The organism is Acidovorax sp. Leaf78 (genome assembly GCF_001422735.1).
GTDB lineage: Bacteria > Pseudomonadota > Gammaproteobacteria > Burkholderiales > Burkholderiaceae_C > Acidovorax.
The window spans coordinates 54485-169827 of sequence record NZ_LMLZ01000021.1 but is presented as its reverse complement, the minus strand read 5'-3'; the positions used below and the strand labels follow the sequence as shown (position 1 = coordinate 169827).

Genomic DNA, 115343 nt, shown 5'->3' with positions numbered 1-115343 from the left:
TTGCACCACCAGCCGCAGCTCCCAGCCCGCGCGGCCTGGCAGCCGGTGCACCAGCGGCGCGCCGCTGTGCATGCTGGCGCGGGCCCACTGGGCGCAGTTGGCGATCAGGCGGGCGGTGTCGGGCGTGCTGTGCAGTGCCAGCAGGTCGGCCTGGCTGGCATTGTGGGTCACGCAGTCGGCGCGCGGCAGGTAGTGGCGGCCCCGGGGGATGTCCACCGACAGGTCCTGCCAGAAGTTGATGAGCTGCAGGGCGGTGCAGATGGCGTCGCTCTCGCGCAGCGCCTCGTCGCCGTGCACGCCGTACAGGTGCAGCAGCAGCCGGCCCACCGGGTTGGCGGAGCGGCGGCAGTAGTCCAGCAGCTCTGCACGGTCGGCGTAGCCCTCGGCGTCGCGCGTTTTTTCCACATCCTGCGCAAAGGCGCTGAGCAGGTCGGCCAACAGCGGCACCGGCAGCTGGTGGCTGCGCAGCACGGCCTGCAGCGGCAGGAAGACGCTGGCCCAGCGCGGCGATGGCGGCTGGCCCTGTGCAATCGCCATCAGGTCTGCGTGAAAAGCGGCCAGGTCGGCCAGGCGGTCGGCGGCGGGGGCGTCGCCTTCATCGGCGATGTCGTCGGCCGTGCGGGCAAAACCGTAGATGGCGGCAATCGGCTGGCGCAGGTGGGGCGGGCACAGCACCGAGGCGACGGGGAAGTTCTCGTAGTGCGTGACGGGGGCTGCCACGGCGTCGGCAGCGTTGGCCGCAGATGGCGAGGCCGCAATCGTGGCTGGGGCCTGGGCGGGCGAGGGGGGAGGGCTGGGGCGGTCGTTCACACCCCGAATTGTCGCTTGACAAGACGGGGGCGGTTCTCATAGATTACTAACCGGTCAGTCATTAAACAAAAACACATCCTGAGCGGATCAATCTTCCGCCCTTCGGCGCGGGCTGTCTGCTTTGCGCTGTGCGTGCAATTCCTGGCTGCTTTCATCAATTTCAACGGATCTCCCATGCGCACTCCCTCCGCCAAGCGGTCTTCCCCATGGCCCCGCAGGTCGCTGCTGGTGCTGGCCACCGCGGCCCTGCTGGCCGCTTGCTCACGCCCGGCCCCTCCTGAGGAGCCTGTGCGCTCCGTCAAGCTGCTGACGGTGGGCGTGGGGGCGCTGCAGTCGAGCCTGGAGTATTCGGGCGAGGTGCGCGCGCGGGTGGAATCGCGCCTGGGCTTCCGGGTGGCGGGCAAGATCGTCAAGCGCCAGGCCGAGCTGGGCCAGCGGGTTCGTGCCGGCGCTGTGCTGGCGCAGCTGGACCCCAAGGACTACCAACTGGCCACCGATGCCGCGCGGGCGCAACTGGCATCGGCCACCACGCAGCGCGACCTGGCCGCCGCCGACTACAAGCGTTACCAGGCGCTCAAGGACCAGAACTTCATCAGCGGCGCCGAGCTGGAGCGCCGTGATGCCACGTTGAAGGCCGCGCAGTCCACGCTGGACCAGGCGCGCGCGCAGCTGTCGTCGCAGGGCAACCAGGCCGCTTACACGACGCTGGTGGCCGATGTGTCGGGCGTGGTCACCGGCATCGACGCCGAGCCGGGCCAAGTGGTGACGGCCGGCACGCCGGTGGTGCGCATTGCGCAGGACGGGCCGCGGGATGTGGTGTTTGCGGTGCCCGAGGACAAGGTCGGCGTGATCGCGCCGGACTCCGAGGTGACGGTGCGCGGTTGGTCCACCGGGGCCGAGCTGGTGGGCCGTGTGCGCGAAGTGGCTGCCAGTGCCGACGCTGCCACCCGCACCTACCAGGTCAAGGTCGCCATCGACGGCGCCGACGTGCCGCCGCTGGGCTCCACCGTGTATGTGAAGCCCAAGGCGCTGAGCCATGTGGGCATTCCCGCCATCAAGCTGCCCACGAGCGCCTTGCGCCAGGAAGGCCAGACGACGGCGGTGTGGGTCTACGACGCCGCCAGTAGTACCGTCAAGTCGCAGGTGGTGCAGATCGCCACGGCCGATGGCAACGAGGCGGTGGTGGCCGGGGGCCTTACGCCCGGCATGCAGGTGGTGGCGACGGGCGTGCATGTGCTGTCGCCCGGGCAGAAGGTGGTGGTGTACCAGCCAAAAACGGCTGCAGCGCCCGCCAGTAAAGCGCAAACAGCTACCAATACCGTAGCAGCCCCTGCGCCGGCCGCCGTGCCGGCCTCGGCCGCGGCTCCCGCCACTGCGCCCGCTGCCAGCGCGAACGCCAAGTAAGGGCCGCTGCCATGACGCAAGTACAACCGAAGGAGGGGTTCAACCTCTCCAAGTGGGCGCTCGACCACCCCGCGCTCACGCGCTACCTGATGCTGGTGCTGATGCTGCTGGGCTTCATGGCCTACTTCCAGCTGGGGCAGGACGAAGACCCTCCGTTCACCTTCCGCGCGATGGTGGTGCGCACCTACTGGCCGGGCGCCACGGCGCAGCAGGTGGCCGAGCAGGTCACCGACAAGATCGAGCGCACTCTGCAAGAGGTGCCGTATGCGGACAAGATCCGCAGCTATTCCAAGCCCGGCGAGTCGCAGATCATTTTCCAGATCAAGGACTCCTCCAAGCCGGGCGACGTGGCCAATGTCTGGTACAGCGTGCGCAAGAAGGTGGGCGACATGCGCTACACCCTGCCGCAGGGCATCCAGGGCCCGTTCTTCAACGACGATTTCGGCGATGTGTACGGCGTGATCTACGCGCTGGAGTCCGAGGGCTTCAGCTACGCCGAACTCAAGCAATTTGCCGACGACGCCCGCCAGCAGCTGCTGCGCGTGCCCGACGTGGCCAAGGTGGAGCAGTTCGGCGTGCAGGACGAGAAGCTCTTCATCGAGATCTCGCAAAAGCGCCTGGCGCAGCTGGGCCTGGACATGAACCAGGTGCTGGCGCAGCTGGGCCAGCAGAACGCGGTGGAAAGCGCCGGCGCCATCCAGACGCCGCAGGACCAGGTGCAGGTGCGGGTTGAAGGCCAGTTCAATGCGGTGGAAGACCTGGCCGCCATGCCCATCCGCGGCCCCTCGGGCGCGCAACTGCGCCTGTCGGACATCGCCGAGATCAAGCGCGGCTATGTGGACCCGGCCACCGTGAAGGTGCGCCACCAGGGCAAGGAAGTCGTGGCGCTGGGTGTCTCCATGACCAAGGGCGGCGACATCATCGCGCTGGGCAAGGCGCTGCACCAGGCCACCGACCGCATCGCCGCATCGCTGCCCGCCGGGGTCAAGCTGGTGAACGTGCAGGACCAGCCCACGGCGGTGTCCACGTCGGTCAATGAGTTTGTGAAGGTGTTGATCGAGGCCGTGGTCATCGTGTTGGCCGTGAGCTTCATCGCGTTGGGCTTTCACCGGCGCCCGGGCAAGCAGCCGCTGTGGAAGCGCTGGTACATCGACCCGCGCCCGGGCATGGTGGTGGGCATCACCATTCCGCTGGTGCTGGCCGTGACCTTCCTGGCCATGTGGTACTGGGGCATCGGCCTGCACAAGATCTCGCTGGGCTCGCTCATCATCGCGCTGGGACTGCTGGTGGACGACGCCATCATTGCGGTGGAGATGATGGTGCTCAAGCTCGAAGAGGGCTACGACAAGGTGCGCGCCGCCACCTTCGCGTACGAGATCACCGCCATGCCCATGCTCACCGGCACGCTGATCACCGCCGCGGGCTTTTTGCCCATCGGCCTTGCCAAGTCGACGACCGGTGAATACACCTTCGCCATCTTCGCCGTGACCGTGATCGCGCTGGTCCTGAGCTGGATCGTGTCGGTGTACTTCGTGCCCTACCTGGGGACGCTGCTGCTGAAGGTGCCTGAGCACGTGCTGCATGCGCAGGAGCACCACGGCACCGCCGAAGGCGCGCACGAGGTCTTCGACAGCCCGTTCTACCGCGCCTTCCGCCGCCTGGTGAACTGGTGCGTGCTGCACCGCTGGATCACCATCGGCATCACCATCCTGATCTTCGTGCTGGGCATCGTCGGCATGGGCAAGGTGCAACAGCAGTTCTTCCCGGATTCGAGCCGGCCCGAAATTCTGGTGGACATCTGGTTCCCGGAAGGCACGTCGTTCGCGGGCAATGAAGAGGTCACCGAGCGCGTGGAGCAGCGCCTGATGGCCGAGGCCGGCGTGACGTCGGTCAGCACCTGGGTGGGCTCGGGCGTGCCGCGCTTTTACCTGCCGCTGGACCAGGTGTTCCCGCAAAGCAACGTGTCGCAGTTCATCGTGCTGCCCAAGGACCTGGCGCTGCGCGAATCGCTGCGCGTCAAGCTGCCGGCCCTGCTGGCCGAGGAGTTCCCCGAAGTGCGCGGCCGCGTGAAGCTGCTGCCCAACGGGCCGCCAGTGCCATACCCCGTGCAGTTCCGCGTGGTGGGCCCCGAGCCGCTGGTGCTGCGCGAGCGCGCCGACGAGGTCAAGGCCGTGCTGCGCCAGAACGCCGACATGCGTGGCGTGAACGACAACTGGAACGAATCCGTGAAGGTGCTGCGTCTGGAGGTCGACCAGGCCAAGGCGCGCGCTCTGGGCGTGACGAGCCAGTCCATCGCGCAGGCCAGCAAGACGATCCTGTCGGGCACGCAGGTGGGCCAGTTCCGCGAGGGCGACAAGCTGATCGACATCGTGCTGCGCCAGCCGCTGGACGAGCGCAACGCGATCACCGACATCGCCAACGCCTACCTGCCCACGGCCTCGGGCAAGTCGATCCCGCTCACGCAGATCGCCAAGCCCGTGTTCACCTGGGAGCCAGGCGTGATGTGGCGCGAGAACCGCGACTACGCCATCACCGTGCAGGGCGACGTGACCGAAGGCCTGCAGGGCGCCACCGTGACGGCGGCGCTGCAGCCGGCACTCAAGGCCATCGAGGACAAATGGCACGCTGCAGGGCAGGGCGCCTACCGCATCGAAGTGGCCGGCGCGGTGGAGGAAAGCTCCAAGGGCACCAGCTCCATCATGGCGGGAGTGCCTGTCATGCTGTTCCTGGTGTTCACCTTGCTGATGCTGCAGCTGCACAGCTTCAGCCGTGCGTTCCTGGTGTACATCACCGGCTTCCTGGGCATCGCGGGGGTCTCGGCCGCACTGCTGCTGCTCAACCGCCCGTTCGGCTTCGTGGCGCTGCTGGGCGTGATCGCGCTCATGGGCATGATCCAGCGCAACTCGGTGATCCTGATCGACCAGATCGAGCAGGACCGCGCCAAGGGCATCCCCGCGTGGGACGCCATCGTCGAGTCGGCCGTGCGCCGCCTGCGCCCCATCGTGCTGACGGCGGCCGCCGCGGTGCTGGCCATGATCCCGCTGTCGCGCAGCGTGTTCTGGGGCCCGATGGCCGTGGCCATCATGGGCGGGCTGGTGGTGGCCACCGTGCTCACCCTGCTGGCGCTGCCTGCGATGTACGCTGCGTGGTTCCGTGTCAAACGACCTGCGCCGGAGCTTCTTGGAGGGAGATGATTCCCAGCCTGCCCGCATCAGGGTAAAATAGAAGGTTGACCGATTTCACACAGGCGGCAGCTCCGGTTGCCGCCTGTTTGTTTGTTGTAGAACCGCGCGGGTGGCGAAATTGGTAGACGCACCAGGTTTAGGTCCTGACGCCAGCAATGGTGTGGGGGTTCGAGTCCCCCCCCGCGCACCACCCCTGTGAGACTTTGCGGAACACGGCGCTGCTGCGCTGCAGCCAGCACGATCCACATCCATAAGAGGAATAGCCATGGCCGTTACTGTTGAAACCCTTGAGAAGCTCGAGCGCAAGATTACGCTGAGCGTGCCCGTCACCCTGATCCAGTCCGAAGTCGACACGCGCCTCAAGCGCCTGGCCCGCACGGTCAAGATGGATGGCTTTCGTCCCGGCAAAGTGCCCATGAATGTGGTGGCCCAGCGCTACGGCTACTCGGTGCAGTACGAAGTGCTCAACGACAAGGTCGGCGAAGCCTTTGCCGTGGCTGCCAACGAAGCCGCCCTGCGTGTGGCCGGCCAGCCCCGCATCACCGAAAAGGAAGGCGCGCCTGAAGGCCAGGTCACGTTCGACGCCATCTTCGAAGTGTTCCCTGAAGTCCAGATCGCCGACCTGTCGGACGCCGAAGTCGAAAAGCTGTCGGCCGAAGTGACCGATTCCGCCATCGACAAGACCATCGACATCCTGCGCAAGCAGCGCCGCAGCTTCGCGCAGCGCGCCATCGACGCCGCTGCGCAAGACGGCGACCGCGTGACCGTGGACTTCGAAGGCAAGATCGACGGCGAACCCTTCGACGGCGGCAAGGCTGAAGACTTCCAGTTCCTGGTCGGCGAAGGCCAGATGCTCAAGGAATTCGAAGACGCAGTGCGTGGCATGAAGTCCGGCGAAAGCAAGACCTTCCCCCTGGCCTTCCCCGCTGAGTACCACGGCAAGGACGTCGCCGGCAAGACCGCCGACTTCCTCGTCACCGTCAAGAAGATCGAAGCCGCCCACCTGCCCGAAGTGAACGACGCCCTGGCCAAGTCGCTGGGCATCGCCGACGGTTCCGTGGACGGCCTGCGCGCCGACATCAAGAAGAACCTGGAGCGCGAAGTCAAGTTCCGCCTGCTGGCCCGCAACAAGCAAGCCGTGATGGACGCCCTGGTCGGCAAGGCCGAGCTCGATCTGCCCAACGCCAGCGTGCAGGCTGAAATCGCCCGCCTGCTGGAAGGCGCCCGTGCCGAGCTCAAGCAGCGCGGCATCAAGGACGCCGACAAGGCCGAGATCCCTGAAGACGTGTTCCGTCCCCAAGCCGAGCGCCGCGTGCGCCTGGGCCTGGTGGTGGCCGAACTGGTGCGCGCCAACAACCTGCAGGCCAAGCCCGAGCAGCTCAAGGCCCACATCGACGAGCTGGCTGCCAGCTACGAGAAGCCCGAAGACGTCGTGCGCTGGTACTTCGGCGACCGTCAGCGCCTTGCTGAAGTCGAAGCCGTTGTCATCGAAAACAACGTGACCGATTTCGTGCTGGGCAAGGCCAAGGTGGTGGAAAAGGCCGTATCCTTCGACGAACTGATGGCTCAACAAGGCTGATAGCCTGTGCCACACCCCGCCGGTGTCTCCTTGTCGGAGTTTCCGGTGGTGGGCGACACACCAGGGGCTTGTGCTTTCGGGCACAAGCCCCAATTCATTTCTGGGTACAGTACCTGCTTGACTGGAGAAAAAATGAGCGCATTGGAATTACAAGGCCTGGGCATGGTCCCGATGGTCATCGAGCAGTCGGGCCGTGGCGAACGGTCCTACGACATCTACTCGCGCCTGCTCAAGGAGCGCGTGATCTTCCTGGTGGGCCCGGTCAATGACCAGACCGCCAACCTCGTCGTGGCGCAGCTGCTGTTCCTCGAAAGCGAGAACCCCGACAAGGACGTGTCGTTCTACATCAACTCCCCCGGTGGCTCGGTGAGCGCGGGCATGGCGATCTACGACACCATGAACTTCATCAAGCCCGACGTGTCGACGCTGTGCACCGGCATGGCCGCCAGCATGGGCGCGTTCCTGCTGGCCGCAGGCGCCAAGGGCAAGCGTTTCGCGCTGCCCAACTCCAAGGTCATGATCCACCAGCCCCTGGGCGGCATGCAGGGCCAGGCGACCGAGATCGAGATCCATGCGCGCGAGATCCTGAAGACCCGCGAGCAGCTCAACAAGATCCTGGCCGAGCGCACCGGCCAGCCGCTGGAAAAGATCCAGCGCGACACCGAGCGCGACTACTTCCTGTCGGCCGAGGAGTCCAAGGAATACGGCCTGGTCGACCAGGTGATCAACAAGCGTTCCTGATTCGCCCAGGCGGCGCGGCGGCGTTTTCCCCCGGGGAAGACGCCGTTTTTTATTTGGTTATCATCCCGACAACTTTCCGTACGTAACAAGGCATTGCCCCCATGGCCGAGAAAAAAGGCTCTTCCAGCGAAAAAACCCTCTACTGCTCTTTCTGCGGCAAAAGCCAGCATGAAGTGAAGAAGCTGATCGCCGGTCCGTCCGTCTTTATCTGCGACGAGTGCATTGACCTGTGCAACGAAATCATTCGCGATGAGCTGCCGGCCGGTGACGTGGCGCGTGAAGGCCGCAGCGATCTGCCCACGCCGGTGGAGATCAAGACCAACCTGGACAACTACGTGATCGGCCAGGACGTCGCCAAGCGCACGCTGGCAGTGGCGGTGTACAACCACTACAAGCGCCTGCGCCACAAGGACAAGGCCCACAAGGACGATGTGGAGCTGTCCAAGAGCAACATCCTGCTGATCGGGCCCACGGGCTCGGGCAAGACGCTGCTGGCCCAGACGCTGGCGCGCATGCTGGACGTGCCTTTCGTGATGGCCGACGCCACCACCCTGACCGAAGCCGGCTATGTGGGCGAGGACGTGGAGAACATCGTCCAGAAGCTGCTGCAAAGCTGCAACTACGAAGTCGAGCGCGCGCAGCGCGGCATCGTCTACATCGACGAAATCGACAAGATCTCGCGCAAGTCGGACAACCCCAGCATCACCCGCGACGTGTCGGGCGAGGGCGTGCAGCAGGCGCTGCTCAAACTCATCGAAGGCACCATGGCCAGCGTGCCGCCCCAGGGTGGGCGCAAGCATCCGAACCAGGACTTCCTGCAGATCGACACGACCAACATCCTGTTCATTTGCGGCGGCGCTTTCGCGGGCCTGGAGAAGGTCATCGAGAACCGCACCGAGGCATCGGGCATCGGCTTTGGCGCATCGGTCAAGAGCAAGAAGCAGCGCTCGCTGACCGAAGTGTTCACCGAGATCGAGCCCGAGGACTTGATCAAGTTCGGCCTGATCCCCGAATTGGTGGGCCGCATGCCCGTGGTGACGGCGCTGGCCGAGCTCAGCGAGGACGCGCTGGTCGAGATCCTGACCGAGCCCAAGAACGCGCTGGTCAAGCAGTACAGCAAGCTCTTGTCCATGGAAGGCGTGGACCTGGAGATCCGTCCTGCGGCGCTCAAGGCCATCGCCCGCAAGGCACTGGCCCGCAAGACCGGTGCCCGTGGTCTGCGCTCGATCCTGGAGCAGTCGCTGATCGGCACGATGTTCGACCTGCCCAATACGAGCAACGTCGAAAAGGTGGTGGTGGACGAGTCCACCATCGAAGAAAACAAGCCGCCGCTGCTCGTGTACCGCGAGGCGGCCAAGAAGGCCTGAAAGACATGGCGCCCGCCCTGAGTCGCTCAGCGGCGTTCCCCACCAGGGAACACCGCCAGCGCGGCAGGGCGGCCCTATCGCGGCGGCCGCTGCTGGCCTGCGACGCGACAGGTTCACGCGTCTTAAGCGTTTTGAATGACGCTGGGCGGCCTGCATGTGAGATGTCTCCGCGGTGCACGCCATTGAAGGCATGCACTGCACAGGGCGGCCGCTGGCGCTGCCCTTCAACCCTTCTTCCGGTACGGATGGCAGAAGGGGTTGAAAATCCCCACGGGTGGACCATATTCCACTGAGTTAACTGAGGATTTCCATGTCCGGACATACCCCCCTACCTGCCACCCCGCTCGATCTGCCGCTGTTGCCACTGCGCGACGTGGTGGTGTTCCCCCACATGGTGATCCCGCTGTTCGTGGGCCGTCCCAAGAGCATCAAGGCGCTTGAGATGGCCATGGAGGCCGATCGCCGCATCATGCTGGTGGCCCAGAAGGCCGCCGCCAAGGACGAGCCTTCGGTCTCGGACATGTTCGATGTGGGCTGCGTCTCCACCATCCTGCAGATGCTCAAGCTGCCCGATGGCACCGTCAAGGTGCTGGTCGAAGGCCAGCAGCGCGCGGTGGTGACATCCATCGAAGACGGCGAGACCCACTTCACTGCCACGGTGACGCCGGTCGAGGCCACGCCCGATGCCAACAAGCCGAGCGAGATCGAGGCCCTGCGCCGCGCGGTGATGCAGCAGTTCGACCAGTACGTCAAACTGAACAAGAAGATCCCGCCCGAGATCCTCACCTCCATCTCCAGCATCGACGACCCGGGCCGCCTGGCCGACACGATTGCCGCCCATCTGCCGCTCAAGCTCGAGAACAAGCAGGTGGTGCTGGATTTGGCCGACGTGAAGGCGCGCCTGGAAAACCTGTTCGAACAGCTCGATCGCGAAGTCGACATCCTCAACGTCGACAAGAAGATCCGCGGCCGCGTGAAGCGCCAGATGGAGAAGAACCAGCGCGACTTTTACCTGAACGAGCAGGTCAAGGCCATCCAGAAGGAACTGGGCGAGGGCGACGAAGGCGCCGACATCGAGGAGATCGAGAAAAAGATCAAGCTCGCCAAGATGTCTGCCGAGGCGCGCAAGAAGGCCGATGGCGAACTCAAAAAGCTCAAGCTCATGTCGCCCATGTCTGCCGAAGCGACGGTGGTGCGCAACTACATCGAAGTGCTCACGGCTTTGCCGTGGGCCAAGAAGACCAAGATCAAGCACGACCTGGTCAACGCCGAAGACGTGCTGAACGAAGACCATTACGGCCTCGACAAGGTCAAGGACCGCATCCTTGAATATCTTGCAGTGCAGCAGCGCGTGGACAAGGTGAAGGCGCCCATCCTCTGCCTGGTGGGCCCTCCTGGCGTGGGCAAGACCTCGCTGGGCCAGTCGATCGCCAAGGCCACCGGCCGCAAGTACGTGCGCATGGCCCTGGGCGGCATGCGTGACGAGGCCGAGATCCGCGGGCACCGCCGCACCTACATCGGCGCACTGCCGGGCAAGGTGCTGCAGAGCCTGTCGAAGGTGGGCACGCGCAACCCGCTGTTCCTGCTGGACGAGATCGACAAGCTGGGCACGGACTTCCGGGGCGACCCGTCGAGCGCGCTGCTGGAGGTGCTGGACCCCGAGCAGAACCACACCTTCGGCGACCACTACGTCGAGGTTGACTTCGACCTGTCCGACGTGATGTTCGTCGCCACGTCGAACTCGATGAACATCCCGCCGGCCCTGCTCGACCGCATGGAAGTGATCCGCCTGTCGGGTTACACCGAGGACGAGAAGACCAACATCGCCATGAAGTACCTGCTGCCCAAGCAGCTCAAGAACAATGGCGTGAAGGACGAAGAGCTGCTGATCACCGAGCCCGCCGTGCGCGACATGGTGCGCTACTACACCCGCGAAGCCGGTGTGCGGTCGCTGGAGCGCGAGCTGTCCAAGATCTGCCGCAAGGTCGTCAAGGGACTGCAGCTCAAGAAGCTGGAACCCCAGGTGGTGGTGACTGCTGACAACCTGCCCGACTTCCTGGGTGTGCGCAAGTACACCTATGGCCGTGCCGAGCTGCAAAACCAGGTGGGTCAGGTCGTGGGCCTGGCATGGACTGAAGTGGGCGGCGATCTGCTGACCATCGAAGCCGCCACCATGCCCGGCAAGGGCGTGATCACCCGCACGGGCTCGCTGGGCGACGTGATGAAGGAGTCGGTGGAGGCCGCTCGCACGGTGGTGCGCAGCCGGTCCCGCCTGCTCGGCATCAAGGACGACATGTTCGAGAAGCGCGACATCCACATCCACGTGCCTGACGGCGCCACGCCCAAGGACGGCCCGAGCGCGGGTGCTGCGATGACCACAGCGTTCGTCTCTGCACTCACCGGCATCCCGGTGCGTGGCGATGTGGCGATGACCGGCGAGATCACGCTGCGCGGTGAAGTCACCGCCATCGGTGGCCTCAAGGAAAAGCTGCTGGCCGCACTGCGCGGCGGTATCAAGACCGTGCTGATCCCCGAAGAAAACGTGAAGGATCTTCAGGAGATTCCGGACAACGTGAAAAGCGGCCTCGAGATCGTGCCGGTGCGCTGGATTGACAAGGTGCTGGAAGTGGCCTTGGAGCGCAAGCCCGAGCCGCTGACGGATGAAGAGGTGGCCGAAGTGGCTGCGGCTGCGGCCGAAAAAGCCCGTGCTCCGGCGCCGTCGGGAGATGGCCTCAAACATTGATGCAAATTTTTTGGAGAGCCCCAAAAAATGCGCTACAATTCACTCCATCGCAGCAAACGTTGTAGAATGTTAGGCTTCGGTAAATGCGGGAATAGCTCAGTTGGTAGAGCGCAACCTTGCCAAGGTTGAGGTCGAGAGTTCGAGACTCTTTTCCCGCTCCAATTTCCACAAAAAGGGAAGCTTTTGCTTCCCTTTTTTGTCAGAGGAATGTGAATTCCTGGCGCGGTAGCAAAGCGGTTATGCCCCGGATTGCAAATCCGGTTAGTCCGGTTCGACTCCGGACCGCGCCTCCAGATATTCCGGGCTCTGCAGTTTTCTGACTGCCCAAGCCCGGAAGTGGTCCTTGCTTCTGGCAGGGCCTGTCAGGGTGAAGAAATTGGTAAATTTTTCGGCTTGCAAATTTGCAGTGCTGAAAAATGGCGATATAATTTGAGGCTTGCTGATTCGCACTGACGGAAGCGTCAAGAATCACAGCAAATGCGGGAATAGCTCAGTTGGTAGAGCGCAACCTTGCCAAGGTTGAGGTCGAGAGTTCGAGACTCTTTTCCCGCTCCATATTCCAAAGGGAAGCTTCGGCTTCCCTTTTTTCTTGGTCGGTGCAGGTCCTGGCATGTTGCTACAGACCCGCAACTCCAAGAAACAGGGCATTGCGCGCATGCGTCGCCCGGGTTACGCTGCAACGCAGGTGTGCGTTGGGCAACCGGCGCCCCGATGGTGAAATTGGTAGACACTGCGGACTTAAAATCCGCCGCTTTCCTGAAAAGGGGCGTGCCGGTTCGACCCCGGCTCGGGGCACCACGACGATGAACCTGAAAATGGCAATGGACCGCTTGCTTGCTCACCTCTCATAGGCCGCATGGATGCTCACTTCGCCTGTTTCCTACGCCTTCATCCGTGAAGCACACAGCGCCAGCGGTTGCGTCCGTTGTAGCGGGTGCGGCCGCTCTGTATCGCGCCGCCTCGCCTGCACCCCGACAGCCGCATCGGCTCGCGCATCCCACTGCCGTTTCTAGGCCCATCCCATGTCAAGTTACAACGTTCCCTTCGAGATCCATGTCCACGGGCAGGTCCAGTTGCGTGCCGATACCAATTTCGAGCAACTGCAGGAGGCGCTCAAGCCCTTGTGGAAGTACGCCGGAGCCCGTTCGCTGGCCGACGGTGCAGCCAGCGCTTATGAAGAAGAGCCGGGCATCCGGTTCGACGCGCAGGAGCATTTGCTGCAGGTCTGCTGGACGGTGCGCGGCGACGAAGACTTTCGCCAGTCGCTGGACGAAATGTGCATGAACCTCAATGAGCTGGCCGAGCTGGGTGCAGCCATCGAAGTCACGTTCTACGACGCTGACTTCGACGAGGAAGAGGAAGGCGAGGGCGCCGAGTCGCGCGACGACTTCGTGATGCTGTTCGTGGGGCCCACGCCTGCCGCCATCATGCAGGTGCAACGTGACCTGCTGGTGCAGGATGTCGTGAACATGATGGAGCGCCACTTCGATGGCGCCGAGCTCGGCGGCGTGGTGGCCGAGATCGACAAGCTCTTCAGCCAGCGTTTCGATGCGCTCGTTAATTCGCTGGAGATCGGCAAGCCCCCGCGGGGCCCTGGCAATGGCGGTGCGGGCGGCAGCGGCGGCCATGGCGGCGGTGGCCGTCGTCCGCGGCATTTGCACTGATCTGCCCGTCGAACAACGCGGGCAACCGAGCGATGGCGTTGCGAAAGGCAGCGCCATTGTGCTTTCTGGGGCCGCATGACGCCCCTTGCGATGATTCGATGGAGTACCGGGGCCACCGTCGGCGATGACGCCTGATGGCTCTGAACCGCCCGAGGCCTTGTTTCCGATGACCACCGACCTTCCTTACCTGCGCTCTTACCCCGAATCCCTGCAGGACCAGGCCCGGGCGCTGCTGGTGCAGGGCCGGCTGGGCGCCGTGCTGCTGGGCAAGTACCCGCGGCCCCATGCGGTGCGCAGCGACAAGGGACTGTACGACTACACCCAGGAGCTCAAGGCGCGCTATCTGCGCAACGCGGGCACCATCAACAAGGTGCTGTTCGACAACAAGATCCACGTGGTGCGCCACGCCCTGGGCCTGCACACGGCGGTGTCCCGCGTGCAGGGCAACAAGCTGGCGGCCAAGCACGAGATCCGCATCGCGGCGATGTTCAAGCAGGCGCCGGACGAGTTCCTGCGCATGATCGTGGTCCACGAGCTGGCCCACCTGCGCGAGAAGGACCACGGCAAGGCCTTCTACCAGCTGTGTGCGCACATGGAGCCGAACTACCACCAGTACGAGTTCGACCTGCGGCTGTACCTCACGCACGTGGAGCAGTCGGGCGAACGCCTGTGGGGCGCGGCAGAGACTGCGTGAGCGACGGGCGCCTGCAAGCTATGCCCAACGCATTGCTACAAAATTAATAGCTGCTAGCGACCGTCCACCGTGCGGTAGGTACTTAAAAAGCCTGAAGTCGGATGGCGGTGCGACCTGCGATCCGCAGCCCGGGGCCTGGCTTGAAGCCTCAGGGTACTGAAACAGTGGAACAGCAATCCGCAGGCAGCCCCAGCCAGCGTTGCGCCCCGGCTTGAAGCATGGCCACAGACCCGGTCGTCAGGAGGCGCGTATTCGGCACGTCCGACAGAGATTCGTCTGGGCCCTTATTTTCGGCATCAGCAGCAGCTCCACCATCCGCATCCTCAGCCGCATGCGCCAGGGCGCCAGCGCGGGCGTGGCGCAGCAGGCCCGCGGACTCCAGCAGCCGCCGCGTCTGCCGCGCCACGGGTTCTCCCGTCTCGATGAATTGCACACCGGGCCCCACCAGCGCCCGCAGTTCGTGCGCCACGAAGATGTAGTGCGTGCAGCCCAGCACCAGCGTGTCGATCTGCCCGAGCCCAGTGCCGAAATCGCCCATAGCGCGGATATAGCGCTCGCACAGCGCGCCGGTCTCGGTGGCGCCGACCGCGCTGCCCGGGGCGGGCTCGGGCAGGTCGACGCTGCGCTCGATGGCATGGGCCAAACCGTCGCACGGCTGCACCACAAATTGGGCCTGGCCGTCCAGCGACGCGAGCAGCTTGCCGAACTTGCTGCTGGTCAGCGTGCCCCGGGTCCCGATGACGCCCACGCGCCCGGTCCGGGTCACAGCCAGCGCGGGCTTGATAGCCGGCTCCAGCCCCACCAGGGGCAGGTCGGGGTAGCTGCTGCGCACTTCATGAATGGCGGCCGCCGTGGCGGTGTTGCAGGCCACCACCAGGGCCTTGATGTGGTGCTGCTCGCGCAGATACCGGGTGATGGCGTGCGTGCGGGTGCTCACGTAAGCATCGCCACGCTCGCCGTAGGGCGCGTTGGCACTGTCGGCCAGGTACACGAAGCGCTCATGGGGCATGGCCGCCCGCAGGGCGCGCAGCACGCTCAGCCCACCCACGCCGCTGTCGAACACACCAATAGGAGAAGAAGTCAGCGGCATTGAGCGGCCCATGGGTTGGACAAAGAACTGGATTGTAGAAAGGAAGCTGCGGGTATGCAGCGCGAGGCCCATGGCGACCTAGCGGCGGGCACTTGGCGAACCCAGGGCATGGCAATGGGGAAGTCGGGTTGAGGCTGGAATATGGATCGGCTCGCGCGCCTTGCACCACGCCGCCTACGCCGACCAGACCGCGTAGGCCGTGCGTTCTGCGGCAAGGACCTTAGGGAGGCTCACTTGCCTTTTCGCACCCCATCAAAAGAAAACCGCCCGAAGGCGGTCTCTGCGAGGTTGCGCAACGCGCTGGCTCTGGCAGGCAATGCGTCAGGCGCCAGCCACTTCGATGCCCTTGAACTCGCCGGTAGCAATGCGCTTTTGCCATTCGGCCGGGCCGGTGATGTGGGCGCTGGTGCCGCCAGAGTCCACGGCTACGGTCACGGGCATGTCCACCACGTCGAACTCGTAGATGGCTTCCATGCCCAGGTCCTCGAAGCCCACGACCTTGGCGGTCTTGATGGCCTTGCTGACCAGGTAGGCGGCGCCGCCCACGGCCATGAGGTAGGCGCTTTTGTGGTTCTTGATGGACTCGATGGCCACCGGGCCGCGCTCGGCCTTGCCGATCATGGCGATCAGCCCGGTCTGCTCCAGCATCATGTCGGTGAACTTGTCCATGCGCGTGGCGGTGGTGGGGCCGGCAGGGCCCACGGCCTCGTCCTTCACCGGGTCCACGGGGCCCACGTAGTAGATGACGCGGTCGGTGAAGTCCACGGGCAGCTTCTCGCCCTTGGCCAGCATGTCCTGGATGCGCTTGTGCGCGGCATCGCGGCCGGTCAGCATCTTGCCGCTCAGCAGCAGGGTGTCGCCGGGCTTCCAGCTGGCCACTTCTTGCTTGGTCAGCGTGTCCAGGTTGACCTTCTTGCTCTTGTTGTAGTCGGGCGTCCAGTTCACGTTGGGCCACAGGTCCAGGCTGGGTGGCGTGAGGTACACGGGGCCCGAGCCGTCCATCACGAAGTGCGCATGGCGCGTGGCAGCGCAGTTGGGGATCATCGCGATCGGCTTGCTGGCCGCGTGCGTGGGGTACATCTTGATCTTGACGTCCAGCACGGTGGTCAGGCCGCCCAGGCCCTGCGCGCCGATGCCCAGCGCGTTGACCTTCTCGAACAGTTCCAGGCGCAGCGCCTCGACCTTGTCGAGCGCGGGGCCGCCGGTCTTGGCGGCTTCTGCCTTGGCCTGCAGCTCGTACATGTCCAGGTCGTCCATCAGGCTTTCCTTGGCCATCAGCACGGCCTTTTCTGCCGTGCCACCGATGCCGATGCCCAGCATGCCGGGCGGGCACCAGCCGGCGCCCATGGTAGGCACGGTCTTGAGCACCCAGTCCACCACGCTGTCGCTGGGGTTGAGCATGTACATCTTGGACTTGTTCTCCGAGCCGCCGCCCTTGGCCGCGACGGTGATGTCCACGGTGTTGCCGGGCACGATCTCGGTGAAGATCACCGCGGGCGTGTTGTCTTTGGTGTTCTTGCGGTCGAACTGCGGGTCGGCCACCACGCTGGCGCGCAGCGTGTTGTCGGGGTGGTTGTAGCCGCGGCGCACGCCTTCGTTGATGGCGTCATCCAGGCTGCCCGTGAAGCCTTCCCAGCGCACGTCCATGCCCACCTTCAGGAACACGTTGACGATGCCGGTGTCCTGGCAGATGGGGCGCTGGCCGGTGGCGCTCATCTTGCTGTTGGTGAGGATCTGTGCGATCGCGTCCTTGGCCGCGGGGCTTTGCTCACGCTCGTAGGCGCGGGCCAGGTGGGCGATGTAGTCGGTAGGGTGGTAGTAGCTGATGTACTGCAGCGCGGCAGCTACAGATTCGATGAGATCGTCCTGGCGGATGGAGGTGGTCATGGCGGTTCGTGGGGGAGTCTTTTATGGAGGACGCTGATGCGTCCCTCTCCCACCCCCCGCATGCGCCGCCTGGCAACCAGCGCTGGGCCGCAGACCGCACTGCCGAAGGCAGGCGGACCGTATTTTGACAGACCCCCACCCGAGGCGTCCCAGGCGAGGCCAAAGGCCGGCACCTGTGTTCGGCCTTAGTGGCCCTCCCAGGTGCCCACCGGTGGCCCTTGCCACCGGGTTGGACGGGCCTTTATGCAGTGCCGTTCGCCTCGTCCTCGTCGGCCTCGACCGCGTCATCGGTGTCGTTGCCGCCGGGCAAGTCGTCCGCGCTCAAGGGGGCATCGGCCTCGCGGTTGCTGCGCTCGGTGTCCACGTCCTGGCCCTCGTCGTCGCCGACCATGCCGTCATCGGGATCTGCGTCGTCTTCGCCGGGGCCGCCGGTGGCCATGGTTTCCACATGGTCGGGCAGGATGTCGCGGGCCGTGGGCTCCGTGCCGGGGTTCACGCTGCTGCGCTCACCGGTGCCGAAGCGGTCGGTGTCGCTGTCGGAGTCGGCGCTGTAGGCACCTGCGCTGTCGCTGCCCGAGTCGGACGCATCGCTGGGGCCCAGACTGTCGATGCCGGTCGCGCTGTGGGCGGGCGGAAGGTTGTCGCTGTCGATGCCGAGAAGGCTGCTGGTGGCCATGGTGTGCTCCGATCGATGGATGGATGAGGCGCTACGGGCCGGAGGGGCCACGCTGCGGGGCGGGAGAACCGCAATCACTCCATCGTCTGCGCGCCACGCGCTGCGCCATGTCAGGCGGCGCTGACATGGGCGTCGTCCATCTTCGCCGGAGCCCCCTGCAGATCAGAGTGCAGGGGCCAGGTCAGAGATCCGGCAGCGACCCGATGACGGACGGCGTGAAGTCCGCGCTGCCTGCGGGCTTGTCGCCCTGCGACCATGCCAGCAGCATGTTGGCCGGCATGGGGCGGGCGTAGAAGAAGCCCTGCAGTTCATCGCAGCCCATGCCCAGCAGAATGTCGCGCTGGCCGCTGGTCTCCACCCCCTCGGCCACAACGCGCAGGCCCAGGGCATGCGCCAGGCTCACCACCGCAGCCACCACGGCGCGGGCGTCTTCGCTGCTTTCCAGGTCGTTCACGAAGCTCCGGTCGATCTTGAGCTGCTGCGCCGGCAGCTGGCGCAGGTAGTTCAGGCTCGAATACCCGGTGCCGAAGTCGTCGATGGACAGGAACACCCCGATGCGCGCCAGCCCCTCGAAGGTGCGCTGCGTGGCCTTGATGTCCTCCATGGCCACCGATTCGGTGATCTCGCACAGCAGCTGCGAGGCATCGAGCCCGTGGCGCAGCAGGGCCTGCTCGATGCGCTCGGCCAGCCCGGCCTCGCGCAGCTGGTGCACCGACAGGTTGATGGCCACCCGCATGCGCAGGCCGCTGTCGGCCCACTCGGCTGTCTGGCGGCAGGCTTCGTTGATCACCCAGTTGCCCAGCCGCCCGATCAGCCCGAAGCGCTCTGCCAGCGCGATGAAGACCAGCGGGCTCACCATGCCGTGCTTGGGGTGGTTCCAGCGCAGCAGGGCTTCCACCCCACTGATCTGGCCACGCGTGCCGTCGATTTTGGGCTGGTAGTGCAGGGCCAGCTGGCCGCGGTCGATGGCCTGGCGCAGGTCGTTTTGCAGCTCCAATTGTTCGGATGCGTCCGAGCCCATGTGCGGCTCGAACAGCGCATAGCAGCCGCCCCCGGCACGCTTGGCCGCGTACATGGCTGCGTCGGCATTGGCGACCAGCTTGCCGCGCTCGCCATGGTCGGGATGCACCACGATGCCGATGGAGCACGCGATCTGCACCTTCTTGCCCGAGACCTCGAACGGCTCCGACAGGGCCGCGAGCACCCGGTTGGCCATGGTCACGCAGGCGGCCACGTCGGTCACGTCTTCGAGCAGGATCAAAAATTCGTCGCCGCCCACACGGGCCACGGTATCGGACTCGCGCGCCTGGCGCTGCAGCCGCTCGGCCGCGCTGCGCAGGATCACGTCGCCCGCCGCGTGGCCGAACGAGTCGTTGATGGGCTTGAAGCCGTCCAGGTCCACGAACAGCACCGCCAGGCGGTCTTCCACGCGGTGGTGGTTGGTGCGGTCCAGCCGAAGGAGTGCATGGATCAAGCGGTCCTCGAACAGCAGCCGGTTGGGCAGGCCGGTCAGCGCATCGGCGAAAGCGCGTTTTTGCAGCTCGTCATTGGCGGCCTGCAGGCGGGTGTTGCTGTCGGTCAGCGACTTCGTCAGGCGCTCGGCCGTGGCCTGCAGGCGCGCGTCCAGGATGGAGGTGAACAGCGTGCTCACCAACAGCATGCCCGTGGCCATGAGCACCATGGCCGTAAGACCCGGGCCGCCGAGCTGGCCCGCGCTCAGGCACACCGCACCCTTGGCAAAGCTGGCCGCCGCCATGCCGGTGTAGTGCATGCCGCAGATGGCCACCGCCATCACGAACGATGCGGCCACCTGGTACGCCAGGCGCTGCCCGGGCTGCACGCGGCGCAGCAGCTTGAAGATCAGCAAGGCCGTGGCCGATGCCAGCACCGCGATCAGCACCGACAACGCCACCAGCAGCGGGTCCCACACGATGCCCGGCGCCATCTCCATCGCCGCCATGCCGATGTAGTGCATGCCGCTGATGCCGGCGCCCATCACCAGCGCACCCATGGCCAGTTGCACACGGCCAAAGTTTTCGCGGCTGGCCAGTTGCAGGGCCATGGCCGACGCGGCCACGGCGGCCAGCCACGACAGCAGGGTCGGGCCGCCGGCAAAGCCGATCTCGATGGGCAGCCGAAACGCCTGCATGCCCAAAAAGTGCATGGCCCAGATGCCCGTGCCCATGACGATGGAGCCTGCGGCCCACCAGGCCAGCCCCACGCGGCGCTGTGCCGTGCGCACGCGGCGCGCCAGGTCCAGCGTCACGTAAGACGCCAGCATGGCAATGGCAAAGGAGGCGGCCACCACGAACAGGTTGTAGCTGGAGGGCATGAACGTGTTCATGGTGCGAAGAAAGCTGTGATGGAGTGGGCAGGGTGCATCGGGCGCGCGGCGCCGTCAAGGGGCCCAGGGCAGATACGCAGCGGCAGCGCCATGCAGGGGGCAGGGCACGGTCGCGCACGTCGGAGTGTATAGACCGGTGCGAAGGTGCGCTGGCGTGGGGGCTTGGCGGGCTGGGTGGTGCTGAAGGGACCGTTCGCCGACCATGCCCCCACCAGCAGTGGTGGCGGCGCGGTCGGCTGCCCGCTGCGGCGGGGCTTGCCGCACACTGGCCGCGCCATGCTCGTGCACAGGCCATCCAGGCTAACAAATGAGAATGGTTCGTTTTTGCATTATGCTGCCGGGCGCGCCGGTGTTCCGGCTGCTCTTGGGCGTCAGACGCAAGCCCTCCCCCCGGTCCCCATCGCGGCCTCGCCGGGGCCCCGCCGTCTGCCCGCCCGCTTTCTGTTTTTTTCTTGGAGAACCGCTGCCCATGACCTCCCGTACCGAACGCGACACCTTTGGCCCTATCGAGGTCCCTGCCGACAAGCTCTGGGGCGCGCAGACGCAGCGCTCGCTGCAGAACTTCGACATTTCGGGCGAGCAGCAGCCGCGCGAGATCATCAAGGCGCTGGCCCAGGTCAAGCGCGCTTCGGCCGTGGTCAACCAGGCCCTGGGCCTGCAGGATGCCAAGAAGACCGACGCCATCGTGGCTGCGGCCGATGAGGTCATCGCCGGCCAGCACGCGGGCGAGTTCCCGCTGGTGGTGTGGCAGACGGGCTCGGGCACGCAGACCAACATGAATGTCAACGAGGTGCTGGCCAACCGCGCCAGCGAGATCCTGGGCGGCGAGCGCGGCGAAAGCCGCCTGGTCCACCCCAACGACGACGTGAACCGCAGCCAGTCGAGCAACGACGTGTTCCCGACCGCCATGCACGTGGCCGCGGTGGAGGCCCTCACGCACAAGCTCCTGCCCGCCATCGCCAAGCTGCGCGCCACGCTGGCGAAGAAGGCGCAGGACTTCGATGGCATCGTCAAGATCGGCCGCACCCATCTGCAGGATGCCACCCCGCTCACGCTGGGCCAGGAGTTCTCGGGCTACGTGGCGCAGCTGGACCATGGCGAGCGCCATGTGCGCGCCGCGCTCCCCCACCTGTATGAACTGGCGCTGGGCGGCACGGCGGTGGGCACGGGCCTGAATGCGCCCAAGGGCTATGCCGAGCAGTCCGCCGCAGAGTTGGCGCGCCTCACGGGCCTTCCCTTCGTCACCGCGCCCAACAAGTTCGAGGCCCTGGCCTCGGTGGACGGCCTGGTGCACGCCCACGGCGCGCTCAAGACGCTGGCGGCCAGCATGATGAAGATCGCCAACGACGTGCGCTGGCTGGCCAGCGGCCCGCGCAGCGGCATCGGCGAGCTGAGCATCCCCGAGAACGAGCCTGGCTCGTCCATCATGCCCGGCAAGGTCAACCCTACGCAGAGCGAGGCGGTGACCATGCTGGCTGCCCAGGTGTTCGGCAACGACGTGGCCATCAACTTCGGCGGTGCCTCGGGCAACTTCGAGCTCAACGTCTTCCGCCCCATGGTGGCCCACAACTTCCTGCAGAGCGTGCGCCTGCTGGCCGACGGCATGGTGAGCTTCAACGACCAGTGCGCCGTGGGCATCGAGCCCAACCGCGAGCGCATCACCGAGCTGGTGGACCGCTCGCTCATGCTGGTGACCGCGCTCAACACCCACATCGGCTACGACAAGGCGGCCTATATTGCCAAGAAGGCGCACAAGGAAGGCACGAGCCTGCGCGAAGCGGCTGTGGCCTCGGGCCACGTCACGGGCGAGCAGTTCGACCAGTGGGTGGTGCCGGGCCACATGGTCGGGCGTTGATCGCAGGCCGGGGGCGCAACAAGCGCCAGAGTATCGGGGCCGCACACTGTTGGCCCGATATCCGTCATCCTCGCCAGTCCTGCGTTCGTGCAGTGCCGTGACCGTCAGTCACCGTGCTGCGACGCTTCCTGCTGCGCCAGCGCTTCGAGCTGCTCCTGCTGGTAGACCACGATGCTGCGCTGGTGGATGCCGATGATGCCTTCGCGCTCCATCCACTTGAGCTCTACATTGATGCGTTGGCGTGAACCGCCCAGCAGCTGCGCCAGCTCGTCCTGCACCAGCGACAGCCCGATGGCGCCGCGCTGGCCGGGCACGGCGGCGCGCTCGCCAAAGCGGCGCAGCACGTGCATCAGCTGCTTGGCCAGCCGCGCGCGCAGGGGCAGGGTGGCCATGTCTTCCATCATCCAGTACAGGTAGCGCATGCGGCGCGCCTGCAGCGTGAGCAGCGCCTCGCCGAACTCCGAATGTTCGCGCAGCAACTGGCGGAAGACGCCCTCGGCCACGCTCAGCACCGTGGTGGGGCCATGGGCGTGCGCGTCGTAGGTGTTGGGGCCGCGGTGCAGCACCTCGGCCTCGCCCACCCAGATTCCGGGCTCCACATAGGCCAGCGTCACCTGCTTGCCCGACGGCGTCGTGCGCCGAAACCGGATGGCGCCGCTCGCGCACGCAAACCAGTCCTGCGCCAGGTCGCCTTGCTCTACGATCATCTGGCCGTGGGTGTAGCGTGTGACGCGGCCCAGCCGAAAGATGTCGTGCCGCAGCGATGGCGTGAGCGCGGCGAACCAGCGGCCGCGGTTGATGGCTTCGCGTTCGGGCAGGCTCAGGAAGGGGCGTTGCTGGTGGCGGTCGGCCAGGAGATTCGCGGACTCTGGCGTGGAAAGCGTGTCTGTGGACATGGCGGCAGGCTGCAGATGAACGGAGCCGGCCTGTGCGCAGGGCCGGGCTGAAGGGCGGTGGAGAAAAGCGCAGCTTCGCAGTTTAGCGATGCGGCTTGCGGCATCAGGGGGCGCGCGGCACCTGCGCGACACCCCGTGGCCTGGTGCCGAAAATTGCCTGCGTGCCTGCCTCCCGCGTGTCACCTATGCCTTGGCTTGTGCGCGCACCTGTACCTTGCCGGCTTTGGAGGCTTTCGGCGTCTTGGGTGTCTTGCGCGGTTTGCGCAAGAAAGCCAGCAAGCGGCGCTCTGCCGCGCTCAGGCCGCGTGGCGACGCGCTGCCGCCGATGCGGTCCCACACGTCCTGCATGCCGGGCCCGGCGTCGGATGCCAGGCGCGAGCCCAGCTCCAGCACCGCGGGATGCACGTACGACTTCTTGCACACGGCGGGCGTGTTGCCCAGCTGGCGCGCCACCTCGGCGAGGATGGTCTTGGCGGTGTAGCGCACGCTCTTGTCGGTGGGGTCTGCGGCGTCGGCCTGTGTGCACGCCAGGCGCGTCAGCTCCAGCGCCTGCGTGGTGCCGTGCCAGGTGCGAAAGTCCTTCGCGGTGAAGTGATCGCCGTCGGTGTCGGACGCGCCGTGCGTGATCTCGCGCAGGTAGTCGTTCACGTCGCCCGAGCCCACGGTGCGCGGGGTGCCGTCCTCATCTTCGTACTGGAAGAGTTCCTGCCCCGGCAACTGCTGGCAGTGCCGCACCACGCGGGCCACACGGGGGTCGCTGAGTTCGGCCTCCTGCTGCACGCCGCTCTTGCCGCGAAACCGCAGCGTCAGCTGGCTGCCTTTGACCTGCACATGCCGCGTGCGCAGCGTGGTCAGGCCGTACGATTTGTTGGTGGCGGCGTATTCCTCATTGCCCACGCGCAGATAGGTGGTGTCCAGCAGGCGCACCAGTGTGGCCAGTACCAGCGTGCGCGACAGCGGCTGGCCGCTGCGGTGCGCGGCCAGGTCGCGTGCCACGCGGGCGCGGATGCGCGGCAGCGCACGCCCGAAGGCCTGCATGTGCTCGAACTTGCCCTCGTCGCGCTGCGCGCGCCACTGCGCGTGGTAGCGGTACTGGCGCCGTCCGCGCGCGTCGAGCCCGGTGGCCTGCAGGTGGCCGTTGGGCCGCGGGCAAATCCACACGTCGGTGTACGCCGGCGGGATGGCCAGGCGCTGGATACGGGCGATCTCTTCCGCGTCCTTGAGCCACTGCCCGTCTGGCTGGCGGTAACGAAACGCCTTTTCGCCGCTGGGCACACGCGACAGACCGGGCATGTCGGGCGTGACGTACACCAGGCCCCCGGGCAGCCTGGGCGGGCGGGGGGTTGTGGTTTTGGGGGGCGCAGATGCGCGGGTCGAAGAGGATGTAGCGGGCATCGGGGCGGTATGGAGGATGGACCAATGTGGCCCGATCAAACCCGTGCCTGGTCTGCGGCGGTGTAGGTGCGCTGCGTGCGGCAAAGTGAGACATCGGCCGGACTCGTGGCTGATGGAGCCATCCATTCGAATAAAAAATGGCCCTATCGCTTGATGGGCGGGCGCTGCCAGCTATTTAATTGATAGCAAACGGGGATGCGGCAGCGTCGATGAGATGCGTGCGGTGTTGGCGGGTCTGTACAAGCAGCCCCTGCGCGGGCGCTCCTGCCTGCATGCCGCTGCCTGTGCGTCCTGCTGCGCGTCCTGTCAGTCACCCGCAGTCGCGCTCGGGTCCAGCGCAAAGCCCACGCCGTACACCGAGCGAATCCAGTCGCTGCCGTCGGCGCTGGCGGCCTTGAGCTTCTTGCGCAGGTTCTTGATGTGGCTGTCGATGGCGCGCTCGTTCACATCGAGCGTGTCGTCGTACGCCTGGTCCAGCAGCTGCGCGCGCGAGAAGATGCGCCCGCGGTGGCGGGCCAGCACCTGCAGAAGCAGAAACTCCCGCCGCGTGAGGCCCAGCGGCGTGCCGTGCAGCGTGGCCTGCCAGTGCAGCTCGTCGAGTACCAGCGCCGCCACGGTGGTGGTGGTGCCCGGCGGCGGCGGCGTGGCCGCGGCGCGGCGCAGCACGGCCTTGGCGCGGGCCACCACCTCGCGCGGCGAGAACGGCTTGCAGATGTAGTCGTCGGCGCCCAGGTCCAGGCCGATGAGGCGGTCCACCTCTTCCACGCGGGCGGTCAGCATGATGATGGGGTGCTGTGTGTGGCGGCGGGCCTGGCGCAGCACCTCCAGGCCATCCATGCCGGGCAGCATGATGTCCAGCAGAGTCAGCGCGGGCGGCGCCGCCAGCATGCTGGCCAGCGCCGTGCGGCCGTCGGCGTGGTGCTCGACGGCGTAGCCCGCGTGGCGCAGGTAGTCGACCACGATGGCGGCGATGTCGGGTTCGTCTTCGACGACGAGGATGCGGTGGGTCATGTCACGGGGTGGATGGGGAGTTGTCCAGCAGGGGCAGGTCCAGCGTGATGCGCAGGCCGCCCAGGGGCGACGCCTCGGCCGTCAGGGTGCCGCCGTGCGCCAACACGATGGCGCGGCAAATCGCCAGGCCCAGGCCCGAGCCGCCGTGGTCACGATTGCGCGAAGTGTCGGCGCGGTACAGGCGCTCAAAGATGCGGGGCAGCTCGTGCGCGGCCACACCGGGAGCGCTGTCGTCCAGTTGTACCCGCAGCATCGGGGCGCCGCCTGCGGACTGCACCTCCAGCGCGGCAATGCGCAGCGCTCCGCCCGCGTCGGTGTAGCGCAGGCTGTTCTCCAGCAGGTTCATGAACACCTGGTGCAGTTGCTGCGCATCACCATGCACCAGGGGCGCAGGTGACTGCGTGGCCAGGGCGTCGAGGCCCGTGGTGTGCACGCTGATGCGGGCCTGCGCCAGGCGCGGGCGCATCGAGGCCAACGCCTCGGCCAGCAGCGACAGTGGGTGCACCGGCACCTGGGCCGACGGCGCGCTGCTGCCCGCGGCATCCAGGCTGGCGCGCAGGTCGCCCACCAGCTGGATAAGGCGCATCACCTGTCGGTGCAGGCGCAGCGCGGTCTTGTCGTCGAAGGTGCGCACGCCGTCCTGCACGGCCTCGATCTCTGCGCGCATCGCTGCCAGGGGCGTGCGCAGCTCGTGGGCCACATCGCCCAGCCACTGGCGGCGCGATGCCTCGATGCTCCCGAGCTGCTCTGCCATGGTGTTGAAGGTACGGGCCAGTTGGGCCATTTCGTCGTTGCCGTGCACGGGTACGCGGGTGTGGAGATGGCCCTGTGCAATATCGCGGGCGCCGCTGGCCAGGGCATCGACCGGTGCCAGCCAGCGCCGTGCCAGCCAGCCGGACAGCAGCAGCGCCAGCACCAGGCCGGCGAGGCCCGTCCACACCACAAAGCCCAGCTGCTGCGCCAGAAAGGCCTGGTCCGCCTCGCTGCGCACGCCCTGGGGAGGCGCCAGCACCAGGTGTCCGATGGTCGCGCCGTTGGCACCCCGCAAGGCCAGGCGGGCGCCGCCGGGCTGTGGTGCGGTGCCTGCGATCAGCTGGTCCTGTGCGTCGACCAGGCCCAGGCGAGGGTAGAGGTCGTCAGGGTGGCGCTGCGGAGGCAGGGGCGGGCGGCCGTCGGTCGACGCGCCCATGCCGGCCGTGCCTGGCTGGCCGGGTGGTGGGCCGTCAGGCGGTGGATAGCCGTCTGGCGGCGGCTGTGGGCGGCCGTTGTCTGGAGATGCGCGGTCTGCCGGGGCAGCATTGGTGCCTGGCGGTGTCGCATTGCCAGGCGGCGGGTTGCCCCAGGAGGGCGGGGCGCTGAAGCCCTCGCCGCCGGTGCCGCCCGGCCTGCGCTGGCCGCCGCCGGGGTGGCTGAGGCGTCCCCACAGGCTGGGCTGGTTGCGCAGCGTGTCCCACCCGCCCACCTGGGTGTAGTGGGCCTGCAAGCGCTCGGCCAGCCAGTCCATGCGGGCGAGTTCGATCTCCGCCACATACGGCCCCAGCCCGCGCTGCAGCCCCAGCCGCGAAAACCCCGCAAAGATCAGCAGCAAGGCCACCAGCAAGGCGGCCAGGGCCAGAAAGGCTTTGCGGTGCAGGGTGAGTGAAGGCATCGGGACAGCGAAACGGCTTCAAAGGAGGTCAGCGTGCGGGCGGCGGGCCGCCTGCACCGCCGGGCCCGCCCGCAGGCATGGCCACCAGGGTGCCGTCCATTGTGCGGCATGTGCCCGCGAGCGACTTGCCGTCCGGCATGGTCAGCGTGACGCTGGCGCCCTCGGCCTTGCCCTGGCAGGCGGCATACGCCTCGGGCGGCGGCGCGGGCGGACCCTGGCGGCCCTGGGGTTGCGCGAGCACCGGTGTCGCGGACATTGCGGCGAGCACGGCCACGAGCGCTGCGCGGGCGAGGCTGCGGTGGTGAAGAGAACGAAGAAGCATGGTGCAGATTCCTTGAGGTGGTTGAAGAAAAGAAAAAAGGCGAGACCGTCGCGGCCCGCATGGATTGGTGAACTGGTGAGCCGTTGTGGGCGGCAGCGGCGCTGGCGACGCTTGGCGAGGAGCGACGGTCCGCACGCTCCGCACACTGGTCGAAACCGGCCCGCCCCAGCCACGTGCACCCATGGAACCGGCTTCGCCGGGCCATCGGGTCCGTCCGCCTCCAGGGGAAGGCGCCGAAGGCGACTCAGGGGGGCCTATGCAGCCACAGAGATCGTGATATGGGCCGAGTACCCGCCGCCGCTATTGGCCTGCATGGTGGTCATCTCCAGCGTGGTGCCGTCGCTGAAGACGTTGTCGGTGGCGAATGACATGGAGGCCAGGTTGCGCACGCTCGCGCTGTAGCCCGCATTGGCGTTGTAGATGGTGCTCAGCAGCGCGGTGGGAAAGGCCAGCTGCGTGGTCTTGATCTTGTTGCTGGCATTGCTTGCCGCAGAGAGGCTGCGGTAGACCTCCAGATGCATGTGCGGCATGCGGCCCGCATAGCAGCCTGGCACGACGGTGGTGAAGGTGACCGTGCCGTTGGCATCGGTGGCCTGCACGCCGCGCAGGTAGTTGTCGGCGATGTTGTTGGAGCTGTAGACCGAGTAGTTTCCGTCCTGCGTGCAGTGCCACAGGTAGATGGCGTAGCCCGACAGCGCGGCGCAGCTGGCGTTGGTGTTGGTCAGCGTGATGGTGATGGTGAACGGCACGCCGCTAACCTGCGTGGGCGAGCCGATGGAGGAGCGGATGTCCGAGCGCACGATGCCGCTCAGGGCCAGCACGTTGTAGGTGTTGTTGCTGGCGTTGGAGCCATCGGCAGGATAGGGGCCGGCGGTTTCTTCGGGCACAACCGAGCAGGTGGTGGTTGTCGTGCCAGTGCCTGTCGTGCCGGTGGTGCCCGTGCCGGACCCTGTGGCCGTTCCTGTGCCTGTGCCCGTGCTGGTGCCGCTACCGGCGGTGTCGGTGGACTCGCTGTCGCTGCCCCCGCCGCCACAGCCCAGCAAGGTGGCCATGCCCAGCGAGCCCAGGGCGTTCAGGGCGAAACGGCGGCTGGCGGGCGTTGAGCTCGGTGGCGCGACTGTCGCGGCCGGCGATGACGAAGTGGTGGTGGGCGCAATGGCGGCAGAAAATCGGGCCATGGTGGTTCTCCTGCAAGTGGGTATGGCTTGCACTGTGCCAACCGATTGCGGAGAAATCTGGGAGCCGGGCCGGGCGGGGTCGAGTTGGGCCCATGCGCTGCAGCCCCGGCCCTGGGTGCTGCAGCCGCTGCAGTGCTACATGGCGTTGCTGGCGTTCACGAGGTCGTTGTAGGCCTTGACCAGCTTTTCGCTGCTGCCTTCCACCATCCAGCCGCTGCCGGGCTTGAGCATCATGCGCTCGCCGTCGTTGTAGGGCACCTTGTCGCGCACGCGCCGAAAGCGCTCTTTCGACGCCTTGCGGAAGTCTTCGGCGCTGCGCTCGAAGCTCGACCATCCGCTGGGCAACTCGTCCTTGTTCGGTTTGGCGAACGCCATGGCTTCGTCGGCCATGGCTTCATAGGCCTGCAGGCGCGGTGCGGCAGCGGCGGCATCGAAGGTCTCGTCGCCCAGCACATCGGCCAAGCCCTTGGCCTTGTTCATCAACGCCATCTGGTAGTAGGGCAGCTTGCGGCCCTGGGTCTTTTCGATCTGTGCGAGCTGGGCGGCCAGCAGGTTGTCGTTTTCGGCGTCCAGCGCTTTCGAGAACACGCTACTGGCCTGGTCGAAGCTTTCGAAGCTGGCCACCAGGGGGGCGTGGATGGCCTTGCCCTTGGCGAACTTGTCGTCCTTGTAATTTTCGCGGTCGTAGTAGGTGTAGGCGTCGGCCACCAGCTTGTCCATGGCCGAGAGCGAGGCCATGTAGTTCTTGCCGGCGGCGTCGAGTGCGGGCAGGGCCGGGGACAGGGCGGCTGCCTGCGTGAACTGGGCCGCGCAAGCGGTCACGTCGTCGCTGGAGATGGAGTACAGGCCGTAGACCACCATTTCGTTGCCGGTGGGGCCTGCCGCCATGTTTTTGACCCAGCTGGCATACCGGCTGATGGTGCGGTGGGCGCGCTCGTCGAGCCGGTTGTAGCAGTTGATGTATGTCTGCAGCTTGGCATTGAGGTTGTCTGCCGCAGCGGGAGGTGCGGGTTCGGCGGCAGTGTCGCCTGCTGCCGGGTTGGCAGCGGCAGCGTTGGCGGCAGGGGCCACCGGGGCGTCGGCTGTGGCCGCGTCCGGCTTGGGGCCGCATCCCAACAAGGCGATCAGCAAAAGCGGAGCTAAACCCAGGAAACGCTGGGCAGAAAACGTGGTGTGCATGGGATTCGAGGAAAAGCGCAGAAAAGTTTGGCGGGTGCCGCGTGCCCACGTCCAATGGTCATTGGCGTGGCGCCAGAATTCTGCGTTGAGGAACGCTCAAAGTTCCACTCGTCGGCTGCCAATGCGTAATCAGATGTACAGCAACTCGCGCGGATTCATGTGCTGCGCAACGACTGGGAGGCTTGGGACGGCACCTGCGGATTCAAGGCATCGCTGTGTGTCGGTGAGAGTGCCGGCCTGGTATGACGGGCCTAGCTCGAAATCTAAAACTTGATGGCAGTGAAGCGTTCTGTTGCAGTTTGAGCCTGGCAAGCGGGGGGCTTCCCGCTCAGTTCGCGCTTCGCGAGGGAGCAAGCGCCAGCGCCTGCTCTTGCCCCGAAAGATTGCAAGTCCCAGGGACCTCGCCGTCTCTCAATTCAATGGCGTGCCGGCGGCGCGGAGTGCGCCATCAGCCGGTCGGTTGCCGCGATGGCCAGCGCGCTCAGCAGGAACACCACATGGATGATGGTCTGCCACATCAGCACCTTGGTGTCGTAGTTGGCGGCGTTGATGAAGGTCTTGAGCAGGTGGATGGAGCTGATACCGATGATGGCGGTGGCCAGCTTCACCTTGAGCACCGAGGCGTTCACATGGCTCAGCCACTCGGGCTGGTCGGGATGGTCTTCCAGGTGCAGGCGCGAGACAAAGGTTTCGTAGCCACCCACGATCACCATGATCAGCAGGTTGGAGATCATCACCACGTCGATCAGGGCCAGCACCACCAGCATGATGATGGTTTCGTTGAGCGCGGTGACTTCGAAGTCGCTCTTGTAGCCGATGCTGGACACCAGCGATTTGAGCGCGGCGGTGTCGCCGAACGCCGCCTCGATCAGGTGCACCAGTTCCACCCAGAAGTGAAAGACATACACCGCCTGCGCCAGGATCAGTCCCAGGTACAGGGGCAGCTGCAGCCAGCGGCTGGCAAAGATCAAGGAAGGAAGGGGACGCATAGCGACCGGCGTGCCGGATTTTTTGGGGAGGGACATGGGAGGTGGGGTTGGATCGGGTCGCGCGATTCTAGAAGAAGCGCATGACGGCCTGCTGGCCCGAGGGTGAGTACCTGCAGCATGGGTATCGGCATGATGGCCAGGCCTTCGCGTGTTGCACCCTGCGGCGCGGCCCGCGTCGGAGCGCTATTCTGTAAGCTTCGTGCCAGTCAGTGGCTTGTAAGTGCGGCACCCGACAGTACCGCCCAATTCCAAGAAAGACAGGCCGGGCAGGCGGCACGGAGTGCGCAAAGTCCGTTCCGACCGCCCGGTGCCTGTCAGACCCATTTCCGTCAAATACCAGGAGACAACACCATGAGTGCGCCCACATCCGCGATCGAATCCGTTTTGGTTGAGAACCGCGTGTTCCCCCCGTCGGACGCCATCGTCAAAGCCGCCCGCGTCTCGGGAATGGCCGGCTACGACGCGCTGTGCGCCGAGGCCGACAAGGACTTCGAAGGCTTCTGGGCCCGCCTGGCACGCGAGAACGTGCAGTGGAGCAAGCCCTTCACCCGCACGCTCGACACATCCAACGCCCCATTTTTCAAATGGTTCGACGACGGCGAACTCAACGCCAGCGCCAACTGCCTGGACCGCCACATCGGCACCCCTACCGAGAACAAGACAGCCATCGTCTTCGAAGCGGACGATGGCACGGTCACCAAGATCACCTACAAGGAGCTGCTGGCCCGCGTGAGCCAGTTCGCCAACGCACTCAAGGCCCACGGCGTGGCCAAGGGCGACCGTGTGCTGATCTACATGCCCATGACCATCGAAGGCGTGATCGCCATGCAGGCCTGCGCACGCATCGGTGCCACGCACAGCGTGGTGTTCGGCGGCTTCAGTGCCAAGGCCGTGCAGGAGCGCATCATCGACGCGGGTGCTGTGGCCGTCATCACCGCCAACTACCAGATGCGCGGCGGCAAAGAGCTGCCCCTCAAGGCCATCATCGACGAGGCTCTGGCCGCCGGTGGCTGCGACACCATCCGTAACGTGTTCGTCTACCAGCGCACCGCCACCGCCTGCAACATGGTGGCTGGGCGCGACAAGACCTTCGACGAAGTCCTGGCCGGGCAGAGCACCGAGTGCCCGCCAGTCGCCGTGGGCGCCGAGCACCCGCTGTTCATCCTGTACACCAGCGGCTCCACCGGCAAGCCCAAGGGCGTGCAGCACGCCACGGGCGGCTACCTGCTGTGGGCCAAGCTCACCATGGACTGGACGTTCGACCTGCGCCCCGACGATGTGTTCTGGTGCACGGCCGACATCGGCTGGATCACCGGCCACACCTACGTGGCCTACGGCCCGCTGGCAGCGGGCGCGACGCAGGTGGTCTTCGAAGGCATCCCCACGTACCCTAACGCTGGCCGCTTCTGGCAGATGATCGAGAAGCACAAGGTCTCAATCTTCTACACCGCACCCACGGCCATCCGCTCGCTCATCAAGGCCGCCGAAGGCGACGCTGCGGTGCACCCCGCGCGCTCCGACCTGACGAGCCTGCGCATTCTTGGCAGCGTGGGCGAACCCATCAATCCGGAAGCGTGGATGTGGTACCACCGCAATGTGGGCGGCGAGCGCTGTCCCATCGTCGATACCTTCTGGCAGACCGAGACCGGTGGTCACGTTATCACCCCACTGCCTGGCGCAACCCCGTTGGTGCCTGGCAGCTGTACGCTGCCGCTGCCCGGCATCGCAGCCGCCATCGTGGATGAAACCGGCAACGACGTCGCCAACGGTGCGGGCGGCATCCTGGTCATCAAGAAGCCCTGGCCGAGCATGATCCGCACCATCTGGAACGACCCCGAGCGCTTCAAGAAGGCCTACTTCCCCGAAGAGCTCAAGGGCTACTACCTGGCCGGCGACGGCGCGGTGCGCAGTGCGGACCGCGGCTACTTCCGCATCACCGGCCGCATCGACGACGTGCTCAACGTGTCGGGTCACCGCATGGGCACGATGGAGATCGAGTCGGCCCTGGTCTCCAAGACCGACCTGGTCGCCGAAGCGGCAGTGGTGGGCCGCCCCGACGATGTGACCGGCGAGGCGATCTGCGCCTTCGTGGTGCTCAAGCGCTCGCGCCCCACCGGCGAGGAGGCCAAGCAGATCGCCAACGAACTGCGCGCCTGGGTTGCCAAGGAAATCGGCCCGATTGCCAAGCCCAAGGACATCCGCTTCGGCGACAACCTGCCCAAGACCCGCAGCGGCAAGATCATGCGCCGGCTGCTGCGCAGCATCGCCAAGGGCGAGGCCATCACGCAGGACACCAGTACGTTGGAAAACCCCGCAATCCTGGACCAATTGGCCAAAGCCAATTGATCCAGGAGGCGCCGTGCAACGGCGCCAGCGCACAGCGCTTGCGGGGTTTGTGGGCACTCATATCGCGCAGCGATGTGATGTGACCACAAAATCCCAGTAGTTCACCCGCCACCCGTGATCGAAGCTGCAGCCAACTGATCGAGAAGGGCGCCGTGCAACGGCGCCCGCGCGGAGCGCTTGCAGGATTCGTGGACACTCATATCGCGCAGCGATGTGATGTGGCCACAAAACCCGGGTCGATCACCCACCGGCGGTGATCGAAGCCGCAGCCAATATCCAGGAGGCGCCGTGCAACGGCGCCAGCGCGCAGCGCTTGCGGGGTTTGTGGACACTCATATCGCGCAGCGATGTGAAGTGGCACAAAACCCCGGTCGCTCACCCACCGCCAGTGGTCGACGCCGCTGCCAATGTGATCGAAAAGCGCGATGTCGGAGCTTCACCACCGGCACATCCCGCTGCCCCTGTAGGACACCATCTGAAATCGCCGGCCCGGCCACGCCAACCCCATTGGCATGCGTTACAACGGCGGCACCGCGTGACCGGCCCGCCCATTCTGGCAAGGCCGCACGCTGCCTACCGGAGATTTCACCATGCACTTTCGTTCTGCCGTCCTGTTCCTCGTCGTGCTGGCCATCGCCGCACTGGCCTTCCTCAACTGGCCGATGCTGGCCGTCCCCACCACTGTGTCGCTCGGGCTGACCACGGTCGAGGCGCCTTTGGGTCTGCTGATGCTCGGCCTCACCACCTTGCTCGCCATCTTCTTCGTGGCCTATGTGCTGTCGCTGCAGGGCTCCGTGCTGCTGGAGACACGCCGCCACACCAAGGAAATGCAGGTCCAGCGTGAACTGGCCGACAAAGCCGAGGCCTCGCGCTTCACTGAACTGCGGCACTTCCTGGAAATCCAGCAGGGCCAGGCCCACACCGCTGTGCTGGCGCGTCTCGATACGTTGGAGCAGCGCCTGGCCACCCGCGTTGAAGAGTCAGACAACGCCACCGCCGCCTATGTGGGCCAGCTGGAGCATCAACTTCGCACGCGTGATCAAGCCCATCAGGTGGTCACACCCATCGTGTAGCCGCAGGCGAAGCTGGCCAGCAGCCAGCCGCCGAAACATGGCCAATCACAATGAAAGCAGCCGCGTCACCTTTTCAAGTGACGCGGCTGTTTTTTTAACTGAGGTTCAGGCCGTCGGGCTCAAGGTGGCCGTCAGACCGGCAGTCGTGGTTACTTCTGCGTCAGCACCCAGGCCGCCAGCTTCTTGGCATCGGCGTCGTTGACTTGCGCATTGGCGGGCATGGGGACCGGGCCCCAGACGCCCGCGCCGCCCTTGATGATCTTGGCGGCCAGCTTGTCCACAGCATCCTTCTGACCGGCGTACTTGGCCGCCACGTCCTTGTAAGAGGGGCCCACCAGCTTCTTGTCCACCGCATGGCAGGCCATGCAGTTCTTGGCGGTGGCCAGCGCCTGGTCGGCCATCGCGGGGGCCGCAACCGACAGTGTCATCGCGAGAGTGATGAGGGTACGCTTCATGGTGGGTTTTCCTGTGGGTTGGGTTACAGTTCTTTTAATGGAATTGTAGTGACTCGGGTTGACATGGCGGTGTCTCGGGTCAATCGAGCGTTTGACGGTATTTTTGGAGACTGCGATGTATCTGCTAGGCCTTTCACTCATCTTGCTGGCGCTGAAGTACTTCGAAATCGGCCCCTTCGCCACAATGTCCTGGTGGTGGCCGCTGGGTTCTTTAGCCGCGACAACCCTATGGTGGGCCTGGGCTGATTCCTTCGGATATACCAAACGTAAAGAGATGGAAAAGATGGAGCAGCGCAAGCAGGACCGCATCAACAAGCACAAAGAAGCCCTGGGCATCCGTCCGCGCAAGCCTCGCTGAGGCGTGCCGCGGCCTGGCTCTGGGGCTGTGCGTCCGTCGCGCAGGCTGCTGGCCCAGGGTCAGCTGCTAGGTTGCAGCCTCAAGCTGCCAAAAACAAAACGCCCATGGCAACGTGCCATGGGCGTTTTGTTGTTTCAGAGGGGCGAGGCGGGCTGACTCCCAAACCTGTCTACCCGCCCATCCATCGATGACGCTCAATAGGCGTCCAGCACCGCACCCTTGCTCGCGCTCGATGCATTGAAGGCAAACTTCGCCTGCACGCCGCGGGTGTAGCGCGGAGCGGGGGCCGTCCAGGCGGCGCGGCGCTTGGCGATTTCTTCTTCGGGCACGTTCAGCTCCAGCAGCAACTGGCGCGCATCGATGGTGATGCTGTCGCCTTCGTTGACAAAGGCAATGGTGCCGCCCGCTGCCGCTTCGGGCGCCACGTGGCCGACCACCATGCCCCAGGTGCCGCCGGAGAACCGTCCGTCGGTGATCAGGCCCACGCTTTCGCCCAGGCCAGCGCCGATCAGCGCGCCGGTGGGGGCCAGCATCTCGGGCATGCCGGGGCCGCCCTTGGGGCCCAGGTAGCGCAGCACCATCACGTCGCCGGCCACGATCTTGCCCGCCAGGATGGCTTCCAGCGCAGATTGCTCGTCATCGAACACGCGGGCCGGGCCGGTGATGACAGGGTTCTTCAGCCCGGTGATCTTGGCCACGGCGCCTTCGGGGCTGAGGTTGCCCTTCAAGATGGCCAGGTGGCCCTGCGCGTACATGGGGTTGTCGATGTTGCGGATCACATCCTGGTCGGCGCGGGGCACATCGGGCACGTCCTTGAGCACTTCGGCAATCGTCTTGCCGCTGATGGTGATGCAGTCGCCATGCAGCAGGCCGGCGTTGAGCAGCACCTTCATCACTTGCGGGATGCCGCCAGCGCGGTGCAGGTCCACGGCCAGGTACTTGCCGCTGGGCTTGAGGTCGCACAGCACGGGGGTCTGCTTGCGGATGCGCTCGAAGTCGTCGATGTCCCATTCCACGCCCGCCGTGTGGGCGATGGCCAGGAAGTGCAGCACGGCGTTGGTGGAGCCACCGGTGGCCATGATCACGGCCACGGCGTTCTCGATGGCCTTCTTGGTCACGATGTCGCGGGGCTTGAGGTCCATCTTGATGGCCTCGATCAGCACCTTGGCCGATTCCTTGGCCGAGTTCATCTTCTCGTCGTGCGGGTTGGCCATGGTGGACGAATACGGCAGGCTGATGCCCAGGGCCTCGAAGGCGCTGGACATGGTGTTGGCGGTGTACATGCCGCCGCACGAGCCGGTGCCAGGGATGGCGCGCTTTTCGATCTCCTTCAGATCGAAGTCGCTGAGCTTGCCGGCGGCGTTCTCGCCCACGGCCTCGAACACGCTCACGATGTTCAGGTCCTTGTCCTGGTAGCGGCCCGGCAGGATGGTGCCGCCGTACACGTAGATGGCAGGAACGTTGGCGCGCAACATGCCCATCAGGCCGCCGGGCATGTTCTTGTCGCAGCCGCCGACCACCAGCACGCCGTCCATCCACTGGCCGCCCACGCAGGTTTCGATGCAGTCGCTGATGACTTCACGGCTCACCAGGCTGTACTTCATGCCTTCGGTGCCCATGGCCATGCCGTCCGAGATGGTGGGCGTGCCGAACACCTGGGCGTTGCCGCCTGCTTCCTCGATGCCCGCGATGGCCGCGTCGGCCAGCTTCTGCAGGCCGCTGTTGCAAGGGGTGATGGTGCTGTGGCCGTTGGCCACGCCGACCATGGGCTTGACGAAGTCGCCCTCTTCATAGCCCATGGCGTAGTACATGGACCGGTTGGGCGCGCGCGACTTGCCTTGCGTGATGTTGGCGCTGCGGTGGTTGATGGGCTGGATCGGAATGGTCTTGCTGTCTGCCATGGCGTTGGTCCTGGTGGGGGAGTGAGTCGTTGTAGTGGGAAGACGCTGTGAGGGAGGGCGCACGGGTCTTCGGCTGTCGGGGTGCAAGTATGCGAGGTTTGGACGGGCGTTTCCAATCCCTTTCGCGGGCTTCAGTAATATATAAAACATATCAATGGATCATCACCGCAATGAAAGAAGCACTCATCGACGTGCGCGCCTGGCGCCAGTTCGTGACTGTGGCCGAAGAGCTGCACTTCGGCCGCGCCGCCATTCGCCTGCACATGACCCAGCCGCCGCTGACCCAAGCCATCGCGCAGATGGAGCGATCACTGGGCGTGATGCTGTTCGACCGCACGCGGCGCCGCGTGGCGTTGACCCCGGCAGGCGAGGCGCTGCTGCCCGATGTGCGCGACTTTCTGGAGCGCGCGCAGGCGCTGCCGGTGCGGGCGCGTGCGGCAGCGGCGGGCGAGGTGGGGCGGGTGCGGTTGGCGTTCGTCTCCACCATCGGCTTCGAGCGGCTGCCCGAATGGGTGCGCGACTTTCGGGTGCTGTGCCCGCAGGTGTCGCTGGAGCTGGTAGAGGCCACGGGCGACGTGCAGCGTGCCCTGTTCTCCCGGGGCGAGCTCGATGCCGGGCTGATGCTGCATTCGCCCGGATTCGCGCCCCCTGAACTCGCGCGCCTGACCGTGGCCGAGGAACCGCTGGTGCTGGCGCTGCCGGCACGCCACCCCCTGGCGCTGGCGCCGCGCCTGCATCTGCCCGAGGTGCTGGCCGAGCCCTTGGTGATCTTCCCGCGCCGCATCGTCCCCTCGCTGCACGACACCGTCTTCGCGCTCTACCACGCGGCCGGGCGCGTGCCCATGGTGGCGCAAGAGGCCATTCAGATGCAGACCATCGTTAACCTGGTGTGGGGCGGCCTGGGCGTGGCCTGGGTGCCCGAGAGCGTGACCCAGTTCCGCCGCGAGGGCGTCGTGTACCGCGCGGCCGATGCGTTCGGGCCGGCCGCCACGGGCAGGGCGCGGGTCAAGACGCCGAAGGTTGCGCCCGAGCCCCTGCTGCCCGTGTGCGAGACCAGCCTGGTGTGGCCCGCCGCGCTCAACAACCCGGCCCTGGCCCGGTTCATCGACTTCGTGCGCGAGCGTTCGGCGGCGGCTTGATCAGCCCGCGGCGGCAGGAGCGCCCCGGCCCCGCACAAACAGCAGCCCTGCAGCCACAGCCAGCAGCGGAAGCGCCACCGCGTTGATGGCCGTCCACCCCACGCCGCTGAGCAGCGCGCCCGAGGCAAAAGACATCATTGCCGCCACGATGCCGTTGGCCAGCTGCATCAGCGCCTGGGCCTGCTCGCGCTCCTCGGGGGCATGGTTCTCTGCCAGCAGCGTGGTGCCCGAGATCACCATCAGATTCCAGCCCGTGCCCAGCAGAAACGAGCTGGCCAGAAACTCGGTGAACGAGATGCCCGACAGCGCCACCACCGCGCTCGCTGCCAGGCACGCCGCACCCACCGCCGCCACGTTGCGGCTGCCGAAGCGGTCCACCAGCACACCCGAGAACAGCGCAGGTGCGAACATGCCGATCACGTGCCACTGGATCACCTGCGCGGCCGATGCTGCGGAAAAACCGCACACCTCCATCGCCAGCGGCGTGGCGTTCATCACCAGGATCATCAGGCCGTGGCCGATGGCCGTCATCACCACCGCCGCCCGCAGGCCGGGCCGCACCAGCAGGCTGCGCATCGCCGCCATGCCGCCCGCCGCCGCCTTGGGCGCCACGCCTTCGCGCAGCAGCGCCATCACCGCCCAGCCCAGCGCGGCCAGCACCGCAATGGCCAGGTACGCGCCCGCCAGCGGCGTGGTCAGCACATTGCGCGACCACAGCGCCAGCGGCGGCGCAAACACCGCCGCGCACAAGCCGCCCGCCACCACGCAGGCTGCAGCACGGCCTTTTTGCGTGGGGTCGACCGCCTCCAGCGCCGCATAGGTGTAGTAGCCCGACGAGGCCTGGTACGCGCCGATGGCCAGCGTGCCCGCGCAGAAGACCGCAAAGCTGCCCCACTGCACGCCCACCATGCTCACCAGCCCGCCCGCCACACCAAAGAGCGCGCCGGCCTGCAGCCCCGCGCGCCGCCCCCGGCGCTGCATGAACAGCGACAGCGGCTGCACCGCCACCAGGTTGCCCAGCACCAGCAGCGCCAGCGGCAGCGTGGCCAGCACCGGCCAGGGCGCCAGCCGCGCGCCAACGATGGAGGTGAGCGTGATGCCGATGATGGAGCAGCCCCAGTACAGGGCCTGGCCCGCAAACAGCAGGCGAACGGACGCATTGCGCAAGAGCAGCATGGATCGACTTTCGGTGGCGCGCCGCAGGGGCGCAAAGCAAGGGCGGTGGGGTAGAGAGGGCGCGGTGGGGCGAGAGTCAGTCGAGCAGCGCCCCCGCGCCAAAGCGCTGCGCATACGCCTGCGGGCTCACGGCTCGGTGCTTATGAAAGCTGCGGCGCAGGTTCTCGGGGTGCTCGAAGCCGCACAGCCGCGCGACGGTGGAGACCGATGCCTGGGCCTGCGAAAGCAGGTTGGAGGCGGCCTCGACCCGAACGCGCTCCACATAGCGCCCAGGCGTGGTACCCAGTTCGCGCTGGAACACGCGCGTCAGCGTGCGCGGCGGCATGCAGGCCTGCTCGGCCAGCGCATCCAGCGACAGGTCACCGCCCAACTGCGAAGGGATCCATTCCAGCAGCGCCGCCAGCCGCGGCGCATGCCGGGTTTCGGGCGCGAGCAGGGCGCTGAACTGCGCCTGCCCGCCCGGGCGGCGCATGAACATCACCAGCCGCCGCGCCACGGCCAGCGCCATGGGCCGGCCCAGGTCGGCCTCCACCAGCGCCAGCGCCAGGTCAATACCCGCCGTGACGCCGGCCGATGTGAACAGGTGGCCGTACACCGCGCTGGCCGCATCGTAGGTGTGCAGACAGTCATCGTCCACCTGCACCGCGGGGTAGTCGCGGCGCATCAGGTCGGTGCGGCACCAGTGGGTGGTGGCATGCAGCCCGTCGAGCAGCCCGGCATGCGCCAACAGCAGCGCGCCCGAGCACACCGAGCCCATGCGGCGCACCTGCGGCTCTGCGCCGCGCAGCCATTGCTGGAGTGTGGTGTTGTCCAGTTGCGCCATGACGCCATCGCCGCCAGCGACCAGCACGGTGTCCAACTGCGCCGGGTCCAGCGTGGCCCAGCTGACATCCGCTACCAGCGCAAACCCTGCCGATGTGGTGACAGGCCCGGCGGCCTCCGCCACCATGCGCAGCGCATACGCGGGCGGCAGGCCGTGGCCCGCGCGCTCGGCATTGGCCGAGCCGAAGACCTGCAATGGCCCGACTGCGTCCAGGCTCATGACGTCGGGGTAGATCAGGCAGGCCACGGTGCGGGTGGATAGAGGCATGGAATCAGTGTCGGTGTTTGCTTGGTTGGCTGCAACGACAACCGTCCCACACATCTGGCCAGATTCAGCCTAGCGAGGGCATACCCAGAATAAAGTGGCCTCGCGACGCGTCGGCGCCTAGTTGGTGCCGCCTGCAGGCGTGCGATGGGGCTAGACTTCCGCTATCGGCAAGAAGCGGACGATCGGTGTACCGTCTTCACAGAGAATCGACACATGCAAAGCCCCGATGGTCTTGATGAACTCCACGCCGCATTAGCGGCGGCAGGGGTGCAGAGTTTGCTTTTTCATGACTGCATCCACATCCCATTGCAGTTCCAGGAGGGGCATGTGGAGATCAGAGCGCCGCTAGGTCACGAGCGGTCTGCACAGATTTTTAAAGACCCGATATCAATCGCATTGCCCCTGGGACCTTGCGAATGCACGGACGATCCAGAGGGCTGCGCAAAGCACCTACTTTTCCAGCTGTCGCAGAGAGATCTGACGGCTTGTGGAATCCTGGCGTAGATTGCTGATTTTGGTCTCTCGACATGCCACTGCTAAGACTGATTGCGGCCAGATGCAGACATCCCCCAAATACACTGATATGAAACTGAGCATCCTCTTGTTGCTTGGAGCTAGTTGCATTTCCAGCTTTGCTCAAACGATCTCGCCTATCAATGGCCGCCAACTTGCCGAATGGAGCAATGGCGACGTCAATAGGCGCAAGCAATTCGACTCCTATGTGCTTGGAACATACAGGGCACTTCTCTCTGTGAGACGCGTTTGCCCACCTACCGGCCGGACAGATATTGCCAACGAAAGCGCAGCTTTACTAGCTGTCCGAATGGGAGTGGAAGAAGGTTTATTCGACAACGATGGGCCGGCTTCTGAGGCAGTTTCCGATGCTTTGGCATTCTGGTATCCCTGCACACCCCGGAAGTAACGCTTCGGAAGTCTCGCCGCCGCTACCTGAAGGTCCGTTTTTGGATTGGTCCAACAGCCGCTCTGGGCCCAAAGCAGACGTCTTGGCCGAGGATAGCGCCACAAATTGTGCAGGGAGGTATCCTCGCAGGCTCCGCGCTAGGGCCACATCAAACCTTGTACCGAATATGAATCAACGCGACGCAGCAGCAATAGCTGCCCCTCTTGAGGCCGCTATAGGCCAACTTTCGATGGCGCTACTGGAAGCGGAGGTACGTTTGGATGACCGGGCTCTTTAGTCCTTCAGGCGCTTGATCGGCCTACATGTTGGCAAGCTGTCTCATGAGTTGCTTGACCCAATCTACGCTGAGCATCCGAGCGTGATGCCAAAAGGCTTGAGGGATTGAAGGCCCCCGCACGCCTCCGGCTGCTCCTGGCCGATTCTGGTCTTCGTAGCCGCCCATCATCTTTAGGTTTCGCATGGTTCACCTAGACTGCTCTGGTATATGGTTCGGTTCGCAGCTGGACGAGAAGCACCTCTTCCAGTGGGCTGCGGAGATCCCCGGCTTTTTGCGTTGGGAGCAAGACACCTTGGTAATTCGCTCTCGGCTGTCCGAAGCATCCCTGCGAGATCTGCTTTCATTGTTCAGCCGCTACGAGATTTCGATGGGGCAGCTCGCTCAGTTTCAGACATCCAAAAACGAGCATTGGTTTGCTGCGCCGCACACGTACTGGCACAAGAGGGTGTTCGGCAGCCAGAAACCTAACCGGGCGTTGCAGCGGACCGCCCCGAGCGTCCGCTGAACTTGAACGTTAGGCATTAGCAACATGCACGAGCAGATCCTCCAACTTAAGGCGCCAAAGAGCGGCACGTTGTACTTGTGGTTTGAACCTTGGGCTGAAGGTTTCGCATTTCCTGCAGGCACGGCAATTGAACTGCGAGCTACGTCGCCCTCTGAGGGAGAGCTAGAGATTGAAGCATCACCGCAGCGAACGGCGGTCTATGGTTGGTCAGAGAGTACGCTTCGAGTTTTGGTCAACGGGGCCGAAGTCTTGTCATTCCAACAACCCGTCCCTGAAGGTCTCAATAAAGAGATGGTAGCTCTCTTGTTTGCTGCTCCACCAATTCCAACCGCAGCGGAAAGTGGCGCATCTCCAAGGCGTCCCTGGTGGCGCTTCTGGCGCTAGTCATTTGTGAGCCAAGCTGATGCATCAGGCCTAACCAGTCAATCACGCGGACAAACAACGGGGCCAACTGTCGCTCGCTTTTGCCAGTATGTGCCGCCGTTGTTTGCCGCTTGACTCTAACGGCGAGCGCCCGCTTTCATTTGAGCTGACAGGCTGCCCTTGGCCGATATCAGTCATCGCATCAGCATCTGCGATGTTGTTTGTTCAACACCCACACCCAACCTCCAGCAATGCTCAGAACAGTAGTTGCGCAATCTGCACAACCGAATTTGCGATGACGAGCGCATCGAACTTTCAGTGTCGGAAACTCGGCCGCTTCCTCAGTTTGGGAGTTGATGAATTTCCCAAAAAATCAATGTCACCCTGCACACAAATCCATCATCGGCCGGCGTAAGCGCCCGGCCGCAGATCAAACCGTTTGCGATTGCAGATAGTTCTGCAAGCCCACCTTGTCGATCAGACCAATCTGCTTCTCCAACCAGTAAGCGTGGTCCTCTTCCGTGTCGCGCAGTTGCAGCAGCAGCAAATCACGGCTCACGTAGTCGCGCACGCTTTCGCACAGCGCGATGCCCTGCTGCAGGGCGGCGCGGACTTCGTATTCGGTGGCCAGATCCTTCCTCAGCATGTCCGGCACGGTCTCGCCGGGGGTGAACTCTTTGGGGCGCATGTCGGGGCGGCCGCCCAGCATCAGGATGCGGCGCAGCAGGGCGTCGGCGTGCTGGGTTTCTTCCTGCATCTCGTGGTCGAGGCGGGTGAAGAGCTTGGTGAAGCCCTGGTCTTCGTAGATGCGCGAATGCGCGAAGTATTGGTCGCGCGCGGCCAGCTCGCCGCGCAGCAGATCCTTGAAATAGTCGATGACTTGAGGATGGCCCTGCATGTTGTTGTCTTTCTGGTAAGGCAGGGAGTATCGTGGTTTCAGACCCTTTTCGCACGCAATGTCCCCGTACCTGCGCATTGCATGCGTACGGGGATCAGAAGCGTTCGCATCGGACTGCGGGCTTGGCTCCGGTCTGGCGGCGGCGACCGACCGCCAAGTCAGGCTGCAGTCTCACCAAGCGGGGCTGCCGCCTTTTGTCAATGTTCGCAGATCAGAAGTCCATCTGGGCCGACAGTGTCAGCGTGCGCGGCAGGCCGGTGGTCGAGTAGCCGTTGATGCCTGTGATCCAGTACGCCTTTTCACTCAGGTTTTCCAGATTGGCGCGCAGCACGAGCGGCTTGCCCGACAGCTTGGTGGTGTAGCGTGCGCCGATGTCCAGGCGCGTCCAGGACGGCGTGCTCAGCGTGTTGTCGGCGTTGCGGTATACGGACGAGGAACTGACGACGCGGCCATTGAGGCTCAGGCCCTGCACCCAAGGCGTGTCCCAGTCCAGGCCCAGGTTGAAGTTGTGCTCAGGCACACCCGAGACCTTCTTGCCCTGGTTGACGCCGCCTTGCGTGCGGGTGAGCTTGGCGTCGGTGAAGGCGACGCTGGCCATCAGGCGCAGGCCGCGCTGCACTTCACCATAAGCCGTCAGTTCCAGGCCGCGGTTGCGCTGCTCGCCGTCAAAGCCGTAGTGGTTCAGGCTCGGGTCGATGGCCGACGTCGTGGTGTAGGCGCTGGGTCGCTTGATTTCGTAGACCGCGGCCTGCGTGGTGATGCGGCCCCAGTCCGCCTTCACGCCCATTTCGATCTGCTTGGACTTGAAGGGCGGAATGGTCTGTCCTGCGTTGTCGTAGGCGGGGGTGGCTGTCTCGGACACCTTGCTGCCGCGCGAGAGGCCGGCCGTGTAGTTGGCGTAGACAGAGATGTTCTTGGCGGGTTTGAACACCACGCCTGCCAACGGCGTGGTGCTGCTGGCCTTGTACTGGCTGGTCGATGCGCCCGTTGCCACGTTGAAACCTTCGTAGTCCATCGTCTGCCGGCGCAGCCCCACGGTCACGAGCAGGCTGTCGTTGAAGAAGCCCATGGTGTCGGCGATGGCGAAGCTGTGCTGGTGGTTGTCAACGCTCTTGGCCGGTGCGCCGCGCACGCCCGTCATGGCCGGGGCGGGAACGGGGTTGTACAGGTTGGACGGATTGGTGCTGGCCGAGGTGGCATAGAAATACCCGGTCTCCTGTGCCATGTAGTTCATGCCAATGGCCACGGTGTGCTTGACGGTGCCGGTGTTGAAGCGCTTGCGCAGGCCCACATCGGCGGCCTTGGAGTCGGTGTACTGGTCGTACCACGCGTTGCGCACATTGAAGTTGCCGTTGGCGGCCAGCCCCGAACCGCCGGGGAAGTCCTGCATGTAATCCAGCTTGGACCAGCCCACGCTGCCGTAGACCGTGGTGCTGTCGTTGAGGTCGTGCTCCAGGCGCGAGGTCACGAGCTTGAAGTTGTCCTTGAGTTCGGTGCCTGGGTACCAGACCGAGCGCGTGTCGGGCACGGCAGGGATGCCGCCGGCGGTGGGCAGCGTGATGTGGTTGCGGAAGTTGTCGGTCTCTCCGCGCGTGGCGGTGGCGTCGAGCGACCAGCGGGTGCGTGCGCCCGCGTAGTCCAGCGCGATGGAGCCGAGGTTGAGGTTCTGCTTGCCGTTGTCGGTGGTGCCTTCACCACCGCGCACCAGGCCGTTGAGGCGCACGCCCCATTCGTTGTCTTGGCCGAAGCGGCGGCCCACGTCCAGGTGGGCTGCAAAGTTGGACTTGCTCATGTAGGTGCTGGTCAGGCGCGTGAGCGGCGCGTCGCCCGCGCGTTTGAGCACCGTGTTGATGCTGCCGCCCACGCTGCCATTGGGGCCGACGCCGCTCGTCAGCGCGCCGGGGCCTTTCAGCACTTCCACGCGCTCGATCATTTCGAGGGGAATGCGCGTGGACGGGGCCAGGCCGTACAGGCCGTTGATGGCGAGGTCGCCATTGCCCACGGTGAAGCCGCGAACCTGAAAATCGTCGCCGAAGCCGCCGCGCGACGCCATGGGGCGCACCGAGGCATCGTTCATCACCACGTCGGAGACGCTTTGTGCCTGCTGGTTCTGGATCAGTTCGGACGTGTAGTTGGTGGTGCTGAAGGGCACGTTCATCAAATCGACCTTGCCCAGCAGGCCTAGGTCGCCGCCGCGCGCCAGTTGGCCGCCGGAGTAGGTCTTTTGCAGGCCGCCGATGGCCTCGGCCTGGTCGGAGACGACCACCTCGTCCAGGGCAGTCTTGCTGGCGGTCTGCGCGCCCACGCCGACCGCGGCGATGGCAAAGCCCGCGCCCAGGCATTGCCGGACCAAGCGGGCGAGGCGGTTGGGTGCGAAGTGCAGGTCGGCACGGCGGGCGTGGCGGGCGTGTGAAGGGTGGTTCATGACAGTCATGGTTGGGTTGAAGAAAACGGAATCGGGATGGGCGCGGTCAGAGGGGTCAGAGCGGCAACCGGGATGACGGATGCGGGGGGAGGGGGAGGGTGGTGGTCTACAGTCCCCGTGTCAGAAGTTGGCGCGCAGCGACACCGCCACGTTGCGCGGGTCGCCGTAGTAGTTGTTGAAGTAGCGGGCGTTGGGGGCGAACTTGGCGTAGTACACCTTGTCGAGCACGTTGTTCACATTGACCTGCACCGAGTACCTGGCGTCGATGCGGTAGCCCAGCATGGCGTCGAGCACCGCATACCCGCCCTGGCGCGACGTCACGTCGCCGGCGGTGACATACGCATCGCTCTGCACCCGTGCGCCCACGCCGATGCTCCAGCCCCGCAGGGCGCCGTCCAGCCGGTGCTTGGCGAACAGCCGCAGCGCGTGGCGCGGGTCGATGCTGCGCAGTGGCTGGCCGGTATTGGCGGGGTCGGCATCGCGCAGGTACCGGGTGCGGGTGTGGGTGTAGCCCGCCAGCACCTGCCAGCCGGGCCGTGGCTCGCCGGACACCTCCAGCTCCAGGCCCTGGCTGCGTGTTTTGCCGCCCGCCACCTGGCAGTGGCCGGCGGGGTTGCTGGGGCAGCCTTGCGGGCTGCCCAGGTCGTCCATGGCCCGACCCACTTGGTGGATGCGAAACAGCGACAGCGACGCCGCGAGCCGGCCATCCATGAACTCGCCCTTCACGCCCGCCTCGATGTCCTGGCCACGGATGGGCGCCAGCAGCCGTCCGTCCGCACCCTTGGCGTCCTGCGGCGTGAAGGTTTCGGCATAGCTGCCGTACAGGCTCAGGTGGTCGCCCAGGTCGTAGACCAGGCCTGCGTAGGGCGTGATTTCGTGCGCCACGCTGTAGTTGCTGGTGGGGGCTGCAGGCACGCGGTAGCGCCAGCCGCTGACGCGCGCGCCGACGATGGCCGTGAGCGGGTCGGCCAGCGACAGGCGGGCCATGGCGTACGCGCCCTGCTGCCCGGTGCGCGACGACGGCGCGGTGTAGGCCGTGCCGTTGCCGGGGCTGTAGAAGGGCTCGGGGTAGCTGGTGGCGGGGTTCCAGGTGCGCAGGTCCACACCCTGCAGGGGGCTTACGTCCCAGTGACCGCTGGTGCCTGTGGTGCGGATGTGCAGGGTGTCGGCGCCCAGGGCCAGGGTGTGGGTGCGGCCCAGCAGCTCGAACGGGCCGGTGGCCGACAGGGCCAGGGCGCTCTGGTCGCTGGCTTCTGCGCCGTAGATGGAGGTGCTCACGTCGACCAGGTACGGGTCGGTGCTGCTCGCGCTGGTGAACGAGGTTTGCTTGAAACCGTCGCTGCGCAGGCGGTTGTGGGCGGCGCTCAGGCGCGAGCTCCAGCCGTTGCCGGCGCGGTGTGCCAGCTCGATGAAGGCCTGGTCGTTGTGCCGGTCCCACCGGTTCCAGTCGGTGCCCAGGTACATGCTGCGCGGCAGGTGCAGTTGCGTGCCGTCCAGGCCTGCGGGCAGGCCGCCCCAGGCGCCGGTGGCATCCAGTTCGGTGTGCTGCAGGCTCGCCGTGAGCGTGGTGCCAGGGGCCAGGTCTGCCTCGACCACGCCGTAGAGCAGTTGGCGGTCCTCGGCCCGCGCCTGCTGAAAGAACTTCTTGCCATCGGCCACGGCCACCAGCCGGCCGCGCACGCTGCCTGCATCGTTGAGCGGGCTGGAGATGTCCGCGTCGATGCGGCGGCGGCTCCAGGTGCCCAGCGTCACACCTGCAGAGGCCTCGAATCCACGCGCAGGGCGTTTGCGCACCATGTTCACGGTGGCCGATGGGTTGCCCGCGCCGCGCAACAGGCCCGCCGCGCCGCGCAGCACTTCCACCCGGTCGAGCACCGCCGTGTCGGGCTGGATGAAGATCGAGGCCGAGGTGTTCTGGCTCAGCGCCATGCCGTCGACCTGCAGCGCGTCGATCTGGTGGCCCCGGGCGTAGTAGTTCACACGCTCGCTGTCGGTGTAGTCCACCGTGATGCCGGGGGTGTGCTGCATCACCGCGTGCAGGTCCGGCAGTGCGCGGTCGTCCAGCCACTGGCGCGTGAGCACGGTGACCGGCTGTGCTATGCCGCGCACCGGTTGCGGGCCCGCAAAGACAGTGGCCGTGCTGGCGGTGTACGAGCCCGACTGCTCGGTGCGGGCGGTGGGCGCGGTCGCCGTCACCGTGACCGGTGCCAGCACCTGCGCGCCGCTGGCCTCGGGTGCTGTGGCGCGTGGCATGGCGCGCAGGGTGTAGACGCCGCTCGATGCGCGCACGGCCTGCAGGGCGCTGTCCTCCAGCAGCCGGGCAAAGCCGGCCTCCACCGTGTACTGGCCCTGCAGCCCGGGCGATTGCTGTGGCCCTAGTTGGGCCGCGTCGAACGACAGCGCCACCCCAGCAGCGTTGGCAAACTGGCTCACCACCACGGCCAGCGGCCCGGGGGCAATGGCATATGCGCGCGCCGTGTCGCCGCCGGGCGCCTGGCCTGCAGTTGCGGCCGGGGCCGGCTGGGCCTGGGCCACCGGGCCGGCCACGGCCACGGCCACGCACAGCGCAGCGCTCAGCAGCGCGGCACGGGCCAGGCAGGCAGGGGTGGCGGATGGCATGGATTCTTCTGGGCGCTCAGCGGGTTCATTGGTATGCCGCTCAAGGCACGCCAAACCTGCAAACCCGGGGTCAAAAAAATTTCGCGAGGTATGCAGTCAATGCCATTTAAGGTGCCTGCCGCTTGACTGGTAATGCTTTGTAGCTACTATTTTTGTAGCAATGCCGGTGTCAGGCACCGGGCGGTCAAAGCCGTTCCAGCGCTTCCACCCGCACCCAGTAGCGCGTGTGGCTGCGCAGCTGCAGCGGAAACCGGCTGACCAATGCCGCCAGCGCGCGGTCGGTGTCGTTCACCGGGAAGGCGCCCGACACCCGCACGGCCGCCACCTCCGGCGCGCAGCCCAGGTGGCCGGGGCGGTAGCGGGCCAGCGCAGCGATCAGGGTGCCCAGCGGCATGTCCACCGCGATCAGCCCGCCGTCGCGCCAGCTGGCGTCGAACGGGTCGGCGGCCACGGGGGGCTCTGCCGCCAGCGGGGTGAAGCGTGTCTGCTCGCCGGCCTGCAGCTCGCGTGGCATGCCCTCTGCCGGCAGCACGCGCACGGCCTTCTCCTGCACGCTCACGTGGCACTGGCCGTCGCCCTGCAACTGCACGGAAAAGCGCGTGCCCAGTGCCACGACGCGGCCCTGGCTCGTCACCACGCTGAAGCGGCGGCCCTGCGCATCGGGCTGCGTGGCCACCAGGATGCGCCCGGTGTGCAGGCGCAGCAGGCGTTCGCGGTCGTTGAATTCCACATCCACCGCCGTGCCGGTGTCCAGCGCCAGCAGCGAGCCATCGGGCAGGGTGATGTCGCGCCGCTCGCCCACAGCGGTGCGGTGCGTGGCCTGCCATTCCTGCCAGGGCAGGGTGCGCCACGACAGCAGCGCCGCCGAGCCCACACCCACCCCCGCGGCCAGGCTGCGCAGCACGGCGCGCCGGGGCGGCCGGCTGCGCTCGCCCAGCGCCTGCCGCGCCAGCGGCGCCGGGATGCGGCCCAGCTGTGCGCCCACGGCTTGCACCTTTTGCCAGGCGCGCTGGTGGGCCGGGTCGGCCGCGTGCCAGTCCTGCCAGGCACGGTGGTCGTCGTCGGCGGCAGCCGCGGTGTGGTCGCGCAGGCGGGTGTGCCAGGCGGCGGCCTCTCGCAGCGCGCGGCGCTCGGAGTCGGTGGGCTGGCTGCTCACGGCGCTGGCGCCCTTCGATCTTTCGGTCGCGGGGGCACTCAATCTTCCAACACCACGGCGCAGTGCTCCATGGCCCGCGTGAGGTAGTTGCTCACGCTGCGCAGCGATATGCCCAGGCGCTGGGCGATCTCGGGGTAGGTCAGCTCTTCGAACTGCGCCAGCACAAAGGCCTCGCGCACCTTGGGCGGCAGGCTGCCGAGCATGCGGTCCACGTTGATCAGGGTCTGCTGCATGATGGCCTGCTCCTCGGGCGAGGGCGCCATGTCTTCGGGCAGCACGGCCAGGTAGTCCAGGTAGGCCTGCTCCAGCGAGCGGCGCCGAAAAAAGTCGGCCACCAGCCCGCGCGCCACCGTGGCCAGGTAGCGCTGCGGCTCGCGGATATCCTCCACCGGCGTGTCGGACCGCAGCACGCGCACGAACGTGTCGTGCGCCAGGTCTGCGGCATCGTCACGGTTGCCCAGCCGCTTTCTCAGCAGGCTCTGCAGCCAGGTGTGGTGGTCCAGGTAAAGGCTCTGCAAGGTACGGGCGCGTGGGACAGGGGAGGGTCGAAACAGGGCGGCAATACCAGCCGGCACGGGGGCCGTTGGCATTGCGGGATGGTAATGAGAACTACTATCAGTATCAATTATGCCTGTCCCCACGCCCCACGGGGTTGCCATTCGCGCGGAGCCCCCGCGCGGGCGGGCACAATACCGGCCACCATGCTGACCTACCCCCACATCGACCCCGTCGCCCTGCAGCTCGGCCCGCTGGCCATTCACTGGTATGGGCTGACTTACCTGGCGGCTTTCGGCCTGTTCATGTTCCTGGGCATCCGGCGCCTGCGCCACGAGCCCTTTGCCTCCATCACCGGCCCGGGCGCCTGGACGCGCAAGGATGTCGAGGACATCCTCTTCCTGGGGGTGGCGGGCGTGGTGGTGGGCGGCCGGCTGGGCTACTGCCTGTTCTACAAGCCGGGCTACTACCTCACCCACCCGCTGGAGATCTTTGCCGTGTGGCAGGGCGGCATGGCGTTTCACGGCGGGCTGCTGGGCGTCATCGTGGCGATGATCTGGTTTGCGCATTCGCGCAAGCGCCCCTGGCTGCAGGTCGCCGACTTCGTGGCGCCCTGCGTGCCCACCGGCCTGGCGGCCGGTCGGGTGGGCAATTTCATCAACGGCGAACTCTGGGGGCGCTTTTCCAGCCCCGACCTGCCCTGGGGCATGGTCTTCGCGCACAGCGGATCGATGCAGCCGCGCCACCCGTCGCAGGTCTACCAGTTCTTGCTGGAGGGCTTGCTGCTGTTCGTGCTGCTGTGGCTGTACGCCCGCAAGGAACGCCGCCAAGGCCAGGTGGCCGCTGCCTTCCTGTTCGGCTACGGCGTCTTCCGCTTCATCGCTGAGTACTTCCGCGAGCCGGACGCCTTCCTGGGCGTGCTGTCGCTGGGCATGAGCATGGGTCAGTGGCTGTGCGTGCCGATGATTGTGGGTGGCATCGGGCTGTGGCTGTGGGCGCAGCGCCAGCCTGTGGTGGCGCTGGGTGCAAGGTGAAAATGGCCTCTACCGCTTGGTAGGCAAGCGCCAAAAGCTATTAAATAGATAGCAATTTCACTAACGAAGCCGCTGGGCCCTCATCAGGCCAGCGGCTTTTTCATGAAGGCCAGGTACTGACCGGGAAGGTAGTCCTCGATGCGGGCAAATTCAGCATAGCCCTGCTGGATGTAGAAGCCCCGCGCCTGCCATTCGAAGGTGTCGAGCCTGGCGTGGTGTGCGCCGAGCGTGCGCCCCTGCGCCTCTGCCCAGCCCAGCAGGTGAGTGCCCAGGCCCTGACCGCGGTGGTCGTCGGCGACCCACAGCACGTCGATGTTCAGCCAATACACGAACACGAAGCCACGGATGCCGCCCACCAGTCGCCCTTGCGCATCGCGTGCATCCAAGCGCACGGGCTGCTGGGCAGGGTATTCGCCGACGAATCGGTAGTTGTATTCGCGCATTTGTCGGCCCAGGGTGCCGGCACGCAGATCGTCGTCGGTCGGCGGTGCAAAGGTCAGGTGGGAGAGCATCGGCGCGAGTATGCGCGCGGCACTTGGTCAGTTCGGGGCCGACGCCCCGCGCCGCAGCATCGTCCACAACGCCGCCGCCACAATCAACGCACCCCCGGCCCAGCCCGCGATGCTGAGGCTCTCGCCCAGCCACAGCACGGCAAACAGCGCACCAAACGCCGGCTCACTGCCCATCAGCAGTCCGACGCGCGACGGCGAGCTGTGGCGCAGGGCCCAGTTCTGCATCACGAAGGCGAACACCGTGCAGCCCAACACCAGGTAGATGCAGGCCAGCCAGAAGCCGGTGTCGCCAGGCAGCGGTGGCAGGCCGCCGGGTAATGCAAAGGCCAGCGCCACACTGCCCAGCGCGATGACGCCGGCCTGCACGGCCGTCAGGGCCAGCACCGGTGCGTTGCGGCGGCGGGTGAGGCGGCTGGTCTGGCACACGGTGATGGCGCGCAGCACGGCGGCGGCCAGCATCAGCGCGTCGCCCCAGCCCCAGTGGCCGCTGAGGCCGCCGCTGAGCAGCGCAGCGCCCACCAGGGACACCCCGGCAAACACGAACATCGCCCGCGCGGGCCGCTGGCCCAGCAGCGCCCACTCGGCAAACGGCGTGAACACCACGCACAGGCTGATGAGAAACGCCGCATTGCTGGCCTGGGTGAGCGCCAACCCAAACGTCTCGCACACAAAGATGCCCATCAGCAACCCGCCCAGCGGCAGCCCCGCCGCCAGTGCGTCCCGCTGCTCCGCGCGGCTGGCGCGCAGCAGCGCCGGCAGCAGCAGCACAAAGGTCAATCCGAACCGCACCGCCAGAAATCCCAGCACCGGGTAGAACACCAGGGCCCCCTTGGCCACGCCGTAGCTGGTGCCCCAGACCACGGCGACCAACAACAGCGCGGCATCGGCCAGCCGGGGCGCAAGGGGGGACGGGGTGGTGGCGGCAAGGGTGGTCACGGTGGTCATGGGGCAGGGTGCCTACGCAGGCGGGCAGATAAAGAAGACACTACGGCGATTATTCATTTGCGCCTGTGCATTGATAATCGCTTCCGCAGAACATAACTTGTGCGCCATGAGCATCAATCAGCCTCTCGACAGCCTCTCCGACATGGCCGTGTTCGCGCGGGTGGTCGAGGCCGGCAGCTTCTCCGCCGCGGCCCGGCAACTGGGCATCACCCCATCGGCCGTCAGCCGCCAGGTGGCGCGGCTGGAGGGCGCCCTGCGCGTGCGGCTGCTCGAGCGCACCACCCGCAAGCTCAAGCTCACCGACGGGGGCGCGGCAGCCTATAGCCGCTGCCAGTCGATGGTGTCCGCCGCCCGCGAGGTGTGGGCGCTGAGCGACACCCACACCGGCGAGCCCACCGGCATGGTGCGCATGAGCATGCCCAAGGCCGTGGGGCGGCAACTGGTACACCCGCTGGTGCTGTCGTTTCTGCAGAAGTACCCGCAGGTGGATGTGCAACTGCTCATCACCGACCGGGTGGTGGACCTGTTCCAAGACCCCATCGACCTGGCCCTGCGCGTGACCGGCACACCGCCCCCCGGCCTGGCGGGTCGGCCCCTGGCCCCGCTGCCGCACATCGTGTGCGCCAGCCCCCAGTACCTGGCGGCGCACGGCCACCCGGCGCACCCGCGCGACCTGGAACAGCATGCGTGCATATATCTGGGCGAAGACGAGCGCGACAGGCACTGGCGCTTTGAACGGGGCGCCGATGTGGCCACCGTGGCCGTGCGCGGGCGCTATGTGGCCAACCACAGCGAAGTCCGGCTGGAGGCCGCGCTGCACCACCTGGGCATTGCCAGCCTGCCGGGCTTTGCAGCGCGCGCTGCGTTGCAAAGCGGCGCCCTGGTGCAGGTGCTGCACGATTGGGATCACAAGACAGCGTATGCCGGCATGGCCTGGCTGCTGTACCCACCCAACCGCTTCTTGCCGGCCAAGCTGCGGGTGTGGATCGACCACCTGGTGCAGGGGTTCGAACACGTTGTGTGACGTGGGCCCGTGCGCACCTGGCAAGAGAGCAAGGTGTCAGCTGGCGGGGGACCAATGCAGTGGGAGTCCAGCGGGCAGACAGCCCGACAGCTGCCGGCCATATAGGCGGGCGTCACTGCAGTGCGAATGGGTGCCGCGGATGTCGCGTTTTCACCCCAAAACAGGTTTTTGACGGTGCACAGCATTCTGTGCTGGTGTTTTTTCGCAAGCGTTCTCATAATTATGGAAAATTATGCGAGTTGTCGAAGGAACCATCCGGTTGGCTGTTTTTTAAACAACGATGGCTTCCAGATGCCGACAGCGCCACTAGGTAGAAACCCACGGTTCAACCGCTTGCTCCCACCATTTAGCTGTTTTCACCATGCGCCCCATCCCCAATTCCCTGCATGACGAAGCCGCGGCGCGGCTGCGGGAGCAGATTTTTGCGGGTGCGTTGCCTCCCGGCAGCTTTCTGGACGAAGCTGCGCTGTGCGAGCGGCTCGAGATTTCGCGCACCCCGCTGCGCGAGGCGCTCAAGGTGCTGGTGGCCGAAGGGCTGCTGCGCCACGAGCCGCGCCGGGGCTGCTTTGTGGCCCAGATCACCGAGCGCGACCTGGACGACCTGTTCCCCGTCATCGCGCTGCTCGAAGGCCGTGCCGCCCACGAGGCCACGCGCAAGGCCGGCGCCGCGGACGTGGCGGCGCTCGAGGCGCTGCACCAGCGCCTGCAGCAGTGCGCAGCCGACGGCCTCATCACCGACTACTACGAAGCCAACTACGCCATCCACGAGGCCTTCATCACGCTGGCCGACAACCGCTGGCTGGCCCAGGTGATCGGCGACCTGCGCAAGATCCTGCGCCTGGCCCGGCTGCAGACGCTGCACGCGCCCGGCCGCCTGCAGCAAAGCCTGGCCGAGCACCTGGCCGTGTTCGCCGCATTGAAGGCCCGCGACTGCGACGCCGCCGAAGAGGCCATGCGCACCCATCTGTTGCGCCAGCGTGATGCGCTGCGCGACGTAGCCCGCAACCAGCAATCGAGGCTGACACCATGATGAACACCACCCCTGAATGGATTGCCCGCAGCGTCTCGCGCCTGCGCACGACAGCCCCTGCGGCCGACAAGCCCACTGACAAGGCCGCCGACAAGGCTGCTGACAAGACCACGTCCAAGGCCGTGATCGACAAGACCGTGACCGACGTGGTCGCCAAGGTCGCGCCGCCGCGGTCCACGCACGAGCGGCTGCAGGCCACGCTGCGGCGCGGGCAGGAGTCCCTGTCGCCGCGCGCGCTGCGCCGCCTGCTGGCCGACCTGCAGGAGGTCGTGGCCCCGCAGGTGAGCGAGATCGAAGGCGGGCGCCGCGCCCAGGCCGTGGCCGAGTGGTACGCCAAGGCCGAGCCCGAACAGCGCCGCGACATGTGGCTGCTGATGTGCGAGCAGTTCGCGCCCGACGCCACGCGCTTCAAGTCGGCCCGCCAGCGCTACGAGGCCGCGGCCGGCACCGCCGAAGAGGGCCAGGCCGAGATCAGCCTGCGCCGCGCCATGGTCACGCCGCGCACGCGGCTGCTGCAGCGCTTTGCGGTGTTTCCCGAAGGCATGCGCTTCCTGGTGGACATGCGGGCCGAGTTGCTGCCGCTGCTCAAGGCCGACAAGCGCCTGCTGGCGCTCGATGCCGAGATGGAGCATTTGTTCTCCACCTGGTTCGACGTGGCGTTTTTGCAGCTGCGCCGCCTGTCGTGGGACTCGCCCGCCTCGCTGCTCGAAAAGCTCATCAAGTACGAAGCCGTGCACGACATCCGCAGCTGGGCTGACTTGAAGAACCGGCTGGACAGCGACCGCCGCTGCTACGGCTTCTTCCACCCGCGCCTGCCCGACGAGCCGCTGATCTTTGTGGAGGTGGCGTTGGTGGACAAGATCTCGCCCAGCATCACGCCGCTGCTGGACGAAGCCGCTGCGCCCGTGGACATCACCCGCGCCACCACGGCCATCTTCTATTCGATCAGCAACACCCAGACGGGCCTGCGCGGCGTGAGCTTTGGCGACTCGCTCATCAAGCATGTGGTGGAAACGCTGACCGCCGAGTTCCCGCGCCTGCGCACCTTTGCCACGCTGTCGCCCATCCCCGGGTTTCGCGCCTGGCTGGGCAAGCATGCCGGTGCCATGTTGGAGCGCCTGGACGACAAGCGCCGCGCCGAGCTGGGCCGTGCGGTGGGCTTCGAGCCGCCGCAGCCCACCCACTTGCTGGCCGCCATCGACAAGGCGCTGGAGCTGGACGCCAAGTCGCCCGTGCGCCAGATGCTGCTCGAATGCGCCGCGCACTACCTGGGACGCGAGCTGCTGGAGGGCAAGCCCGTGGACCCGGTGGCACGTTTTCACCTGGGCAACGGCGCCCGCGTGGAGCGGCTGAACTGGGCGGGCGATCCGTCCACCAAGGGCGTCAAACAATCGTACGGGTTGATGGTCAACTACCTGTACGACTTGAAGCGCATCGACAAGCATCGCAGCTTGCTGGCGCAGGGCAAGGTGCCGGTGTCGGGGGACATCGACACCTTGTGCCGCGGCTGACACCACGCTGGACAACGTGGGGCCCGACTGCCGCCCACCGCCTGCACATCGACCCGATGGCCCGCGCCGCAAGTCACGGTTCTGGTAGAAGTGCAGGCTGCGGACGGCAGCGACACCCACGGCGTGCGCGGTGCCGGCTTTCCATTTCAACAACGACGACAGGAGACAAGACATGACTCAGACAACGCAATTCCACGACCGAGCGGTGCAACGCCGCAGCCTGCTGGTGGGCGCCGCCGCCGCAGGGCTGGGCCTGGCCAGTGGCGGCAGCTGGGCCCAGGCATCGGCCTGGCCCACCAAGCCCGTCAACCTGGTGGTGCCGTTTCCGGCCGGCGGGGGCACCGACGCGTTCGCGCGGCCGCTGGCGGCCCAGTTCGCCAAGGCCACCGGCAAGACGCTGGTGATCGACAACCGCGGCGGCGCGGGCGGCACCGTGGGCGCCAGCTTTGCCGCCAAGGGCGCGCCCGATGGCTACACGCTCTTCATGGGCGCCGTGCACCATGCCATCGCGCCGTCGATGTACCCCAAGCTCGACTACGACATCGAGAAAGACTTCGTCCCGCTGTTCCTGCTGGCCAACGTGCCGCAGGTGCTGGTGGTCAACCCCAAGAACGTGCCGGTGAGCAACTTCCAGCAGTTCATGGAATACGTCAAGCGCAACCCCGCCAAGCTCAACTACGGCTCGGCCGGCGCGGGCACCTCGCACCACCTGGCGGGCGAGCTGTTCAAGCAGCAGACCAATACCTTCATCACGCACATCCCCTACCGCGGTGCCGGCCCTGCGCTGCAGGACCTGATCGGCGGCCAGGTGGACATGATGTTCGATGGCCTGGGTTCCTCGGCCAACCACATCAAGGGCGGCCGGGTGAAGGCGCTGATGGTGTCCGGCACCAAGCGCAACCCCGCCTTCCCCGACGTGCCCTGCGCGGCCGAGGTCGGCCTGCCCGACTACACCGTGACCACCTGGTACGGCCTGTGGGCCCCCAAGGGCACGCCCGCCGACCTGCAGGCCCGCATCGTGGACGAGGTGCGCAAACTGGGCATGGCCGACGAGCTGAAAACCATCTGGGCGAACAACGGTGCCGACTACGGCGGGCTGTCGCAGCAGCAGTTCGCGGCGATGGTCAGCAGCGAGGTCAAGCGCTGGGCGGCGGTGGTGAAGGCCTCCGGCGCGAAACTCGACTAACCCCCTGTGGCGCTGCGCGCCTTCCCCCAAGGGGGACGCCTCCGGTGGCCCGGCGAAGCCGGTTCCACGGTGGCGCTGGCGATGGCGTAGCGCCGGTTTTCCAGGCCAAGGGGCTTGTACAACGTGATGGATTTGCACTATGTCGGGTGAAGCGGTGGTAGCGGATGCGGATGAGCGCGGCGTGGTGCAGGTCACGCTGCGGCACACCGGGCGCCTGAATGCGATGTCGCGCGCCATGTGGCGGCAGTTGCGCGAGGTGTTTGTGGGCATCCAGCAGCGGGCCGAGGGTGGTGACGACAGCGTGCGCTGCGTGATCGTGGCGGGAGAGGGCGGGGCGTTTTGCGCGGGGGGCGATATCTCCGAGTACCCCGCGTTCCGTTTTGATGCCACTTCTTTGCGCGACTTCCACGAGAACGATGTGTGGGGCGGTCTGGCCGCCATGCTGGCGTGCGACGTGCCCATCGTGGCGCGCATCGACGGGGCGTGCATGGGGGCGGGGGTGGAGATTGCCGCCTGCTGCGACATCCGCATTGCCGGCCAGGCCGCGCGCTTCGGGGCGCCGATTGCCAAGCTGGGGTTTCCGATGGCCCCGCGCGAGGCGCAGCTGGTGGCCCGCGCGGTGGGCGATGTGACGGCACGCCAGATGCTGCTGGAGGCCGCCACCTTCAACGCCAGCGACATGCTCGCGCGCGGCTTTCTGAGCCGCGTGGTGGCCGATGACGTGGTAGCCACCGAGGCCCTGGCCAGTGCGGTGCGCGTCGCCGCCCTGGCGCCACGCGCCGCGCGCATGAACAAGCAGACGTTTCGGGCATTGAAAACGCCGCTACCGCTGGATGGACAAGCGCCACCAGCTATCGAAAACATAGTGAATTCCCTGCCTGGACCGTATGCCTATGCCGACAGTGCCGAGCACCGCGAGGGCATCACCGCCTTTCTTGAAAAACGCCCGCCCGCGTTCTAAAGGCAGCACTGCCGGCCCGCATGCGTCTCACAAGTTTTTCTGACCAAACCAGACTTGCCTGAACTGCCTGAACTGCCTGAACTGCCTGAACTGCCTGAACTGCCTGAACTGCCTGAATTTACGATTTGACAACTCGACCGATTCAATCCAACAACCTCGCCTGACTGCCATGAGCCAACACAACCTTTTCAGCGCGCTGCGCGCCGCCTTTCCCACCGACCTGGCCAGCGCCGCCGTGGAAACCACGGCGCCGGACGGCACCGAGCTGGTCTACAGCTGGGACGACCTGGAGCGCGCCAGCGCCCGCATCGCCAACCTGCTCACATCGCTGAAGCTGCCCGAGGGCAGCCGCGTGGCCGTGCAGGTCGAAAAATCGGTCGAGGCCATGCTGCTGTACCTCGCCACGCTGCGCGCGGGCTACGTGTTCCTGCCGCTCAACACTGCCTACCAAAGCGCCGAGATCGAATACTTCATCGGCAACGCCGAGCCCGCCGTGGTGGTCTGCACGCCCGGCAACTTCGGCTGGGTCAGCAAGATCGCGTTCACCCAGGGCACGGGCCATGTGTTCACGCTGGGCGATGACCGCACGGGCAGCCTGCTGGAGCGCGCCGCGCACCACAGCGACGTGCACACGCCGGTGACCCGGTCGGCCGACGACCTGGCCGCCATCCTGTACACCAGCGGCACCACCGGCCGCAGCAAGGGCGCGATGCTCACGCACGGCAACCTGCTGTCCAACGCGCAGGTGCTCAAGGACTATTGGGGCTGGAAGTCTGGCGACGTGCTCATCCACGCGCTGCCCATCTTCCACGTGCACGGCCTGTTCGTGGCCATCCACGGCGCGCTCATCAACGGCAGCAAGATGATCTGGTTTGCCAAGTTCGACCCCAAGGCGGTGCTGGCCGCCATGCGCCGCGCCACCGTCTTCATGGGCGTGCCCACGCTGTACGTGCGCCTGCTGGCCGAGCCGGGCCTGACGAAAGAGGCGGCCAAGAACATGCGCCTGTTCGTCGCGGGCTCCGCGCCGCTGCTCATCGAGACCTTCAACGAATGGCAGCAGCGCACCGGCCACACCATCCTGGAGCGCTACGGCATGAGCGAGACCATCATGCTCACCTCCAACCCCTACGCGGCCGACGCCCGCCACGGCGGCCAGAGCGAGCGGCGCGGCGCCACCGTGGGCTTTGCGCTGCCCGGCGTGGGCCTGCGCGTGGTGGATGACGCCAACCAGCCGTTGCCCGTGGGCGAGATCGGTGCCATCCAGGTGCAGGGCCCCAACGTGTTCAAGGGCTACTGGCGCATGCCCGAGAAGACGGCCGAGGAATTCACCGCCGATGAACGGGGCGGCAAGTGGTTCAAGACCGGCGACGTGGGCAAGGTGGACGAACGAGGCTACATCAGCATCGTCGGCCGCAGCAAGGACCTGATCATCAGCGGCGGCTACAACGTCTATCCCGCCGAGATCGAGGGCTACATCAACGACATGCCCGGCGTGGCCGAAAGCGCCCTGGTCGGCGTGCCCCACCCGGACTTCGGCGAGGTGGGCGTGGCGGTGGTGATCGCCAAGCCCGGCGCGCAGCTCGATGGCGACGCCATCGTGGCCAAGCTCAAGACCCAACTGGCCAACTTCAAGATCCCCAAGCGCTGCTTCGTGGCCACCGAGCTGCCGCGCAACACCATGGGCAAGGTGCAGAAGAACCTGCTGCGCGATCAGCACAAGGGGCTGTTCGCCTGATCGGCTGATCCGCCAGGCAGCCCGCTGACGCCGCACCAGGCGGCCTGGCCTACCACGCTGCGGGCAGCGTGGTGTGCTGAAGAATGAACGGCGTCGCTGCGAATGACTCGCACGGCGCCGTTTTTTGCATCGGCGTTTCGCGGCCGGTGCTCTAAAGTGGCGCGCACCGCATCACCATGTGATCAAGCCGCCGCCATGCCCTTCTTGCGCACACACCCGTCCCCGTCCTCGTCCCTTAGCCTGGCCGCGGTGGCACTGCTCACGGTGGTGCTGACTGCACAGCCGGTGCACGCGCGACTGCAGGAATCGCAGATCGACGTGCCCGTCGAGGTGGTCGATGGCTACGGCAAGCGCATCGCGCAGCCGATTCGCGTCACCGTGTGGTCGGACGATGCCAACCCGACCCCGGCACCCGTGATGCTGCTGGCCCACGGCCGGTCGGCCCAGCCCGAAAAGCGCGCCGGCCTGGGCCGCGCCCGCTTGTCCAAGGAGTCGGCGTTTTTCGTACGCCGCGGCTTTATCGTGGCTGTGCCCACCCGCGTGGGCTATGGCGTCAGCGGCGGTGAAGACATCGAAAACAGCGGCCCGTGCCAGAGCAAACGCTACTCGCCCGGGTACGCCGCTGCCGCGCAGCAGACGCTGCAAGTGCTGCAGGTAGTGCGCCAGAGGCCGGACGCCGCCAAGGACAAAGCGGTGGTGATGGGCCAGTCCTACGGTGGGGCTACCGCCATTGCGGTGGGGGCCCTGCAACCCGCCGGGGTGCAGGCCGTGATCAACTTTGCAGGCGGTGGCGGCGGCAACCCGGAGACGCAGCCCGGCAGGCCTTGTGCACCGCAGCAGCTGGAGCAGATGTTCGCGCGGTACGGCGCCACGCTGCGCATCCCTTCGCTCTGGGTCTACACGGAAAACGATCTCTACATGGGCGCCACGCACCCCCGGGAGTGGTTCGCCGCCTTTCGCGCAGCGGGGGGAACGGGGGAGTTCATCCAGTTCCCTCCGCACGGCGAGGATGGGCACCTGGTCTTCTCCCGCGCACCGCAACTGTGGCAGCCGCGCGTGGCGGACTTTCTGGACCGCAACGGCTTTCCTGCACCGGCGCCTTCGGCACGGGCGCCTGCTGCTCAGCTGCAGCCGGAAAAGACAGCGCCCCCTCAGGACAACGGTGAGGATTGACACCGGACACCGGACACACGGAGGACCGGCACCGGTCGAACTCACACCGGCCTCCACCGGGCGTGAGGGCCACAACGGCTACTTCGGCGGGGTTGCGCAGCGCCTGCTGTCGCGGGCGCGGTCGCTCTCAACCCCCTGTGCCCTCACGCCGCCTTCGGTTCATCCGCACAAAAAATGCACGCTGCGGCAGGCACCGCAATGCCACCGCTCTCCACCGCCCCATGGCTGCAGCAATGCTCCAGCCACGCGGCCACCAGCTTGTAGACCGACAGATTGGTGCGTGCGGTGGGGGCGCACAGGTAGTAGCCCAGCGGGCTTTGAAAACGCTCGCCCAGCGGCTCCACCAGTGACCCCGCCTGCAGCTCGTCTTCCACCAGGCAGGTCGGCACGATGCCCACGCCAAAACCCGACACCGCGGCGCGGATGATCAGCGAGTACAGGTTGAAACCGGGCCCGAAGCGGCTGCCGCTGGTGTCGCACTGGTTCGCCTCCATCCAGTCGTGCCAGGCCAGGGGCACCTCGATGTGCTGCAGCAGCGTGGCCTGCTGCAAATCGGCGGGCGTGCGCAGGGGCAGGGCGTCGCGCAGCTGCGGGCTGCAGACGATGCTCGTCTCCTTGCCGATCAGGTAGCGCGCGTTGGCGCTGGGCCAGTTGCCGTAGCCGTACTGGATGGCCGCGTCGAACTCGTACGGCACCGCAAAGTCGTGCGCGTGCTGGTAGCGCACGAAGTTCAGCGACACCTGGGGCAGCGTGCGCTTGAAGTGGCCCAGCCGCGGAAAGAGCCACTGCGCCGCGAACGTGGGCGGCACCGACAGGTTCAGCGCGCCGCCGCTGCCGCCATACGACATGAGCTGCGAGGTGGCCGATTCCAGCGCGGCCATCGCCGGCCGCGTGGCGTTGAGATAGGTGGCGCCCGCATCGGTCAGCTCCAGCCCGCTTGCCTTGCGGATGAACAGCTTCTGGCCCAGGTAGTCCTCCAGCGCTGCGATGTGGCGGCTGATGGCGCTCTGCGTCACGCACAGCTCCTTGGCGGCCATGGTGAAGGCCTGGTGCTTGGCCGCGGAATGAAAGGCGTTCAGCTCAGAGATGGTCGGGCACAGGCGGCGCATGCGGGGGTATGAGTACAGGTCATGGGATGGTGAGATTTTAGGTGTTGCAGTGGCACCCGGTTGGCCCGTTAAATGCAACCCGTGACGGCAGCGTGACAGGTTCCTCCTTGGGAACGTGACGCGGCGCACCATTTTTGGGATGTGCAGCTGGCCAATGCGGTGGCCTGCGGGCCATGAGTATTTGAGAACCCCCGGTTTAGACCTCTTCATCGATTTCATGAACACCTTGTTGATAGAAAACAGCCGCGTGCTGGATGTCCATGGCCTGAGCTTGCGCGACGGTCTCTCGGTGCTGGTGCAGGACGGGCGCATTGCCGCCGTCGGTGCCGACGTGCAGGCGCCCGAGGGCACGCACCGCATCGACGCGCGCGGCATGACGCTCATGCCCGGCCTGATCGACTGCCACGTGCATGTCGTGGCCTCGTCGTTCAACCTGGGCAGCGTGGCCCGGATGCCCAACGTGTTCACCATGCTGCGCTCGCTGCCCATCATGAAGGGCATGCTGGCGCGCGGCTTCACCTCGGTGCGCGACGCAGGCGGCGGCGACTGGTCGCTGGCCGAGGCGGTGCGCACAGGCCTGGTGCAGGGCCCGCGCATCTTCCCCTCGGGCAAGGCCCTGTCGCAAACCGGCGGGCATGCGGACTTTCGCGAGCGCAACGACAACCTGGACGTGTGCTCGTGCGCGTACAAGCTGGGCAACATCGGCCGTGTGGTCGATGGCGTGGACGCCTGCCGCCTGGCGGTGCGTGAAGAGATCCTGAAGGGCGCCACGCAGATCAAGGTCATGGCCTCGGGCGGCGTGGCCTCGCCCAACGACCCGATCAACAACCTGGGCTATTCCGAGGCCGAGCTGCGTGCCATCGTCGAAGAGGCCACCAACGCCAACACCTACGTCATGGCCCACGCCTACACGCCCCGCGCCATCGCCCGGGCCGTGCGCTGCGGCGTGCGCACCATCGAGCACGGCAACCTGGTCGACGCCCCCACGGCAGAGCTGATGGCCGAACTGGGCGCTTTCATGGTGCCCACGCTCATCACCTACGAAGGCCTGGCCAACGAGGGCGAGCGCTACGGCCTGCCGGCCGTGTCCATCGCCAAGATCGACTCGGTGCGCAGCCAGGGCAAGGCGGCCATCGAGATCCTCGCCAAGGCCGGCGTGAAAATGGGCCTGGGCAGCGACCTGCTGGCCGAAACGCACTACCTGCAGGCCGACGAGCTGCGCCTGCGTGCCGACGTGCTGGGCAACGGCCCGGTGCTGCAGCAGGCCACGCTGATCGGCGCCGAGATCCTGGGCCAGCAAGGCCAGCTGGGCGAAGTCACGGCGGGCGCCATCGCCGACCTGCTGCTGGTCGATGGCAACCCGCTCACCGATATCACCTGCCTGCTCAACCAGGGCGAGCACATCCGCGCGATCGTCAAGGACGGCGCGTTCGCCAAGAACACCCTGTGACCCCGACCCCTCCACATTCCCCCCTGACCTGACCTGACCTGACCTGACCGGAGAACACCATGCAACGTAGAAATTTCGTCAAGCTCGGCGGCGCAGCAGCCGCCCTGCAGTGCCTTCCCTCCATCGGCTTCAGCCAGCAGGGCGAGGTCTTCCGCATCGGCTCGCTCACGCCCATCACCGGCGCGGGCAGCCCGTACGGCCCGGGCATGCAGCAGGCCATCCGCCTCGCGGTGGACGAGGTCAACGCCGCCGGTGGCGCGGGCGGCCGCAAGCTCGAACTCTTCACCGAAGACGACCAGACCAAGCCGGACGCCGCCGTGCTGGCCGCCAAGAAGCTGATCGAAGTGAACAAGGTGCAGGCCGTGCTGGGCACCTGGGCATCGGGCGTGACGCTGGCGGTGATGCCGCTGACCGATGCGGCCGGCATCATCCAGATGAACGTCTCGGGTGCGCCCGCCATCTCCACGCAGGACACCAAGGACCTGGTGTGGCGCTTTCAGGCCACCAACGACCGCTTCGGTGCGGCCTTTGCCGAGATCTGCGCCAAGCGCGGCTTCAAGCGCCCGGCCACCATGGCGTTCAACAACGCCTCGGGCCTGGGCAATGTCGAAGGCTTCACCAAGGTGTGGGAAAAGCGCGGCGGCAAGGTGGCCGCACACGTCACCTACGAGCCCAGCCGCCCCAGCTACCGCAGCGAGCTGCAGAAGATCCTGGCGGCCAAGCCCGATGTGATCGTGATGGGCTCGTACCTGCCCGACACCACCATCATCCTGCGCGAATGGTTCCAGTCCGGCGCCGACAACAAGTGGATCATCCCCGGCTGGGCGGCCAACCCCGACCTGGTCAAGGCCCTGGGCCCCGAAGTGTGCGAAGGCATCATTTCGGTGGAGACGGTCTCCAACGAAAAGAGCACCTCGTACGCGCAGTTCGATGCCGCCTTCACCAAGGCCACGGGCAAGGCCGCGTCCACCAACATCTATGCCGCCATGGCGTACGACATGGTGATCTCGCTGGCCCTGGCCATGGAAGCCGCGGGCCCCAAGGCCACGGTGGAGCAGGTCAACGCCAAGCTGCGCGAGGTGTCCAACGCCCCCGGCACCGCCGTGTACTCCTTCGCCGAAGGCAAGGCGCAGCTGGGCAAAAAGGCCAAGGTCAACTACGAAGGCGCGTCCAGCAAGCTCGACTTCGACAAGTTCGGCGACGCCACCCCCGACTTCGGTGTGTTCATCATCGAAAAGGGCCAGCTGGTGCGCCGCGACGTGGTGTCCATCGCTGCGTGATGGCCCTCATCCCCCTGTTCGTCCCCGGCGGCTGCGGTCGTCGCGGCACAGGGGGCTTTCTGGCAACGCAAGGGTAAGAACGAGAGCAAGAACGAGATGACGCAATGACCTGGATCGATTTCACAAACCTCTTGATCAACGGATGGATCGAAGGCCTGGTGGTGGCGCTGCCCGCGCTGGCCATGACCCTGGTGATGGGCGTCAACCGCTTTCCCAATGCCGCCACCGGCGACTTCCTGACGACCGGCGCGTACGCCGCGGTGGCCGTACAGATGCTGGGCGGCGTGCCGCTGTGGCTGGCGGCCATCGCCAGCGTGGCCATCACCGCGGTGGTGTCGGCCGGGTCGTACCAGCTGATCTTTCGCAAGCTGGTGGGGCGGCCCATGGTCGCGTCGATGCTCGCGGCCATCGGGCTAGGGTTTTTGCTGCGCAGCCTGATCTCGTTCTTTGCCGGGCACGACCAGCGCACCTTCGACATGCCGCTGGTGCGCGCGTGGAACTTCGGCGGCATCCGCATCCTGCCCACCGACCTGCTCATCGCTGCCATCGCCGCGGTGTGCCTGCTGGTGGTGTTCGTGCTCATCTACCGCACGAGCTTCGGCCGCCAGCTGCGCGCCGTGTCCGACAGTGCCGACCTGGCGCGCGCCAGCGGCATCCGCGCAGGCGGGCTCATGCTGAGCCTGTGGCTGCTGGTGGGCGCGCTGTCGTCCATCGGCGGGGTGCTGCTGGGCATGAAGGCCGTGGTCACGCCCGAGATGGGCTGGGAGAGCCTGATCCCCGCCTTCGCCGCCATGGTGCTGGGCGGCATCGGCAGCCCGCTGGGTGCGGTGCTGGGCGCGCTGCTGCTGTGCATGGTGCAAGAGCTGTCGGTGCCGCTGCTGGGGCCGTCGTACAAGCTGGTGCTGTCGTTCGTGGTGCTGGCGCTGGTGCTGCTGCTGCGCCCGGCCGGCATCATGGGCCGCGTGCAACTGGTGCGCTAAGGGGTACGGACCATGATCGCTTATCTCTGTGCCATCGGCATCATCGCCCTCATCTACTGCCTGCTCGCGCTGGGGCTGAACCTGCAGTTCGGCCTTACGCGGCTGGTCAACTTCGGCGTCGTGGCGTTCTTCGCCGTGGGCGCCTACACGTCGGGGCTGCTGTCGCTGCAGGGCGTGCCGTTGGTGGTGTGCTTCATCGCGGCGGGCGTGCTGTCGGGGCTGCTCGCGCTGCCCATCGGCCTGCTGTCGCTCAGGCTGCGCGACGACTACCTGGCCATCGTGACACTGGGTTTTTCGGAAGCCGTGCGCATCACCATCCAGCAGGAAAGCTGGCTCACGAACGGCGTGCAGGGCCTGCCGGGCCTGCCCAAGCTGTTTGCCCATCTGGCCGGCGGCAGGTCCGACGTAGCGATCTTCACGGTGCTGGCCGTGATCGTGGGCCTGGTGTGCTGGGGCACGGTGCGGCTCACGCGCAGCCCGTTCGGCCGGCTGCTCAAAGCCATCGGCGACGACGAGGCGGCGCTGTCGGCCCTGGGCAAGGACCCGGCCTGGTTCAAGGTGCAGGTGTTCATGGTGGGCGCGGCGCTGGCCGGCGTGGCGGGCGCGTTCTACGCGCACTTCATCACCTTCATCACGCCGGAGCAGTTCATTCCGCTCATCACCTTCTATGTGTGGATGGGGCTGGTCATGGGCGGCTCGGGCTCGGTGCGCGGCGCCATGTTCGGCTCGCTGCTGCTGATGGTGTTCCTGGAAGGCTCGCGCTTTGCCAAGGACTGGGTGCCGGGCGTGTCCGAAGTGGGCATGGCCAGCCTGCGCCTGGCCGCGGTGGGCCTGGCGCTGATCCTGGTGACGCTGTACCGGCCGAACGGCCTTTTTGGAGGGCCTTCGAAATGACACTCCTCAACGTAGAGGCCGTGACGCGGCTGTTCGGCGGCTTCAAGGCGGTGGACGATGTCTCGCTGCAACTGGCCGACCGCGAGATTCTGGGCATTGCCGGCACCAACGGCGCGGGCAAGAGCACCTTGTTCGCCGCCATCGCGGGCCAGCAGCCGGCCGACGCCGGCCGCATCACCTTCGACGGGCAGGACATCACCCGCGTGCCGCCGTACCGCCGCGCCCGCCTGGGCCTGGTGCGCACCTTCCAGATCCCGCGCGAGTTCAAGAGCCTCACCGTGCACGAGAACCTGCTGGCCGCTGCCGCCAACCCGCAGGGCGAGCGGCTGGTCAACGCCTTCTTTCAGACGCGCCGCCTGCGCGAACACGAGCAGCAACTGGCCGCCAAGGCCGACGGCATCCTGAAATTTTTGAACCTGGCCCGCGTGCGCGACGTGCAGGCGGGCGGCTTGTCGGGCGGGCAGAAGAAGCTGGTGGAGCTGGGCCGCGTGCTCATGCTGGACCCGCGCTGCATCCTGCTGGACGAGCCCTTCGCCGGGGTCAACCCGGTGCTGATCGAAGAAATCTGCGACCGCGTGCGCGAGCTGCATGGCCAGGGCATCGCATTCATCGTGATCGAGCACCACCTGCAGGCGCTCAAGGCGCTGTCCAACCGCATGATCGTGATGGACCGCGGGCGCATCCTGGCCGAGGGCGATCCGCACACGGTACTGGACGATCCCCGCGTGCAGGAAGCCTACATGGGAGGGGTGGTATGAGCGAGGCGAACAACAAAACCAATAAGACCAATCTGCTGCAGATCGAGCAGCTGCGCGGCGGCTACTCGGACGTGGACATCATCCACGGCATCGACCTGGCCGTGGCGCCGGGGAAGATCGTCACCATCGCGGGCACCAACGGGGCCGGCAAGTCCACGCTGGTCAAGGCGCTGCTGGGCCTGTTGCCGCGGGTCACGGGCAGCATCCATCTGGATGGCCGCGACATCACGACGCTGTCGGCCGAAGACCGGTTCGACGCGGGCCTGGCCTACGTGCCGCAGGTGGCCAACGTCTTCCCGTCGCTCACCGTGCGCGACAACCTGCTGGTGGTGCGCCGCGTGCCGCACGTCAAGCGCCGCATGGACGAGGTGCTGGCCGACTTCCCGGCGCTGGTGGAGCGCCTGTCGCAACCGGCCAGCGACCTGTCGGGCGGCGAGCGCCAGCAACTGGCCTTCGCCCGTGCGCTGATGCCTTCGCCGCGCATCATGGTGCTGGACGAGCCCACTGCGGCGCTCGCGCCATCGCTGGTCGGCAAGGTGTTCGACATGGTGCGAAAGCTCCCCGCCGCGGGCGTGGCGGTGCTGATGGTGGAGCAGCGCGCGCGCCAGGCGCTCACCATCAGCCAGCAAGGCTACATCCTGGACCAGGGCCGCTGCGTGCTGGACGGCCCCGCGCAGGGCCTGCTGGAGGACCAGCGCATGGCGCAGCTCTACCTGGGCAACCACTGACCGGATGTCGGCCAGTGGAGCGTTTGCTACTGATTTGATAGCTGCTAGCGCTTTTCCATCAAGCGGTAGCAGCACTTCGGGGCCTTAGCGCAGCACCAGCACGGGAATGTGCGAGTGCGTCAGCACGTGCTGCGTCTCGCTGCCCAGCAGCAGGCGCTTGAGGCCCTTGCGGCCGTGCGACGCCATGACGATCAGGTCGCACTTGTGCTTCTTGGCGGCCGAGATCACGGCTTCGGCCACCAGGTCTGACTTGGCGACCACGGCCTTCACCGTGACGCCCTGGGCGCCGCCCTCGGCCTTTACCTTGTCGACCATGGCCTGGGCTTCGGCCGCCCACTGCGCCTCGATGCGCTGGGCATCGTTCAGGTCCACCGACATGCCGCCTTCGAAGTAGCTGCGCGGGTAGCGCGGCACCACCTTCAGCGCCACCACCGTGGCGCCCGACAGGGCCGCCAGCGCCAGGCCGTGGTTGACTGCCTTGTCCGACAGCGGCGAGCCGTCTGTGGGGATCAGGATACGCTTGTACATGGTGTGCTCCTTGAAGTGACGCCATCAGCTTAGGACCGATCATGTTCCGCGACTTGATCCAGGTCAATGTGGCGTGCGGGGCAGGGCGATAGCCTTGAACCATGTCAATGTTTCAAGCCGACGCCCCGGTTCTGCCGCCGGCGGATGCCCCTGCCGCCGCGCAGGCCCTGCTGCTGGACGACCCGCAGGAGTGGTCGGCCTTCGGTCGGCCGCTCACGCCGACCGGCAGCATCCCGCAGGACCCTGCCACCTGCGGCTGGGACTCGCAGGTGGTGCTCGAAGGCATGCACTGCGCGGCTTGTGCCCTGACCATCGAAGACGCCCTGCGCGCCGTGCCCGGCGTGCAGCAGGCCGACGTGAGTGCCGCGACCCGCCGGGCGCGTGTGGTCTGGCACCCCGGGCAGGTGCTGCCCTCGCAGTGGATGGCGGCGGTGCACCGGGCCGGCTACCGCGCCATGCCCGCCATGGACGCCCTGGCCCGCGAGCAGCGCCAGCGCGAGAGCCGCCGCGCGCTGTGGCGCTGGCTGGTGGCCGGCTTTTGCATGATGCAGGTGATGATGTACGCGTGGCCCGCATACGTGGCGCAGCCGGGCGACTTGACGCTGGAGATGGAGCAGTTGCTGCGCTGGGCGTCGTGGGTCATCACGCTGCCCATGGTGGTGTTCTCGTGCGGGCCCTTCTTTGCCAGCGCCCTGCGCGACGTGCGCCTGCGCCGCGTGAGCATGGACCTGCCGGTGGCCCTGGGCATGGCCATCACCTTCGTGGTCAGCACGGCGGGCACGTTCGAGCCCACGGGCCTCTTCGGCCGCGAGGTGTACTACGACTCGCTGACCATGTTCGTGTTCTTCTTGCTCACCGGGCGCTGGCTGGAGCTGCGCCTGCGCGACCGCACCGCGGGCGCGCTGGAGGCGGTGATGAACCGGCTGCCCGACAGCGTGGAGCGTCGCGGAGCAGAGGGTAATTTCACCCGCGTGGCCACGCGCCGCCTGGTGCCCGGCGACACCATCCGCGTATTGCCGGGCGAGGCTTTTCCGGCCGATGGCCGCATCACGCGCGGCAACACGCAGGCCGACGAGGCCCTGCTCACCGGCGAGTCCACGCCCGTGGCGCGCCCGCTGGGCAGCACGGTCACCGCGGGCAGCTACAACCTGCAGTCGCCGGTGGAAGTGCTGGTGCAGGGTACCGGCGCCCAGACGCGCTTTGCGCAGATCGTCGCGCTGATGGAAAGCGCCTCGCTGCAAAAGCCGCGCCTGGCCCAGCTGGCAGACCGCATCGCCCGGCCGTTTCTCGTCGCCGTGCTGCTGGCTGCCGCGCTGGCGGTGGCGTGGTGGTGGCCGTCCGACCCCGGCCATGCGCTGATGGTGGGCGTGGCCGTGCTGATCGTGACCTGCCCCTGCGCGCTGTCGCTGGCCACGCCGGTCGCCATGCTCACCGCCGCGGGCACGCTGGCGCGCCACGGCGTGCTGGTGCGCAACCTGCAAGGGCTGGAGGCGCTGGCTGCGGTGGACACCATCGTGTTCGACAAGACCGGCACGCTCACGCGCGACGGCATGGCGCTGTCGGCCACGCGCACGTCCGGCGACATGGCGGCCGGCGAGGCGCTGGCGCTTGCCGCCGCCCTGGCGGTGCAGTCGGTGCACCCCGCATCGCGTGCGCTGGTGGCGGCCGCCGCCCGCATGCCGACAAGCACCCTGCAGTGGGCCGTGAAGGACCTGCAGGAGGACGCGGGCCTCGGCCTCACCGCCACGGTGCAGCGCGTGGGGGCCGGGCAGGCCACACGCCGCCTGCGCCTGGGCTCGGCCCTGCATGCGGGCATGGCGAGCGAGGGCGATGGCAACGGGCTGCAGGTGGTGCTGTCACAGCAGGGGTCGGACGGGGCGCTGCGCGAGCTGGCACGCTTCGATCTGTCCGAGGACCTGCGCAGCGAGGCCGCACCGGTGGTGCGCGCCCTGGAGCAGGCGGGCGTGGCCGTGCAGTTGCTGTCGGGCGACCGCGGTGGCGCGGTGCAGCGCGTGGCCGCGCAGGCCGGCATTGCGCAGGCCCGGGGCGAGTGCACGCCCCAGGGCAAGCTGGCCGCGCTGCAGGCATTGCAGGCGCAGGGCCGCCACGTGGCCATGGTGGGCGACGGGCTCAACGACGGCCCGGTGCTCGCGGGCGCCCACGCCTCGTTGGCATTTGGCCGCGCCGTGCCGCTCGCGCAGTCGCGTGCCGACTTTGTGGTGCTGGGCGACAGCCTGGCGCTGGTGCCGCAGACGGTGCTGTTGGCGCGCCGCACCCTGCGCGTGGTGCGCCAGAACCTGTGGTGGGCCGCGCTCTACAACGCGCTGTGCGTGCCCCTGGCCGTGGCGGGCTGGATGCCCGCGTGGCTGGCGGGGCTGGGCATGGCGCTGAGCTCGCTGCTGGTGGTGCTCAACGCGTCGCGCCTGGCGCGCGAGCTGCCGGCGCTGGGCGGGGCCGACCACGCCGCGCCGCTGGCGCAGGGCCCGGTCGCAACGCCCGTGCCAACCCACCCCCTGGAGCCTGCCTGATGGACATCCTGTACCTGCTGATCCCGTTGTCCGTCGTGCTGGTGCTGATGGTGCTGGCGGGGCTGTGGTGGGCCGTGCACCACGGCCAGTTCGAGAGCGTCGAACAAGAAGGCGAGCGGATTCTCCGGGACGATTGACTTGTGTCAATGCGCCCCGCTGCCGACTGCAAGAAACTCAGATCGCAATACAAAGAGGTGCCCGATGGATTCTCCAAAAACAGTGGCTGCACACTACAACGACACGGTGGTGCGGCAGTTCTCGATCATGGCCGTGGTCTGGGGGGTGGTTGGCATGCTGGTGGGCGTGGTCATCGCCGCCCAGCTGGCCTGGCCCGAGCTCAACTTCGGCATTCCCTGGCTCAGCTACGGGCGCCTGCGCCCGCTGCACACCAACGCGGTGATCTTCGCGTTCGGCGGCTGCGCGCTGTTCGCCACCAGCTACTACGTCGTGCAGCGCACGAGCCAGGTCCGCCTGTTCGCCGGGCCGCTGGCGGCCTTCACCTTCTGGGGCTGGCAGCTGGTCATCGTGGCCGCGGCCATCAGCCTGCCGATGGGCTACACGTCCGGCAAGGAATACGCCGAACTCGAATGGCCCATCGACATCCTGATCACGCTGGTGTGGGTGTCGTATGCCATCGTGTTCTTCGGCACCATCGGCGTGCGCAAGGTCAAGCACATCTACGTGGCCAACTGGTTCTTCGGCGCGTTCATCCTGGCCGTGGCACTGCTGCACGTGGTCAACAGCGCGGCCATTCCGGTCAGCTTCATGAAGAGCTACTCGGCCTACGCCGGCGTGCAGGACGCCATGGTGCAGTGGTGGTACGGGCACAACGCGGTGGGCTTCTTCCTCACGGCGGGCTTCCTCGGAATGATGTATTACTTCATTCCCAAGCAGGCCGGCCGTCCGGTGTACAGCTATCGCCTGTCCATCGTGCACTTCTGGGCACTGATCTTCACCTACATGTGGGCCGGCCCCCACCATCTGCACTACACCGCGCTGCCGGACTGGACGCAATCGGTGGGCATGGTGTTCTCGCTGATCCTGCTGGCCCCCAGCTGGGGCGGGATGATCAACGGCGTGATGACGCTGTCGGGCGCCTGGCACAAGCTGCGCGACGACCCCATCCTGCGCTTTCTGATCGTGTCGCTGTCGTTCTACGGCATGTCCACGTTCGAGGGGCCGATGATGTCCATCAAGACCGTCAACGCGCTCTCCCACTACACCGACTGGACCATCGGCCACGTGCACTCCGGCGCGCTGGGCTGGGTGGGGCTGATCTCGATGGGCTCGCTGTACTACCTGGTGCCGCGCCTGTTCGGCCGCGACAAGATGCACTCCATCAAGGCGATCGAGCTGCACTTCTGGATGGCCACCATCGGCATCGTGCTGTACATCGCCGCGATGTGGATCGCCGGCGTGATGCAGGGCCTGATGTGGCGCGCCATCAACCCTGACGGCACGCTCACCTACACCTTCGTCGAGAGCGTCAAGGCGACCTATCCCTTCTACGTGATCCGCGTGGCCGGCGGCCTGCTGTACCTGGGCGGCATGGTGGTGATGGCCTGGAACGTCTGGATGACCGCCATCTCCGGCCGTTCGGTCAAGGTGACGATCCCTGCCGTGACTGCGGCGCACGCCTGAGCCGAAGGAGTCCATTCATGTCCAACAACAACACCAACCCTTCGACCGGCTTCTCCCACGAGAAGATCGAGACCAACAACTTCCTGATGATCGTGCTGATCCTGCTCGTGATCGCCATTGGCGGCATGGTGGAGATCGTGCCGCTGTTCTTCCAGAAGTCCACCACAGAGGCCGTCAAGGGCGTGGAGCCCTACACCGCCACGCAACTGGTGGGGCGCGACATCTACATCCGCGAGGGTTGCTACAACTGCCACTCGCAGATGATCCGGCCCTTCCGCGCCGAGACGCTGCGCTATGGCCACTACTCGGTGGCGGGCGAGTTCGTGTACGACCACCCCTTCCAGTGGGGCAGCAAGCGCACCGGCCCTGACCTGCATCGCGTGGGCGGCAAGTACAGCGACGAATGGCACCGCATCCACCTGAACAACCCGCGCGACGTGGTGCCCGAGTCGAACATGCCTGCCTACCCCTGGCTGGAAAAGAACGCTGTGGACCCCGCCGGCGTGGCGCCCCGCATGAAGGCCCTGCGCACCGTGGGCGTGCCCTATACCGACGAGCAGATCCAGGCCGCGGCCGAAGACGTCAAGGGCAAGACCGAGCTGGATGCCCTCATCGCCTACCTGCAGGTCATGGGCCGCGCGCTGAAGTAAGCAACACAGAACCTTAGGAGATCCGCCATGGACATCACCACCATGCGCATCGTCGCCACCCTGGCATCGATGGTTTGCTTCATCGGTATCTGGGTCTGGGCGTACATGGGCCGCAACAAGTCCCGGTTCGACGAGGCCGCACAGCTGCCGTTCGAACAAGATTGACTTTCACCAGAACGAGAACACCCCATGAGTGACTTCACCAGCAATTTCTGGTCGGTCTTTGTGACCACGCTGACCCTGGTCGGCATCGTCGCCTGCGGCATCCTGCTGTGGATGGCGGGCCGCAAGAAGGTCGTGGCCACCGCCGACAACACCACCGGCCACGTCTGGGACGAGGACCTGGTCGAGATGAACAACCCCCTGCCGCGCTGGTGGGTGTGGCTGTTCGTCATCACCATCGTGTTCGGCCTGGCCTACCTGGCCGCCTACCCGGGCCTGGGCAGCTTCAACGGCAAGTTGAACTGGACGCAGAAGGGCGAGTACGACGCCGAGATGGCCAAGGCCAAGGCCGCGCTCGACCCGCTGTACGCCCGCTTTGCATCCATGAAGCCCGAGGACGTGGCCAAGGACCCGCAGGCCCAGGCCATCGGCGAGCGCCTGTTCATGAACAACTGCGCCCAGTGCCACGGCTCCGACGCACGCGGCAGCAAGGGCTTTCCGAACCTGGCCGATGCCGACTGGCTGCACGGCGGCACGCCCGAGAAGATCCGCGAGACCATCACGCAGGGCCGCATCGGCACCATGCCCCCGATGGCCGCCGCCGTGGGCACGCCCGAGGACGTGCGCAACCTGTCGCACTACGTGCTGAGCCTGTCGGGCAGCCCGCACGACTCGCTGCGTGCATCGCTGGGCAAGTCCAAGTTCGGTGCCTGCGCGGCCTGCCACGGCATGGATGGCAAGGGCAACCAGGCCCTGGGTGCGCCCAACCTGACCGATGACATCTGGCTGCACGGCTGGGGCGAAGCCGCCATCACCGCCATGATCAACAACGGCAAGACCAACCAGATGCCTGCGCAGGCGGACAAGCTGACCGAAGCGCAGATCGGCGTGCTGTCGGCCTACGTGTGGAGCCTCTCGGGCAAGCAGGTGGCGGCGGCCAGGTAGGCCCGGGCACCTGACCACGCCGGGCGGCGCGACAGCCAGCGCCGCCCTGCGGTCCGCACCGCGCATCCCTCCCGCCAGCCAGGGCCTCACCGTTTCAAAAGCCAGCACCACGAGCCACACCATGAAGCCACCCAGCGGGCCTGCCCGCAAGGTCATCCCCATCGCGCCGGTCGCGGCCGATGCGTCGTCGTCCCAGGGCGAGATCGTCTCGCTGTACGAGGCGCAAAAGAAGATCTACCCCCGCTCCATCAGCGGCGTGTTCGCGCGCTGGCGCTGGGCCATGGTGTTCCTCACGCAGCTCGTGTTCTACGGGCTGCCATGGTTCGAGTGGGGGCAGCGCCAGATGGTGCTTTTCGACCTGGGTGCGCGGCGCTTTTACATCTTCGGCCTGGTGCTGTACCCGCAGGACTTCATCTACCTCACGGGCCTGCTCATCATCTCGGCGATGTCGCTGTTCCTGTTCACCGCAGTGGCGGGGCGGCTGTGGTGCGGCTTTGCGTGCCCGCAGACGGTCTACACCGAGATGTTCATGTGGATCGAGCACAGGATCGAGGGGGACCGCAGCGCGCGGCTGCGGCTGGACAAGGGGCCGTGGACGGCAGAGAAGGCGGTGAAGAAGTCGCTCAAGCAGCTGGCGTGGATGTCGGTGGCGCTGTGGACGGGTTTTACCTTCGTGGGCTACTTCGTGCCCATCCGCACGCTGGGCAGCGAGCTGCTGGCCTTCTCGGGCGGGTGGCAGATGTTCTGGGTGCTGTTCTACGGCTTTGCCACCTACGGCAACGCGGGCTACATGCGCGAGCAGGTCTGCAAGTACATGTGCCCCTATGCGCGCTTTCAAAGCGCCATGTTCGACAAGGACACGCTGGTGGTGAGCTACGACCCCGAGCGGGGCGAGCAGCGCGGCCCGCGCAAGAAGGGCATCGACTACAAGGCTCAGGGCCTGGGCGACTGCATCGACTGCTCGCTGTGCGTGCAGGTCTGCCCCGTGGGCATCGACATCCGCAACGGGCTGCAGTACGAGTGCATCGGCTGCGGGCTGTGCGTGGACGCCTGCAACACCGTGATGGACAAGATGCAGTACCCGCGCGGGCTCATCCGCTACTCCACGCAAAACGGCGTGGCCAACCGGTGGAGCCAGTCGCAGATGCTGCGCCGGGTGCTGCGCCCCCGCGTGCTGATCTACACCGCGATCCTGGCAGCGCTGTGTCTTGCCATGCTGGCCAGCCTGGTCACGCGCACACCGCTGAAGGTGGACGTGGTGCGCGACCGTGCGGCCTTGTCACGCATCGTGGCCGGGGGCAAGCTCGAGAACATCTACCGCCTGCAGATCATGAATGCGACCGAGGGACCGCAGCGCTACCGCATCGCCGCCCGCGGGCTGACCGCGCTCGAAGTGGCCTCGGAGGCCGAGGTGGACATCGGTGCCGCGGAATCCCGCTGGGTGGCGGTGCGGCTGCAGATTCCGTACGGATCGGCCGCGCCGGGGTCGCACGCGGTGCAGTTCGACGTGCAGGCGGTGGACCGAGCCGCCCATGTGACCGAGAAATCCGTTTTCCTGGTGCCGCGCTAGGGCGCTGCACCCACCGAGAAGATTTGCAAGGAGTACTGACATGACATCGAATCCCGCCATCGGCCCCACCAGCCCATCCGTCGCCGCCGGTTCCACAGGCTCGGGCGCCGCGCCCGCAGCCGCCCCGTGGTGGAAGTTCGGCCACGTCTGGCTGGTCATCGCCGGGCCCGCCATCGTGATCGTGGCCGGCTTCGTCACGCTGTGGCTGGCCATCTCGCGCCCCGACCCGGTGGTGGCGGAGGACTACTACCGCCAGGGCATCGAGATCAACAAGACGCTGGAAAACCCCGCCAAGAGCCTGGCGCCTGCGGTCAAGGGCCGCAACCACGCCGCCACGCCGGTGCAGGACCAGCCGCGTTGAGTCGCCCACCGGCTGACCGGCTGCGACGACGACAACAACAACACCGGCGAGCACCGGCGGCCCCTGCGGTACCGCCGTGCCCGCTCGCCCCGCGAAGGAGACTGCAACTATGTGGACGCAACGCCTGATGTGGATTGCCTGGCCCGCTTTTTTGATGGCGGGCGTGATGGAGATGCTGGTCTTCGCCCTGGTCGACCCGCACGACCTCCACTGGTTCGGACAGCCCCTGGCGCTGTCGCGCGAGGGTGTCTACACGCTGGCGTTTTTCGCGTTCTGGGCCGTCACGATGGCATCGAGCGCGCTGACCACGCTGCTGGCGATGTCGCCGTTCGAGCTGAACCGCTGCCCCGTGCCACCGGGTGAGCGCCCTGACGATTGCCGCAAGACATCGTGCTCCTGATGTGCCGAGGTGTGCGGAGACTGCGGGTGGTGAAAACGGCGTTTTGAAAACGACAACGCCGGCTCGAGGCCGGCGCCGAAGTCCTGGCCTGTGGTGCTCAGTGGCAGGCTTGCTGGCTGTTCACGATGCGCTTGAGCGCGTCGGTATCGAGGATGCGCACATGGCGCTGTTTGACCTCGACGATGCCTTCTTCGACGAACTTGGAGAACGTGCGGCTCACGGTCTCGAGCTTGAGGCCCAGGTAGCTGCCGATCTCTTCGCGCGTCATGCGCAGCACCAGCTCGGACTGCGAGAAGCCCCGTGCGTGCAGGCGCTGCACCAGGTTCAGCAGGAATGCGGCCAGCCGCTCTTCGGCGCGCATGCTGCCCAACAGCAGCATCACGCCATGCTCGCGCACGATCTCGCGGCTCATGATCTTGTGCACGTGGTGCTGCAGCGCCGTGACCTCGCGCGAGAGTTCTTCGATGCGGTCGAACGGCATCACGCAGACTTCGGCGTCTTCCAGCGCCACGGCATCGCAGGTGTGCTGGTCGTTCACGATGCCATCGAGCCCGATGATCTCCCCGGCCATCTGGAAACCGGTGACCTGGTCGCGGCCGTCTTCGGTCGCCACGCAGGTCTTGAAGAAGCCGGTGCGGATGGCGTACAGCGAGGTGAAGGTCTCGCCGTTGCGGAACAGCGTGGTGCCGCGCTTGACCTTGCGGCGGGTGGCCACGACCTCGTCGATGCGCTGCAACTGCTCATCGCTCAGGCCGACAGGCATGCACAGCTCCCGCAGATTGCAGTTGGAGCAGGCGACTTTCATGGTGAGCGGGTTCATAGGTACAGCTGGTTGGGGTTCGGGCGTTTCACCCCGTGGTGGCGAGGCTTCGCTGCGGACCGGGGGTGGGCGACTGACATGCATCAAATTGTCGCTGGTCGGCTGGTGGCATCACTTGACGTAGATCAAGGACGTGAGGAACAGCTTACGGCACAGTGGCAACGTACGCAAGGATGCTTCCAATGACTGCTGTTTCGCCCGAGCTGCTGCGCCGCTTCGATGTGCCAGGGCCCCGCTATACCTCCTACCCCACGGCCGACCGCTTCGTCGAGGCCTTCGGGCAGGACGACTACGTGCTTGCGCTGGAGCAGCGCCGCGCGGGCACCGGGGCCAAGGCGCTGCCGCTGTCCCTGTACGTGCACATTCCGTTTTGCGAATCGCTGTGCTACTACTGTGCGTGCAACAAGATCATCACCAAGCACCATGACCGCGCCGATATCTACCTGCGCTACCTGAGCCGCGAGATCGACCTGCACACCGCCCACTGCGGTACCGGGCAGGTGGTGAGCCAGCTGCACCTGGGCGGGGGCTCGCCCACGTTCCTGTCCGACGACGGGCTGCGCGAGCTGATGGCCATGCTCAAGCGCAGCTTCACGCTCGCGCCGGGCGGCGAGTACTCGATCGAGGTGGACCCGCGCACGGTGGACGCCAGTCGCCTGGCGGTGCTGGCCGAGCTGGGCTTCAACCGGCTGAGCTTCGGCGTGCAGGACTTCGACCCCGAGGTGCAGAAGGCCGTGCACCGCATCCAGCCTGCGGAGCAGGTGTTCTCGCTGGTGGAGTCGGCGCGCGCGCTGGGCTTCGAGTCGATCAACGTCGACCTCATCTACGGCCTGCCGCGCCAGACGCCCGAGTCGTTCGACCGCACGCTGGCCCAGGTGGTGCAACTGCGGCCCGACCGCATTGCGCTGTATGCCTACGCGCACCTGCCCGAGCGCTTCAAGCCGCAGCGCCGCATCGTCCCGGCCGAGCTGCCCATGGGCGGTGCCAAGGTGTCGATGCTGTCGCGCTCGCTCGATGCCTTCATGGCCGCAGGCTACGTGTACGTGGGCATGGACCACTTTGCGCTGCCCGACGACGCGCTGGCCGTGGCCAAGCGCCAGGGCCGGCTGCACCGCAACTTCCAGGGGTACAGCACGCAGCCGGACTGCGACCTCATTGGCCTGGGGGTATCCGCCATCGGCCGGGTGGGTGCCACCTACAGCCAGAACGCCAAGACCCTGGACGAGTACTACGACTTCTTGAACCAGGGCCGGCTGCCCGTGGTGCGCGGCCTGGCGCTGACCCGCGACGACCTGGTGCGCCGTGCCGTCATCATGGCGCTGATGTGCCAGGGCGAGCTGCTGTTCGAGCCGCTGGAGCAGGCGTGGCTCATCGACTTTCGGCGTTACTTCGCGGCCGAGATCGAACGGCTTCAGGAGATGGCCGGCCAGGGGCTGGTGCAGATCCGGCCGGACGGCATCGCGGTGACCGCCATGGGCTGGTTCTTCGTGCGCGGCATCGCGATGGTGTTCGACCGCTATCTGCAGGCCGACCGCAACCGGGCGCGGTTCTCGCGCATCATCTGATGCCCGGCCTCACCGCCCGGGCCCACGGGGTGCCTTCAGGCGCTTGCCCACCATGCTGCTCACGGTAGCTTCGACCGCCCTGCTCATGGGCCTTGCCGGCGGGTCCCATTGCCTGGCCATGTGTGCGGCGCCCTGTGGGGCGCTGGTGGGGCAGGGGGGCGGGCCTGCGGCGGGTGCCGTGGCGCAGCCGGTGCGGTGGTTGCCGCGCGGCGGCGTGGTGCAGCGCACGGCGGCCTTTCACGCGGGCCGGCTGGCGGGCTATGCCCTGGCAGGCGCCCTCGCGGCCCTGGCCATGGACAGCCTGGCATGGCTGACCCAGCACACCATGGCGCTGCGCCCCGCCTGGACCCTGGCGCATGTGGCGGTGATGGCCTGGGGCCTGATGCTCATGGTGCAGGCACGCCAGCCGCAGTGGGTGGAGCAGGCGGGCCGGGCGGTGTGGGCGCGTGTGCGCCCGCTGGTCCAGGCCCCGGGGGGCGTGCTGCTGGCGGGTTTCCTGTGGGCGCTGATGCCCTGCGGGCTGCTGTATTCGGCCTTGCTGGTGGCCGCGCTCAGTGGCGGTCCGGTGCAAGGGGCGCTGGCCATGGCGCTTTTTGGCGTGGGCAGCGGCCTCTGGCTGGCCGCCGGCCCCTGGGCATGGGGCCGGCTCCGGGCGCGGCTCCGTACCTGGCGCGCCGATGGGGGCACGCGGGTGGCCGGCGGCCTGCTCTGCGCGGTGGCCGGCTGGGCGCTCTGGATGGATCTGGTCTACAAGCCGTCCCTCTGGTGCCGGTAGCCAGTCGTGAAAAGTGCTGCGGGGTCAGGTGCCGCGGGGGAGCGGTGCGGCAGCCGGCCCCCCACGGCGGCCCGTGCGGGTAATCACTGCACTGTAGCGGCAGGGCGTGCGGCATGAAGTGTTGTGGTGTCGCGTCTGCGCGGCAGCAACGAATTGATCACGCAGGCTTAGGGCGATAATCTGTGTAACCATTGGTGGCATTCACGTCTCCATGTTTCGCGCCCTTGAAGTGAACTCTTCCATCCTCATCGACATCAGCCAACTGCGGGTCGGCATGTACATCCAGCTCGATGTGGGCTGGATGCACCATCCGTTTCCGGTCAGCAGTTTTCGCGTGGCGTCGATCGAGCAGATCGCCACCTTGCGCGAGCTCGGCCTGACCGAGGTGCGCTACGTTCCCAAGAAGAGCGACCCCGACCAGCGCGAGCTGGTGCCTGCGGCCTGGCGCGTGCCCGAAATGCCCGCGCCCGCCGCCCCCGGGGTGGACGCGGCGGGCGGCACCCCCGCGGCCGACCCCGAGGCGCTGCGCAGGCGGGCATTGCTGGAGGCGCAAAACCGCGCCCTGGCCGCCTGCGACCAGCGCTTTGGCGAGGCCACGCGCCAGTACCAGGCCATGGAGCGCGTGGTGTCCGAACACCCGGACCAGGCGCGCACCAAGGGCGATGCGCTGGTGTCGGGCTGCGTGTCCGAGCTGCTGGAAAACGGCGACTCGGTGATCCGGCTGCTGTCCGAGGGCGTGGGCGAGCGCAATGCCCTGCACCCCATCAACGTCATGGTCATCTCGTTGCTGCTGGGCCGCGCCCTGGGCATGAAGAGCGTGGAGCTGCACGACCTGGGCGTCGCGGCGCTGATCCATGACATGGGCAAGCTCAAGCTGCCGCCCAACCTGCGGCAGGTCACGCCGTCGATGATCCCGATGGAACGCTCGCGCTACGAGACCCATGTGGGGGAGTCGGTGGCATTCGCCATGCGCATGGGCTTTCCGGACACGGTGCTCACCGCCGTGGCGCGGCACCATGAAATGGTCGACGGCAGCGGGTTCCCGCTGCGCCTGTCGGGCCCGGACCTCGGGCGCGCCAGCCAGGTGCTGGCCCTGGTCAACCGCTACGACCGCATGTGCAACCCCGCCAACGGCGTGGATGCACTCACGCCGCACGAGGCGCTGTCGGTCATCTTCGCGCAGCTCAAGTCCAAGTTCGACTCCGTCGTGCTGGGGGCCTTCATCCGCATGATGGGCGTGTACCCGCCGGGGTCCATCGTGCAGCTGGTCAACGACCGGTATGCCATCGTCGCGTCGGTCAACTCGTCGCGCCCGCTGCGGCCCAAGGTCATCGTGCACGACTCGCGCATTCCCAAGGAAGAGGCGCCGATTCTGGACCTGGAAACCGTGCCGGAGCTGGGCATCCGCCGCAGCCTCAAGCCAGCGCAGTTGCCGCGCGATGCGCTGGACTACCTGTCTCCACGCCAGCGCATCTGCTACTTTTTTGAGCGAGCGGTCAACCCCGGCCCCGAAGAGGCCGGCGCGTGACGGTCGTGCAATCCCACGGCTGGCTCGACGGCTTGCAGGAAGCCGTGTGGCTGGTCGATGAATCCACCCTGCTGATCCTGCGTGCCAACGCCGCCGCGGAACGCCTGGCGGGCGCACCGGTGGCCGCGATGGTGGGCACGTCGGTGCTGGGCCTGGCATCCACGCCGCAGGACGTCGCTTTCTGGGGCGAGCCCGCCCAGGTGGTGGCCGATGGCATCCATTCGCACACCAGCCTTTTGCGGGCCGACGGCAGCCTGGTGCCCGTGAACCGGCAGGTGAGCCGTGTGCCCAACGGGCCCGATGGCGGCACGATCTTCATGGTGACCATGCTGGACCGCAGCATCCAGGCGGCTACCGAGCGTGAGCTGGAGACCCTGCTGTCCGAGCTGCGGGCCACGCTCGACTCGGCCGCCGACGGCATGCTGGTGTGCAATCTGCACGGCCAGGTGCGTGCGTTCAACCAGCGCCTGGCGCAGCTGTGGGGCATTCCGCGGGAGTTGCTGCTGGAGCGCGACGATGCCGCGGTCTACGCGCACATGGCCGCCCAGGTGCAGGACGCCGCGGCGTACACCGACCGCATGGCCGCCATTGCCCGCGAGCCCATGCAGGAGAGCACCGACATCCTCACGCTGAAAAGCGGCGTGGTGCTGGAGCTGCGCTCGGTGCCGCAGTTCAGCCAGGGCCGTCCGGTGGGCCGGGTGTATTCGTACCGCGACATCACCCGCCAGACCGAGATCCAGGCCAGCCTGCGCCTGGCGGCCCGGGTGTTCGAGTCCAGCCTGGACGCGATCTTCATCGCCGACAGCCAGCACCGCGTGCTGCGCATGAACCCGGGGTGCGAGCGCCTGGTCGGTCCGTCGGCCAAGTCCTTCGAAGGCTGCATGGCGTCGTCGCTGTTCGGCGGCGGCACCGATATCGCCTTCATGGAACAGGTGCTGGAGGGCTGGGCGCGCGACGGCTTCTGGGAGGGCGAGCTGTGGCTGCCCCGTGACAGCGGCGCGTACTGCGCGGTGCAGCTGTCGTGGGTGGCGCTGCGCGACGACGAAGGCCGGCTGGTGCAGAGCATCGGCTTCATGCGCGACTTGACGCTGCAGCACGCCGCGCAAAAGCGCATCGAAGAGCTGGCCTACAGCGACGTGCTGACCGGGCTGCCCAACCGCCTGCTGCTGTCGCAGCGGGTGGACACGGCCATCCAGGGCGCGCGCCAGAGCGACACCGGCTTTGCCATCCTGTTCCTGGACCTGGACCGTTTCAAGATCATCAACGACTCGCTGGGCCACCCGTTCGGCGACCGGGTGCTGCAACTGGTGGCCGAGCGCCTGCAGGCCTGCCTGCGCCAGACGGACATGCTGTGCCGGCTGGGGGGCGACGAGTTCGTGATCTACCTGCACGGCGGCGACGCGGTGGTGGCCGAGAGCGTGGCCCGCCGCATCCTGGACGACATGCTCAAGCCCTTCATGCTCGACGGCATGGGCTTTTCGATCCAGTGCAGCATCGGCATGGCGCTGTACCCGCAGGACGGCACCACGCTCGACGAGCTCATCAAGCAGGCGGACACGGCCATGTACCGCGTCAAGGAGCGCGGCCGGGGCAGCTACGGCTTCTACCAGCCGCAGATGAACGCCAACCTGCTCTCGCGCATGCAGATGGAGCACGCGATGCGCCAGGCGCTGGGGCAGGACCGCATGGCCGTGCACTACCAGCCGCAGGTCAACATGGCCACCGGCCGCATCACCGGGGCCGAGGCGCTGATCCGCTGGACGGACCCCGAATTCGGCGCGGTGTCGCCCGGGCAGTTCATTCCGCTGGCCGAGGAGTCGGGCTACATCGTGACGCTGGGCGCCTGGGTCATGGAGCAGGCTGTGCGCGAGGCCGCGCAGTGGATGCATAGCGGCATGCCCATCGTGATCTCGGTGAACGTGTCGGCGCTGGAGTTCCGCCAGCCCGACTTCGTGGACCGCATCACGCGCCTGCTGGCCGTGCACCAGCTGCCGCCCACGCTGCTGGAGCTGGAGCTGACCGAAACCATCTTGCTGCAGGACGCGCTGGAGATGGAGCAGCGCCTGCGCGTGCTGGCGGGCCTGGGCATCGGCCTGGCCATCGATGACTTCGGCACGGGGTATTCGAGCCTGGCGTACCTCAAGAAGCTGCCGATCAGCAAACTCAAGATCGACCAGTCCTTCGTGCGCGGCCTGCCCGACGACGATGGCGACCGGGCCATCGTGAGCGCCATCATCAGCATGGGCCGTGCGCTGCACATCGAGGTGGTGGCCGAGGGCGTGGAGACCGAAACCCAGCAGGCCGTGCTGCTGCAGATGCAGTGCGACCATTACCAGGGGTTTCTGTGCGCACCGGGCCTGCCGGCGCCGGAGTTTCGCGCCATGCTGGGCAAGCCGCTGCCGCTCAAGGCGCAGGGCCGGCGCGACGGACTTCAGATCTGAGCGTTGGCGTGGGGGCGCAGAGTGCGCGCGGGGCGCCTGTGCGGTCGCTGCGCTGTGCCACTGCGCCGTTGCATGCGGGTCCTGTAACCAGGTCCGGCAGATGAATTCAATGCAAAAAATGCCGCTACCGCTTGATGGATCAGCGCAAGCAGCTATCAATATGGTAGCGTCCTGCTCTCGCGGGTAGCCCTCTCGCTGCGCCGTAGCCCGCAGCCGTCCGGCGGTCAGCCCAGCCCCGGTCAGGACGCGGCCAGCCCCTTCCAGAGCATGTAAGCCGCCAGCCCGAACAGCAGCGTGGCGAACACGCGCTTGAGCTGCTTGACGGGCAGGTTGTGCGCTGCCTTGGCGCCCAGCGGGGCCGTGAGCACGCTGCAGGTGGCGATCACGGCCAGGGCCGGCAGCCAGATGTAGCCCAGCGATGCGGGGGGCAGGCCTTCCACGGCTTGGCCGCTGATGGCATAGCCCACCACATTGGCCAGCGCGATCGGAAAACCCAGCGCAGCGCTGGTGGCCACGGCATTGTGGATGGGCACGTTGCACCAGGTCATGAAGGGCACGCTCACAAAGCCGCCGCCGGCACCCACCAGGCCCGACAGGAAGCCGATCACGCCGCCCGCGGCCACCTGGCCCGCGCCGCCCGGCATCTGGCGCGTGGGGGCGGGCTTCTTGTCCAGGAACATCTGCGTGGCCGAGAAGCTCACGAACAGCGCGAAGAAGATGGCCAGGAACGAGCCCTTGAGCAGCGCGAACACGCCCAGGCTGGCGATGAAGCCCCCCAGTACGATGCCGGGGGCGAGGCGCCGGGCGATGTCCCAGCGCACCGCGCCGCGCTTGTGGTGGGCGCGCACGCTCGAGATCGACGTGAACATGATCGTCGCCATGGAGGTGGCGATCGCCATCTTCACCGCCAGATCGGGCGACACCTGCCGCGCGCCGAGGATGTAGGTCAGGAACGGCACCAGTAGCATTCCGCCGCCAATGCCCAGCAGGCCCGCGAGAAAGCCCGTGGCCAGGCCCAGGACACCAAGTTCAACGATCAGAAGAGGGTCCAGCATGGCGCAAAAGGAAAGCGTGAGGGCGGCACGGCCGCCAAGCCTGCGCCCTGTCGCCGCCGCGGTGCAGCCGGGCGGCGGGGTGACAGGGGCATGGGGAATAAGGTGTCTGCGATTGCCACCGAACCCTCATCCTGAACCGGAGGTTCAGGTGGGCGAGGGCAGCCAAGTGTTGGGTTCATCTGACGCGAGATGATCACGCTCACCGGACGATGTACCAAGCCCGAGCTCAATGAGCATTGGTTCAAGGAAATATAAAGCCCGGCGGCATCGCAGACACGTCCATTGTAGGCGCTGCCAGGGCCCTGCGCTGAAAGACGGTTTTGTAAAGACCGTAAGGCGATGCACCGTGCGCGGTGCGCTGGATGGCAGGGTCGGCAAAGCTTCGGCAGCGCCCGGATGCAGGGCAGGTGGGCGGGCCCCGTCGCTCAGAGAAGCCGGCCGTCTTCGCCCAGCACGTGGTCCAGTTGCTGCACCAGCGACTGCAGCCGCTGGTCGTCGGCGGCGGGCAGCGGGGCCGAGGAAGAGGCTGCTGTCGTCGCCGCGACAGTGGCCGCTGGCTGGGCGGGGGCGGTGTCCACCGCGGGCCGGGCGGTGGCGGCTGCCAGGTCGGCCGCTTCGCGGTCGGCGATCTCGAATGCGAGGTTCAGGGCTGCCAGCACGGCGATGCGCTCGCGGGCACGCACCTTGCCGGCATCGCGGATGCGGGTCATGGCCGTGTCCACGCGCTCCACGGCGTCCAGCAGGCGGCTTTCGTGGCCTTCGGGGCAGGTCAGCAGGTAGCTTTGCTGCAGGATCTGCACCTCGATTTGCTTCATTCGGATTCTTTCGTGGCGGGGGCTGCGGCGGGCAGGCGCTCCAGCAGGGCGTCCACCCGGGCCCGCGCGGCAGACAGGCGGGACTTGAGCGAATCGCGCTCCTGCGTGAGGGCTGCCACCTGGTCGGCCAGCAGCGCGTTGGTGCGCTGCAATTCCGCGTGGCGCAGCAGCAGGCGTTCAACGCGTTCGGCGATCTGGTCGGTGGTCGATGGTGTTGCCATAGAGCCCCCGATTGTAGGGTGGCGGTTTGTAATCGGCCGTAAAATCCCGAGGTTGGTGCTCGCGGTGTGGTTCACATGCCGCAGTTCAACGGGAAGCAGGGAGGCGTGCCACGCATGGCACGCCGAGCCTGCGCTGCCCCCGCAACGGTCAGCGGACGAATCACCCGATTCTCTCTCCATCACAAGCCACTGTGCGCCTTGAACAAGCGTGTGGGAAGGCGTTGGAGGGCGTTCCGCCAGCCCGGATACCGGCCAACACGGTGGCTGCGCCCACGCCTTTTTGGGGCAAAGCGCAGCCGTATCACCCATCTGCTGGCGGGGAGGCCGGCTCGGGTTTGTTTGTTGACGATGATCCCCATGAAAATCCGTACCCCTCGTGCGCGCATTGCAGCGCCGCTGTGTCTGCAGCCGGCCCTGGCCGCCATGGCCGTTGTGGCCGCCTGTTCTGCGCAGGCCCAGGTGCAGCAAGCGCCGAACAGCGAGGCCGGCAGCCCGGTGCAGATCGCGCAGAACCTGCGCGCGCCGTCGCTCAGCGAGACGGTGGTGACCGCCACCCGCACGCCGCAGCCGCTGTCCGACCTGGTGGCCGATGTGACGGTGATCGACCGCGACACCATCGAGACCAGCGGCGCCACGGGCCTGGCCGATGTGCTGGCGCGCGTGCCGGGCATCGAGTTCTCGCGCAACGGCGGGCCGGGCACGACCACGGGCGTGTTTTTGCGCGGTGCGGAATCCCGCTTCACCGCGGTGTACATCGACGGCGTGCGCATCGATTCGCAGTCCACCGGCGGCGCCGCGTGGGAGGCGATTCCGCTCGCGCAGATCGACCGCATCGAAGTGCTGCGCGGCCCGGCCGGCGCGGTGTACGGCTCGGACGCCATGGGCGGCGTGATCCAGATCTTCACCAAGCGCGGTGAAAACGGCGTGGCGCCTTACGTGGGCATCGGCGTGGGCAGCCGCAGCACCACCAAGATTGAAGCCGGCGTCAGCGGCGCCACCGGCACCATCGACTACGCGCTCGGCATTGCGCGTGAGAAAAGCAAGGGCTTCAACGCCCGCACGGTGGCCACGCAAAACCCCGACCGCGACGGATACGAAAGCACATCGGCCAACGCGCGCCTGGGCCTGCAGATCAACGCCGCGCACCGGCTGGACGCCACGCTGCTCGCCAACGACCTGGACAGCGGCTACGACAACGGCCTGGGCAAGGACGACCGCAACCAGCACCAACTGCACGCGCTGGGCCTGACCTGGCAGGCGCAGTGGACCAGCGCATACAAGACACGCCTGCAGGTCACCGACTCGCGCGACACGTACGAAACCACGCCCTCGGTGTACCTGAGCGAGACGCACCTGCGCGGCTACCTGTTCCAGAACGAATGGCGCCAGGGCGCGCACCTGGTCACCGCCGCGCTGGAGCGGCGCGAAGACAACCTCCAGAACGCCCCCATCGACCGCTCGCGCTCGCAGGACGCCATCGCTCTGGGCTACGGCTACACCGCCGGCGGCCACACGCTGCAGGCCAATGTGCGCCATGACTCCGACAGCGAGTTCGGCGGCAAGGGCACCGGCAGCCTGGCTTACGGCTACACCTTTGCGCCGCAGTGGCGCGCCACCGCGTCGGTGGGCACGGCGTTCCGCGCGCCCACGCTGTACCAGCGCTTCAGCGAATACGGCGTGGGCTCGCTCAAGCCCGAAAGCAGCCGCAATGCCGAGGTGGGCCTGCGCTGGGCGCAGGGCAGCAACAGCTTCTCGGCCACCGTGTACCGCAACCGCGTGCAGGACCTGATCTCCTTCGGCGCGCCCGGCCCGTGCCCATCGCCCTTCGGCTGCTACGTGAACACCGCGCGCGCCGAGTACAAGGGCGTGACCTTTGCAGGCTCGTACCGCCTGGCAGGTGTGCTCGGCGGCGTGCAGCTGCGCGGCTCGCTCGACCTGCAGAACCCGCGCGACCTGGACACCGGCAAGCAACTGGCCCGCCGCGCCAAGCGCCACGGCACGCTGGGCGCCGACACGCAGCTCGCGGGCTGGACCGTGGGCGCCGAGGTGCAGGCCTCGGGCCGCCGCTTCGACACGGTGGCCAACACCAACGTGCTGGGCGGCTACACGCTGGTCAACCTGTACGCCAGCACCCGCATCGCCCGCGACTTCACGCTGGTGGCGCGCGTGGACAACCTGGGCGACAAGCACTACGAGCTGGCTCGCACCTACGCCACAGCCGGACGCACCGCGTACGTAGGCGTGAAGTGGGCGCCGCAGTAAGCCCAAACATCAACGAGAGAGAGCAGAGAGAGAAGCCCGAAGAATGGTCACCCCGGCACGCTGTCCGGCGATATTGATCGCCGCCCCTGCATCAGGCCAGGGCAAGACCACCGTCACCGCGGCCCTGGCGCGCCTGCATGCGCGCCGGGGCCGACGGGTGCGGGTCTTCAAGTGCGGGCCCGACTTTCTGGACCCCCACTGGCACCGCCTGGCCAGTGGCGCGCCGGTGCACCAGCTGGACCTGTGGATGAACGGTGCGGACGACTGCGCGCAGCGCCTGCATGCCGCGGCGCAAGAGGCCGACCTGATCCTGATCGAAGGGGTGATGGGCCTGTTCGACGGCGACCCGAGCGCGGCCGACCTGGCCCAGCGCTTCGGCCTGCCGGTGCTGGCCGTCATCGACGCATCGGCCATGGCGGGCACCTTCGGCGCGCTGGCGTTCGGCCTGCAGCACTACCGGCCGGGCCTGCGCTGGGCGGGCGTGCTGGCCAACCGCGTGGGCAGCGCCCGCCATGCGGACATGCTGCGCAAGGGCCTGCGCGATGACGCCGACTGGATGGGCGCGGTGATGCGCGTGCAGCCCGGCGCAACGGCGGCCACCACGGGCACCGGCAAGCCCGGCGCGCTGCTGCCCGAGCGCCACCTGGGCCTGATCGCCGCGCACGAACTGCCCGACAGCCTGGAGCGGCTGGACGCCGCGGCCGACGCGCTGGCGGCGACACCGCTGGGGCAGATGACGGCATCCGACCTGCAGCGGTGGGTGACGGACTTTGCGCCCCCCGCGCAGCCGCCTGCGGTGCCGCTGCTGCTGCTGCAAGGCCGCACGGTGGCCGTGGCGCGCGATGCGGCCTTCTGCTTCATCTACGAGGCCAACCTGCACACGCTGGCGCAACTGGGCGCGCGCGTGGTGCATTTCTCGCCGCTGCACGATGCCGCCGTGCCCGACTGCGACGCGGTGTGGCTGCCCGGCGGCTACCCCGAGCTGCACACCGCGCAGATCGCCGCCAACACCGCCATGCGGGCCAGCCTGCGCGCGCACGTCGCGGCCGGCAAGCCGCTGTGGGCCGAATGCGGCGGCATGATGGCGCTGTTCGACGCCATCACGCTGGCCGATGGCACCACGGCGCCACTGTGGGGCCTGCTGCCCGGCCACGTCACCATGCACAAGCGCCTGGCGGCGCTGGGGCCGCAGCACCTGACCGTCGCCGGGCGGCACACGCTGCGCGGGCACACGTTTCACTATTCGACCGCCGCCAGCACAGCGCCGGTGGTGGCGCGCACGGCCCGATCCGGCGAGGCCGTGGCGGCAGGTGTCGGCGAGGCGCTCTACTACCAGGGCAGCATCCACGCCAGCTACTTCCACGCCTGGTTCCCCTCCAGCCCCGAGGCCGTGGCCCAACTGCTGGGTGCGCAGGCATCATGACGGCCATGTCCGCACCGCACCCTTCGCAAGCCATCACCACCGAGCTCATCCTGGGTGGCCAAAAAAGCGGCAAGTCCCGCCGCGCCGAACTGCTGGCGCGCGACTGGCTGGCGCAGTCCGCCGACCACCGCGCGGTGCTGATCGCCACCGGCCAGCCCTGGGACGACGAGATGCGCGAGCGCATCGCACGCCACCAGCGCGACCGCGCCGAGCGCGTGCCAGGCCTCGTGACGGTGGAGGAGCCGCTCGACGTGGCGTCCGCCATCGCGCAGCGCAGCACCGCGCACACGCTGCTGGTGGTGGACTGCCTCACGCTGTGGCTCACCCAGTGGACGATGCCCTTGGACGCCGAGAGCATGAATTTGGAGCAAAAACAGGCCCTGTCGCGCAACTGGCAAGCGCAAGCAGCTATGTTTTTAGGAGCAATCGCTGCATCCCCCGGCCCCGTCATCCTGGTGGGCAACGAGATCGGCCTGGGCGTCATCCCCCTGGGCCGCGAGGTGCGCGCTTTTGTCGATGCGCTGGGCGCCCTCAACCAGCAGGTGGCCCAGGTGTGCCCCCGCGTCACGCTGATGACCGCGGGCCTGCCCCTCACCTTGAAGGAGCCCGCCGCATGAAGCCGACCCCCGTGCGCCGCATCCTGTGGGTGGTGGCGATCCTCATCGCGCTGTGCCTGCTGATGGCGGGGCTGGCGCGTGCGCAGTCGGTGCGCATCCAGGACGACCGTGGCCGCGAGATTGCGCTGGCGCAGCCGCCCCAGCGCATCGTGAGCCTGCTGCCATCGCTGACCGAGAGCGTGTGCGAGCTGGACCAGTGCCACCGCATCGTGGGCACGGACCGCTATTCCAACTGGCCCGAGGCGGTGATCGGCAAGCTGCCCAAGGTCGGCGGTGGCCTGGACCCCAGCATCGAGGCCATCGCGGCCCTCAAGCCCGACGTGGTGCTCATGTCCGTCAGCTCCCGCGCCAGCGACCGGCTGCAGGCGCTCGGTATCACCGTCGTGCAGCTCGAACCCAAGACCCATGCCGACGTGCGGCGCGTGCTGGGCACCATCAGCGACCTGCTGGGCGTGCCCCGGGCGCAAGGCTCCGACCGGCAGTGGCGCACCATCGACGCCGCCGTGCAGGCGGCAGCCCAGTCGCTGCCGCCCAAGGCGCGCAACCTGCGGGTGTATTTCGAAGTGAGCCGCGGCCCGTATGCGGCCAGCGAGTCGTCCTTCATCGGCGAATCGCTCACGCGCCTGGGCGTGCGCAACGTGGTGCCCGCATCGCTCGGCCCCTTCCCGCGCCTGAACCCCGAATACGTGGTGCGCGCCAACCCCGATGTGCTGATGATCGGCAACAGCAGCATGCAGACCATGGTGCCGTACCCCGGCTGGTCCACGATGCGCGCCGTGCGCGAAAACCGCGTGTGCGTGTTCGGCCCCGGCGATGCCGAAGTGGTGGTGCGCCCCGGCCCGCGCATGGCCGAGGCCGCCCGCATCATGGCCCGGTGCCTTGTGGAGAAGGCCCGGTGACGCCTTCCCCCCACCCGGCCATGCCCACTGCCGCAGGCGCCCGCCGCGCCGCGTGGTGCGCGCTGTGGTTGGGTCTGGCCAGCGCGCTGCTGCTGGTGCTGGGCACCGCCGTCGGCAGCACGGGGCTCGAGAGTCTGGTGCACATGGGCGAAGACCCCGTGGCGCGCCAGATCGTGTGGGACATCCGCCTGCCGCGCACCCTGGGCGCCTGGCTGGCCGGCGCGCTGCTGGGCCTGGCCGGCGCGGTGGCGCAGGGCCTGTTCCGCAACCCGCTGGCCGACCCGTACCTGCTGGGCAGCGCCTCGGGCGCGGCGCTGGGCGGCGCGGTGGCCATGGCGATGTTCGGCGTGTCGCCAGTGGCGGCGCAGTGGATCGCACGCATCGGCATCACCGGCATGGCCTTCGTCGGGGCCGCCGGGGCCGTGGTGCTGACGCTGGTGCTGGCCCAGGGCGTGCAGCACACGCTGCGGCTGCTGCTGGCCGGCGTGATCGTGGGCGTGGTGCTGGGCGCCGTGCGCGACCTGGTGGAGCTGGCCTCGCCCGACATCCTGCAGGCCATGCAGGCCTTCATCCTGGGCAGCACGGCCTTCGTCGGGTGGATCGCCTGCACGCTGATGCTGGCCGCCTGGGCCCCGTGCGCACTGCTGGCCTGGGTGCTGGCGCGTGCGCTCGACGGCCTGACCTTGGGCGAGTCCACCGCCGCCAGCCTGGGCCTGCCGCTGGGCCCCATGCGCGCCGGCCTGGTGGCCGCGATGGCGCTGGCCACCGGCACTGCCGTGGCGCAGACCGGCCTGATCGCTTTTGTCGGCCTGGCCGCACCGCACCTTGTGCGCTCCATCGTGCGTGTGACGCACGAGCGGCACATCCTCTTGTCCAGCCTCATGGGCGCGGTGCTGCTGCTGGCCGCCGACATCCTCGCGCGCTGGATGCTGGCGCCGCAGGAGCTGCCCGTGGGCGTGCTCACAGCGGCGCTGGGCGGCACCTACCTGCTGTGGCTGATGCACCGGCGCACTGCGCGCGGAGGCAGCCTGTGACTGGCGCGGCATTGACTGCCCACGGCATCACCGCGCGCGTGGGCGGCGCCGAGGTGCTGCATGGCATCGACCTGCACCTGCCCGCGGGCCGCTGGACCAGCATCGTCGGGCCCAACGGCGCGGGCAAGTCCACGCTGCTCAAGGTGCTGGCGGGCCTGCTGCCACGCGGCCATGTCGACGGCCAGGTGGCGCTGCTCGGCCGCCCGCTCACCCAGGTACCGGCGCGCGAGCGGGCGCGAACACTGTCCTGGCTGGGCCAGAACGAAGGCTCGGCCGACGACCTCACGAGCTACGACGTGGCCATGCTGGGCCGCCTGCCGCACCAGCCCTGGCTGACCCCGCCGTCGCCCGCCGACCACGCCGCCGTGGAGCAGGCGCTGCGCACCACGCAGGCCTGGGACTGGCGCGACCGCCCCTTGTCGCAGCTGTCGGGCGGCGAGCGCCAGCGCGTGCTGCTGGCCCGTGCCCTGGCGGTGCAGGCGCAGGTGCTGCTGATGGACGAACCCCTGGCCAACCTGGACCCCCCGCACCAGACGGACTGGCTGCACACGGTGCGCGCCCTGGTGGCCGGCGGCGCCACCGTGGTCAGCGTGCTGCACGAGGTGTCGCTGGCGCTGCAGGCCGATGAGTTGGTGGTGATGGCCAAGGGGCGTGTCACCCACCAGGGCGGCTGTGATGAGCCTGCCACGCACCGCGCGCTGGAGGCTGTGTTCGACGACCGCATTGCGGTGCACGCGCTGCTGGGGCAGTGGGTGGCGCTGCCGCGCTGATGATTTTTTGTTTAGTTTTTTGTTTTTTTTTTTGTTTCAACCAAGGAGTCGTGACATGCACATCGAACCCGGGCTGGTGGACACCACCAAGATCTTCCTGAGCTACGCGACGGGGGCCACGGCGCTGCTGTATGCGGGCAAGCTGGCGGTGGACATGGTGAAGCAGGAGGGCGTGGTGGCTTTGCTGTTGCGCTCGGTGTTCACCACGGCGCTGGTGTTTGCGTTCTTCGAGCTGCTGCCGCACCACCCGGTGGGGGTGTCGGAGGTGCATTTGATTTTGGGCACTACTTTGTTGTTGCTGTTTGGGGCTGCGCCTGCGTGCATCGGGTTGGCCGCGGGGTTGTTGATCCAGAGCGTGTTTTTTGCGCAGCAGGATTTGCCGCAGTACGGGATGAATGTGACGACGTTGCTGGTGCCGTTGTTTGCCACTGCTGCGATTGCCAAGCGCATCGTGCCGGAGAGCATGGCGTATGTGGACATGACGTATGCGCAGACGTTCAAGTTGTCGATGGCTTACCAGGGGGGGATCGTGGCCTGGGTGGCGTTCTGGGCTATTTATGGCGCGGGCGTTGGGTCTGCGAATCTGGAGAGCATTGGTACTTTTGGTGCTGCTTACATGATGGTGGTGTTGTTGGAGCCGCTGGTGGATCTGGGTGTGTTGGCGGGGGCCAAGGCTTTGCGTCGTTTCGAGGGCTCTGCGTTCGTTGAGCGTCGGTTGCATCAGGCTGTTTGATTTGTGATCGTGACTCGTTGTTGCTTCGGTTGGTGTATCAAGTGCGGAGGCCGGGATGTGCGCCCGGCGGCGCACCTTCTTTCTTTTGCGTCGCCAAAAGAAAGAAGGCAAAGAAAAAGCGACCCCCAGTCTGCGACCCCCATCGCCCGTTGGGCGATGGGGGCAACCTGCGATGCTCGGTCGTGGGGTGGCGTCGCAGAACTCGCTGCGTTTGGCCGCAGGCCAAACTACGCTCAAACAACTGCGACGAGTCAGATCACGAAGTGCGTGTGTCCTGCGGCACACGCACCCACCCCACGCCCTGCGCTTCTCGGCGCAGCCAGCAGGGGTGGGGAGCGGGCCACGAAGTGCGTGTGTCCTGCGGCACACGCACCCACCCCACGCCCTGCGCTTCTCGGCGCAGCCAGCAGGGGTGGGGAGCGGGCTCCACACGGGCCATCGCTTCGCTCGGCCCAGGTTGCCTCGCTGCGCTTCGGCCTGGTGGGGAGTGGCGGCGGGGAGTCATTTCGAGACCAGGCATGGATTTACGGAGCCTTGATCAACCCGCAGCCCTTCGCCTCGGGCAGTGCGACCGCACCCACCCTGTGGGCAGCGCGCAGCGCGTCCCCCACCCCCGGCGCCGCTGCCCAGGCAGCAGCCGGGTGGTATTCACCCCCTGCTGGCTGCGCCGAGAAGCGCAGGTCCGGGGGTGGGCGTGTGTGCCGCAGGACACACACGCTTCGTGATCTAGCTCGTCGCAGATGTTTGAGCGGAGCGGGGCCAACGGCCCCGCGCAGCGAGCGGGGGACGCAGACTGGGGGTCGCCTTCTCTTTGGTGACTTTCTCTTGGCGACGCAAGAGAAAGTTACTGCGCCGCCGGGCGCACACCCCGGCCTCCGCCCTCAAAGCCGCAACCGAAGTAACCATGGCCCCAGGTCAATAACGAGACCCCATGCAAATCGAATCCCCCCCCATCCTCCGCGACACCCCCAAACCCCAAGGCGAACGCCGCGGCCTGATCCTGGTCCACACCGGCACCGGCAAAGGCAAAAGCACAGCCGCCTTCGGCCTCGCCCTGCGCGCCCACGGCCGTGGCAAGACCATCAAGGTCTACCAGTTCATGAAGGTCCCCACCGCCCGCTTCGGCGAACACCGCCTGTTCGAGCAACTCGGCGTCCCCATCGAAGGCCTGGGCGACGGCTTCAGCTGGAAGAGCCGCGACCTCGACCACTCCGCACAACTCGCCCTCGACGGCTGGGCCAAGGCCGAAACCACCATCCGCGCAGGCGCGCACTTCATGGTCGTGCTCGACGAGATCATGTACCCCTTGCGCTACGGCTGGATCCCGCTCGAATCCATCCTCACCTGCCTGCGCGAACGCCCGTCGCACGTGCATGTGGTGCTCACCGGCCGCAACGCACCGGCCGAGCTGATCGAGCTGGCCGACACCGTCACCGAGATGACCCTCATCAAGCACCACTTCAAGGCCGGCGTGCCCGCCCAGCGCGGCATCGAGGACTGATGAAGCATTGATTTGATCTGATTTGATGCCGAACGCTGTGCACGCACCCATGCCCATACCCCTGCCCATGACCCGCACCCGCCTGCTGCACCCCACCGTGCCGGCACTGGCGGTGCTCGGCCTGCTGGGCGGTCTTGCAGCACCCCTGGCGCACGCTCAACAGCAACAACACCGCATCATCACCCTGTCCCCCTCCCTCACCGAAACCGTCTGCGCCCTCGGCCACTGCGCCGAGCTGGTCGGGACCGACCGCTACTCCAGCTGGCCCGGCACCGTCGCCAAGCTGCCCAAGGTCGGCGGCCTGCAGGATGCGCAGATCGAACGCATCGTGGCCCTCCGGCCCGACATGGTGCTGCTCGGCCCGCGCAGCAGGGCAGGGGAGCGTTTGTCGGCCCTGGGCGTACCCGTGCAGGTGTTCGATGCGCGCACCCATGCCGACCTCCAGCGCATGCTGCTCAGCGTGGGCCAATCGCTCGGCGAATCGGCCCGTGCCGCCGAGCTGGTGGCACGCATCGACCGCGAGCTCGACGCTGCCGCGCGCCGCATGCCGGCCCACCTGCGCGGGCGCAGCGTGTATGTCGAGGTGGGCGTGGGGCCGACTGCGGCCAGCGCTGCCAGCTTCATCGGCGAGACCATCGCGCGGCTGGGCCTGGTCAACATCGTGCCCGGCGACCTGGGGCTGTTCCCGCGCGTCAACGCCGAGATGGTGGTGCGCGGTGCACCCGACCTCCTCATCGGCCCGGCCGCCTCGCTCATGAACCTGGCGGAGCGGCCCGGCTGGTCGGGCATGAGAGCGCTGCGCCAGCACCAGGTCTGCCAGCTCGATGCCGACCGCATGGACCTGCTCTCACGCCCCGGCCCGCGCCTGGGCGAGGCGGCGCACATGCTGGTCGATTGCCTTTCAGGGTTGCCGCAAGCCTTGCGTTGATCCACACATCCTGACTCCCACCATTTTCTGACTGGAGACCTCCATGCAACAAGTCCACAAGATCCCCGCCACCATCGTCACCGGCTTTCTGGGCAGCGGCAAGACCACGCTGCTGCGCCACCTGCTGACCCACGCGCAAGGCAAGCGCATCGCCGTCATCGTCAACGAGTTCGGCGAGCTCGGTATCGACGGCGAGCTGCTGCGCAGCTGCGGCATCGGCTGCGACGAGAACGGGGTGGAGAACGGCCAGCTGTTCGAGCTAGCCAACGGCTGCCTGTGCTGCACCGTTCAGGAAGAGTTCGCGCCCGTGATGGAGCAACTGGCCGCGCGCCGCGACCAGATCGACCACCTGGTCATCGAGACCTCGGGCCTGGCGCTGCCCAAGCCGCTGGTGCAGGCCTTCCAGTGGCCCGCGCTGCGCAACGTGTTCACGGTGGACTCGGTGATCACCGTGGTCGATGCGCCTGCCGTGGCCGCCGGCCAGTTCGCCGATGACCCGGTGGCGGTGGACGCCCAGCGCCGCGCCGACGACAACCTGGACCACGAATCGCCCCTGCACGAACTGTTCGAGGACCAGTTGGCCACCGCTGATCTGGTGGTGCTGCACAAGACCGACGGGCTGGACGCCGACGCCCTGGCCCGCGTCGAAGCCATCGTGCGCGGCGAGACCCTGCCGGGCGTGAAGTTCGTGCACGCCCAGCACGGCCGCATCGACCCCAGCGTGCTGCTGGGCCTGGGCCATGCGGTGGAAGACGTGATCGATGACCGCAAGACCCACCACGACGAGGAAGAAGACCACGACCACGACGAGTTCGAATCGGTGCACGTCACGCTCGACGTGACCGACCGCGCCCGCCTGGTGGAGGCCCTGGTCGCCTTGGTGCAGCGCCACGAGATCTACCGCATCAAGGGCTTCGTGGCCCTGCCGGGTGCGGCCATGCGCCTGGTGGTGCAGGGCGTGGGCCAGCGCTTCGACAGCCACTTCGACCGCGCCTGGCGCGCAGGCGATGTGCGCGCCACACGCCTGGTCGTGATCGGCGACCACCTGGACGCTGCGGCCCTGCAGGCCGAACTGCAATCGGCATTGTACGAACCCGCTGCCACCACCGTCTGAGGCGACACCCATGCATCTGCTTTCCACACGCCCGGGTGGCTACGTCGAGGACGGGGGCCAGGGCCTGGTGCGCGTGGAGCAGACGCCCGGCGACATCGTCATCCTGAGCGCGGCCGACACCACGCTGTCGCTGCTGTCCGATGCGGCGGCCAGCCTGGGCGATGGATTCCCCAGCGTGCGCCTGGCCAACCTGATGTGGCTGCGCCAGCCCGCGTCCACCGACATGTACGTGGACGACGTGCTGCGCCATGCACGCGTGATCGTCATCGACCACCTGGGCAGCCCCAGCGACTGGGCCTATGTGGTGGAGCAAGCGATGTCGCTGGCCGGCAAGCACCGCCAGTGGCTGGCCCTGTTCTCGGGCGACAACATCGAAGACCTGCAGCTTCTGATGCGCAGTACCGCCAGCCCCGAGGACTGCCACCAGCTGTGGCGCTGCCTGCGCGAGGGTGGGCGCGACAACGCGCTGGCGTTCTTTGCGCTCATCGGCCATGCGGCCTTCGGCATCGGCCCGCGCCCGCCGCCACCCCGGCCGCTGCCGCCGGTCATGGCCTACACCCCGGCCGCCGCGGCGCCGTGGATTCCCGACGCGCCGGTGGCGATGCTGGTGTTCTACCGCGCGCACATTCAGTCGGGCAACACGGCGGTGTTCGATGCGGTGCATGCGGCGCTGGCAGACGTGGGGCTCAACACCCTGGCCGTGGGCGTGGACTCGCTCAAGAACCCCGAGAGCCTGGCCGCGCTGCAGGCCATAGCCGCCGCGCAGGGCGTGGGCATCGTGCTCAACGCCACGAGCTTTGCCGTGGCCTCCATCGACGGCAGTGACGACGACGACGCGCAGGCCATTACCCTGGCGGGCGATGCGCCGGTGCTGCAGGTCATCACCGCCGGCTGCTCGCTGGAGCAATGGCAGGACGACCCGCATGGCCTGGCGCCGCGCGACCTGGCCATGCAGGTGGTGCTGCCCGAGGTGGACGGGCGCATCGGCGCGCGCGCCATCAGCTTCAAGGGCCTGGCCTGGCGCTGTGAGCGCACCGAGGTCGATGTGGTGCGCTACCAGCCCGAGCCCGAGCGCATCGCCTTCGTGGCCGAACTGGCGCGCCGCTGGTGCGTGCTGCGCAGCAAGCCGCAGGTGGACAAGCGCGTGGCGCTCATCCTGGCCAACTACCCCAACGACGATGCGCGCCTGGCCAACGGCGTGGGCCTGGATACACCGGCCTCCACCGTGCTGATCTTGCAGGCGCTGCGCGACGCGGGCTACACCACGGGCGATCTGCCCGAGGGCGGCGATGCGCTGATCGCGCAGCTGGTGGCGGGCGTGACCAACAACCTCGACGCCAACGCCGACCGCCCCGCGGGCCAGAGCTTGGCCATGGCCGACTACCTGGCCGACTTCGGCGCGCTGCCGAAGGCCAGCCAGGACGCGGTCAACGCCCTGTGGGGATCGCCCGGCGCAGACCCCATCGTGCGCAGCGGGCGCTTCATGGTGCCGGGCGTGCGCCTGGGCAACGTCTTCGTGGGCATCCAGCCCGCGCGGGGGCGCGACCTGGACCTGGTGGCCACGTACCACGATGCCGACCTGGTGCCCACGCACGGCTACCTGGCCTTCTACTTCTGGCTGCGCCGCGCGTTCGCGGTGGACGCGGTGGTGCACGTGGGCAAGCACGGCAACCTCGAATGGCTGCCGGGCAAGAGCGTGGCGCTGGGCGCCGCGTGCTGGCCCGATGCCATCCTGGGCCCGCTGCCGCACCTGTATCCGTTCATCGTCAACGACCCGGGCGAGGGCAGCCAGGCCAAGCGCCGCACGCAGGCGGTCATCATCGACCACCTGATGCCCGCGCTCACGCGCGCGGAGACCTACGGCCCGCTGCAGCAGCTCGAACGCTCCATGGACGAGTACTACGAGGCGCTGTCGCTCGACCCGCGCCGCGCCAAGCTGCTGCGCCAGAGCATCCTCGACCAAGTGCTGAAGAACGGCCTGCACCAGGAACTGGGCTTTGCCCCCCCGGCCGACGATGCGCAGCGCGAGGCGCTGCTCGGCCGGCTCGACGCCTACCTGTGCGAGATCAAGGAGTCGCAGATCCGCGACGGCCTGCACACCCTGGGCCGCTCGCCGCGGGACCGCCAGCGCACCGACACGCTGGTGGCGCTGGCGCGCTTTCCGGGCGGCTCGGCGCCAGGGCAGGGCAGCCTGCTGGTGGCGCTGGCCCGTGACCTGGAACTGGGCGATTTCGACCCGCTGAACCCCGAGTGGGCCGCACCGTGGACCGGACCGCGCCCCGCGGCGCTGCAGGCCCTGGGCGACGAGCCCTGGCGCCACGTGGGCCACACGCGCGAGCGGCTCGAAAAGCTGGCCGTGCAGTGCGTGCAGCAGCACTTGGCGGTGGACGATGCAGGGCACATCGTGGGCCTGCCCATGGACGCCGCGCAGTGGCCGCACAGCGCCGCGGTTTTAGCGCGCATGCACACGGTGCTGGCCCCTCGGCTCGATGCCTGTGGCCCCAACGAGATGGGCCAGCTGCTGCGCGGCCTGGCGGGCAAGTTTGTGCCGCCCGGCCCCAGCGGCGCACCATCGCGCGGCCGGCCCGATGTGCTGCCCACGGGCCGCAACTTCTACTCGGTAGACACGCGCGCGGTGCCCACGCCCACGGCCTATGGCATGGGCGCGCTGGCGGCCGACCGCGTGGTGGAGCGGCATCTGCAGGACCATGGCAGCTTTCCCACCGCGGTGGGCCTGTCGGTCTGGGGTACCAGCACCATGCGCACGGGGGGCGAGGACATCGGGCAGGCCTTTGCGTTGCTGGGCGTGCGGCCCCGATGGGCGCCCGGCAGCAGCCGCGTGGTGGACATCGAAGTGCTGCCCATGGCGATCCGCAACCGCCCGCGCATCGACGTGACGCTGCGCGTGTCGGGCTTCTTTCGCGATGCCTTCCCGGGCGTGATCGACCTGTTCGACACCGCCGTGCGCGCGGTGGCCGCCATCTCTGCAGAGGATGAGCCCGACGACGTGAACCCTATCCGCGTGCGCGTGCAGCGCGAGGCCGCCGAGGCCCAGGCGCAGGGCATGGCCGCCGACGACGCCGAGCGCCGCGCCACCTGGCGCGTTTTCGGCCCGCGCCCCGGTGGTTATGGCGCTGGGCTGCAAGAGATCATGGCCACCGGCCGCTGGAGCACGTCGGACGACCTGGCCCAGGCCTACCTGCGCGCGGGCGCCTTCGCCTACGGGCAGGGCGGCCACGGCGAGGCCGCGCGCGCCGCCTTCGAGCAGCGCCTGGCTGCGGTGGACGCGGTGCTGCACAACCAGGACAACCGCGAGCACGACATCCTCGACTCGGACGATTACTACCAGTTCCAGGGCGGCATGGCCGCGGCCGTGCAGCACCTGGCCGGCGCTCCGGCCGCGCTTTACCACGGCGACTTCAGCACGCCCGGCGCGCCGCGCATCCGCACGCTGAGCGAAGAAGTCGCCCGCGTGGTGCGCGCCCGCGCCGTCAACCCCAAGTGGATCGATGGCGTCAAGCGCCACGGCTACAAGGGCGCTTTCGAGATCGCGGCCACGGTGGACTACCTGTTCGCCTTCGACGCGACCACCGGCGTGGTGGGCGACCACCAGTACGCGCTGGTGGCCGACGCCTACCTGCACGACGACGCCACGCGCGATTTTCTGCAACAACACAACCCGCTGGCCCTGCGCAGCATCGGCGAGCGTTTGCTCGAAGCCATGCAGCGCGGTCTGTGGGCGGAGCCGGGCGAGCACCGCGAGCGCATCGAAGAGCATCTGCTCGCACTTGAACACCGGCTCGAAACCCAGGGCGAAGGACGCTGAAGTGAAGCACCCCCTGAGTCGCTTCGCGCCTTCCCCCTCTCGTCTCGCTGCGCGAGTCGGGAGGGGGACGCCCCCAGCGCGGCGGGGCGGCCCTTGCGCGGGGGCGCTGGCCTCGGCCGCGCCGGGTTCAAGGACCTTGGGCGGCTCACATAGCTATGGATAACTGACATGACTCCTGTCTCTTTGGCCCCGGTGCCAACCACCACATTCCCCTTCACCGCGCTGGTCGGCCACGAAGCCTTGCAGCGCGCGCTGCTGTTGGCTGCCATCGACCCCGGCATGGGCGGCGTGCTCATCAGCGGCCCGCGGGGCACGGCCAAGTCGACCTCGGCGCGCGCGCTGGCGGCCTTGTTACCCGATGCGCCCTTCGTCACGCTGCCCCTGGCCGCCAGCCTGGAGCAACTGGTGGGCACGCTGAACATCGAAGACGTGCTGCGCGACGGCCAGGTGCGCCTGGCACCCGGACTGGTGGCGCGCGCGCACGGCGGTGTGCTGTATGTGGACGAGGTCAACCTGCTGCCCGATGCGCTGGTGGATTCGCTGCTCGACGTGGCCGCCAGCGGCGTGAACACGGTGGAGCGCGATGGCGTGTCGCACCAGCATGCCGCGCGCTTCGTGCTGGTGGGCACCATGAACCCGGAAGAGGGCGAGCTGCGCCCGCAGCTGCTCGACCGCTTTGGCCTGTCGGTGGCGCTGCACAACCCGGCCGACGCCGGCACACGCCAGGCCATCGTGCGGGCGCGGCTGGCTTTCGAGGCCGACCCGGCCGCCGTGGTGGCGCGGCATGCCGCTGCACAGGCTGTGCTGGTGGCGTCCGTGGTGCGTGCGCGTGCAGCTCTGGCGGGCCTGGAGTGGTCCGACGCCGTGGTGCAGCATGCAGCGGGCCTGGCTTTGGCCGCAGGCGTGGACGGCATCCGTGCCGACCTGGTGATGCTGCGCGCCGCGCGGGCCCTGGCGGCGCTGGATCAGCAAACCAGCGTTCGCGTGGAGCATGTGGATGCCGTGGCCGAACTGGCGCTGGCGCACCGCCGCGGTGAGAATTCGGCAGGCCCGGCAGGCGCGGCCGGCATGGCACCGCCCTCGGGCGCCGCACAGCCTCCTTCGCTTTCATCGCCGTCACCGTCACCGTCAAGACCCTCGCCCGCCAGCGGGCAGGCCGCGGGCTCTGCCCAGGATGCTCCCGAGGGCGACTGGGGCGCGCTGCCGCCCGAACCCCAAACCATGGCGCGTGTGCGCAGCACCGGAGCATGGCCACCAAAAAAAGCCTGAGCCACCCCGGCCCGCGCTCGCCCCAGGCCACAGGCAAGGCAAGCGCAGGCTGGCGGTGGCAAGCCCCCCGCAATGCCTGGCTGCGCACGCCGCAGGCCGTGGCCCGGCCCGCTGACCCGGAAGGCGCCAGCGTCGACTGGCTGCGCACGTTGGTGGCCAAGGGCCCCGCGCGCCTGCAGCCTGAGCACCTGCGCCGCCGTCCCACCAGCGCCGTGCAGCCCTGCCTGCACCTGATCGTGCTCGACACCTCGGGCTCCATGCGCCAGGGCGGGCGCCTGGCCTGGGCCAAGGGCTATGCCGCGCGCCTGATCGAGCAGGCCGCGCGCGCCGGCGACCATGTGGCGCTGCTGTGTTTTGGCGGCCAGGGGGTGGAGCTGCTGCTGGCCCCGGGCCCCGCGCGCACGGCTGGCACGGCCCGCGTGCGCCCGCTGGGCGGCGGTGGCGGCACGCCGCTGGCGGCGGGCCTGGCCGAGGCCGACCGGCTGCTGCGCACGGCGCGCCGCCAGCGGGGCGCGGGCGCACCCTCGTGCCTGTGGCTGCTGACCGACGGCCGCACGCTCGAGCAGCCCGCCGCGCCGGGCGCTGCCGCGCACGTGGTGGTCGTGGATTTCGACGACCCGCTGCGCCCCGTGGGCCGCTGCGCAGCCTGGGCCGCACGCTGGCAGGCCGAGCACCGCCTGCCTGAACCCCTTTCTTCCTAGATCCATGAACGAGCTTTTTCCGATGTCCGACGCTGCTGCCTTGACGCCTTCCCACACCACCGACGTGATTGTCTGCACCACCTGCCGCCCGGCGGGCGCATCGCGTGATCTGCCGGCCGACGGCGAACTGCTGTTCGAGGCCGTGCAGGCCGCACAGCTGGGCGACGATGCCGGCACTTGGGCTCAGGTGCGCGTGCGCGGCGTGGCCTGCCTGAGCAGTTGCTCGCGCGCCTGCTCGGTGGCCTTCCAGGCGGCCGGCAAGCACACCTTCGTGTTCGGCGACCTGAAGCCCGATGAGGAAACCGCCCGCCACGTGCTGGACTGCGGCGCGATGCATGCCACGGCCGTGGACGGCATGCTCAACCGCAATGAACGCCCCGAGCGCCTGCGAAGCGGCATCGTGGTGCGCCTGCCGCCTTCTGTGTCCTGAGCTTTTTCTCGCCCGTAGATATCCCATGGACGCCCTGGCTTTGCTTCTTCCTGCCACGCAGTGGGATGCCCTGCGCGTGCTGATCTGGGTGCCGGTGCTGGCCCTGGCCGTCGACTGGTGGCTGGGGGAGCCGCCGGCGGCCTGGCACCCTGTGGTGTGGATGGGCAAGGCGCTGCAGTACGGTGGCGAGCGGGTGGCTCCCACCGCCCCTGTGGCCGCTGATTTGAAGCGTTTTTGGCTAGCAGCGCTCTTCTGGTGTGCGCTGGCAGCTATTGTTTTGATAGTGTCTGGCTTGGCGCAGCACGCGACGCTGGCGCTGTATGGGCTGCTGGCCATGGCCCTGCTGGCCTTGCTGCTCAAGCCCCTGCTGGCTTGGCGGATGCTGCGCGATGAGGTGCTGGCGGTGGAGATTGCGCTGAGCCAGTCGCTGCCCGCAGGGCGCGAGCGCCTGTCGCGGCTGGTGAGCCGCGATGTGAGTGCGTTGACGGCCGACGAGGTGCGCGAATCCGCCATCGAGTCGCTGGCCGAAAACCTCAACGATTCGGTGGTGGCGCCGCTGTTCTGGTTTGCGCTGCTGGGGCTGCCCGGCGCCGCGCTGTACCGCATGGCCAACACGGCGGATGCGATGTGGGGCTACCCGGGCATGCGCGGCGGGCGGTATTGGCAATGGGCCGGCAAGTGGGCGGCGCGGGCGGACGATGGGCTGTCGTGGGTGCCTGCCCGCATCGCGGCGCTGCTGCTGGCGCTGGCCGCCGGGGGCCTGCCGCTGCGCACGCTGGTGCGGCAAGCGCGCAAGACGCCGTCGCCCAACAGCGGCTGGCCCATGGCGGCCATGGCGCTGTCGCTGAACGTGCGGCTGGCCAAGCCCGGGGTGTATGCGCTCAACGGCGCGGCAAGCTCCCCCGGGCCGCTGGACACGCGCCGCGCGGCGCGCCAGGGCGACAAGGTGGTGCTGATGTTGGTGCCGCTGGTGGCGGGCCTGCAGCTGCTGGTGGCGATGGCGCTGATGGGGTGGGCCAGGACATGAGCATCGACATGAGCATGAACACGGCGGCAGATGGCGACTGCGGCATGGGCAGCGCCTCGGCGCCCCTGCACGGCGGGCCCGACGCGTTGGGTGCGCCGCTGCACGACTTCTCCACCAACAGCAATGCCTGCGGACCATGCCCCGAGGCGCTGCTCTGCGTGCAGTCCGCCGATGCCAGCCGCTACCCGGATCCGGCCTACACCGCGTTGCGCGCCCGCCTGGCCGACCTGCATGCGGTGGACCCCGGCCGCATCGTGCTGGCGGGCAGCGCCAGTGAGTTCATCCACCGCACTACCGCTTTTGCTGCGCGCCAGAGTGCGACCTGTGTGGAGGTGCCCGCGCACAGCTATGGCGACTACTCACACGCCGCGCAGGCGTGGGGCCTGGGCGTCATCCGCGCAACACGCGGTGGTCTGCCAACGCAGGCCGCCCTGCACTGGGCGTGCGAGCCGTCGAGCCCGCTGGGCGTGACGGACCCCGCGCTGGCAGCGTGGCGTGAACACGGCTGCGCAGCTACTGCCCTGCAGGTGCTGGACTGCGCCTACGCCCCGCTGCGCCTGGACGGCCACCGTACCCACGCGCCGCCGACGGCCTGGCAGCTGTGGACCCCCAACAAGGCGCTGGGCCTGACGGGCGTGCGGGCCGCCTATGCCATCGCCCCGGCGCACGAGACCCCCGAGCGCATCGCCGCACTGCAGCGCCTGGCGCCCTCGTGGCCTGTGGGCGCGCACGGTGTGGCCATGCTCACCGCCTGGACACTGCCCACGGTGCAGCAGTGGCTGCAGCACAGCCTGGCCACGCTGCGCGAATGGAAGGCTGCGCAGCAGGCGTTGTGCGCCGCCCTGGGCTGGCGCGTGGTGCCTGGAAGCCTGGCGAACTACTTCGTGGCGCAACTGTCAGTTGCCCACGTGGCCGATGCATCTCACACGGTCGATACCTCTCAAGCTGCCCGCGCAGCCGACACCGCCCCATCCACCCAGACAGCACAGTGGCTGCGCGCTCTGCGCGCGCACGGCATCAAGCTGCGCGACTGCAGCTCGTTTGGCCTGCCCAGCCATGTGCGACTGGGCGTGCTGGCGCCCCCCGCGCAGCAGGCACTGGCCCGCGCCGTCCACGATGTGCAGCGCGCCGCCGCTACCATGCCCGATCCATCCAACCCCTGAGGAGCGCCACTTCGTGCGAACCATCACTGTCACCCGCTATGTCACGCCGCTGCGTGAAGGCGGCTCCATGCCCGCCGTGGTCGAGGGCGACGACCTGGGCCTGTACGTGCTCAAGTTCCGCGGTGCAGGGCAGGGCGTGCGCGCCTTGTTGGCCGAGCTCATCTCGGGCGGCATCGCCCGTGCCCTGCAACTGCCGGTGCCCGAGATCGTGCTGGCCGACCTGGACCCGGCGCTCGCGCAGACCGAGCCCGACCCCGAGATCCAAGACCTGGTGCGCGCCAGCGCCGGCCTCAACGTGGGGCTCGATTACCTGTCGGGTGCGCTCAACTTCGACCCGGCGGTCGACGAGGTGACCGACGACTTCGCGTCGCGCCTGGTGTGGTTCGACGCCCTAGTGGCCAATGTGGACCGCACCGCGCGCAACACCAACCTGCTGATGTGGCACCGCAAGCCCTGGCTCATCGACCACGGCGCATCGCTGACTTTTCACCATGCGTGGAACGGCGCGGTGGCGCAGCCGGCCAAGCCGTTTGCACCCATGGCCGACCACGTGCTGCTGCACCGCGCCACCGCCATTGCGCAGGTGGATGGCGAGCTGGCCGCGCTGCTCACGCGCGATGTGCTCACCCACATCCTGGCCGATGTGCCCGACGAGTTCCTGGCCATCGCCGGGGCTGAGCACACCGAGGGCCCGCTGTCGGCACCGGCCAGCCACCGCCAGGCCTATGTGGACCATTTCTGCGCGCGCCTGGAAGGCCGTGCCGCCTGGGTGGATGCGTTGAAGGGAGCCTTCGATGCGCAGCGCTGAGATGGACGTGTACGACTACGCCGTCGTGCGCGTGGTGCCGCGTGTGGAGCGCGAAGAATTCGTCAACGCCGGCGTGATCCTGTCGTGCCACCGCAGCGGCTTCCTGCAAGCGGCGATCGCGCTCGACGAGGCGCGCCTGCTGGCCATGGACCCGCAGGTCGACATCGACACCGTGCGCCGCCACCTGTCGGCCATCGTCGCCATCTGCGCGGGCGAGGCGGGTTGCGGGCCGATTGCGCAGTTGCCCTTCCGCTCGCGCTTTCACTGGCTGACGGCGCGGCGCAGCGCGATCATTCAGACGTCCCCGGTGCACACCGGCCGCTGCACCGATGCGGCGGCGGCGCTCGACCACATCATGGACCGCATGGTGCGGCCCCTGGGTGCGCGCTGAACGCGTCCTTAATAAGATATTAGCGGCCCTTCGGCAGTGTCTCTAGACTAACCCCGGGCGGGTAAATTGATCCTATATATGGCCCGTTAGATGATGGGTTCGACGGAGTCACGACCATGGTGGAATAGGACTTGTAGTTTCCGTCTTTTCTTTCGTCTCCAATCCAAACAATCCATTCTGTTTTGGTAGCTTTTACTCCCTTGGTCACGACCGTGCGGCGGACCACACCAACAATTTTCAATCCGAAAAATTGCTCGCTATTTTCAACCTCTATTGAATTTTTGGATAATTTTACTTTGCTTGAAGGTAAGAGAGTCTTAAACGTATGTTGTTGATCGTCCGCGCGGTTGCGTAGGGATGATGGAAAAGAGCGAAAATCCAAATGCTCAAAAATTTTCCTTGCAGCACTAGGTGAAAGCAAATTATTTTTGCTGACAATGTATTTTTCTTTTGAAATTAAATACAACGCTTCACAGGTTAAATATTCCGAGTGCACTTCTTCGTTGATAACGGTTTCTTCAGTTGCACTTGTCGCTAAGTATGTCAAATAATCGGTGCAGTTATCCGCCAGTGCACCATTTTCAAACTTTATTGGAGTCCGGGACTTGATAAGAGTCTTTTTGACGTCCATTAGAGCAGTCGAGAAACTCTTGTTGGTTGGATATACTTGAACAAGTGTTGATTGCTCGGAGCTTTGACTTGCCTGCAAAGCATTGCTGAGAAAAATTAGAACTGTCGCGACAAGTAAAGAATTTCTCATTTTACCTTATCTAAAAGAGCCGCCTCTTTTCTCCTGCGGGTGTGATATTTGTCGCCAAAATTATTCAAAAGTTTGACGGTCGCTTCCCAATCTTGCTTAACCACTAGAGACCAAAATTTAGGTAAAACTGCATCAAGGTTCTTCCCGTACTGAAATGAAACCGATGCAATTACTGTTTGAGCTTCAGCTGGCAGATCTAAAAAACTTTTTTCGCTAGAAGCTGTATCGTATTTGAGCTTAATGGCTGCCAAGTGTGCCGATTTTACAGCCTTGTCGATGATTTCTGCTTCGGATGCTGTTACCGTTAACGGCGATTTGTCGAGAAGTTCTGTTGCCTTTTCTTTCTTTAATCCCAAATAGGGTTTCAATTTTACGATCAAGGTTGAACTCAGTCCTAGTCTTTTTAAGTCATGCTCCGAGTGCTGCCCTAGATCAAATCCAGTTGCCACTGTTACACCGCTTTTGCTGGTTTCGGATGCTGGGACATAGGCTTTTGTGCGTCGTCCGCCTTCAAGATCGCTTAAAAAAGAATAATCAATTAAATCGGGCATTTTTCTGATTGCGTAAGTTAATAGATTTTTTAAATATTAAGTATTTTAGATCTTAAGTTAAAAGTGTTTATTGGGTATTTTAATACTTTAATTGGTTTCAAAGTGTATTATTTCTGGTTAAAAATGCCAAAATATACCCGTGCACAGTGATGATGTTTCGAATTTGTATGGATTGTTGTTTTGCTGGTGATTTTGGCCGTTTGCTTAGTACACTTGCGCAAGGATCGTTGATGGAGGGGTGAGTTGCAACGATTGTTTTGATTGGCAAGGCGTGCATTCTAGAAAATAATTTCTTTGGCTGTGTGTTTTTGTCTTTGCTGGAAGTGTCTGTCAAAAATGTCTTTTGATTTTTGCTGTAATGTGATTTTATCTCGCATTTTATTTTCAAGCACGAGTAGAGTGTTGCAAATTAAAGATTCCTGAGGCTGGCGTAAAACAATACTTGTTGGATTATCCCTTTTTTTGATCCTTTTTTGCAACCTTGTGTTTTTATTTGGGTGCATTGCTTGTGGCTTTGCTAAATTAATTTAAATGACGAAAGATTGGTAATGGCAGTTGCAATTTTTATGAAAGTGGAAGGCGCCATCGGCGAGTCAAAAGATGCTTCGCACAAGGATTGGACCGATGTCAAGTCGTTCACTTGGGGTACCTCTCAGCCGCACTCTATGGCGACGGGTGGCGGGGCCGGTGCTGGTAAGGCGACATTTCAGAATCTGAACATCACTGCTCATATTGACAAGGCTTATCCTGCCGTGCTCAAGCACTGCGCCACAGGCAAACACCTGGGTCAGATGGAAATCTCGATGTGTAAGGCTGGTGGTGCGCAGATCGAATTTTTTAAAATCACACTGACTGATGTGATTGTTACTAACGTGGCTGTCAGTGGAACCGCTGAGGGCGACATTGTTATGGTGAACTACGGCTTTCAAGCCGCAAAAATCAAGACTGAGTACTCTGAGCAGACGGCACAGGGTGGTAAGGGCGCAACGAGCGAAATGGGTTTCAGTATCAAGGAGAACAAAGAGGCCTGATAATAGGGCTGCGTGCCACTCCGAGGGGGAGATACAGCAATCGATCAATAGTCGGATTTTGAGGTAGGCACGATGTGATCTTTAGGCGCGCGCAGGCTATAGTCGGCAGCATTCGTTTCATTCCTAATGACCGTGCCTTCGCAACCTTCCTCGCTGGCCCGCTGCGTGATGGTGCTGGGCACCACCAGCGGCGCCGGCAAAAGCTGGCTCACCACCGCCCTGTGCCGCTGGTACAGCAACCAGGGCCTGAAGGTGGCGCCTTTCAAGGCGCAGAACATGAGCAACAACGCGCGCGTGGTGCCCGGCCCCGGCGGCACGGGCGCCGACGCGGGTGGCTTTGGCGCCTGGGGCGAGATCGGCAGCGCGCAGTACTTCCAGGCGCTGGCGGCCCGCGCCACGCCCGAGGTGCGCATGAACCCGCTGCTGCTCAAGCCCGAGGCCGACACCAAGAGCCAGGTGGTGCTGATGGGGCAGGTGAGCGCCGAGCTGACCGCGCTGCCCTGGCGCGGCCGCAGCGAACGCGTGTGGCCGCAGATCGCCGCTGCGCTGGACGCCCTGCGCGCCGAGAACGACGTGGTGGTGATCGAAGGCGCGGGCTCGCCCGCGGAGATCAACCTGCACGCCAGCGACATCGTGAACATGCGCGTGGCCCGCCACAGCGATGCGCGCTGCCTGCTGGTGACCGACATCGACCGGGGCGGCGCGTTTGCGCACCTGTACGGCACCTGGGCGCTGTTGCCCGAAGACGAGCGCGCGCTCATCCACGGCTTTGTGCTCAACAAGTTTCGCGGCGACGCTGCCTTGCTGGCCCCCGCGCCGCAGATGCTGCAGGACCTGACCGGCGTGCCCACGGTGGCCACCATCCCTATGCAGTGGCACCACGGATTGCCCGAAGAGGACGGTGTCTTCGACGACCGCAGCACCGCAGCCGGCGCAGTGCACACCACCGTGGCCGTCATCGCCTACCCGCGCATCAGCAACCTGGATGAGTTTCAGCCGCTCAAGAACGTGCCCGGCGTGCGCCTGCAGTGGGTGCGCAGTCCAGCCGATCTGGCGGGGCTCGCACCTGCCGACTGGGTGGTGCTGCCCGGCTCCAAGGCCACGGCGTACGACCTGGCCTGGCTGCGCGCCCAAGGCCTTGACGGGGCCATCGCCACCCATGCCGCGCGCGGCGGGCGGGTGCTGGGCGTGTGCGGCGGCCTGCAGATGCTGGGCGAGGCGCTGATCGACACCGACGGCATCGACGGCAACGCGCCCGGCCTGGGCCTGTTGCCGCTGGTGACCGCCTTTGCGCGCGATAAGACGGTGCGGCTCACGCGCACCCGCTGGGGCACGCTGGCGGGCGCATGGAGCGCGTTGTCAGGGGTGGAGGTGTCGGGCTACGAGATCCACCACGGGCAGACCGCGCAGCACCCGGCCATGGCCGCCGGGGGCGATGTGGCGCGCGAGGTGATGCCGGGCCTGGCCTGGACCAATGCGGCGGGCAATGTGCTGGGGGTCTACCTGCACGGCCTGTTCGAAGACACGGCGGTGCTGCACGCGCTGTTCGGCACGCGCGCCCCCACGCTCGACAGCGTGTTCGACGGCCTAGCGCGGTCCGCCGATGCTTGCTTTGCGCCCGGCGTGCTGGCTGCGTTGATAGCGCGACCGGTGCCTGGCATCACGCCTGCTGCGGCATGACGGTGCGCGCCGCCTCAGAGCCGCTCGCAGTGGTATGCGAGCGTGGTGTACGGGAACCGCACGGTGTCTTGCCCGCGCAGCGCGGGATGGCGGGCGATGAGTTCTTCGATCTGCGCACGCACTTGCTGGCGCTCGGCATCGGGCAGCGCGGCGATGAAGCTCACCGACATGAAGCGGTCGATGATGACCTGCTCTGGCGGGCCCACGTGTTCGTGCTGCAGTCGCGTCTCGGCCAGGGCGCTGAAGCCGGGGTGGGGGAACGGTTGCTTCCAGTCGCCCTTGTAGAACCGCGGGGCATCGCCTTCGAAGGGCGTGATGATGGTGGTCAGCTCGGCCACCCAGTCCACGGACTCGTCGCGCACATTCCAGACCAGGCCGAGCTTGCCGCCGGGGCGCAGCACGCGGTGGAACTCGTCCAGCGCGTCGGTGCCCGCGAACCAGTGGAACGCCTGCGCGCAGACCACCGCGTCGAGCGTGGCATCGGGCAGCGGGATGGCCTGCGCCGTGCCTGCCAGCGTGCGCACCGTGGGCAACTGCAGCGCGTCGATCTTGGCGCGCATCGCGTCCACCGGCTCCACGCCCACCACATCCGCGCCGGTGGTCGCCAGCAGCGCGGTGAACTTGCCCGTGCCCGCACCCACATCGGCCACCTGCCGCCCCGGGCCCAGGCCCAGGGTGTGCGCCAGCCAGTCCGACAGCGCCGCCGGGTAGTCCGGCCGGCCGCGCGCGTAGGCCTGGGCCTCTTTCGCGTAACCCTGCTGTGCCGCAGCGTGCACAGCGTCATTCTTTGTGTTCACTACCACCATGACTGCACCTTTCGTTCTACCGTCCGTTGATGATTTGCATGATGCCGCGTTGGCCGCCCGCCTGCAGCATGTGATCGATTACAAGACCAAGCCGCTCGGTTCATTGGGCGCGCTGGAGCGCCTGGCGCTGCGCCTGGGCGTCATCCAGGGCACCGAGACACCTGCACTGCATGCGCCGCAGATGCTGGTGTGCGCGGGCGACCACGGGCTGGCCGCAAGGGGCGTGTCGGCGTTTCCGAGCGACGTGACCTGGCAGATGGTCGAGAACTTCCTGGCCGGTGGCGCCGCCGTGAGCGTGCTGGCGCGCCAGCACGGCCTGGGCCTCACGGTGGTGGACTGCGGCGTGGGCAAGCCCATCGCGGCGCGTGATGCCGCGCCGGGCCAGCCGCAATTGCTGCTGCGCAAGGTGGCGCTGGGCACGCAAGATGCGTCCGTGGGCCCTGCGATGACGGCAGCGCAGTGCAGCGAGGCCCTGGCGAATGGCGTAGAGGTGGTGCGCGGCCTGCCCGGCAATGCGCTGCTGCTGGGCGAGATGGGCATCGGCAACACGTCGGTGGCGTCGCTGCTGCTCGCGCGCCTGGCCGGCCTGCCGCTGGCCGAGGTGACGGGTGCGGGCACCGGGCTCGACGCCGCCGGCATCGAGCGCAAGCGCGCCGTGCTGCAGCAGGCACTGGATGTGAACGCCGAGGCCACCAGTGCGCTCGATGCACTGGCGGCCCTGGGCGGCTTCGAGGTGGCCACACTGGTCGGCGCGGTGCTGCAGGCGGCTGCCGAGCGCCGCGTGATCGTGGTGGACGGCTTCATCACCAGTGCTGCTGTTCTGGTGGCCAGCCGCCTGCAGCCGCATGTGCTGCAGCGCTGCGTGTTCGCCCACCGCTCGGGCGAACGGGGCCACAGCCTCATGCTGGCGCAGATGCAGGCCGAGCCGCTGCTGGACCTGGGCCTGCGCCTGGGCGAGGGCTCGGGCGCGGCGCTGGCCTGGCCGTTGCTGCAGTCGGCCTGCGCGGTGCTGGGCGAGATGGCGAGCTTCGAGTCGGCCGGCGTGGCCACGCAGACAGCCTGACGGGTGGCCTGCGTCAGGCCGCCACGGTGCGGTTGCGGCCCTGTTCCTTGGCGCGGTACAGCGCCGCATCGGCGCGCGAGAGCATCGCGTCCAGCGTCTCGTCCGGCCCCTGCCAGCTGGTCACGCCGATGCTGACCTGGCAGTCGAGGGCGTGGCCCGCGGCCAGGGCGGCGTGGATGCGCTGGGCCACCTGCGCGGCGGCTGCGGCATCGGCACCGGGCAGCAGCACCATGAATTCCTCCCCGCCGTAGCGGCCCAGGCGGTCTTGCCGGCGCAGCACCTGCCGTGTGCTGTCGGCAAAGTGCACCAGCACCGCATCGCCGTGCTGGTGGCCGTGGGTGTCGTTCACGGCCTTGAAGTTGTCCAGGTCCAGCATCATGATGGACGGGCCCTGGCCGTAGCGGTGGGCGCGCTCCAGTTCGTCCTCGCAGCGCTGCAGCAGCGCGCGGCGGTTGAGCGTGTTGGTCAGCGAGTCGTGCGTGGCCAGGTGTTCCAGCTCGGTGCGCAGCCGGTCGGTGGCCATCAGCACCGCGCCGATGGACAGCATGAGCACCGTCAGCACGTAGGCGCCGATGTAGAAGGTCTGGAACATCGAGGGCTCCATCAGGTTGGCCCCCGCATGCCCGATGGCGATGGAGACGAGCCGCAGGGCGAGCACGGCCATGTGCAGGGCCAGCACCGCCTCCACCAGGCGCACCGGAAAGGTCTGCTCGCCATGGCGCAGCATGAAGCGCAGCTGCGCGGCGTAGATGAAACCCATCATGGCCGAGAAGAAGGCCACCCGCAGCGCGTAGTGCGGGACCCAGTAGGTGAGCACGATGAATACCAGCGTGCTGGCGGCCATGACCCAGGCCCACACGCGCCAGGTGCTGGGCGCCCCCATGAAGCTGCGCGTGCCCATGTAGTAGGTGACGGTGCCCAGCACCAGCAGTTCGTTGGCGAGCACCAGGCTCAGCCAGTCGGGTACGAAACCGCGCACGCTGAAGAGCACGGTGGAGGCCAGCCACAGCAGCGGGGCCACCGCCCAGGCGCCCACGCCACGGATCGATGGCGGGTAGTGCCGCCGCATGAACAGGAGCACGATGGCCATGACCGCGGACATGAAGCCCGCCATGGCGATCATGGAGCGCGGGTCAAGGTGCGTCATCCGGCGTGGGGGGAGGTGGCGCCTCTTGTAAAGGTAAGTATTTGTGTCTGCCTCGGTTTCAGTATAGCCATGCGCCGAGCGGCTCACCAGCAAGGCGCGCCGCGCAAACGTTTTCGCACCAATAAAAGGCTGCACCGTGCGGGCGAGGTGCCGGCGGTTCGTGCAACTGGTGCGCTGTGCGCACGATGCTGGTGCATTTTGTACTCAAAGTGAATAAAAGATTGTGTACAAAACTGGCACGGCGCTTGCAATAGGCAGTGCATGCAAGTCCCAGCCCCTGCCAAGGCCCCGGCCGCCATCGAAATCGTCGCACTCACCAAGCGGTATGCCCACGGCAAACCCGCGGTGGATGCGATCAACCTGCGCATTGCGAGCGGCAGCTATTGCTGCCTGCTGGGCCCCTCGGGCTGCGGCAAGAGCACGACCTTGCGCATGATCGCCGGGCACGAGTCGGTCACCAGCGGCGACATCCTGCTGGAGAACCGCAACATCACCGACCTGCCCGCCGCGGCGCGCGGCACGGCCATGATGTTCCAGAGCTTTGCGCTGTTCCCGCACCTGTCGGCGCTGGACAACGTGGCCTTCAGTTTGAAGATGAAGGGCGTGGCCAAGGCAGAGCGCCAAGCCAAGGCGCGCGACCTGCTCGAGCGAGTGGCCATGGGCCACCTGGCCGATCGCAAGCCGGCCGAGCTGTCGGGCGGGCAGCAGCAGCGCGTGGCGCTGGCGCGCGCGCTCATCACCCAGCCGCGCGTGCTGCTGCTGGACGAACCGCTTTCCGCGCTGGACCCTTTCCTGCGCATCCAGATGCGCGCCGAGCTGCGCCGCTGGCAAAAGGAGCTGGGCCTGACTTTCATCCACGTGACCCACTCGCAGGAAGAAGCCATGGCCCTGGCCGACACCATGGTGGTGATGAACCACGGCGTGATCGAGCAGGTGGGCAGCCCGCACGAGGTCTACAACCGGCCGGCCAGCGAGTTCGTGGCGCGCTTCATGGGCGGCCACAACGTGATCGATACGCTGGACGGCAAGGTCGGCGTGCGCACCGACCACCTGCAGATCGCCCCTGCCAGTGCCGAGCTGCCCTGGGGCGCCCAGCGCATGCAGGCCGTGGTGACCGACGTGGAGTACCAGGGCACCTATGTGCTGCTGGGCCTGCAAAAGCAGGGCGTGGCCCTGTCGGCCAACGCCACGGCGGCGTATTCGGTGATGGTGTCCGAGGCCGCCTTTGCCACCCAGCCG

97 protein-coding genes, 5 tRNA genes, 1 pseudogene and 1 riboswitch (2 of these 104 running past the window's edge) are annotated in these 115343 nt (G+C 67.0%); of the genes and pseudogenes, 69 read left to right on the top strand and 34 right to left on the bottom strand.

The window, feature by feature from the left end:
- Positions 1–810, bottom strand: partial view of a squalene synthase HpnC gene (gene hpnC, locus ASF16_RS16825; RefSeq protein ID WP_369817167.1) — the 5' portion only. 117 nt of this gene lie to the left of the window's left edge; 810 of the gene's 927 nt are visible here — the first part of the coding sequence; its start codon is at positions 808–810; its stop codon lies off the left edge, out of view.
- Between the two features lie 174 nt (positions 811–984).
- Here hpnC and ASF16_RS16820 point away from each other — a divergent pair, with 174 nt between their 5' ends.
- The 13 genes from ASF16_RS16820 (at position 985) to ASF16_RS16760 (ending at position 14187) form a co-directional block, all read left to right on the top strand.
- Positions 985–2214, top strand: a complete 1230-nt coding sequence (locus ASF16_RS16820; RefSeq protein WP_056170648.1) for an efflux RND transporter periplasmic adaptor subunit — start codon at positions 985–987, stop codon at positions 2212–2214.
- An 11-nt stretch (positions 2215–2225) separates the two neighbouring features.
- Entirely contained in the window at positions 2226–5408 is a 3183-nt protein-coding gene (locus tag ASF16_RS16815) for an efflux RND transporter permease subunit (protein WP_056169766.1), read from the top strand.
- 94 nt (positions 5409–5502) lie between these two features.
- A tRNA-Leu gene (locus tag ASF16_RS16810) sits at positions 5503–5589 on the top strand.
- A 75-nt stretch (positions 5590–5664) separates the two neighbouring features.
- On the top strand, positions 5665–6978 hold the full coding sequence (tig, locus tag ASF16_RS16805) for a trigger factor (RefSeq protein WP_056169764.1): 1314 nt from the start codon (positions 5665–5667) through the stop codon (positions 6976–6978).
- Between the two features lie 132 nt (positions 6979–7110).
- Positions 7111–7719, top strand: coding sequence for an ATP-dependent Clp endopeptidase proteolytic subunit ClpP (gene clpP, locus ASF16_RS16800; RefSeq protein WP_056169761.1), 609 nt, complete (start codon positions 7111–7113; stop codon positions 7717–7719).
- 101 nt (positions 7720–7820) lie between these two features.
- Positions 7821–9086, top strand: a complete 1266-nt coding sequence (gene clpX / locus ASF16_RS16795; RefSeq protein WP_056169758.1) for an ATP-dependent Clp protease ATP-binding subunit ClpX — start codon at positions 7821–7823, stop codon at positions 9084–9086.
- A 310-nt stretch (positions 9087–9396) separates the two neighbouring features.
- Positions 9397–11829, top strand: coding sequence for an endopeptidase La (gene lon / locus ASF16_RS16790; protein ID WP_056169755.1), 2433 nt, complete (start codon positions 9397–9399; stop codon positions 11827–11829).
- An 85-nt stretch (positions 11830–11914) separates the two neighbouring features.
- Positions 11915–11990: transfer RNA gene (locus ASF16_RS16785), tRNA-Gly, on the top strand.
- Positions 11991–12048: 58 nt separating this feature from the next.
- Positions 12049–12122, top strand: a tRNA-Cys gene (locus tag ASF16_RS16780).
- A 186-nt stretch (positions 12123–12308) separates the two neighbouring features.
- Positions 12309–12384: transfer RNA gene (locus tag ASF16_RS16775), tRNA-Gly, on the top strand.
- 150 nt (positions 12385–12534) lie between these two features.
- Positions 12535–12627 (top strand) — tRNA-Leu (locus ASF16_RS16770).
- Between the two features lie 224 nt (positions 12628–12851).
- Positions 12852–13493, top strand: coding sequence for a DUF6806 family protein (locus ASF16_RS16765; protein ID WP_056169751.1), 642 nt, complete (start codon positions 12852–12854; stop codon positions 13491–13493).
- A 166-nt stretch (positions 13494–13659) separates the two neighbouring features.
- Positions 13660–14187 carry a M48 family metallopeptidase gene (locus ASF16_RS16760; RefSeq protein WP_056169749.1) on the top strand — a complete coding sequence of 176 codons (528 nt, stop codon included), beginning with the start codon at positions 13660–13662 and terminating at the stop codon, positions 14185–14187.
- A 148-nt stretch (positions 14188–14335) separates the two neighbouring features.
- Here the strand turns inward: ASF16_RS16760 and murI are convergent, their stop codons facing one another.
- The 4 genes from murI to ASF16_RS16740 all read right to left on the bottom strand — a co-directional run bounded on the left by murI (position 14336) and on the right by ASF16_RS16740 (position 20184).
- Positions 14336–15277 (bottom strand): glutamate racemase, encoded by a 942-nt coding sequence (gene murI, locus ASF16_RS16755; protein WP_056169746.1) that lies wholly within the window; start codon positions 15275–15277, stop codon positions 14336–14338.
- Positions 15278–15598: 321 nt separating this feature from the next.
- Positions 15599–17164 carry a fumarate hydratase gene (locus tag ASF16_RS16750; RefSeq protein ID WP_056169745.1) on the bottom strand — a complete coding sequence of 522 codons (1566 nt, stop codon included), beginning with the start codon at positions 17162–17164 and terminating at the stop codon, positions 15599–15601.
- Positions 17165–17405: 241 nt separating this feature from the next.
- Positions 17406–17840 (bottom strand): hypothetical protein, encoded by a 435-nt coding sequence (locus ASF16_RS16745; protein WP_056169742.1) that lies wholly within the window; start codon positions 17838–17840, stop codon positions 17406–17408.
- Between the two features lie 181 nt (positions 17841–18021).
- A complete protein-coding gene (locus ASF16_RS16740) occupies positions 18022–20184 on the bottom strand; it encodes a bifunctional diguanylate cyclase/phosphodiesterase (RefSeq protein WP_056169740.1) in 2163 nt (720 codons plus the stop codon).
- Positions 20185–20653: 469 nt separating this feature from the next.
- Here ASF16_RS16740 and fumC point away from each other — a divergent pair, with 469 nt between their 5' ends.
- The gene (gene fumC / locus ASF16_RS16735; RefSeq protein ID WP_056169737.1) at positions 20654–22039 is read left to right on the top strand and encodes a class II fumarate hydratase; all 1386 of its coding nucleotides are present in this window, start codon (positions 20654–20656) and stop codon (positions 22037–22039) included.
- Positions 22040–22143: 104 nt separating this feature from the next.
- On the opposite strand, the gene ASF16_RS16730 is transcribed toward fumC, so the two are convergent.
- The 8 genes from ASF16_RS16730 to ASF16_RS16695 form a co-directional block, all read right to left on the bottom strand.
- Positions 22144–22935: a Crp/Fnr family transcriptional regulator gene (locus tag ASF16_RS16730; protein ID WP_056169733.1), complete on the bottom strand. Its 792-nt coding sequence runs from the start codon at positions 22933–22935 to the stop codon at positions 22144–22146.
- Between the two features lie 183 nt (positions 22936–23118).
- Complete coding sequence (locus tag ASF16_RS16725; RefSeq protein ID WP_056169731.1) at positions 23119–24330, bottom strand: DNA topoisomerase IB; 1212 nt, start codon at positions 24328–24330, stop codon at positions 23119–23121.
- A gap of 306 nt (positions 24331–24636) precedes the next feature.
- Complete coding sequence (locus tag ASF16_RS16720; protein ID WP_056169727.1) at positions 24637–25341, bottom strand: response regulator; 705 nt, start codon at positions 25339–25341, stop codon at positions 24637–24639.
- A gap of 1 nt (position 25342) precedes the next feature.
- Entirely contained in the window at positions 25343–26989 is a 1647-nt protein-coding gene (locus ASF16_RS16715; protein ID WP_056169722.1) for an ATP-binding protein, read from the bottom strand.
- 28 nt (positions 26990–27017) lie between these two features.
- Entirely contained in the window at positions 27018–27311 is a 294-nt protein-coding gene (locus ASF16_RS16710) for a hypothetical protein (protein WP_056169719.1), read from the bottom strand.
- Positions 27312–27565: 254 nt separating this feature from the next.
- Positions 27566–28489, bottom strand: a complete 924-nt coding sequence (locus ASF16_RS16705; RefSeq protein ID WP_056169715.1) for an intradiol ring-cleavage dioxygenase — start codon at positions 28487–28489, stop codon at positions 27566–27568.
- Between the two features lie 135 nt (positions 28490–28624).
- Entirely contained in the window at positions 28625–29668 is a 1044-nt protein-coding gene (locus ASF16_RS16700) for a YiiG family protein (protein WP_056169710.1), read from the bottom strand.
- A gap of 416 nt (positions 29669–30084) precedes the next feature.
- Positions 30085–30693, bottom strand: a complete 609-nt coding sequence (locus ASF16_RS16695; RefSeq protein ID WP_056169707.1) for a TIGR00645 family protein — start codon at positions 30691–30693, stop codon at positions 30085–30087.
- Between the two features lie 315 nt (positions 30694–31008).
- Between ASF16_RS16695 and acs the strand changes: the two genes are divergently transcribed.
- The gene (acs, locus tag ASF16_RS16690; RefSeq protein ID WP_056169704.1) at positions 31009–33003 is read left to right on the top strand and encodes an acetate--CoA ligase; all 1995 of its coding nucleotides are present in this window, start codon (positions 31009–31011) and stop codon (positions 33001–33003) included.
- A gap of 590 nt (positions 33004–33593) precedes the next feature.
- Positions 33594–34076, top strand: a complete 483-nt coding sequence (locus ASF16_RS16685; RefSeq protein WP_056169702.1) for a hypothetical protein — start codon at positions 33594–33596, stop codon at positions 34074–34076.
- A 149-nt stretch (positions 34077–34225) separates the two neighbouring features.
- On the opposite strand, the gene ASF16_RS16680 is transcribed toward ASF16_RS16685, so the two are convergent.
- The gene (locus tag ASF16_RS16680) at positions 34226–34531 is read right to left on the bottom strand and encodes a c-type cytochrome (protein WP_056169700.1); all 306 of its coding nucleotides are present in this window, start codon (positions 34529–34531) and stop codon (positions 34226–34228) included.
- Between the two features lie 115 nt (positions 34532–34646).
- Here ASF16_RS16680 and ASF16_RS16675 point away from each other — a divergent pair, with 115 nt between their 5' ends.
- The gene (locus tag ASF16_RS16675) at positions 34647–34889 is read left to right on the top strand and encodes a TIGR04438 family Trp-rich protein (RefSeq protein ID WP_056169697.1); all 243 of its coding nucleotides are present in this window, start codon (positions 34647–34649) and stop codon (positions 34887–34889) included.
- Between the two features lie 194 nt (positions 34890–35083).
- On the opposite strand, the gene ilvD is transcribed toward ASF16_RS16675, so the two are convergent.
- Positions 35084–36790 carry a dihydroxy-acid dehydratase gene (ilvD, locus tag ASF16_RS16670; RefSeq protein ID WP_056169694.1) on the bottom strand — a complete coding sequence of 569 codons (1707 nt, stop codon included), beginning with the start codon at positions 36788–36790 and terminating at the stop codon, positions 35084–35086.
- A 170-nt stretch (positions 36791–36960) separates the two neighbouring features.
- On the opposite strand from ilvD, the gene ASF16_RS16665 reads away from it, so the two are divergent.
- Positions 36961–37929, top strand: coding sequence for a LysR family transcriptional regulator (locus tag ASF16_RS16665; RefSeq protein ID WP_056169692.1), 969 nt, complete (start codon positions 36961–36963; stop codon positions 37927–37929).
- On the opposite strand, the gene ASF16_RS27040 is transcribed toward ASF16_RS16665, so the two are convergent.
- A complete protein-coding gene (locus ASF16_RS27040) occupies positions 37930–39105 on the bottom strand; it encodes an MFS transporter (RefSeq protein WP_056169689.1) in 1176 nt (391 codons plus the stop codon).
- A 76-nt stretch (positions 39106–39181) separates the two neighbouring features.
- Entirely contained in the window at positions 39182–40195 is a 1014-nt protein-coding gene (locus ASF16_RS16655) for a GlxA family transcriptional regulator (protein ID WP_056169686.1), read from the bottom strand.
- Between the two features lie 583 nt (positions 40196–40778).
- On the opposite strand from ASF16_RS16655, the gene ASF16_RS26235 reads away from it, so the two are divergent.
- A complete protein-coding gene (locus ASF16_RS26235) occupies positions 40779–41117 on the top strand; it encodes a hypothetical protein (RefSeq protein WP_156372115.1) in 339 nt (112 codons plus the stop codon).
- A 458-nt stretch (positions 41118–41575) separates the two neighbouring features.
- Positions 41576–41899, top strand: a complete 324-nt coding sequence (locus tag ASF16_RS16650) for a hypothetical protein (RefSeq protein ID WP_056169683.1) — start codon at positions 41576–41578, stop codon at positions 41897–41899.
- A 793-nt stretch (positions 41900–42692) separates the two neighbouring features.
- Here the strand turns inward: ASF16_RS16650 and bfr are convergent.
- The 5 genes from bfr to ASF16_RS16625 form a co-directional block, all read right to left on the bottom strand.
- A complete protein-coding gene (gene bfr, locus ASF16_RS16645) occupies positions 42693–43160 on the bottom strand; it encodes a bacterioferritin (RefSeq protein WP_056170647.1) in 468 nt (155 codons plus the stop codon).
- Between the two features lie 211 nt (positions 43161–43371).
- On the bottom strand, positions 43372–45585 hold the full coding sequence (locus tag ASF16_RS16640) for a TonB-dependent siderophore receptor (protein WP_156372114.1): 2214 nt from the start codon (positions 45583–45585) through the stop codon (positions 43372–43374).
- A 120-nt stretch (positions 45586–45705) separates the two neighbouring features.
- Positions 45706–48204, bottom strand: a complete 2499-nt coding sequence (locus tag ASF16_RS16635) for a TonB-dependent receptor (protein ID WP_056169676.1) — start codon at positions 48202–48204, stop codon at positions 45706–45708.
- Between the two features lie 184 nt (positions 48205–48388).
- Positions 48389–49360 (bottom strand): FecR domain-containing protein, encoded by a 972-nt coding sequence (locus ASF16_RS16630; protein WP_056170643.1) that lies wholly within the window; start codon positions 49358–49360, stop codon positions 48389–48391.
- A gap of 38 nt (positions 49361–49398) precedes the next feature.
- On the bottom strand, positions 49399–49878 hold the full coding sequence (locus ASF16_RS16625) for a sigma-70 family RNA polymerase sigma factor (RefSeq protein ID WP_056169672.1): 480 nt from the start codon (positions 49876–49878) through the stop codon (positions 49399–49401).
- A 183-nt stretch (positions 49879–50061) separates the two neighbouring features.
- On the opposite strand from ASF16_RS16625, the gene lgt reads away from it, so the two are divergent.
- Entirely contained in the window at positions 50062–50889 is an 828-nt protein-coding gene (lgt, locus tag ASF16_RS16620) for a prolipoprotein diacylglyceryl transferase (RefSeq protein ID WP_056169669.1), read from the top strand.
- Positions 50890–50972: 83 nt separating this feature from the next.
- Here lgt and ASF16_RS16615 read toward each other — a convergent pair whose 3' ends face one another.
- Positions 50973–51401 carry a GNAT family N-acetyltransferase gene (locus ASF16_RS16615; RefSeq protein ID WP_056169667.1) on the bottom strand — a complete coding sequence of 143 codons (429 nt, stop codon included), beginning with the start codon at positions 51399–51401 and terminating at the stop codon, positions 50973–50975.
- Between the two features lie 27 nt (positions 51402–51428).
- Complete coding sequence (locus ASF16_RS16610) at positions 51429–52346, bottom strand: DMT family transporter (protein ID WP_056169664.1); 918 nt, start codon at positions 52344–52346, stop codon at positions 51429–51431.
- 106 nt (positions 52347–52452) lie between these two features.
- Here ASF16_RS16610 and ASF16_RS16605 point away from each other — a divergent pair, with 106 nt between their 5' ends.
- The 7 genes from ASF16_RS16605 to ASF16_RS16575 all read left to right on the top strand — a co-directional run bounded on the left by ASF16_RS16605 (position 52453) and on the right by ASF16_RS16575 (position 60966).
- Positions 52453–53370 (top strand): LysR family transcriptional regulator, encoded by a 918-nt coding sequence (locus ASF16_RS16605; protein WP_056169661.1) that lies wholly within the window; start codon positions 52453–52455, stop codon positions 53368–53370.
- A gap of 361 nt (positions 53371–53731) precedes the next feature.
- Positions 53732–54400, top strand: a complete 669-nt coding sequence (locus ASF16_RS16600) for a GntR family transcriptional regulator (protein ID WP_056169658.1) — start codon at positions 53732–53734, stop codon at positions 54398–54400.
- Positions 54400–55911 (top strand): malonyl-CoA decarboxylase, encoded by a 1512-nt coding sequence (locus ASF16_RS16595; RefSeq protein ID WP_056169654.1) that lies wholly within the window; start codon positions 54400–54402, stop codon positions 55909–55911. Before ASF16_RS16600 ends, ASF16_RS16595 begins: the two co-directional genes overlap by 1 nt.
- 172 nt (positions 55912–56083) lie before the next feature.
- A complete protein-coding gene (locus ASF16_RS16590; protein ID WP_056169651.1) occupies positions 56084–57097 on the top strand; it encodes a tripartite tricarboxylate transporter substrate binding protein in 1014 nt (337 codons plus the stop codon).
- 139 nt (positions 57098–57236) lie between these two features.
- Positions 57237–58058: an enoyl-CoA hydratase/isomerase family protein gene (locus ASF16_RS16585; RefSeq protein WP_056169647.1), complete on the top strand. Its 822-nt coding sequence runs from the start codon at positions 57237–57239 to the stop codon at positions 58056–58058.
- Between the two features lie 169 nt (positions 58059–58227).
- A complete protein-coding gene (locus ASF16_RS16580) occupies positions 58228–59793 on the top strand; it encodes a malonyl-CoA synthase (RefSeq protein ID WP_056169644.1) in 1566 nt (521 codons plus the stop codon).
- Between the two features lie 195 nt (positions 59794–59988).
- Entirely contained in the window at positions 59989–60966 is a 978-nt protein-coding gene (locus ASF16_RS16575) for a S9 family peptidase (protein ID WP_156372113.1), read from the top strand.
- Positions 60967–61109: 143 nt separating this feature from the next.
- On the opposite strand, the gene ASF16_RS16570 is transcribed toward ASF16_RS16575, so the two are convergent.
- Positions 61110–62075 carry a LysR substrate-binding domain-containing protein gene (locus ASF16_RS16570; RefSeq protein ID WP_056169641.1) on the bottom strand — a complete coding sequence of 322 codons (966 nt, stop codon included), beginning with the start codon at positions 62073–62075 and terminating at the stop codon, positions 61110–61112.
- Between the two features lie 217 nt (positions 62076–62292).
- On the opposite strand from ASF16_RS16570, the gene ASF16_RS16565 reads away from it, so the two are divergent.
- From ASF16_RS16565 to ASF16_RS16540, 6 genes are all read left to right on the top strand, one after another.
- Positions 62293–63525, top strand: coding sequence for an amidohydrolase family protein (locus tag ASF16_RS16565; RefSeq protein ID WP_056169638.1), 1233 nt, complete (start codon positions 62293–62295; stop codon positions 63523–63525).
- A 59-nt stretch (positions 63526–63584) separates the two neighbouring features.
- On the top strand, positions 63585–64805 hold the full coding sequence (locus ASF16_RS16560; protein WP_056169635.1) for an ABC transporter substrate-binding protein: 1221 nt from the start codon (positions 63585–63587) through the stop codon (positions 64803–64805).
- Between the two features lie 104 nt (positions 64806–64909).
- Positions 64910–65785 (top strand): branched-chain amino acid ABC transporter permease, encoded by an 876-nt coding sequence (locus tag ASF16_RS16555; protein ID WP_056169631.1) that lies wholly within the window; start codon positions 64910–64912, stop codon positions 65783–65785.
- A 12-nt stretch (positions 65786–65797) separates the two neighbouring features.
- Positions 65798–66679, top strand: coding sequence for a branched-chain amino acid ABC transporter permease (locus tag ASF16_RS16550; protein WP_056169629.1), 882 nt, complete (start codon positions 65798–65800; stop codon positions 66677–66679).
- Complete coding sequence (locus ASF16_RS16545) at positions 66676–67437, top strand: ABC transporter ATP-binding protein (protein ID WP_056169626.1); 762 nt, start codon at positions 66676–66678, stop codon at positions 67435–67437. Before ASF16_RS16550 ends, ASF16_RS16545 begins: the two co-directional genes overlap by 4 nt.
- Positions 67434–68165, top strand: a complete 732-nt coding sequence (locus tag ASF16_RS16540; RefSeq protein WP_056169624.1) for an ABC transporter ATP-binding protein — start codon at positions 67434–67436, stop codon at positions 68163–68165. The genes ASF16_RS16545 and ASF16_RS16540 overlap by 4 nt, the downstream gene beginning before the upstream one ends.
- 84 nt (positions 68166–68249) lie before the next feature.
- On the opposite strand, the gene ASF16_RS16535 is transcribed toward ASF16_RS16540, so the two are convergent.
- Positions 68250–68693 carry a universal stress protein gene (locus ASF16_RS16535; protein ID WP_056169621.1) on the bottom strand — a complete coding sequence of 148 codons (444 nt, stop codon included), beginning with the start codon at positions 68691–68693 and terminating at the stop codon, positions 68250–68252.
- 107 nt (positions 68694–68800) lie between these two features.
- On the opposite strand from ASF16_RS16535, the gene ASF16_RS16530 reads away from it, so the two are divergent.
- The 9 genes from ASF16_RS16530 to ASF16_RS16490 all read left to right on the top strand — a co-directional run bounded on the left by ASF16_RS16530 (position 68801) and on the right by ASF16_RS16490 (position 76950).
- Positions 68801–71221 (top strand): cation-translocating P-type ATPase, encoded by a 2421-nt coding sequence (locus tag ASF16_RS16530; protein WP_056169619.1) that lies wholly within the window; start codon positions 68801–68803, stop codon positions 71219–71221.
- Complete coding sequence (ccoS, locus tag ASF16_RS16525; protein ID WP_056169616.1) at positions 71221–71358, top strand: cbb3-type cytochrome oxidase assembly protein CcoS; 138 nt, start codon at positions 71221–71223, stop codon at positions 71356–71358. The genes ASF16_RS16530 and ccoS overlap by 1 nt, the downstream gene beginning before the upstream one ends.
- A 64-nt stretch (positions 71359–71422) precedes the next feature.
- Complete coding sequence (gene ccoN, locus ASF16_RS16520; RefSeq protein ID WP_056169613.1) at positions 71423–72862, top strand: cytochrome-c oxidase, cbb3-type subunit I; 1440 nt, start codon at positions 71423–71425, stop codon at positions 72860–72862.
- A 17-nt stretch (positions 72863–72879) separates the two neighbouring features.
- On the top strand, positions 72880–73512 hold the full coding sequence (gene ccoO / locus ASF16_RS16515) for a cytochrome-c oxidase, cbb3-type subunit II (protein WP_056169612.1): 633 nt from the start codon (positions 72880–72882) through the stop codon (positions 73510–73512).
- A gap of 27 nt (positions 73513–73539) precedes the next feature.
- A complete protein-coding gene (locus ASF16_RS16510; RefSeq protein WP_056169607.1) occupies positions 73540–73677 on the top strand; it encodes a CcoQ/FixQ family Cbb3-type cytochrome c oxidase assembly chaperone in 138 nt (45 codons plus the stop codon).
- 24 nt (positions 73678–73701) lie between these two features.
- A complete protein-coding gene (gene ccoP, locus ASF16_RS16505) occupies positions 73702–74619 on the top strand; it encodes a cytochrome-c oxidase, cbb3-type subunit III (protein ID WP_056169604.1) in 918 nt (305 codons plus the stop codon).
- 121 nt (positions 74620–74740) lie between these two features.
- Entirely contained in the window at positions 74741–76189 is a 1449-nt protein-coding gene (gene ccoG, locus ASF16_RS16500; protein WP_056169601.1) for a cytochrome c oxidase accessory protein CcoG, read from the top strand.
- 40 nt (positions 76190–76229) lie between these two features.
- Entirely contained in the window at positions 76230–76550 is a 321-nt protein-coding gene (locus ASF16_RS16495) for a FixH family protein (protein WP_056169598.1), read from the top strand.
- A gap of 109 nt (positions 76551–76659) precedes the next feature.
- Positions 76660–76950, top strand: coding sequence for a hypothetical protein (locus ASF16_RS16490; protein WP_056169595.1), 291 nt, complete (start codon positions 76660–76662; stop codon positions 76948–76950).
- Between the two features lie 97 nt (positions 76951–77047).
- On the opposite strand, the gene fnr is transcribed toward ASF16_RS16490, so the two are convergent.
- Positions 77048–77770 (bottom strand): fumarate/nitrate reduction transcriptional regulator Fnr, encoded by a 723-nt coding sequence (gene fnr / locus ASF16_RS16485; protein WP_056169593.1) that lies wholly within the window; start codon positions 77768–77770, stop codon positions 77048–77050.
- Positions 77771–77952: 182 nt separating this feature from the next.
- On the opposite strand from fnr, the gene hemN reads away from it, so the two are divergent.
- From hemN to ASF16_RS16465, 4 genes are all read left to right on the top strand, one after another.
- A complete protein-coding gene (gene hemN / locus ASF16_RS16480; RefSeq protein WP_056169590.1) occupies positions 77953–79335 on the top strand; it encodes an oxygen-independent coproporphyrinogen III oxidase in 1383 nt (460 codons plus the stop codon).
- A gap of 52 nt (positions 79336–79387) precedes the next feature.
- Complete coding sequence (locus tag ASF16_RS16475) at positions 79388–80110, top strand: sulfite exporter TauE/SafE family protein (protein WP_056169586.1); 723 nt, start codon at positions 79388–79390, stop codon at positions 80108–80110.
- Between the two features lie 211 nt (positions 80111–80321).
- Entirely contained in the window at positions 80322–81638 is a 1317-nt protein-coding gene (locus ASF16_RS16470; protein WP_056169582.1) for an HD-GYP domain-containing protein, read from the top strand.
- The gene (locus ASF16_RS16465) at positions 81635–84079 is read left to right on the top strand and encodes a bifunctional diguanylate cyclase/phosphodiesterase (RefSeq protein ID WP_056169579.1); all 2445 of its coding nucleotides are present in this window, start codon (positions 81635–81637) and stop codon (positions 84077–84079) included. The genes ASF16_RS16470 and ASF16_RS16465 overlap by 4 nt, the downstream gene beginning before the upstream one ends.
- 272 nt (positions 84080–84351) lie before the next feature.
- On the opposite strand, the pseudogene ASF16_RS16460 reads toward ASF16_RS16465, so the two are convergent.
- From ASF16_RS16460 to ASF16_RS16450, 3 genes and pseudogenes are all read right to left on the bottom strand, one after another.
- Positions 84352–85134 (bottom strand): annotated as a pseudogene (locus ASF16_RS16460) (sulfite exporter TauE/SafE family protein); the annotation flags it as partial.
- A 425-nt stretch (positions 85135–85559) separates the two neighbouring features.
- Positions 85560–85949 (bottom strand): cell division protein ZapA, encoded by a 390-nt coding sequence (locus ASF16_RS16455; RefSeq protein ID WP_056169574.1) that lies wholly within the window; start codon positions 85947–85949, stop codon positions 85560–85562.
- Positions 85946–86170, bottom strand: coding sequence for a hypothetical protein (locus ASF16_RS16450; RefSeq protein ID WP_056169572.1), 225 nt, complete (start codon positions 86168–86170; stop codon positions 85946–85948). Before ASF16_RS16450 ends, ASF16_RS16455 begins: the two co-directional genes overlap by 4 nt.
- 36 nt (positions 86171–86206) lie before the next feature.
- Positions 86207–86442: riboswitch (cobalamin riboswitch) on the top strand.
- An 85-nt stretch (positions 86443–86527) separates the two neighbouring features.
- Here ASF16_RS16450 and ASF16_RS16445 point away from each other — a divergent pair.
- From ASF16_RS16445 to ASF16_RS16360, 18 genes are all read left to right on the top strand, one after another.
- Entirely contained in the window at positions 86528–88432 is a 1905-nt protein-coding gene (locus tag ASF16_RS16445) for a TonB-dependent receptor domain-containing protein (RefSeq protein ID WP_056170640.1), read from the top strand.
- 43 nt (positions 88433–88475) lie between these two features.
- Entirely contained in the window at positions 88476–89855 is a 1380-nt protein-coding gene (locus ASF16_RS16440) for a cobyrinate a,c-diamide synthase (protein WP_056169568.1), read from the top strand.
- Entirely contained in the window at positions 89852–90472 is a 621-nt protein-coding gene (locus tag ASF16_RS16435; protein WP_056169564.1) for a bifunctional adenosylcobinamide kinase/adenosylcobinamide-phosphate guanylyltransferase, read from the top strand. The genes ASF16_RS16440 and ASF16_RS16435 overlap by 4 nt, the downstream gene beginning before the upstream one ends.
- Positions 90469–91371 (top strand): ABC transporter substrate-binding protein, encoded by a 903-nt coding sequence (locus ASF16_RS16430; RefSeq protein WP_056169562.1) that lies wholly within the window; start codon positions 90469–90471, stop codon positions 91369–91371. The genes ASF16_RS16435 and ASF16_RS16430 overlap by 4 nt, the downstream gene beginning before the upstream one ends.
- Before the next feature lie 20 nt (positions 91372–91391).
- Positions 91392–92405 (top strand): iron ABC transporter permease, encoded by a 1014-nt coding sequence (locus ASF16_RS16425; RefSeq protein WP_056169559.1) that lies wholly within the window; start codon positions 91392–91394, stop codon positions 92403–92405.
- Positions 92402–93175, top strand: a complete 774-nt coding sequence (locus tag ASF16_RS16420; protein WP_056169556.1) for an ABC transporter ATP-binding protein — start codon at positions 92402–92404, stop codon at positions 93173–93175. The genes ASF16_RS16425 and ASF16_RS16420 overlap by 4 nt, the downstream gene beginning before the upstream one ends.
- Before the next feature lie 55 nt (positions 93176–93230).
- Entirely contained in the window at positions 93231–93908 is a 678-nt protein-coding gene (locus ASF16_RS16415; protein WP_056169552.1) for an energy-coupling factor ABC transporter permease, read from the top strand.
- A gap of 931 nt (positions 93909–94839) precedes the next feature.
- Positions 94840–95409, top strand: coding sequence for a cob(I)yrinic acid a,c-diamide adenosyltransferase (gene cobO, locus ASF16_RS16410; RefSeq protein WP_056169549.1), 570 nt, complete (start codon positions 94840–94842; stop codon positions 95407–95409).
- A 67-nt stretch (positions 95410–95476) separates the two neighbouring features.
- Entirely contained in the window at positions 95477–96337 is an 861-nt protein-coding gene (locus ASF16_RS16405; RefSeq protein ID WP_235507411.1) for an ABC transporter substrate-binding protein, read from the top strand.
- Positions 96338–96380: 43 nt separating this feature from the next.
- Complete coding sequence (cobW, locus tag ASF16_RS16400; protein WP_056169546.1) at positions 96381–97451, top strand: cobalamin biosynthesis protein CobW; 1071 nt, start codon at positions 96381–96383, stop codon at positions 97449–97451.
- A gap of 10 nt (positions 97452–97461) precedes the next feature.
- Positions 97462–101277 (top strand): cobaltochelatase subunit CobN, encoded by a 3816-nt coding sequence (gene cobN / locus ASF16_RS16395; protein WP_056169544.1) that lies wholly within the window; start codon positions 97462–97464, stop codon positions 101275–101277.
- A 168-nt stretch (positions 101278–101445) separates the two neighbouring features.
- Entirely contained in the window at positions 101446–102546 is a 1101-nt protein-coding gene (locus ASF16_RS16390) for an ATP-binding protein (protein ID WP_056169541.1), read from the top strand.
- A complete protein-coding gene (locus ASF16_RS16385) occupies positions 102525–103247 on the top strand; it encodes a VWA domain-containing protein (protein WP_056169538.1) in 723 nt (240 codons plus the stop codon). Before ASF16_RS16390 ends, ASF16_RS16385 begins: the two co-directional genes overlap by 22 nt.
- A gap of 4 nt (positions 103248–103251) precedes the next feature.
- A complete protein-coding gene (locus ASF16_RS16380; protein ID WP_235507410.1) occupies positions 103252–103677 on the top strand; it encodes a DUF1636 domain-containing protein in 426 nt (141 codons plus the stop codon).
- A gap of 25 nt (positions 103678–103702) precedes the next feature.
- On the top strand, positions 103703–104704 hold the full coding sequence (cbiB, locus tag ASF16_RS16375) for an adenosylcobinamide-phosphate synthase CbiB (RefSeq protein WP_056169535.1): 1002 nt from the start codon (positions 103703–103705) through the stop codon (positions 104702–104704).
- An 8-nt stretch (positions 104705–104712) separates the two neighbouring features.
- Positions 104713–105867: an aminotransferase class I/II-fold pyridoxal phosphate-dependent enzyme gene (locus tag ASF16_RS16370; RefSeq protein ID WP_235507409.1), complete on the top strand. Its 1155-nt coding sequence runs from the start codon at positions 104713–104715 to the stop codon at positions 105865–105867.
- Between the two features lie 13 nt (positions 105868–105880).
- A complete protein-coding gene (locus ASF16_RS16365; RefSeq protein WP_056169532.1) occupies positions 105881–106675 on the top strand; it encodes a HipA family kinase in 795 nt (264 codons plus the stop codon).
- Positions 106662–107066 (top strand): DUF3037 domain-containing protein, encoded by a 405-nt coding sequence (locus ASF16_RS16360; RefSeq protein ID WP_056169530.1) that lies wholly within the window; start codon positions 106662–106664, stop codon positions 107064–107066. Before ASF16_RS16365 ends, ASF16_RS16360 begins: the two co-directional genes overlap by 14 nt.
- 19 nt (positions 107067–107085) lie before the next feature.
- Here the strand turns inward: ASF16_RS16360 and ASF16_RS26230 are convergent, their stop codons facing one another.
- Positions 107086–107826 (bottom strand): hypothetical protein, encoded by a 741-nt coding sequence (locus ASF16_RS26230; RefSeq protein WP_156372111.1) that lies wholly within the window; start codon positions 107824–107826, stop codon positions 107086–107088.
- The gene (locus ASF16_RS25560) at positions 107823–108377 is read right to left on the bottom strand and encodes a pesticin C-terminus-like muramidase (protein WP_082516993.1); all 555 of its coding nucleotides are present in this window, start codon (positions 108375–108377) and stop codon (positions 107823–107825) included. The genes ASF16_RS26230 and ASF16_RS25560 overlap by 4 nt, the downstream gene beginning before the upstream one ends.
- Positions 108378–108925: 548 nt before the next feature.
- Here ASF16_RS25560 and ASF16_RS16355 point away from each other — a divergent pair.
- Positions 108926–109408 carry a type VI secretion system tube protein Hcp gene (locus ASF16_RS16355; protein WP_056169527.1) on the top strand — a complete coding sequence of 161 codons (483 nt, stop codon included), beginning with the start codon at positions 108926–108928 and terminating at the stop codon, positions 109406–109408.
- A 168-nt stretch (positions 109409–109576) separates the two neighbouring features.
- A complete protein-coding gene (locus ASF16_RS16350) occupies positions 109577–111088 on the top strand; it encodes a cobyric acid synthase (protein ID WP_156372126.1) in 1512 nt (503 codons plus the stop codon).
- A 14-nt stretch (positions 111089–111102) separates the two neighbouring features.
- Here the strand turns inward: ASF16_RS16350 and ASF16_RS16345 are convergent, their stop codons facing one another.
- Entirely contained in the window at positions 111103–111894 is a 792-nt protein-coding gene (locus ASF16_RS16345) for a class I SAM-dependent methyltransferase (protein WP_056169521.1), read from the bottom strand.
- Here ASF16_RS16345 and cobT point away from each other — a divergent pair.
- Positions 111893–112957 carry a nicotinate-nucleotide--dimethylbenzimidazole phosphoribosyltransferase gene (gene cobT / locus ASF16_RS16340; protein WP_056169519.1) on the top strand — a complete coding sequence of 355 codons (1065 nt, stop codon included), beginning with the start codon at positions 111893–111895 and terminating at the stop codon, positions 112955–112957. The two genes, ASF16_RS16345 and cobT, sit on opposite strands and share 2 nt — an antisense overlap.
- Positions 112958–112970: 13 nt before the next feature.
- Here cobT and ASF16_RS16335 read toward each other — a convergent pair whose 3' ends face one another.
- Entirely contained in the window at positions 112971–114104 is a 1134-nt protein-coding gene (locus ASF16_RS16335) for a GGDEF domain-containing protein (protein ID WP_235507408.1), read from the bottom strand.
- 261 nt (positions 114105–114365) lie between these two features.
- On the opposite strand from ASF16_RS16335, the gene ASF16_RS16330 reads away from it, so the two are divergent.
- Positions 114366–115343, top strand: the 5' portion of a protein-coding gene (locus ASF16_RS16330; RefSeq protein WP_056169516.1) for an ABC transporter ATP-binding protein. The gene runs 132 nt beyond the window's last position; the window shows 978 of its 1110 coding nt (coding positions 1–978); it begins with the start codon at positions 114366–114368; its stop codon lies beyond the right edge, outside the window.

Coding starts and splice junctions, on each gene's coding strand:
- ASF16_RS16635 (WP_056169676.1), bottom strand. CDS start 48,204: ATGCCATCCGCCACCCCTGCCTGCCTGGCCCGTGCCGCGCTGCTGAGC.
- ASF16_RS16415 (WP_056169552.1), top strand. CDS start 93,231: ATGCACATCGAACCCGGGCTGGTGGACACCACCAAGATCTTCCTGAGC.
- ASF16_RS16350 (WP_156372126.1), top strand. CDS start 109,577: ATGGTGCTGGGCACCACCAGCGGCGCCGGCAAAAGCTGGCTCACCACC.
- ASF16_RS16760 (WP_056169749.1), top strand. CDS start 13,660: ATGACCACCGACCTTCCTTACCTGCGCTCTTACCCCGAATCCCTGCAG.
- cbiB (WP_056169535.1), top strand. CDS start 103,703: ATGGACGCCCTGGCTTTGCTTCTTCCTGCCACGCAGTGGGATGCCCTG.
- ASF16_RS26235 (WP_156372115.1), top strand. CDS start 40,779: ATGAAACTGAGCATCCTCTTGTTGCTTGGAGCTAGTTGCATTTCCAGC.
- ASF16_RS16715 (WP_056169722.1), bottom strand. CDS start 26,989: ATGCCTTCACTCACCCTGCACCGCAAAGCCTTTCTGGCCCTGGCCGCC.
- ASF16_RS16730 (WP_056169733.1), bottom strand. CDS start 22,935: ATGTCCACAGACACGCTTTCCACGCCAGAGTCCGCGAATCTCCTGGCC.
- ASF16_RS16360 (WP_056169530.1), top strand. CDS start 106,662: ATGCGCAGCGCTGAGATGGACGTGTACGACTACGCCGTCGTGCGCGTG.
- ASF16_RS16610 (WP_056169664.1), bottom strand. CDS start 52,346: ATGACCACCGTGACCACCCTTGCCGCCACCACCCCGTCCCCCCTTGCG.
- ASF16_RS16435 (WP_056169564.1), top strand. CDS start 89,852: ATGACGGCCATGTCCGCACCGCACCCTTCGCAAGCCATCACCACCGAG.
- ASF16_RS16655 (WP_056169686.1), bottom strand. CDS start 40,195: ATGCCTCTATCCACCCGCACCGTGGCCTGCCTGATCTACCCCGACGTC.
- cobT (WP_056169519.1), top strand. CDS start 111,893: ATGACTGCACCTTTCGTTCTACCGTCCGTTGATGATTTGCATGATGCC.
- ASF16_RS16455 (WP_056169574.1), bottom strand. CDS start 85,949: ATGAAGCAAATCGAGGTGCAGATCCTGCAGCAAAGCTACCTGCTGACC.
- ASF16_RS16705 (WP_056169715.1), bottom strand. CDS start 28,489: ATGGCCCGATTTTCTGCCGCCATTGCGCCCACCACCACTTCGTCATCG.
- ASF16_RS16555 (WP_056169631.1), top strand. CDS start 64,910: ATGACCTGGATCGATTTCACAAACCTCTTGATCAACGGATGGATCGAA.
- clpX (WP_056169758.1), top strand. CDS start 7,821: ATGGCCGAGAAAAAAGGCTCTTCCAGCGAAAAAACCCTCTACTGCTCT.
- ASF16_RS16600 (WP_056169658.1), top strand. CDS start 53,732: ATGCGCCCCATCCCCAATTCCCTGCATGACGAAGCCGCGGCGCGGCTG.
- ASF16_RS16345 (WP_056169521.1), bottom strand. CDS start 111,894: ATGGTGGTAGTGAACACAAAGAATGACGCTGTGCACGCTGCGGCACAG.
- ASF16_RS16815 (WP_056169766.1), top strand. CDS start 2,226: ATGACGCAAGTACAACCGAAGGAGGGGTTCAACCTCTCCAAGTGGGCG.
- bfr (WP_056170647.1), bottom strand. CDS start 43,160: ATGCAGGGCCATCCTCAAGTCATCGACTATTTCAAGGATCTGCTGCGC.
- ASF16_RS16380 (WP_235507410.1), top strand. CDS start 103,252: ATGAACGAGCTTTTTCCGATGTCCGACGCTGCTGCCTTGACGCCTTCC.
- ASF16_RS16720 (WP_056169727.1), bottom strand. CDS start 25,341: ATGACCCACCGCATCCTCGTCGTCGAAGACGAACCCGACATCGCCGCC.
- ASF16_RS16550 (WP_056169629.1), top strand. CDS start 65,798: ATGATCGCTTATCTCTGTGCCATCGGCATCATCGCCCTCATCTACTGC.
- ASF16_RS16745 (WP_056169742.1), bottom strand. CDS start 17,840: ATGGCCACCAGCAGCCTTCTCGGCATCGACAGCGACAACCTTCCGCCC.
- ASF16_RS16640 (WP_156372114.1), bottom strand. CDS start 45,585: ATGAACCACCCTTCACACGCCCGCCACGCCCGCCGTGCCGACCTGCAC.
- ASF16_RS16750 (WP_056169745.1), bottom strand. CDS start 17,164: ATGACCACCTCCATCCGCCAGGACGATCTCATCGAATCTGTAGCTGCC.
- murI (WP_056169746.1), bottom strand. CDS start 15,277: ATGCCGCTGACTTCTTCTCCTATTGGTGTGTTCGACAGCGGCGTGGGT.
- ASF16_RS16675 (WP_056169697.1), top strand. CDS start 34,647: ATGTATCTGCTAGGCCTTTCACTCATCTTGCTGGCGCTGAAGTACTTC.
- ASF16_RS16575 (WP_156372113.1), top strand. CDS start 59,989: ATGCCCTTCTTGCGCACACACCCGTCCCCGTCCTCGTCCCTTAGCCTG.
- ccoO (WP_056169612.1), top strand. CDS start 72,880: ATGTCCAACAACAACACCAACCCTTCGACCGGCTTCTCCCACGAGAAG.
- ccoS (WP_056169616.1), top strand. CDS start 71,221: ATGGACATCCTGTACCTGCTGATCCCGTTGTCCGTCGTGCTGGTGCTG.
- ASF16_RS16450 (WP_056169572.1), bottom strand. CDS start 86,170: ATGGCAACACCATCGACCACCGACCAGATCGCCGAACGCGTTGAACGC.
- fumC (WP_056169737.1), top strand. CDS start 20,654: ATGACCTCCCGTACCGAACGCGACACCTTTGGCCCTATCGAGGTCCCT.
- ASF16_RS16765 (WP_056169751.1), top strand. CDS start 12,852: ATGTCAAGTTACAACGTTCCCTTCGAGATCCATGTCCACGGGCAGGTC.
- ASF16_RS27040 (WP_056169689.1), bottom strand. CDS start 39,105: ATGCTGCTCTTGCGCAATGCGTCCGTTCGCCTGCTGTTTGCGGGCCAG.
- ASF16_RS16695 (WP_056169707.1), bottom strand. CDS start 30,693: ATGTCCCTCCCCAAAAAATCCGGCACGCCGGTCGCTATGCGTCCCCTT.
- ASF16_RS16425 (WP_056169559.1), top strand. CDS start 91,392: ATGCCCACTGCCGCAGGCGCCCGCCGCGCCGCGTGGTGCGCGCTGTGG.
- ASF16_RS25560 (WP_082516993.1), bottom strand. CDS start 108,377: ATGCCCGATTTAATTGATTATTCTTTTTTAAGCGATCTTGAAGGCGGA.
- ASF16_RS16740 (WP_056169740.1), bottom strand. CDS start 20,184: ATGAACACGTTCATGCCCTCCAGCTACAACCTGTTCGTGGTGGCCGCC.
- ccoN (WP_056169613.1), top strand. CDS start 71,423: ATGGATTCTCCAAAAACAGTGGCTGCACACTACAACGACACGGTGGTG.
- ASF16_RS16540 (WP_056169624.1), top strand. CDS start 67,434: ATGAGCGAGGCGAACAACAAAACCAATAAGACCAATCTGCTGCAGATC.
- ASF16_RS16585 (WP_056169647.1), top strand. CDS start 57,237: ATGTCGGGTGAAGCGGTGGTAGCGGATGCGGATGAGCGCGGCGTGGTG.
- cobO (WP_056169549.1), top strand. CDS start 94,840: ATGCAAATCGAATCCCCCCCCATCCTCCGCGACACCCCCAAACCCCAA.
- ASF16_RS16560 (WP_056169635.1), top strand. CDS start 63,585: ATGCAACGTAGAAATTTCGTCAAGCTCGGCGGCGCAGCAGCCGCCCTG.
- ASF16_RS16535 (WP_056169621.1), bottom strand. CDS start 68,693: ATGTACAAGCGTATCCTGATCCCCACAGACGGCTCGCCGCTGTCGGAC.
- lon (WP_056169755.1), top strand. CDS start 9,397: ATGTCCGGACATACCCCCCTACCTGCCACCCCGCTCGATCTGCCGCTG.
- ASF16_RS16470 (WP_056169582.1), top strand. CDS start 80,322: ATGTTTCGCGCCCTTGAAGTGAACTCTTCCATCCTCATCGACATCAGC.
- ASF16_RS16510 (WP_056169607.1), top strand. CDS start 73,540: ATGGACATCACCACCATGCGCATCGTCGCCACCCTGGCATCGATGGTT.
- ASF16_RS16615 (WP_056169667.1), bottom strand. CDS start 51,401: ATGCTCTCCCACCTGACCTTTGCACCGCCGACCGACGACGATCTGCGT.
- ASF16_RS16685 (WP_056169702.1), top strand. CDS start 33,594: ATGCACTTTCGTTCTGCCGTCCTGTTCCTCGTCGTGCTGGCCATCGCC.
- ASF16_RS16405 (WP_235507411.1), top strand. CDS start 95,477: ATGACCCGCACCCGCCTGCTGCACCCCACCGTGCCGGCACTGGCGGTG.
- ASF16_RS16565 (WP_056169638.1), top strand. CDS start 62,293: ATGAACACCTTGTTGATAGAAAACAGCCGCGTGCTGGATGTCCATGGC.
- cobN (WP_056169544.1), top strand. CDS start 97,462: ATGCATCTGCTTTCCACACGCCCGGGTGGCTACGTCGAGGACGGGGGC.
- ASF16_RS16370 (WP_235507409.1), top strand. CDS start 104,713: ATGAGCATGAACACGGCGGCAGATGGCGACTGCGGCATGGGCAGCGCC.
- ASF16_RS16440 (WP_056169568.1), top strand. CDS start 88,476: ATGGTCACCCCGGCACGCTGTCCGGCGATATTGATCGCCGCCCCTGCA.
- ASF16_RS16495 (WP_056169598.1), top strand. CDS start 76,230: ATGACATCGAATCCCGCCATCGGCCCCACCAGCCCATCCGTCGCCGCC.
- ASF16_RS16710 (WP_056169719.1), bottom strand. CDS start 27,311: ATGCTTCTTCGTTCTCTTCACCACCGCAGCCTCGCCCGCGCAGCGCTC.
- hemN (WP_056169590.1), top strand. CDS start 77,953: ATGACTGCTGTTTCGCCCGAGCTGCTGCGCCGCTTCGATGTGCCAGGG.
- ASF16_RS16570 (WP_056169641.1), bottom strand. CDS start 62,075: ATGCGCCGCCTGTGCCCGACCATCTCTGAGCTGAACGCCTTTCATTCC.
- acs (WP_056169704.1), top strand. CDS start 31,009: ATGAGTGCGCCCACATCCGCGATCGAATCCGTTTTGGTTGAGAACCGC.
- ASF16_RS16580 (WP_056169644.1), top strand. CDS start 58,228: ATGAGCCAACACAACCTTTTCAGCGCGCTGCGCGCCGCCTTTCCCACC.
- ASF16_RS16665 (WP_056169692.1), top strand. CDS start 36,961: ATGAAAGAAGCACTCATCGACGTGCGCGCCTGGCGCCAGTTCGTGACT.
- ASF16_RS16445 (WP_056170640.1), top strand. CDS start 86,528: ATGAAAATCCGTACCCCTCGTGCGCGCATTGCAGCGCCGCTGTGTCTG.
- ASF16_RS16725 (WP_056169731.1), bottom strand. CDS start 24,330: ATGCCCGCTACATCCTCTTCGACCCGCGCATCTGCGCCCCCCAAAACC.
- ccoP (WP_056169604.1), top strand. CDS start 73,702: ATGAGTGACTTCACCAGCAATTTCTGGTCGGTCTTTGTGACCACGCTG.
- ilvD (WP_056169694.1), bottom strand. CDS start 36,790: ATGGCAGACAGCAAGACCATTCCGATCCAGCCCATCAACCACCGCAGC.
- ASF16_RS16530 (WP_056169619.1), top strand. CDS start 68,801: ATGTTTCAAGCCGACGCCCCGGTTCTGCCGCCGGCGGATGCCCCTGCC.
- ASF16_RS16390 (WP_056169541.1), top strand. CDS start 101,446: ATGACTCCTGTCTCTTTGGCCCCGGTGCCAACCACCACATTCCCCTTC.
- ASF16_RS16335 (WP_235507408.1), bottom strand. CDS start 114,104: ATGACGCACCTTGACCCGCGCTCCATGATCGCCATGGCGGGCTTCATG.
- clpP (WP_056169761.1), top strand. CDS start 7,111: ATGAGCGCATTGGAATTACAAGGCCTGGGCATGGTCCCGATGGTCATC.
- lgt (WP_056169669.1), top strand. CDS start 50,062: ATGCTGACCTACCCCCACATCGACCCCGTCGCCCTGCAGCTCGGCCCG.
- ASF16_RS16385 (WP_056169538.1), top strand. CDS start 102,525: ATGGCCACCAAAAAAAGCCTGAGCCACCCCGGCCCGCGCTCGCCCCAG.
- cobW (WP_056169546.1), top strand. CDS start 96,381: ATGCAACAAGTCCACAAGATCCCCGCCACCATCGTCACCGGCTTTCTG.
- ASF16_RS16605 (WP_056169661.1), top strand. CDS start 52,453: ATGAGCATCAATCAGCCTCTCGACAGCCTCTCCGACATGGCCGTGTTC.
- ASF16_RS16650 (WP_056169683.1), top strand. CDS start 41,576: ATGGTTCACCTAGACTGCTCTGGTATATGGTTCGGTTCGCAGCTGGAC.
- fnr (WP_056169593.1), bottom strand. CDS start 77,770: ATGAACCCGCTCACCATGAAAGTCGCCTGCTCCAACTGCAATCTGCGG.
- ASF16_RS16355 (WP_056169527.1), top strand. CDS start 108,926: ATGGCAGTTGCAATTTTTATGAAAGTGGAAGGCGCCATCGGCGAGTCA.
- ASF16_RS16700 (WP_056169710.1), bottom strand. CDS start 29,668: ATGCACACCACGTTTTCTGCCCAGCGTTTCCTGGGTTTAGCTCCGCTT.
- ASF16_RS16820 (WP_056170648.1), top strand. CDS start 985: ATGCGCACTCCCTCCGCCAAGCGGTCTTCCCCATGGCCCCGCAGGTCG.
- ASF16_RS16680 (WP_056169700.1), bottom strand. CDS start 34,531: ATGAAGCGTACCCTCATCACTCTCGCGATGACACTGTCGGTTGCGGCC.
- tig (WP_056169764.1), top strand. CDS start 5,665: ATGGCCGTTACTGTTGAAACCCTTGAGAAGCTCGAGCGCAAGATTACG.
- ASF16_RS16590 (WP_056169651.1), top strand. CDS start 56,084: ATGACTCAGACAACGCAATTCCACGACCGAGCGGTGCAACGCCGCAGC.
- ASF16_RS26230 (WP_156372111.1), bottom strand. CDS start 107,826: ATGAGAAATTCTTTACTTGTCGCGACAGTTCTAATTTTTCTCAGCAAT.
- ASF16_RS16475 (WP_056169586.1), top strand. CDS start 79,388: ATGCTGCTCACGGTAGCTTCGACCGCCCTGCTCATGGGCCTTGCCGGC.
- ASF16_RS16490 (WP_056169595.1), top strand. CDS start 76,660: ATGTGGACGCAACGCCTGATGTGGATTGCCTGGCCCGCTTTTTTGATG.
- ASF16_RS16430 (WP_056169562.1), top strand. CDS start 90,469: ATGAAGCCGACCCCCGTGCGCCGCATCCTGTGGGTGGTGGCGATCCTC.
- ASF16_RS16595 (WP_056169654.1), top strand. CDS start 54,400: ATGAACACCACCCCTGAATGGATTGCCCGCAGCGTCTCGCGCCTGCGC.
- ccoG (WP_056169601.1), top strand. CDS start 74,741: ATGAAGCCACCCAGCGGGCCTGCCCGCAAGGTCATCCCCATCGCGCCG.
- ASF16_RS16545 (WP_056169626.1), top strand. CDS start 66,676: ATGACACTCCTCAACGTAGAGGCCGTGACGCGGCTGTTCGGCGGCTTC.